Origin of the sequence: Streptomyces thermoalcalitolerans (assembly GCF_039525155.1) — a bacterium.
Lineage (GTDB): Bacteria > Actinomycetota > Actinomycetes > Streptomycetales > Streptomycetaceae > Streptomyces > Streptomyces thermovulgaris.
Genome location: NZ_BAAAHG010000007.1, coordinates 1 through 114,361, shown reverse-complemented (window position 1 = coordinate 114,361; position 114,361 = coordinate 1). Strand labels below are relative to the sequence as shown.

Sequence of the window (114,361 nt, the reverse complement as noted above, 5' to 3'; positions counted from 1 at the left end):
GTCGAGAAGGGCGACGGCGAGTACGAGGTGGTCCCCGGCGACACCCTCAGCGCCATCGCCGAGCGGTACGGCGTCAGGGGCGGCTGGCCGAAGCTGTTCGAGCTGAACAAGGACATCATCGACGACCCCGACCTCATCTACCCGGGCCAGCTGCTGCACCTGAGGTGACCGGCCCGCACCTGAGGTGACCGGCCCCGTCCCCGCGGACTCCCGCCCCGGTGAGCGTCGTCCCCCGTGCACACCGGGGCGGGGCTCGTTTCCGTCCCCCTGTGTGTCCCCCTGTTTGTTCCGAAGGGAAACAAAGGGTACCGTCAGCCTGCCCCCGCCTGTCCAAGGGACGGTCGGTCGGCCGGTCGGCGGCCCCGGACGGATAGGCTCTAGGCGCAAAGACCCACACGCCCCGCACTTCAAGCGTCATATCCACGAAGGAGATGCTCGTGCCGTCCATCGACGTCGTCGTAGCCCGGGAAATCCTGGACTCCCGAGGCAACCCCACGGTCGAGGTCGAGGTCGGCCTCGACGACGGCAGCACGGGTCGTGCCGCCGTTCCGTCCGGCGCCTCCACCGGCGCCTTCGAGGCCATCGAGCTGCGCGACGGCGACCCCAACCGCTACCAGGGCAAGGGTGTCGAGAAGGCCGTTCTCGCCGTGATCGAGCAGATCGGCCCGGAGCTCGTCGGCTACGACGCCACCGAGCAGCGCCTGATCGACCAGGCCATGTTCGACCTGGACGCCACCGACAACAAGGGCTCGCTGGGCGCCAACGCCATCCTCGGAGTCTCCCTTGCCGTCGCGCACGCCGCCGCCGAGGCGTCCGACCTGCCGCTCTTCCGCTACCTGGGCGGCCCCAACGCGCACCTGCTGCCGGTGCCGATGATGAACATCCTGAACGGCGGCTCGCACGCCGACTCCAACGTGGACATCCAGGAGTTCATGATCGCCCCGATCGGCGCGGAGTCCTTCTCCGAGGCCCTGCGCTGGGGCGCCGAGGTCTACCACACCCTGAAGAAGGTCCTGAAGAGCAAGGGCCTGTCCACCGGCCTCGGCGACGAGGGCGGCTTCGCCCCGAACCTCGGCTCCAACCGCGAGGCCCTCGACCTCATCCTCGAGGCGATCAAGGAGGCCGGCTACACCCCCGGTGAGCAGATCGCCCTCGCCCTCGACGTCGCCGCCTCCGAGTTCCACAAGGACGGCTCCTACGTCTTCGAGGGCAAGGAGCGCTCGGTGGCCGACATGATCTCCTACTACGAGGAGCTGGTCGCCGCCTACCCGCTGGTCTCCATCGAGGACCCGCTGTTCGAGGACGACTGGGAGGGCTGGAAGACCATCACCGCCAAGCTCGGCGACAAGGTCCAGCTCGTCGGCGACGACCTGTTCGTCACCAACCCCGAGCGTCTGGCCCGCGGCATCGAGGAGGGCGCCGCCAACGCCCTGCTGGTCAAGGTCAACCAGATCGGCTCGCTGACCGAGACCCTGGACGCCGTCGAGCTGGCCCAGCGCAACGGCTACAAGTGCATGATGTCCCACCGCTCCGGCGAGACCGAGGACGTCACCATCGCCGACCTGGCCGTCGCCACCAACTGCGGCCAGATCAAGACCGGTGCCCCGGCCCGCTCCGAGCGCGTGGCCAAGTACAACCAGCTGCTGCGCATCGAGGAGATCCTGGACGACGCGGCGGTGTACGCGGGCCGCAGCGCGTTCCCCCGCTTCCGCCCCTCGAACTGACGGGCCCAGCAGGGACCGGGCCGCACCAGGGCACGGTCTGAGCCAGTCGTGAGCCAGTCGTCCGTACGTCCCCGTACCCGGTCCCGTACCGTGTGCGGGGACGTACGCACATGTGGGCGGCATCAAGGAGCATGAACGGGAGGCGGGGACGATGGCCGTCAAGGACCGGGACCGGTTCTCCACCGCGACCAGGCTCAGACTGCTCGGCGAGCAGACCGCGGCCCGCGTCTACCGTTCACAGACCCGGCGCCAGGCCCGCCGCTCCCGGCTCACCGGCCGTGCGGCGCTGCTCGCGCTGGTGGTGTGCTCGCTGGTGGTCGCCCTGGCGTACCCGATGCGGCAGTACCTCTCCCAGCGCGCCGACATCGCTGAGCTCGAGCGGCAGAAGCGGCAGGCCCAGCAGCGGGTGGAGGAACTGCGCGACCTCAAGGCACGCTGGCAGGACGACGCCTACGCCGAGCAGCAGATCCGCAAGCGGCTGCACTATGTCAGGCCCGGGGAGATCGGCTATGTCGTGACCGACCCGAGCCGGGCCAGGCAGTCCCGCCCCGAGCGGAGCACGGCCCGCCGCCCCTGGTACGCCCATGTCTGGGACGGCGTCGACAAGTCCGACGCCTCCGGCCAGTGAACCCACAGAGAGACGTAGACAAGGCATGCACACCCCACCGCCGCCCACCCCGCGCACCGAACCCACCGAGGCGGACGTAGAGGCCTGCACGCGGCAGCTCGGGCGGCCGCCGCGCGGACTGCGCGCGATCGCGCACCGCTGCCCCTGCGGGCAGCCGGACGTCGTGGAGACGGCCCCGCGGCTGCCCGACGGCACGCCCTTCCCGACGCTGTACTACCTGACGTGCCCGCGCGCCGCCTCGGCCATCGGCACGCTCGAGGCCGGCGGGGTGATGAAGGAGATGACCGCGCGGCTGGCCACCGACCCCGAGCTGGCGGCGGCGTACCGGGCGGCGCACGAGGACTACATCCGGCGCCGGGACGAGATCGAGGAGCTGACCGGCTTTCCGAGCGCGGGCGGTATGCCGGACCGGGTCAAGTGCCTGCACGTCCTGGTCGCCCACGCGCTGGCCGCCGGCCCCGGGGTGAACCCGCTCGGCGACGAGGCCCTCGCGATGCTGCCCGAGTGGTGGCGCAAGGGCCCGTGCGTGACGGTGCCCGAGAAACGCGAAGAACCCGCAGAGCACGCAGAACCCATGGAGCGCGCAGAGCACGCGGAGCGCGCTGAGGCCGAGGACCGCGAGGAACAGAAGGAGAACGGGCAGTGACGCGGGTCGCCGCCATCGACTGCGGTACGAATTCCATCCGGCTGCTCGTCGCGGACGTGAACCCGGACACCGGCGAACTCGTCGACCTGGACCGCCGGATGACCATCGTGCGGCTCGGCCAGGGCGTGGACCGCACCGGCCGGCTCGCTCCCGAGGCGCTCGAGCGGACCTTCGCGGCCTGCCGCGAGTACGCCGGGATCATCAAGGAGCACGGCGCCGAGCGGCTGCGTTTCGTGGCCACCTCCGCCTCGCGGGACGCCGAGAACCGTCAGGAGTTCATCGACGGGGTGATGGACCTCCTCGGTGTCGAGCCGGAGGTGATCTCCGGCGACCAGGAGGCGGAGTTCTCCTTCACGGGCGCCACCAAGGAGCTGGCGAGGCGCACGGATCTCGCCCGGCCCTTTCTGGTGGTGGACATCGGCGGTGGCTCGACGGAGTTCGTCGTGGGCGACGACCATGTGCGCGCGGCCCGCTCGGTGGACGTGGGCTGCGTCCGGATGACCGAGCGCCACCTGGTACGGGACGGCATGGTCGCCGACCCGCCCGCCGAGGAGCAGATCGCCGCCATGCGGGCCGACATCGAGGCCGCGCTCGACCAGGCCGAGGAGACGGTCCCGCTGCGCGAGGCGCGCACGCTGGTGGGCCTGGCCGGCTCGGTGACGACGGTGTCGGCGATCGCCCAGAACCTGCCCGCGTACGACTCGGCGGCCATCCACCACTCCCGTGTCTCCCTCGACCGCGTCCGCCAGATCACAGGAGAGCTGCTCCGCTCCACGCACGCCGAGCGCGCGGCCATCCCGTCCCTGCACCCGGGCCGTGTCGACGTCATCGGCGCGGGCTCCCTGGTCCTGTTGGCGATCATGGAGCGCATCGGTGCGCGGGAGGTCGTCGTCAGCGAGCACGACATCCTCGACGGGATAGCTCACAGCTGCGCCGCCGAGGCACGCTGAGGGATACCACCGGGCGGTGCCGCTGCGCCGCCCGGTGAGGCGGAAGGCGTGCGTCACACCGTCACGCCGTCCTGCTCGGTGAACAGGTCCGCCAGCAGCTCCGCCATCGTGACGGTGGGGCCGCCCTCGGTCAGCACCGCCTCCGCTTCCCGCGCCAACAGCACGTCGGCCGCTTCCTCCAGTGCCTCGAAGTCCGAGATCGGGACCACGGCCGCCACCGGGATGCCGTTGCGCGTGATGACGGTCGGAACGCCTTCCTCGGCCCGGTTGATGTGGTCCGCGAGGTGCGCGCGGGCCTCCCGTACGGTCACGGTGTGCTCAGCCACGCGGTCAGCGTACGCGCCCATGTGTGCACGCAGCCCGGATTCAGGGACCGCGTTCGCGTGTGCCGGCGGCGTCGCGTGACCATCGGCGCGGGCACGTTGGCTACTGGTCGGTAGTATCTGTGTGAGCAGGTCGGATACCGTGGAGAGCGGTGTCCGGGGGGTCTTTGTGGCGCCCCTCGGCGCGGCTCCCCGCGCACCCCTCGGCGTGCCCCTCCGAAAAACTTCGTGAAGTTATTCACAAGGGAGTCGGTCCGGTTCGCGGGCAAAAGCGCCTCCGCGGGCCCGCAAGGAGGCCCGGCAGGAGGAAAACGGCGCTCGAGAGGGTGCCGGCAGAAGATGTGCAAGGGGCCTTCGGCCCTTTCCCTTAGGACCTTCGGTCCGGACAGAGGAGCAGCTCACGCGGCCTTGACAACGGTCCGAACCGGACGGTGACCGCCGTCCGGCGGCGGATCCTGCGCAAAACGGGGCGCGCATTATAACTCGGGCCCTGCCCAAGCTTGTGAAGGGGCGCACGAGGCCCCCACCTGGGGTAGGGGGATACTCGATGCCATGAGCACCACGGAGCGTCCCAGGATCCTCATCGTGGGCGGTGGGTACGTAGGCCTGTACGCGGCTCGGCGCATCCTGAAGAAGATGCGCTACGGCGAGGCGACCGTCACGGTCGTCGACCCCCGGTCGTACATGACCTATCAGCCCTTCCTGCCCGAAGCCGCCGCCGGCAACATCTCCCCCCGTCACGTCGTCGTCCCGCTGCGGCGTGTGCTGCCCAAGGCGGAGGTCCTCACCGGCCGGGTCACCGCCATCGACCAGGACCGCAAGGTCGCCACGGTCGCCCCGCTGGTCGGCGACTCCTACGAACTGCCCTTCGACTACCTGGTCATCGCGATGGGCGCGGTCTCCCGCACCTTCCCGATCCCCGGTCTCGCCGAGCAGGGCATCGGCATGAAGAGCATCGAGGAGGCCATCGGCCTGCGCAACCACGTCCTCGAGCAGCTCGACAAGGCCGACTCCACTCAGGACGAGGAGGTCCGCCGCAAGGCGCTCACCTTCGTCTTCATCGGTGGTGGCTTCGCCGGAGCCGAGACCATCGCCGAGGTCGAGGACATGGCCCGGGACGCGGCCAAGTACTACCGGAACGTGTCCCGCGAGGACATGCGCTTCATCCTCGTCGACGCCGCCGACAGGATCCTCCCCGAGGTCGGCCCGAAGCTCGGCCAGTACGGCAAGGAGCACCTGGAGAGCCGCGGCGTGGAGGTCTACCTCTCCACCTCCATGGAGTCCTGCGTCGACGGCCACGTGGTGCTCAAGAACGGCCTCGAGGTCGACTCCAACACGATCGTCTGGACCGCCGGCGTCAAGCCGAACCCGGCGCTGGCCGACTTCGGCCTGCCGCTCGGTCCGCGCGGCCACATCGACACCCAGCCGACCCTCCAGGTCACCGGCACCGACTACATCTGGGCCGCCGGCGACAACGCCCAGGTGCCCGACCTCGTCGGCCGCGAGGCGGGCAACGAGAACGCCTGGTGCCCGCCGAACGCCCAGCACGCGCTGCGCCAGGCCAAGGTCCTCGGCGACAACGTGATCGCCGGTATGCGCGGCTTCCCGCAGAAGCCCTACAAGCACGCCAACAAGGGCGCGGTCGCGGGCCTCGGCCTCCACAAGGGCGTGGCGATGATCGTCGTGGGCAAGGCGAAGATCCGGCTCAAGGGCCGCCTCGCCTGGTACATGCACCGCATCTACCACGGCATGGCCATGCCGACCTGGAACCGCAAGATCCGCGTCTTCGCCGACTGGACCCTCGCCATGTTCCTCAAGCGCGAGGTGGTCTCCCTCGGTGCGATGGAGAACCCGCGCGAGGGGTTCTACGAGGTCGCCAAGCCGGCTCCGGTCGCCGCTGCGGCGGCCGGGAAGAAGGCCGAGGAGAAGGTCGGGGAAAAGGCCAAGGCGTCCTGACCTCCAGCGGTCACCGAACCGGCCGAAGGGCCCTCCGCCGTCCGTGGTGCGGAGGGCCCTTCGGGGTGTTTGCCCCCGCGTGACTCCGTTGCGGGGGCTGCGCCGGGGGTGTCCCGGTGTTTACGTGGTGGGTGACATCCGGCGTTCGTCGTCACGGAGGTGTTCACCATGCCCGACGCCGCGTCGCGGCTCACGAGATCTCTCGAACAGCTGGCGGGGGCTCCCCTCCCGGTGCGCGTCCGCGCCTGGGACGGTTCGGAGGCCGGGCCGCCCGGAGCACCGGTGCTCGTCGTACGCAACCGCCGCGCCCTGCGACGGCTGCTGTTCAAACCCGGTGAACTGGGCCTGGCCCGCGCCTGGGTGGCCGGGGACCTGACGGTCGAGGGGGACCTCTTCACCGCTCTCGACCTGCTCGCCGGCCTCATCTGGGAGCGCGGGGAGGACGCCCCCGGGCTCACCCGGACGCTGCGCGACCCGGAGGCACGGGCCGCCGTGCGCGAACTGGTGAGGCTGGCCGGGCTCCCGCTGCCGCCCGCCCCGCCCCGCGAGGAGGTCCGCCGGCGCCGCGGCCCCGTGCACACCAGGCGCAGCGACAGACGCGCCATCAGCCACCACTACGACGTCGGCAACGACTTCTACGAACTCGTCCTCGGCCCGTCCATGGTGTACTCCTGCGCCTACTGGCCGTCCTCCGCACCCGGCGCCACCCTCGAGCAGGCCCAGCACGACAAGCTCGAACTCGTCTGCCGCAAGCTGGACCTGAAACCCGGCCGGCGCCTTCTCGACGTCGGCTGCGGCTGGGGCTCCCTGGCCCTCCACGCGGCCCGTGAGCACGGCGTGAGCGTCGTCGGCGTCACCCTGTCCCGGGAACAGGCCGGGTACGCCCGTAAGCGCGTCGCCGACGAAGGGCTCACCGACCGGGTGGAGATCCGGGTCCAGGACTACCGGGACGTGGACGACGGGCCGTACGACGCCATCTCCTCCATCGGCATGGCCGAACACGTCGGCGCCGCCCCCTACCTGGAGTACGCGCGGGTCCTGCACTCCCTGCTCAGGCCCGGCGGGCGGCTCCTCAACCACCAGATCGGCCGCCGTCCGCAGCGCGACGAGTCGGCGTACCGGGTGGACGAGTTCATCGACGCCTACGTCTTCCCCGACGGCGAACTCGCTCCCGTCGGCACCACCGTCACCCAGCTGGAACGCGCCGGGTTCGAGGTGCGCGACCTGGAGTCGCTCCGCGAGCACTACGCGCTCACCCTGCGCCGCTGGGTCGCCAATCTGGAGGCGCACTGGGACCGCGCGGTACAGCTCGCCGGCCCCGGCCGTGCCCGTGTCTGGAAGCTGTACATGGCGGCCTCGGCCATCGCCTTCGAGCGCAATCGCATCGGTGTCAACCAGGTGCTGGCGGTGAAGACCCCCGAGTCCGGCGACTCGGGGATGCCGCTGCGGGCCCGTACATGGGGCGCGTAGACCCATTCGGCGCGGACCGCTCGGCACGGGCGGCCGGGCACGGACTGCTCGGCGCGGGCCGGTTGGGCGGGCACATGGGTGAAGGGCCCCGTTTCACGTGGAACGGGGCCCTTCGTCGTGCGGGTGCGGCTGCTCCCGCCGTGATCACTCCGCCTTGATCGCTTGGAGCATGTTCATCCGGGCCGCGCGCCGGGCCGGCCACAGGGCGGCCAGCACACCGACCGCCGCCGCCAGCAGCAGGAAGACGGCCAGCCTCCCCCAGGGCAGGATCAATTCGTACGTCTCGAGCTTGGCGGCGAGCAGCTCTCCGGCGGCCCAGCCGAAGAACACACCGAGCCCGACGCCGAGGACCCCGCCGAACAGGGAGATCACCAGGGACTCCAGACGGACCATCCGCTTGACGCCCCCGCGGTCCAGACCGATCGCACGGAGCATTCCGATCTCCTGGGCACGCTCGAAGACCGACATCGCCAGGGTGTTGATGACCCCGAGGACCGCCACGATCACCGCCATGGCGAGCAGGCCGTAGAGCATGTTCAGCATCAGGGAGAACATCTGGCCGATCTCCTGGGAGAGGGCCTGCTTGTCCTGGATCTTGATGCCCGGGTTGGAGCCGAGGGCCTTGACCAGCCTGTCCTTGGCCGCGTCGGACGGGCCGTCGGCGGTCTTGACCAGGATCAGCATGTCGGTGGGGTCGGACTGGTGCGGGGAGAGGGTGGCGTTGTCCAGCATGATCCCGCGGATCATCTCGTTGCTCTCGTAGAGCCCGGCGACCGTCAGCTTCTGCTTCCTGCCGTCCTCATAGGCGACGGTGAAGCGCGAACCGGCCTTCCACCCGTGCTCCTTGGCGGTCGTCTCGTCGACGATGACCTGGGTGCCGCCGATCGTGAAGGAGCCGTCCTTGACCTTCAGGTCCGTCAGCTTGCCGAAGACGGAGCCGTCGACGCCGGTCAGGTACTCGGTCTCGCCCTCGATGAGGGAGGGCGAGTTGCGCATCGGGCTGGTGGCGGTGACGTCCTCGACGGCGCGCAGCTTCTTCTCGACCTGAGGGGAGAGGAAGTTGCCGTTCGCCATGGCCACCACGTAGTCGGCGCGGAGCGCGGCCGAGGCCATCTTGTCGATCCCGCGCTGCAGGCTGAGCGCCAGCACCGTCATACCGGTGATCAGGGTCAGGCCGATCATCAACGCGGCCGCGGTGGCCGCCGTACGGCGCGGGTTGCGCACCGCGTTCTGCCGGGCCAGCTTGCCGGCGACCCCGAAGGCGCGCAGGGCCGGGGCCGCGGCGGCGATCAGCGGGCGGGACAGCAGCGGCGTCAGGACGAACACACCGGTGATGAGGAGCACGGCGCCGCATCCCATGACGATCTGGGCGGTGTTCATGTCCATCGTCCTGGCCGCCAGGACCGCGGTGGCACCGGCCGCCGAGAACAGGGCGCCGATGGTGTTGCGCAGCACCAGCGACTTGGTGGTGGCCTTCGCGTGCACGCTGCTCATCGCCGCCACCGGCGGGATCTTGGCAGCCCGCCGGCCGGGCAGCCATGCGGCCAGCATGGTCACCAGGACACCGACCGCCAGGGCACTGAGGACGGTGCCGGGGGCGATGACCACCGGCCCCTCCGGGATGACGGCACCCAGCGCCTTCACCAGGGACTTCAGCGCCTCGCCGATACCGATACCGGCGATCAGACCGGTCACGGCGGCCACCGCGCCCACCACGAACGCCTCGATCAGCACGGACCGGGTGACCTGCCGGCGGGAGGCGCCGACGGCGCGCAGCAGCGCCAGTTCCCTGGTGCGCTGGGCGACCAGCATGGTGAAGGTGTTGGCGATGATGAACGTGCCGACGAACAGCGAGATCCCGGCGAAGATCAGCAGACCCTGCTTCATGCCGCTCATCGAGTTCTCGATCGCCCGTGCCTCCTGGTCGGCCAGCCGCTTGCCGGTGACCGTCTCGACCCGGTCGCGGGGCAGCGCCCGGTCCAGCTGCGCCTTCAGCTCCGCCTGGCTGACGCCGGCCTTCGCCTTCACGGCGATCTCGTCGTACGTGCCCGGCTTGCCGAACAGCTTCTGCGCGGTCGCCGTGTCGAACAGGGCGAGGCTGCCGCCGGCGGCGACATGACCGTCGTCGGTGGTGAAGATGCCGGTGACGGTGGGGGTGAGGACGGGGCCGTCGACGGAGATGCGGATGGTGTCGCCGACCTTGTAGCCGGCGCGGCGGGCGGTCTCGGAGTCGATGAGAACCTGGTCCTCGCCCCGGGGGGCGGTGCCGGACTTCAGCGGGTACCGGGGGTCCTTGCTTCCCCAGTAGTTGCCGCCCCGGGACGGGAAGTTCTCGCTGATCAGCTTGCCGTTCTTGTCGGCGATCGCGGTGAAGCCCTGGACGACGCCGATGGCGGAGGCGGCTCCCGGTACGCGGGCGCTGTCGTCCAGCAGGGTCCGGGTCAGTTCGGTCTCCTTGCCGAGCCGGTCGCCCTCGCTCTCCTGGTACACGGGCCGTACGGCCACGTCGACATGGCGGTAGCCCTTGGCGGAGCCGTTCTGGTACGCCTGCGAGAGGCTGTCGGTGAAGACGAGGGTCCCGGACACGAAGGCGACGCCGAGCATCACGGCGAGCACGGTCATCAGAAGCCGGGCCTTGTGCGCGAGGACGTTGCGCAAGGCGGTGCGGAACATGGTTCTGTCTCAGTCCAGAGGTGCGGGTACGAAGGTGGGGGGGATCAGCCGGCGCGGCCGGTGCCGTCGGACGCGAGGGGCCGGGAACTCCCTCCGGGAAGGCGCCGCATCCGGTCGAGGACGGCGTCCGCCGTGGGGGCGTACACCTCGTCCACGATCCGGCCGTCCGCGAGGAAGACGACACGGTCCGCGTACGACGCCGCCACCGGGTCGTGGGTCACCATCACCACGGTCTGGCCGAGGTCGCGCACGGAGTTGCGCAGGAAGCCGAGCACCTCGGCGCCGGCGCGCGAGTCGAGGTTTCCGGTGGGCTCGTCACCGAAGATGATCTCCGGCCGGGAGGCCAGGGCGCGGGCGACGGCGACGCGCTGCTGCTGACCGCCGGAGAGCTGGGAGGGCCGGTGGTTCAGCCGGCCGGCGAGCCCCACCATGTCGATCACGGACCTCAGCCACTCCTGGTCCGGCTTGCGGCCGGCGATGTCCATCGGGAGGGTGATGTTCTCCAGGGCCGTGAGCGTCGGCAGCAGGTTGAACGCCTGGAAGATGAAGCCGATCTTGTCCCGGCGCAACCTGGTGAGCTGCTTGTCCTTCAGCGAGCCGAGCTCGGTGTCACCGATGCGCACCGAGCCGGAGGAGAAGGTGTCCAGGCCCGCCACACAGTGCATCAGCGTGGACTTGCCGGAACCGGACGGCCCCATGATCGCCGTGAACTCGGCCTTCCGGAAGTCGACCGAGACCCGGTCGAGGGCGACCACCCGGGTCTCGCCCTGTCCGTAGATCTTCGACAGATCCCTGGCGCACGCGGCCACGGCGGTGGTACGGCCGGTGATGGAGGAAGTGGTCACAGGTGTGCTCCTGAAGGGACGACGAGGTTCTCGGGGATGTGAACCATCGTCGTGGCCGATCGGGCCGCTGGAGTCACCCGCAGTTCCGGTTCCGGAGGACGACCAGGGGCGGACCGCGCCCGGGCGAGTCATACCGGAGGTTGACGGCCGCCCCGGACTGGAGGATGACGGTCACCCCGGGGCGCACGTCCGGGCGGGGGCGCCAAGAACGGGGGGAGCGCCCCGGTTTGGACGACGAGATTCCGTCATTCCGTGTATGTGGCCGACCACGATGGGCAAGGCTATTGGCGAGTACCGATGGCTGCTTCTAGGTTCTGACGCACCATCAGTTACCAATGAAATAAGACAACATGAGTCGACCCGCCCTCTGCCGGGGGAAAGCATCCCGATAGGCTCGGAGCCCCAGCGTGGACCCCATGGCCTGCCCGGATGGTGGAACGTAGACACGGCGAGCTTAAACCTCGCTGCCCCTTCGCGGGCGTGCCGGTTCGAGTCCGGCTCCGGGCACTACGACCCATGCGGCGCCTGACCTGGCAAGACGGCCGAATGGCGCCGTACCGCTTTCGTGTTGCGGGAACACCGTGGGAACACGGTCCCTCTAGCGTGCCGGTATGGCAAGTGTGGTGGCCCGCAGGAACAAGGCGGGCGAGGTGACGGGGTATCAGGTCAGGTGGCGGCTGGGCGGCCGGAGGAACGGGCCCTGGCAGACCGAGCGGTTCGCCGGCGACGAGGAGGGCCGGCGGGCGGCGGAGATCTTCCGCGACGCTGTCAACGAGGCGGGTCAACAGTGGCCCGAAGGCTGGGTGAAGGGCCGGGGGTACATCGATCCGGCGGCCGAGGACGCGAGCCGGTTTGTCTTCTCCGCCTACGCGCGGCAGGTGATCGAACGCAGGACAGGCGTGAGCGAGCGCTACAGGGAGGACTGCCTGCGGGAGTTGGAGACCTACATCCTGCCCACGTTCGGCAACTGCGACATCCGGAGCACGGAGCACTTCAGCAGGGCGACGATCTCGACGTGGGTCAACCAGATGGCGCAGACGCTCGTTTGGCGCGGGTCCAAACGCAAGCCCATGTCGCCGAAGACGCTGAAGAACCTGCGCGGTTTGCTGTCCTCGATCCTGGAGGAGGCGACGCGTGAGGAGCCGCCGTTGCGGGACCGCAACCCCTGCAAGGGCATCAGGTTGCCGCGAGTCGACGACGACGGCGTGGAGGACGACGGCGAGGACATCGAGTTCCTGGAGCCGGATGAGGTCGCCGGGATCGTGAAGTGCCTGAAACGGAGACAGGATCAGATCTTCGTGCGGGTGGCGTACGGAACCGGGTTGAGATGGGGGGAGATCACGGCGCTTGCCCCGAGGCACCTGCGGAACCCGCGGCCGGGGGTGCACGAGGTGCGAGTTGCGCGGGCGTGGAAGCGTGGCAAGCGCGGCGAGGGGTTTTACCTGGGGCCGCCCAAGAGCCGGGCGGGGCGGCGTACGGTCGACATCAGCGCCGGACTCTGGGACGAGCTGATCGAGCTGGGCGTGGCCGGCATGGCGCCGGGGGCGCTGGTCTTCCACAACGGTCATGGGCAACGGCTCGTCTACTCGACGTTCTACGACCGCTGGAAGGCGGCCGTCGCCGAGGCGAAAGAGAGGAGGCTGATCCCTGAGTGGAAATTCCCCACGTTCCACGATCTCCGGCACTCCCACGCGGCGGCCCTGATTTCGGAGGGGCACAGCCTCACCTACGTGCAGAGGAGGCTCGGACACGAGTCGATCCAGACCACCAGCGACACCTACGGGCACTTGCTGGAGACGGCGCGTATATCGGCGCTGGAGACGATCGACCGCGCCTTGGGTATCGAACCGGCCGGCCAGGCCGCAGACGCGGACGACGAGGAGCACGAGGCCCGCAGGCCGCTCAGGGAGCCGGGCCGGGTGCTGTACGTCGCTCACCTCGGCGCTGTGCGCCTGGCCTTCTGGGACGACGAGCACGCCAGGGAGCTGGCGGAGCAGTGGGCGCAGGAGCGCGGCGGCGTCGTGCGCGTGGAGAGGGCGACCGCGGACTGGTGGATTCGGTCCACCGGTGGCCGGGTGGGGTCCGACAACGGGCTCAAGGCGGTCCGGCATGAATTGCCGGCGCGGGCGTTTATCTGGCAGGCGGGGCCGGCGGTGTACGCGGTGGACGGTACCGAGATCGTCACGGACCCGAACGCGGGCGAACTGCGCGGCTCGTGGGTGTACGACTTCGAGGAACCGCTGTACACCGATGAGCCGGCGCTCCAGGCGACGGAGTGGCGGGACGGGCCGGCGGCGGAGACGGAGGCGCGGGCGTGGGGCCCGGACCGCGACGCCGTACGGGAGGCTTTCGAGAAGGCCCGTGCGGACGCGCTGCGGATCTGCGGGCTGCATCCGGCCCGGTCGGGTGGTGGGGACCGGCGGGCGGTGCGCTGAAGGCGCTGTCTTTGGCCGGCTGTGCCGTGAGGGTGCGAACGGCCCCGCTTGGGGAGCGGGGCCGTTCGCGGTTTTCGGGGGGTCCCCAGGGAGCCACCCTCGGGAGCACCCCGGTTGCTGAGAGACCGTTCCAGTGCCGTCAGCACGCACTAGCTAACACCAGGAGGCGAGGGGGAAACCCCTCGTCTGAGGTGTAGGGCGTGCTGTGTGCTCAGAAAGCCGTCAGCTGATGGATGACCGGAGGGCGGCGGCGTCGGCCGCTGCCGCGCCTCGTCCGTCGGCTCGCCGCGGCTCACCGCAAGGTTCAGTGGCCGGGCGGGTCTTAGCGGCGGCCGAGCAGGCACAGGTCCAGGACTGGGTCGACCTCGACGCACAGGCCCTTGCGGACCCGGTCGTTGGCGAGGGGCGGCGGGGTCTGCTGGTGGGGGGAAGGCGGGGGGGTGGGCGCGGCCTGGGCCGGGGTGGGGGATGTCGTCGGGCCGGGAGGTGTCGGGGTGGGGCCGGCTGGGACGGTGGGGGGCGTGCCTTCGGTGCTGGGGGTGGCCGGGGTGGTGGGGGGCGTGTCGGTGTCGTCGGGTGTCGGGGTGGGGGGAGGGCGGCCGGTGTTGGTGCCGCCTTCCTCGCGCAGTCGCGCAGCAGCGACGTCGTCGGGGAGGGTGAGGGGGACGCCCGGGGCGCGGCCGTCCTTGGGGGCGGTTGCCGGTGGCGGGGGTGTTCTTCAAGACATCGATCGCGAAGGCTTGGAATCGCTCTGGACGCATGATCGTTCCTTTGTGGGTGAGCAAGGCCGCGCCAGTCTAGGAGCGTCGCTAAGGCGACGGAGGGCGGACTGGCCAGGAGCGCGGTGAGGATGTCCCGTACCGGAGCAGTGGCGAGCCCGTCACCCACGACGGAGCTGGCCCCTTCGGCCCTGGTCTGTGCCGAGGGCCAGAGGGGCCCGGTGCCGGCTCGCTGTGCACCTGGTGCGCTGAGGCGGTGCGGGCGCAGCAGGGGCCGCTGAGCAGGTGACGGCCGGTCGGCCTGTGATCGTCCCCGGATGAGGGCGGTACGGGTCGTTAAGCCAGGTAGAGCGGAGCAGCGACGCGGCCAGCCAGTGCGCGCGTTGCTCGGAACCGTGCAAGAGGTGGCCTGTTCTGCCGGTTTCATGGCGCGGAGTTCGGTACGGTCCACGCGAGGAACCGACCGAGAGGAATGTGATGGCCGATCACCTGACGGTGCTCACCACCACGGACAGTGAGGACAAGGCGCGCGCGCTCGCCGTCGGCGCGATAGAGGCACGGGTCGCCGCCTGCGCGCAGATCAGTTCTCCTGTCACCAGCGTTTACTGGTGGGACGGCGCCGTGCAGACCGATCAGGAGTGGACGATCCTGTTCAAGACGACGGCAGCGCGGTATGAGGCGCTGGAGGCGTACATCAAGGGCGCGCACACGTACGACACTCCGGAGATCATCGCCACTCCGATCACGCACGGCAGCAAGGAGTATCTGGCGTGGGTGTCGAAGGAGACGACGGAGGCGTAGCCGCAGTCAGACGGTGAGGGCGGCCTGCACCTCGGCCCGGAGGTCGCGGGCCGCTGCCGTGTCGGGGAGCTGGTTGACGATCGCGGCCATACGGACGCGGCCCATCGTCATCCCCTCATACCCGTAGTGGCGCATGGTGCGCAGCGCCCGGCGTGCCGTCGCGATGCCGCGGTCGACGTCGCCTGCGCTCAGGTAGGCGCTGGCGGCGTCCGTCCGCACCGCGATCGACACCTTGGAGTCGTCGTCCACGGCGAGACGGCTGAGGGAGTCGTCTGCGGCCTGCACGCCCTCCCGGTGCCGCAAGTGGGTCAGCGTCGACACCTTCAGCGAGTCGAGCCGGGACCGGCGCATGAACCGCACCCACGGCTGCTCACGTGACGGGATCGCGTAGTCGTAGACCGCCTCTGCCCGGTCCAGTGCTCGCAACGCGCCGTGCTCGTCGCCGAGCGTGGCCAGCTCCTCCGCCGTGCGGGCTGTGGTCCAGGCGGACGCGGTGGCGTAGCCGGGGCCCTTGACGTGCTTCTGCGCCTGGATCAGGAAGTCGGCGGCGGTCCTGGGGTCGGTCACGCCGTATGAGGCGTAGGTGAGCACGAGCGAGTCGAGCGGGGGGTGCCCTGCCTCGCGGGCTGCGGCTCGGGCGGCCTCGTAGTAGTCGGTGGCCTCCGTGAAGCGTTTGATGTCCCAGGCCAGCCATCCGGCGAGCGCGGCGGTTTCACCGGCCGCCACGATCAGGTCGTTGCGGTGCTTGCCGGCGCGGGGGATGGCGCCGGTGAGGGTGTCGAGGTGGGCGGAGACCCGGCCCAGGAGCGCGAGGGTCGGTGTGTTTTCCTCGTCGGTGTAGAGGGCGGCAGTGGCGGCTGTGAGCCGTTCGACCTCGGTCCGGTCGAGGGGGCTGGTGGACAGAGCGGCGGTCAGGCGGTGGAGGGGGCCGCTGGTGGCTGTATGAGCGGCCGTAGCGGCGATTCCGCCCAGGAGGGAGCGGCGCAGCATCTCGTCGTTCTCCAAAGGCTGTGCGGGTTCGGGCTGTAAGGGCAGTGTGCAGGAGACACGGGCAACTGCCACAGGGTCCAAGTTGAGGACGTCGGCGATGACGCTGAGGTAGTCGTCCGGTGTCCGCCGCCCTGTCTCCCACCGGTACACGTAGTGCTGCGTGACGCTCGCAGTGCTGGCCGCGTCATTGATCAGACGTGCGAGCTGCGGTCTCGTCCAGCCACGTGCCGTACGGGCGTCGTAGATCGCCCGACCGATCGTGCCCGGTGGCTGAATCCCCATCACCTCAACTCCCGCCGTGTCAATAGGCCTGTGTATGCCAGCGTGGCATACGTAGCGGCTCATGTGCAGGCAGTGAGCACTCAGTGGAATGAGGGCGTGGCGCCGGCCGGGATGCATCCGGACAGCGGCGCTGCGGTGGCTGTTCTCGTCTACCTGCGAGAACGCCCCCATAACTCCCGTCATCCAACGGCTGAGGCGAGGTATGAGCACATCTGGTACACCCCCCCACCTTGGTGATCTGGTGGACACGCCGACGATTCACCATGACCGGCTCACCGGCCGGCAACCACCCCGGAGAGACAGGGGGACCAGGAAGTGAGCGGGGCGACGAACGAACAGCACGCAGTCGAGGGCGCCGCCCTGGTGCCGGGCTGGGAGCGGCGGCTCGCGGTTGAGCACTGGCTTCTGTCCGCTGCCCGGGACCGGGAGGTGGCCCGCCGCGAGTGGCTGATGCAAGGGGCGGCACTCCTGGCGTGCGGCGGGGTCTTCGCCGCCGTGCGGATGCCGGGAGAGCTGGTGCGTGCCGCAGCGCAGACGGCCGACGAGGCGGAGGTGAACGCCTTCCTCCGCTACGCGCTGGACGGCGGCCCGGTGACCCGGAGCAGGCATTCGGACAACTACTACGCCCTCGTCCCCGCATCCACTACGTGGCGGCACCCCCCTTGCTCCTTCCCGGGTCTGGAATGCCTGGGCCGGGACTGCTTCCTGGGCGTGCCGGCGGTGGACCGTACGGAGCCGGAGGGCCGCGCGTACTGGGCGGTCCCCATGGGCTCCCCTGGTGAGCTGTGCGAGCCACGGCTGGTGTGGGCGATGGTCCAGCTCGCCGAGGAGCGCCGCCGGGCCGCCGAGGCGGAGGAGGGCGCAGCGGCCCTCGAGGACGCGCGGTGAGGCCGGACAGTACGGCGGGGCAGGTCCTCTACTGTCTGCTCCTCGCCGCTCTCCTGGCCGGGATCGTGCTCGGCGTCATCACCTCCTGAGCGGGCCTGGTGCACCGTCCCGGTGCCGCTCACGGTGCGCCCGGCCGTCCAACCCTTGCCGCAATGGACTCCCGCCTCGAGGCGGTCGGCCCCCGTGCCCATCGGGGTGTTCGTGCCGGATCTGGGGCGGGTCGTTGGAGGCCGGACAGCGCGGTAGGCCGAGCCCTGCGCGTGACCGTTCTCCGTGTTCTGTTCACTGTTTCACTGGAGGAATTCATGAATTCCACTTCTCTGCCGCAGACCAGCACTTCGGCGGCGCCGCAGGAGACCGACGCGCTCGCCGAGGACGTGGTGGTCGCTGTCGACGTCGAGGACGAGGAGTAACCCCCCTCGCGTGCGTGTGACCGGGCGCCCCTCTCCTCGGACCGTGCAGGCCCCGAGGGGAGGGGCGCCGTCTTCACTTCAGCGACCTAGGGGGCTTTCGTGATTCATGTGTTCGTCGGGCCGACGCTGCCTCGGTCCGAGCCGCTGCTGGCCGCGCCGGACGTCCGTGCGTGGCCGCCGGTGCAGCACGGCGACCTGTTCGACTCTTCCATTCGTGCCGGGGACACGGTGGTGATCCTCGATGGGGTGTATCACCAGGCGCCGGCGCTGCGGCACAAAGAGATCCTGGCCGCGATGGGCCGGGGCGTGGCGGTGATCGGGGCGGCGAGTATCGGTGCGCTGCGGGCGGCTGAGTTGGCGCCGTTCGGGATGCTGGGGGTCGGCGGCATCTTCGCGGCCTACATGCGTGGGGAGATCGACGGCGACGACGAGGTGGCGGTCGGGCAGTCCCCTGACGGGGAGTGGGATGCGCTGTCCTGGCCGCTGGTCACCCTTCGGCACGTCCTGGGGCTGGCTCAGACGGCCGGGCTGCTCGACGGTGAGCGGGCCGCCGGTCTGCTGGCCGATCTCCAGGCGGTGTACTACCCGCAGCGCACGACGAGCGCGGTGCGTGCCGTCTGCCGCCGCCGAGGCGAGGAGGGGTTTGCCGGGTGGCTGGCCGAGCAGCGTGAGCGTGATCCGTACTTCGGTGACCTCAAGCGGGCCGATGCTCTCGCTGCCGTGCGTACCGCCCTGCGCGGCTGGGCACCCCGGGCGGAGGCCCGGCCCGCGCCCGGCACCTGGGAATCGCCGTACTTCCGTCAGTGGTCCAACGTGTTCGCGTCCCAGCGGGTTGACGGGGTGCAGCTGTTCACCGAGGACCGCCTGCTGTATCAGCAGGTGTTCAACCCGCAGTTCCCGCGGACGTGGATGGCCTACCTGGCGCACCGGTCCCTGCACCCGCCCGGCGGCGGTCGCGGTCTGCCGCTGGAGGAGCGGCTGGCCCAGGTCACCGGCGGGGGCCTGGCTGCCCATCAGGTGTTCCATCCGCCGGTGGACCTGCGGGACGAGACGACCGTGAGCCTGCTGCTGGCCGATGAGACCCGCAAGGACCGGCAGGCGGTCGCCCGCTATGCCGACGCTCTTGCCCTGACCCGCCGCAGCCGGCCCGGCTTCTCGGTCGCAGCGGTACGCGGCGACCTTGCCCGTCGGATGCTGCTGCGGGCGTGGGGGTGTTCTGAGCGGCGTCTTGATGAGGAGGCGTCCGCTCGTGGGCTGGTCTGCGCGGCGCGTGCCGTGCAGGCGGCGAAGCGGCTGGTGCCCGGATACCTGAAGGAGGGGCGCGGTGAAGGATGAGGGTCTGGTGGAGCTGCCGGGCACGGTACGCGCCCGGCCTCCCGAGGAGACATGGGAACTGCTGGCCCGGCGGCTGGAGGGATTCGGTATCACCCGGGTGGCCCGGCTGACCGGCCTGGACTGCATCGGGCTGCCGGTGTGGACGGCGATCCGGCCCGCTGCCCGGACCCTGAGCACGTCCCAGGGCAAGGGCGCCACGGACCTTCTTGCGCGGGTGTCGGCCGTCATGGAGGCGATCGAGCTGTGGCATGTGGAGCAGCCTCTGCCGGTGGTGGCGTACGGGCCGGCCGAGGAGGTCGCCCCCGGCTGCCCGGTCGCTGCGCTGCCGCTGATCGCCCCTCACAAGGAGCGCACCCTGGCCCGGGTGGTGTGGGAGTGGACACCGGGCACCGGCCTGGTGAGCGGGGAGAAACGGCTGCTGCCGGTGGACCTGGTCCGCCGGCGGGCGCAGCGGCCCGAGTGGACCCCGGATCTGCTGCGCGCGACCAGTACCGGCCTGGCCTGCGGCAACACGAGGGACGAGGCGCTGCTGCACGGCCTGCTTGAGGTCGTGGAGCGGGATGTGCTGTACCGGGACGGGCAGGTCGGCGGGCGCCGGCGGACGCTGATCGATCCCAGGTCGGTCGACGACTCCTATGGGCGGGAGGCCGTCGACCGGCTGATGAGTGCGGGGATGGCGGTGGAGCTGGCGCTTGTGGACGGCCCGTACGGGCTGCCGGTGTGCCTGGCCTACCTGTGGTCGGAAGACCTCCCGATGGTTTTCGCGGGCGGCGGCTGCCACATCAGCCCTGCCATTGCGCTGACCCGGGCGGTGACCGAGGCCGCCCAGTCCCGGCTGACGGCCATCGCCGGAACCCGGGACGACCTCGCCGGCGACCCCGCTCCCCTCGACACCTGCCGTTTCCGGCCGGCGCGGACCGAGGGGCTCGCCTCGTGGCCGGAGGTGACGGCCCGCTTCCAACCGGTCCCGGGCGGCTTCGCCGACCAGGCCGGGCAGGTGGCGCGGCTGGTCGAGGACGTCACCGGTCATGAGCCGGTGGCCCTGGACCTGTCCGGCGAGGGGGAGCCCTTCCACGCCGTGCAGGTCGTCTGTCCCGGTACCCGCTCGCGGATCAGGAGGGCGATGCCCCGATGACACACCCCGCCACCGTCCTTGGGGCCGCGCCGCCCGCGCCCGCGGTTGCGGCCCAGTACGACGCGTTCCATGCCGCGCGGGCGCGCACCGGCCTGGTCGCCCGCCTGTACGCCGAGGCGCTGGGGGAGGACTACCCGGCAGAGGTCGCCGCCTCCAGCTCCTGTGACTGGCCCCTGCTCGGGCTGATGACGGCACGGCTGCGGATGCAGCCCGGTCAGCTCCTCGTGGACGCGGGGTGCGGCACCGGCGGTATCGGGCTGTGGCTGGCCCGCGCCCTCGCCGTCCGTCTGGTGGGTTTCGACATCTCCCGCGTCGCTGTCGGCGAGGCGTTCGCCCGCAGCGGGCAGTTCCTGCCCCCCGGGCGGGCCGCCTTCTGTGTCGCCAGGCTGGAGGCCACCGGGCTGCCGGACGGCTGCGCTCACGGCGTGGTCTGTGTGGACGCCCTCAGCCGCGCTGCGGACCGGGACCAGGCCGTGCGTGAACTCGGGCGGCTCCTGGCGCCCGGCGCCCGGCTGCTGGTGACCCGAGCTGTGCGGCGCGGCACGGAACCCGTCTGGGAGGCGCAGGCCCGCGCGGCCGGGCTGATCGTGGAGCACGTCGACGAGCGGCCCGGCGAACCCGGGATGTGGGAACGGCTTTACCGGTTGTGGATCGACCACGCCGAGGAGCTGCGTCGCGAGCTCGGCGAGGACCAGGCGGCGAACATGCTGGGCGAGGCACACCGGGTGCTGCCCACGCTCCCCGGCCGCCGCGCGGTCCTGCTGACCCTGCGCCGCCCTGTAGCCTCCCCGGCTGCGCCCGGTGCGGCCGATACGATGGCCCGGCCCGGCCGGCACCCCGACGACAGCGAGAGGACCCCGCAGTGAGCCAGACCCGTGCCCGTGTGGCGGTGCTCTCGGCCGGCTCCTGGGGCACCGCGGCAGCCAAGATCCTCGCCGACGCCGGCAGCGATGTGATCGTGCACGCCCGCCGCAGCGAGGTCGCCGACGGGATCAACACCCGGCACCGGAACCCGGCCTACTTCCCGGACGTCGAGCTGCCCGCTTCGCTGACCGCGACGACCGATCCGGCCGCCGCGCTGGAGGGCGCCGACTACGTTGTGCTGTCCATCCCCGCGCAGACCCTGCGGGCCAACCTCGCGGCCTGGGCGCCGCACATCGGGCCGGACGCCGTGATCGTGTCGCTGATGAAGGGCATCGAGACGGACACCGGGCTGCGGGCGAGTCAGGTCATCGCGCAGGTGACCGGTGTGAGTGCGGAGCGGATCGCGGTGCTGTCCGGGCCGAACCTCGCCCGCGAGATCATGGCCGGCCAGCCCGCCGCCGCGACGATCGCTTGCCCTGACGAGGAGGCCGCGCGCCGCTTTCAGCAGGCCTGCCACACCTCGTACTTCCGCCCCTACACCAGCACCGACGTGGTCGGCTGCGAGCTGGGCGGTGCGGTGAAGAACGTCATCGCTCTGGCGGTCGGTATCGCTGCCGGTATGGGCCTGGGCGACAACGCCACAGCGGTGCTCATCACCCGCGGCCTGGCGGAGACCACCCGCCTCGCGGTTCGTATGGGCGCCCATCCCGCAACGCTGGCCGGGTTGTCCGGCATGGGCGACCTGGTGGCCACCTGCTCGTCCCCGTTGTCCCGGAACCGCACCTTCGGCACTTACCTCGGCCAGGGCATGACCGTTGCGGAGGCGACGGCCGCCACCCGGCAGACCACCGAGGGCGTGAAGTCCGCCACGGCGATCCTCGACCTGGCCCATGTCCACGGTGTGGAGATGCCCATCACCGAGGTGATGGCCGCCTTGCTCCAGGAGAAGATCAGTCTCGACGAGGCCGCAGCCGCGCTGATGCAGCGGCCTCCCAAGCCCGAGCGCTGACCCCGGGCGGCCCGGTTCGTGGGCTGCCCCGCCCGTGCTTTCTTTCCCCCTCCCTGTTTCCCGGAGGCTTCCTCATGCCTGATTCCGTGCTGCCTGCCGTCCAGGCCGCCGTCACGGTGGCTCTGGTCGCGTGGATGATCACCGGCTTCACTCCTCTGCCCGGCCGCTGGCTGCGGTGGAAGATGTTCTGCCGGGCCACGTTCACGATCATCACGCTCACCGGCACGACCAAGGACGGCCGGACCGAGCCGGTGAACGTCTACGACTACCTCTCGCCCGGCAGCTTCATCCTCGGCCCGCCCCAGCTCCAGACGATCCTCAACCACCTCGTGGCGAGCGGCCGGTATACCCGGGTCGACGGCCATGGCCGGGTGCTGTCCGCGCGTGGCGAGCAGCCCGTTGAGGTGAGGGGGAGCCGTGTGGTTCTTTGACGCTCTCACCTCCGGCTTCCAGCACCCCACCGACCCCGCGCGTCTCCACCTGTTCCGGATCGTCTTCGGGGCGGTGCTCACCGCGCGGTTCGCGCTCTCCTTCGGCCAGGGCGGCTGGGACCGCCTCACCCCCGGCTCGCTCAGCGTCCACGTGACCGAGCAGCGATTCGGCCCTGCCCGCACCCGGCTGCTGGTCGCGGTCTACCGGCCCGCGCTTGTCGTCCGTACCGTCGCGGCCGTCGCCCTGACCATCGGCCTCGTGCCCCGGCTGGCGCTGCTGCTGGTCCTGGCCGGCATCTCGATGGAGCTGATGTACCTCAAGAGCCCCAACGCCGTCCGGTACACCCTCCTCACGGGGGGCTGCCTGCTGCTCGCCGGCGACCTCGGCACCGGTCTGCGCATCACGCACGGCTCCAGCACGGCGAACACCTGGGCGCAGGTCCTGCTGGTGCTGGTCACCACCGATATCTACTGGAACTCCGCCTGGCAGAAACTCCGCTCCCCGCAGTTCCGCAGCGGGCTGTACCTCGCGCAGTGGGTCCACGTCTACAGCCAGGTACGGGAGCGGCTTCCCTACCGCCGTCAGTACGCCATCCCCGGCATCGTCCGCCGCCACATGGGCAACCTGACCGACCGCGACGTCCGCCTGTGGCGGCTCGTGGCGGTCGTCGTCATCGCCCTGGAACTCGCGCTGCCGCCGGCGCTGCTCCTGGAGCAGACGATGCCGTACGCGGTCGCCGTCGGTATCGGGATGCACGCCGCGTTCACGCTCTTGAAGCCTCGTCAGCTCATCACGTTCTCCGGTCTGACCGTCGGTACGTACACGGCCTTCGCCGCGTGAGGCACGGGGACGGGTTTCGGCCATGTGCCCCGCCCCTGGGCGGGGTGCGTGTTCCCGGCCGTGTGCAGTGGTGTTCCCGTGGGAACACCGAATGTGGGCTGAGGCGGGTTGAGACGGGCCGAGACGGGCCGAGTCGGGCCGAGTCGGGCCGACTCGGAGAGGAAGCCGCAGGTCAGCGCTCTGACCTGCGGCTTTGTCGTGAGCCGATACAGGTTCGAGTCCGGCTCCGGGCACTGCTCATTACGCACGGTCAATGCTTGTTGACCGTGCGTATGCGCTCGTTGTGGCGGTCGCGTGTCTTGGAAGCGTCGGCGTGGGGGAGCCGGGGAAGGCGGCTTCCTCATGCCCCGCAGGGCAGGGCGGGGCGCGGTGCGCACGGCGCACGGAAGCGCTGGACGCCGGGGCGGCGCCGTCATCCGTATGGCAGCCCTGGCATGTGAACGGACCCTGTTTTTCCTACTTGCTTTCCTTCGGCCTGGCCGCATCCAACACCGTGCCGCAGGAACGGCGGGCCGGACGGCCCGGCTTGTGCATGTCCTGACCTCCGCAGAGCGCGCTGAGACCTGTGAGCACCTGGTGCGGTGAGGTGGCGTGGGCGAAGTGGGGGCCGGGCGTGCGGCAGAGACCGCCGAGCAGGTGATTGCCGGCTGGCCCGGAGGTGCTTTCCGGGCAAGGGTGATAGGGGCCGTCGGGTCGGGTAGAAGCGCGTGCCGCTCTGTGGCGGGGCCATGTGATGGAGCGTTGCGTGTCAACGCCCCGTGAACTCAAGGGGTCACGGGGCGTTGACGCGCAGTACCGTTTTGAGTGTCCAAGCCAAAACGGAGGCTCCAGTATGGCCTATGAGACCAGGACCTTGGGAGAGACCATCCGCGCCCGCCGACGTGCGGCCGGCCTGAGCCAAGAACAACTGGCCGAAGAAGCGAGGGTTTCGGTCGGCACCATCAGGAAGCTTGAGCAGGAAGCCGGTCACGCTCGGGTAGAGACACTGCATCAGATTGCCCGAGTGCTCGGCGTATCCACCTCCGCCCTTTTCGCGCCGGGGTCACCGTTACCGGTGGAGGAGGACGGCAGGAACCGTCAGCTCCTGGCACAGCTCCGCCGAGTGCTCATGCCACCGGTAGGAATTGCGACAACAGAGGAACCGGCTGACCTGGGTCAAGCCGAGCCGCTGCCGGAGATCCGCCGACGGATCGAGGATGGGCTGAAGCTCTACCAGGCCGACCGCTATGACAGCGTCGCGCGCATGCTTCCCGGGCTGCTGCGGAGCGCGGAGGCGGCGACGGTGGCCGCTGCCGAGGAAGGGAGAGACCAGCGAGAGGCTGCCCTCGTACGCGTGCACGCTTTGCAGCTGGCCGGCAAATACCTCACGCAAGTACGCCAGTACGACATGGCGTATCAGGCCCTCGTCGAGGGGATCCGCCTCGCGCGGGAGCTGGAGGAGACACTGACCGCCGTCACCGGGGTGACGGGCCTGTGCTGGCTTCTCATCCGCCAGGACCGTTTCGACGAGGCGGAGAATCTGGCGGCCACCACGGCAGAACGGATCGAGCCCCGGCTGTCCTCTGCCTCTCCTGGGCAGTTGGCGGCGTGGGGAGAGCTGTGCTTGCGTGCCGCGGCTGCGGCCGTACGGAACAACCGGCCGGACGTGGCCACGGAGGCGCGGCGGATGGCAGCCACGGCCGCCTCCGCGATCGGCCAGGAGCACGAGGACTTCTACAGCCACTGGTCCAGGTTCGGGCCGGTGACGGTGCAGCTGAAGGCGGTGGAGGATCTGGCCCTGGCCGGGGACGCCCGCGGTGTCCTGCGTCGCGTGGATGACGGCCTCCTCTCGCGGAGCGCCATGCGGAAAGTCGGTCGGCCTTCGGCCATGACCGTGAACCGTCACCGGCTGGACGTGGCGTGGGCTCACGTCGCCCTGGGGTCGACGCAGGATGCCATGGATGAGCTGGAGCGTATCCGGCGTACGGCCGGCACCTGGATGCAGCATCAGCCTCGGGCCCGGGATGTGATGCGGGACATCCTGGCGACGCGCAAGCGCTCTTTGACGAAGGAGATGCGGGAGATGGCCGCTCACCTCGGCATCGCCTGACAGCCCGACAGAACTACTACGTAGCGTGGTAGTTAGCCGGCTCACGTTGTGGGCAACTAGCACGCTGCGTGGTAGTTGGTGACGGCATGTAAGCAGCTGCCATGCTGCGTGGTAGTTCGCTGACGCGGCGTCGCAAACTACCACGCTACGTGTGTGGTGCACGCCACAGCATGACCCTACGTTCCTGGTCATCCACGACAGACCTATGCCAGGACGGAGTCATGCGTAGAACACCAGCCGACCGGCAACGGCGCCAGGAGCTGGCGGACGCGTCCGTGACCGCGACCACCCCCGTGACGGGCGGCCCCCTCCTTGAGCATTTCCCGATCGCCCCGGCCATGCCGCTCCCTGGCCCGCAACCGCCCCGGAAGCGGTTGCAGGCGGCAGACAGGGGGACTGAGGAGTGAGCAGGGCGACGAACGACCAGCGCGCAGTGGAGGGCGTCGTGGTGCCGGGGTGGGAGCGGCAGCTCGCGGTCGCGCACTGGCTTCTGTCCGCTGCCCGGGATCAGGATGTGGCCCGCCGGGAGTGGCTGTTGCAGGGTGCGGCGTTGCTGGCGTGCGGTGGGATCTTCGCTGCCGTGCGGTTGCCGGGGGATCTGGTGCGCATCGCGGCGCAGATGTCCGCCGAGGTGGAGGTGAACGGCTTTCTTCGTCGTGCGCTGGATGGCGGGCCGGTGATCCACGGCAGGTATGCGGATCACTATTACGCCTTGGTGCCCGGTTCCACTGCGTGGCGGCGTCCGCCCCGGGCCTTCCCTGGTCTGGAGTGTCTGGGGCGGGACTGCTTTCTGGGTGTGCCGGCGGTGGACCGTACGGAGCCGGAGGGGCGTGCGTACTGGGCGGTTCCCATGGGCTCTCCCGGAGGGCTGTGCGACCCGCGGCTGGTGTGGGTGCTGGTTCAGCTTGCCCAGGAACGCCACCAGGCGGCCGAGGCCGCAGGACTAACCGTCCTCGAGCAGACGGCGGGATCAAGCAGGGCTGCCCGGTGATCCGGTTCCCCTCTGTGGCGCCCAGCCCGACCGGGCGGGGTGTGATCCCCTTTGTCACCCGGCGGAAAGGAGAGGAGGCGGCACCGGCCAACCTCGTCATCCTGCGGCAGCGGAATGGCACAGGACGTCGGCTGTTCTACTGCGACGAGGAGCCCGAGGACCGGCCGGTCCGTGGTGTGCTGTGGGCGCGGTGCTCCTTCAGCACGGACGACGACGGCATGTCAACGGGTGAACCCGTATGGAAATTCATGCACCCGTACCGGCAGATGGCGACGATGCTCGCCGGCCGCTGCCAGGTCTGCGCACGGCCGGCGCGGACGCCGCTGGGGTACCTCTACCTGGCCGGGCCGGCGGACGAGGACCCGACGGCGCCGTCGATCCTGACGACGCAGCCGCCGGTGTGCGCACGGCACGTCCGTACGGTGGCGCGGCTCTGCCCGCACATGGAGGGCGGGCCGATGGTGTTCCTCACACGCGGGGCCCCGCTGTACGGGGTGGTGGGCAGCGTCTACGGGGTTGGCCCGTTCGGTGACGTCGATGTGGTCGACCTCCCGGCCGAGCCGGTGGCGTTCGATGATCCGCGGATTCCGCTGATCCTGGCCTCGCAGCTCGTGCGGCGATTGCAGTCGTTTCGTGTGCTCGAGGTGGACGAGGTGCTCGCCGAGCTGGCGGCTGCCGCGTAACCCCCCCCAGGGCGTATCGCCGGCCACCCCTGTGCGCGGGGTGGCCGGTTCGCGTTTGGTCATGACAGCGGCCCGGGCCGTCACACCGACCGGCCCGGGCCGCACGTCGAAGACGGGTCCTACCGGGTCAGGCGCAGGTCCCAGCCCTCCGCACCGGGGGTGAGGACGGGGGTGTAGGTGTCGGGCGCCGGACGGCCTGCTGTCTCCCAGGCGGTGAGCCAGTCACGCAGGACGGTGAGGGACGGGGAGTCGGGGCGGTCGGCGAGGATCGTGCCGTCCTGTTGCAGGACTGCGGCCGAGGCTTCGGTGGAGTGGCCGATGGCCAGCAGGCCGGTGGTGAGGCCGGCCACGGTGAGCTGCGGGCCGGCGTGGGCGGCGGCGAAGGTCCGCCACGACGGCCAGTCGACCTCGCCCCCGTCGTACGGCTCGGTGTGGGCGTCCTTGAGGAGGCGGGCGAGCGTGGTGCGGGCGCCGGTGTGGAGGTGGTCGTCGTGCTCGCGCCAGGCGATGGAGATCCACGACGGGGCCGGGGTGCGGTTCTCCCAGTCCACCCACCGGCCCGGCAGGTCGAGGTTCTCTTTCGGGGAGCCTGTCGCCTCGGTGTAGCCGCCGGTGAACACGCCTTCCACCCTCGGCCGGCCGCCGGTGACGCGGACCTTGACGACCGCGGTGGTCATGGGCACGGGTGCGATCGGCAGCGGCGTGACGATCAGGCCGCCGTCGGTGACCTGGTCCACCCACGTCTTGGGCAGCACGGGCGGGGTGCACCAGGCCACGATCCGGTCGTACGGGGCCTTGTCCGCGAAGCCCGCGGTGCCGTCGGCGGTGTGGCAGCGGATGTGGTCCAGGCCGCGCTCGTGGTGGATGAGGTTCGCCCAGCGCACGAGGTAGGGGTCGATGTCGAGGCTGGTCACCGCACCGGTGGGGCCGACGAGTTCGGCGAGGAGAGCGCCGGAGTAGCCGGACCCGGTGCCGACCTCGAGGACGTTCATGCCGGGGTGGACGTCGAGGGTGGTGAGCTCGCGGTGGATCACGGCCGGGTTGGAGCGGTGAGGGGTGGCACCACGGCCGTCGTGGTGGGTGTAGTGGTGTTCGGGAACGGTGTCGGCGGCGTCGACTACGGCGGTCACGGATCACTCCTTCGAGTGGTGGCTTTGCAAGCAGAGCAACTGTTCCGGGCGGGTGGAGGACACAGGCCCGGCGGAAAGGCCGGCGGGGAGGTCAGATCGTCAGGGCGGTGTGGTGGTGCCATCCGGCGATCGTGTACTCGCCGACAGGACCGTGGCCGGGCAGTCCGGCCCAGGCGTGGTATTCGACCGGCGGCGGGGCGAACCGGACTCCGAGGCACCAGTTCAGGCGGCGGCCGAGCAGGGCGGCAGCGAGGACGGCCCCGAGGGAGGTCTCCATGCAGGCGGCCCTTCCGGGCCACCAGCGGGCGGTGTGCCGGACGGCGTCGACGAGGGTTTCGGCCCTGTCCGCATCCAGCGTGCGCCGGCCCACACGCCGGGCGAGACGGACCGCGCGGACCGTGTGCCGGAACGGCAGCCGCAGCAGCAGCACGGCGAGCGTGAACCCGGCTGCGGCGGCCAGGTGCTCGCGGCGGGTACCGGTGCGGACGGTGGAGTACGCCTCCATGCTGGTCACCGCCACCACCCCCATCCTCGGCGGCGCTTCCGGGCCGGTGTCTGGCCGTTGTGGGCAAGGCCCTGAGCGGTCAGCGCTTCGGCGACCGCGCGGACGTCGGCTGCGGCCTGCTCCGGGCTGATGCCGTACCGCTTGGCGTACCGGCTGGCGGCCTCCTCTCGGCTGGTGGAGGCGAGCAGGAGCAGCACCGCGGCCGATGCGGTCGGTGTCAGGCAGGTCCAGCGGCCGGTCCGTTCGCTGAGGATCGCACCGCCGTCGTCGGTGAGTACGGGGTGGGTGCCTTCACACAGCTGCCACACGGCCGCTCACCTCCTCCCACCACACGGCGGGGGCAGCGGCGTGCTGCCTCAGCCACACCTCGGCGGCGACCACCAGGTGCAGGGCGCCCTGGGCGGTCGGCTGCCCGGCCGCGGCCCTGGCCAGTGCGTCGGCGACCGGCTGCTCGGTGACCAGCCCGAGCGTCGCCAGCCGTGACGACGGCCCCAGCAGGTCCTTCAGGACGGGCGCGTTGTCGCGCAGGCCCGCGTACGACAGGGCGTTGAACCCGCCCTTGGTCGTGCGGGCCAGCACGAATTCGGGCACGACACCGCTGCCGGTGAACGCCGCGTCCAGCAGCGGCTTGTAGGTGCTGGGGGCGCCGCGCTGGTCGGCGGGCACAGTGAGGCAGGCCCTGATCACCTCGTTGTCCAGGAACGGCGCGGCCAAGTCGATGCCGTGCCAGGCGAGCGTGAGCGTCCGCCATCCGGTGGTGTCCGTGCCCACCCGCGTGAGGTCCTGCCGGACGGACCAGTCCGCGAGCCGGGCCGGAGCGTCGCTGACGGCTTCTGCGGCCTCCTCCACGGCGGTGGCGAGCATCCCCCGGACGTCAGGGGTCATCCAGTCCGCCGACGCCAGCAGCGGCGTCCAGGCGAGCGGGCGCTGGGCCTGCGGAATCCAGTCCCGCGCGGGCCCGCGCAGCTCGGCGGCCGTCTGCGCCCACGCCGCGCGCAGGTCGACCTGGGAGGCCGGGCGGACACGGCCGAGGAGCTGGAGAGGGGAGGTGTGCCGCAGGCGTGCATGAGAGAGGGCATGCTGCCAGGCGTGCCGGTGCCGTCCTTCGCGCAGCAGGTCCGCGAGGCAGGAGGAGGGGGCGGACAGGACGGCGTCGCCTGCCGACCCGGTGAAGTGCACGCCCCGGCCCGGGGTGTTCTCGGCGACTGTGTCCAGCACGGCCCGCTTGATCGAAGCAGTGACCACGTACGCATTCGGGGCGTCGGTCAGCGGCAGGTCCGACAGATCGTCAAGCCCCGCGTAGTACACCGTGCCGACCGTGCCGGGGACCGTGTGGTGGGTGAGCCCGGGCACGGTGGCCGCCGTGCGGGTCGCGTACGCCAAATCATCGTCCCGCAGGCGTTCGTCGGCGAACGTCACCGCAGCCACCGGGCCCCGCTGAGCGGCCAGGCACGCGAGCGTGGTGGAGTCCAGCCCCGCCAGGTCCGCGCTGACCGGGCGGTCGTCGGTTCGTGCGGCCACCGCCTCGGTGAGCGCGGCCCGTACCACCGGCGCTTGCTCGTGCAGGTCCGCTTCCGGGTAGGAGACCGGCTCGTACCGTTCCACCACCGCGCCGTTGGGGCTGAGCAGCAGCAGATGCCCGCCGGGTACTCGCCGCACCCCGCGCCACAGGCTCCGGTCGGCGAGCACGTCGGGCTGCCCGAAGGCGAGACGCGCGGCAAGCGCGGTCGCATCGACCGGGGCGCCGTCCAGCGCGGCGAGCGCGGATGCGCTGGTCGACCACCACATGCCCGTCGTGTCGGTCCGGTAGTACACCGGATGCTGCCCGGCCAGGTCTCCGATCACCGCGACGGTCTCGCCGCTGCGGGCGATGACGAGGTACGAGCCGGGCCAGCGGGTCAGCGCCCGCCAGTCCCGCGCCCGAACGGCCGGCAGCGCGTCCTCGAGCCGAGCCTTGTCGGCGCCGCACTCGCCGATCACCGCCATCGCCGCCCGGCCGTCGCCTGTCTGGCTGATGCGCTCAGCAGGCCACCCGCACGTCCATGTGTCGTCCAGACCCGGCACGGGTCTGCCGCCGGCGGGCCGCCGGTCGCTTCCCGCGGCCCCGTACCGACCCGCGCACCATCTCATCGGTGCCCACTCCCTTCCTTCAGGTGTGCCGGAAAAAGGGAAGGCGCCGAGCCCGCCCGCCCGTGCTCAGCACGAGAACGAAGCAGGCCCGGCGCCTTCATGCCGGGGTCAGGGCGTGGCACGCGATTCCACCGGACCCTGACCCCCGGTCACTCGCGGGTCAGGCGTACTTGTACTGCGTGTCGTCGGCGGTGTCGAAGTTCTCGGTGCCCAGCGTCACCTCGACGGCGGGGCCGGCGTCGAGGACGACGGGGGCCTGGTAGACCGGCTCGGTGTTCTCGGTGTTCTTGAGCATCGCGGACATCCTTCCGCTCGTTGCCCCGGCATCCGTATCGCCGGGGCTGGTGACCATCAGTAAAGGCACGTACGCGGACCGTGGGAAGCTGCCAGAATGTCTGCCGGTTTGTAGGCCAGTTGTGAACCAGCACGACTGATCGGGGCGGCCATGACCATCGGGGAACGCATCCGCGCCGCACGCGAGGCGCAGCGCCCCAAATGGAGCCAGCAGAAGCTCGCGGACGAGCTGTCGGCGGTGCGCTGGGGAAGGACCGGGTATCTCAACCGGCAGCAGGTCTACCGGTGGGAGCGCGGGCTGAGGGTGCCTACGGCGTGGTTGCCGTTCATCCAACAGGTTCTCAATATCGATCTGTCTGGTGACGATCCTGGCGACAATGAGGTCCAGTTCGCCGATACCGTGACCTCGGTCATGCATCTGGGAGGCAGCGACGTGGACCGACGAACCTTCCTCACGGCATCCGCCGGCGTCGGCCTGGCCGCGCTCGACCTGCCCGATGCCGAGGCGGTCACCCGCCGCGTGAACCGCCCCGGCCCCGTTGCCGTCGGCATGGGCGAAGTCACCGCGATCCGCACGATGACCAAGACCTTGGGCGATGCGGCGTCCGAACTCGGCGGCGGACATGCCCGTCACCTCGCCGTCCGCTACCTGACCGTGGATGTCAAGCGCTGGCTGGACGGCCGTTACAGCGAGCACGTCGGCCGGGAGCTGTTCGCGGCAACGAGCGAGCTGGTGCACCTGATCGGCTGGATGGCCCGCGACGAGGGCAACCAGGGCCTGAGCCAGCAGTACCACTTGCACAGCTACCAGCTCGCCGCCGAGGCCGGTGAGAACGAACTCGCCGCCACCGCCCTGCGTGGCCTGGCGGACCAGGCCATCGACCTCGGCCACATCCCCACCGCCGTGCGGCTCGCCGAGGCGTGCGAGCAGCGCGGCAGGAAGCTGACCAACCTCAAGGCGCTCGCGTACTACCGCAACACCTATGCCCGTGCGGCAGCAGCGGACGGCGACCACGCCACTGCCATGAAGCTCCTTACGGCCGCCCAGGCTGCCATCGAGAACGCGCCGGTCCCGCCGGGGGAGTCCTGGGCGAGCCACTACAGCCACGGCCGTTGGGCTCACGAGTCCGGCATGATCCACGCCAAGCTCGGTGACCTCGCCGCCGCCGAGGAGCACCTCCACCTGGCCCTCGACATCCACGGCCTCGACCGGAAACGCACCCGAGCGATCGTGCTCGCCGACCTCGGGCACGTGCAGTTCAAGCGCGGCGACACCGAGGTGGCTCTGGCCACCTGGGGCGAGTTCCTCGACTGCGCCGAAGGCGTCCAGTCCGTCCGCATCAACGATGCCGTGACCAACATCGCCGCCCGCCTGCGTTCGATCTCCGACAACCCGGCCGCCGGCGAACTCAGCGAGCGCCTCGCCGCCCGCACGTAGGGCACGGTCGCGCGTCCTGCTCGAGCCGGGGCGGTGTCTCGCGAGGGGCGGGAGACGGTGAGCACGCCGAGCGAGGCGTGTCAGGAGGTTACGGGCTCTTCACCCAGTTGCCTGACTTCCTAGGTTTCTGTGCGAAACCTGGCTGTCGCTCTTTTGAGTGACTGTGGGGCGCAGGGCGCATTCTCGTGGCCGCCGGGGACACTTCAGGGTTAAATGATTCCTGCGTTTCGGCCAATGAGGCTTATTTGACGAAAAGGCTGCCATGTCCACGAGGCATGGCGGTGGTTCTCTTGTTCATACTCCGCACACTGAGCAGAGGACCACGCATGGACCCGGCGACGGTACGTGCCGCCGGGTCCTTTGCTTTATACGGCTGCATTGGCCTGCGGCATGGGAGCCGCGCGCACTTCTTCACCAGTTCTTGAGGCGCAAGGAGCACTGGCGGGGTGTGCCTGCGCGTTGTTCCCACGCCCGCGCGCTGCCTTCGAGCCCCCTCGGCCTTGACGGTTGGCCGGCGGGGAACACGGCCGGACGGAGACCGTTTCCAAGGCTGCTTAAGGGATGTTCGCGGCCGTCCGGGCAGGCTCCGGAACGGTGCGCCAGACCGTGCGCCAGTTGGCGCACGGCTCTCGGCTGGTTCGGTCTGGTTGGGGTCTGGCTGGGTCTGGTTCGGGCTGATTCGGCAGGTCAGAAAGCCGCACCCCCTCTGACCTGCGCGTCTGCTCCGGTTCGAGTCCGGCTCCGGGCACCACTCATTACTCTCGGTCAACGCTTTTTGGCCGTGCGTATACGCTCGTTGTGGTGGTCGCGTGTCTTGGAAGCGTCGGCGTGGGGGAGCCGGAGCAGGCGGCTTCCTCATGCCCCGCAGGGCAGGGCGGGGCGCGGTGCGCACGGCGCACGGAAGCGGTGGACGCCGGGGGCGGCGCCGTCATCCGCGCGGCAGCTCTGGCCTGTGAACGGACCTTGTTCTCCTTCAACTTGGCCGTGTCCAACGCCGTGCCGACGGGAGACGGTGGGCCGGGCGGTCCGGTGTCCCCGCTGTCGGACGCCCGCAGGACGTACCGGTACCTGCGTGCACCTGGTGCGGTGAGGTGGCGTGGGCTGGGATCAGCGCAGCTCGCGGATCATGCAGTTGTACAGCGGGGCGTCCTGCCAGGGGCGGGACGTCCCGACTTTGCGGTACCCCCATGCCTGATAGGCGGCGCGGGCTGCTGCGGCTTCCGGCTCGGGCCGTACGGTGAGGGTGACGCGTTCGACGTCCAGGCCGTCGAGCAGTCGCGTGTGCAGGGCTGCGGCGATGCCGCGGCGGCGCCAGGGTTTGCGCACGGCGAGTTCGATGACGGCGAAGGTGCGGCGGCCGTCCTCCCGTACGAAGGCGTCCGGCAGGGTGACGTCCTGGAGGCTGTGCCACCAGCGGGTCTCCGGGGCGAGGTGGTGGCCGTAGGCGAAGCCCACCACCTCCTCCGCGTCCCAGGCCAGGATGAGCCGCATTCCGGGGCGGCGGACGTGGACCTGGTAGTGGTCGATGAACTCGGCGACGTCGCGCGGCCCTTCGCAGTAGGGCGGCTCTGCGTAGACCTCCTCGTACGCCGGCAGGAATGCGTCGAGCTGCCCGGCAGCGGCCTGGCCGTCGTGCCGGGTGTAGTGGATCTCGTGCATCAGGCGGCTCCCCGGGCGTGGGCGTATGCGCGTAGCTGCTGGGCGGTGTCCCGGGCGTCAGCGGTGTCCACCCGGTCGAGGAGGCCGGCGACCTCCGAGAGACGCTGCATGACGCGCCCGGACTCGATCTCGTCGAGGTGTCCGAGGCAGTCCCTGGCGTGGCCGGCGCCCTCGTCCGCGTCACCGCCTTGGATCAGGCTGCGGGCGAGCGTGAGCCGGTACAAGGCGCGGTTGCGGCCGTAGGTGCGGTCCTGATGCTCCAGTGCGGCCCGCAGGAAGGGCACGGCACGGTCGTGGTGGCCGTTCTCGACGTGGAGCAGCCCTTGGGCGAAGTCGAGTTCGGCGGTGCCGTGGAACGCTGCCCACTCGGGGGCGGGCCGGCCGCGGTCGGAGCGGTCCAGCAGGCGCATGGCCTCCGCCAGACGCCTGCGGGCACCGGTGTGATCACCCATGAGGGACAAGGCCCGTGCCTCTCGGGAGGCGAGCAGGGATTGCAGGGCGGGGGAGCCGAAACGGGCCGCTTGATCCCGGGCTGCCCGGGCCAGGTCGTAGCCGTCCCGGGGACGGCCCTCGTGGCTGGCCTGCAGGCTCAGGGAGGCCAGGACGAGGATTGCGAGGGACGCGTCCCGCAGCATGGTGGCCGTCGTCAGGGCCTCGCCCCAGTAACGGCGGGCCTGGTCCTGCTCTTCGGTGTCGTAGTAGAGCCAGGCGCAATGCTCGGCGGTCTCGCCGGCGAGGAGCTGAAGCTGACGGCCCAGGGCGTCCGGGTACGTCGACGTGTTGATGATGCGGCGGATCCGGTGAAGATGGCGGACGGCCAGGGGACGGACGTCGCCGCCGCCGTACGAGTCGTCCAGGCGGTACAGGAACCGCAGACCTTCCCGTAACTCCAGCAGGTGGGTGGTGCCGATGGCGCCCTGCCTCCCGGTCGGGGAGAGGTGGGCCACGGGCTCGGGGAGGCCGGTGGCTGCAACGACGCCGATCGAGTCGGCGAGGAATGCCCGTCGGTCCACGCTGATGCCTTCCTGTGCGAGGAGTGGTGCTCTCTCCACGGTGACACCGGGCGGTGGGTTGGGGAAGCCCAACTCGACGGGGTTCACGCCCAGCATGGCGTGGATGACGCGCCAGGCACGTGCGCGTGGTCTGGGTGGCGGAACATCTCGCCACCAGCGGCGGACTTGACGAGCAGTCACGGTTGTCGGTTCGGCGAGTAAGGCCGCGGTCTCCTCGAAGGCGCGGATGAATTTGGCGGGTGTGTCCCAGCCATGGGCGGTGCATACCTGCTCGAACAGCGATGGCGTCTCGGCCACGGCGTACCTCCGGTGCTCCCTGCCTGCCGACCGTAGCGACGGAAGCGGACTTGGAATGCCCTCTTGCGTGAAATGTCCGCCCAAAAGTCCGGGTTGACGTCCCTACCGGCGCGGCAGGAGGGAGTTGGCTCGTATGTGAACGGAGAGCCACGGAGGGAGCTCCCATCGTGAACAGGCCGCAGAGGGCACCGGCACCGCCCCGCGTGACGGCTGAGCACTGGCTGTCGTCTGAAGCCCCGACCACGCCGCTGCGCACCGACCCACGCCCGTTGCATGCGGCGGAAAGGGGGACCGCGGAGTGAACGGCGCGACGAACGACCAGCGCGCAGTGGAGGGCGTCGTGGTGCCGGGGTGGGAGCGGCAGCTTGCGGTCGCCCACTGGCTTCTGTCCGCTGCCCGGGATCGGGACGTGGCTCGTCGCGAGTGGCTGATGCAGGCGGCGGCGTTGCTGGCGTGCGGCGGGATCTTCGCCGCCGTGCGGATGCCGGGGGATCTGGTGCGCGTCGCGGCGCAGACGTCCGCCGAGGCAGAGGTGAACGGCTTTCTTCGCCGTGCGCTGGATGGCGGGCCGGTGATCCACGGCAGGTATTCGGACCAGTACTACGCCTTGGTTCCCGGTTCCACTGCGTGGCGGCGTCCGCCCCGGGCCTTTCCCGGCCTGGAGTGTCTGGGCCGGGACTGCTTTCTGGGCGTGCCGGCGGTGGACCGTACGGAGCCCAAGGGGCGTGCGTACTGGGCGGTTCCCATGGGCTCTCCCGGAGAGCTGTGTGATCCGCGGCTGGTGTGGGCGCTGGTCCAACTCGCCCAGGAACGCCACCAGGCGGCCGAGACCGCAGAGGCCGCGGATGAACGGACATGAGCCGGACGATCACCCTCACAGAGGGGGCCCGCTACGTGGACTGGCTGGGCGGGCCTCCCGGGGCGATCCCCGCGTGGCTGCGGGCCGAGTCCGAAGCCCCGGCCGTCTGATCAGACGACCGGCGGTCGGCCCAGCCGGGTCATCCGCCACACCGTGGCCCACCGCATCGGCCGGCGGGGCGGGCACGGTGTGCGCAGGCCTTCGGCGAACCCGTCGAACCAGGCCCGCAGCCCCGCCGCCGACCTGGTGCGGGCCACGGTCAGCGCGGTCCAGACACCCAGATAGACGGGAACGAGGGGGCGGGAAGGTGCCGTTTGGCGAGCCAGACCCGGTTGCGGGCGACCATGCGAGGGAAGACCGTGTGCCGGGTCGGCGATGTCCACGGGTGCTGGAGCACCAGCTCCGGCGCGTAGAGCACCTTCCAGCCCGCGTCCAGCGCCCGCCAGGCCAGGTCGGTCTCCTCGTGCGCGTAGAAGAACGGCTCGGGCCAGCCGCCGATCTGGTCCAGCATCCGCATGGACAGGGCGTGTCCGCCGCCCAGGAACGTCGTCACCAGCCCGCCCCGCGTCGGATCCGATGCGCGCAGGCGCGGGACGTGGCGGCGCTGGGTGCGGCCTCGCTCGTCGGCGATGCGGAAACCGACGATGCCCAGCTGCTCGTCCGCCGCGTACAGCTGTGTCAGCCGAGTGAAGACGTCCGGGCTGATCAGCAGGCCGTCGTCGTCCAGGTTCACCACCACATCGACGTCCCCGAACTGCCGCAGCCGGGCCAGGGCGGCGTTACGGCCGCCGGTCACGCCCAGGTTCTCCGGCAGCTCCACACCGGTGACCCACTCGGGCAGAGGCGGCAGCGGTGCGCCGTTGCCGACGACCACCACCCGCGCGGCAGGCGTGTCCTGTCCGGCGACCGACTCCAGCAGGTCGGCCAGCTCGGCGGACCGCGTGCCCATGGTCAAGACGGCGACGCCTACGCGCGGGTGACGCACGGATGAACTCCCGTCCTCGACTCCGGTGCCGGTGATGCTAGCCGTCCGGTGCCGGCCACCGGCCGCATACCGGAAGGCCACCATGCCCACCATCCGCCTCGGCGACTACCTCACCGCCCCCACCAGCGGAATGCTGGACGGCACCCCGTACGGGCGGCTGGAGAAAGCCGAGCTGGCCGATTTCCTCGCGCTCTGGGAGGACTGGCACCGCACTCTCGGTCAACGCTTGTGGATCGTGTGTATACGCCCGTTGTGGTGGTTGCGTGGCTTGGTCGCGTCGGCGTGGGGGAGTCGGGGCGGCAGGGACGGCACCGCCCTTCGCACGGCAGCCCTGGCGTGTGAACCGACCTTGCTTTCCTCCCACTTGCTTTCTTTCGGCTTGGCCGCGTCCAACGCCGTACCGGCGGGAACGGCGGGCCGACTGGTCCGGCTTGTACACACCTGGTGTGGTGAGGCGGCGAAGGTGAAGTGGGGGCAGACAGGCGGCTGTCGGCCGGGCCGCGGTCGCTTTTCCGGGGACAGTACGGGGTGTTGGGTCAGGTGGAGGGAGCCTGGCTCCGCGGCAGGGCCGCGAACTGGAGTGCTACACGTCAACTCCCGTGAACTCACGGGTCGCGGGGTGTCAACTCGGAGTACCGTTCGGGGGGTCGAGGTCGGAAGGGAGGACACCGTATGCCTCTCGCCAGTGACGAGCACATCGGCGCTCGTGTCCGGATCGCCCGTAACGCGGCTGGGTTGACTCAGGTCGAACTGGGGGATTTCCTCGGTCGCACGGCCGACTGGGTCGCAGGGGTCGAGAACGGGCGTTTGGCACTTGACCGGTTCTCCGTCATCACCGCGATCGCCGAGCGGTGTGACGTCGACGTGGTGTGGCTGCTCGGGCAGCCCTACCGGCTTCAGCACAACGGCGGCAGCCTCGCACACGCCCACATCCCCGCCCTGCGGACGGCTCTGCGCCGGTCCGGGCTGATTCTGTCCGGGCATCCGGGCATGAGCCCGTCGGGGGCGCCGGCCGGCCTGGAGGCGCTGCGACGCCGGACCCAGGAGGCGAACAGCGCACGGCAGGCGGCGAATCTGCCACGTGTGGCCATGGTGCTGCCGCCGCTCGTCGAGGATCTGAACACCGCGCTGCTGCTCCTCGACGGCTCCGGCCGCGAGGACGCGCTCCGGCTCCTGGCGGACGTCGCCCGTACGGCACGCATGTGCCTCAACCAGCTCGGCTACCCGGATCTCGCATGGGTGTCGGCGGAGGTCGCGGCCGGTGCGGCGACGCAGCTCGGTGACCCCGTGATGAAAGCCGCGGTGGCGTGGGACCGGTGCGGAGCACTGCTGCACCAGGCCACGCTCAAGGAGGCGGTCGCCGTCGCGGATGCCGCGCTGCGGGACCTGGAGCCGTACGCGAGCGGACGGAGCGCGGACGAGCGGGCCGTGTCCCTGCGGGGTGCGCTGCATCTGCGGGCGGCGATCGGCCACGCGCGGGGCGGGCGCGCCGATGACGCGTGGGCGCGTATCGACGCGGCACTGGAGGACGCCGACCGGCTCGGTCCCGACTGGTACGACCTGGAAGCCCAGACGGTGTTCGGACGGGGCACGGTCGCCGTCCACGCGGTGGAGGCCGGGGTCGAGGTCGACCAGCCCGATGCCGGGCTGAAGAGAGTGCCCCACGCGGACGTCACCAAGGTTCCGAGCAAGGAGCGGCGCACGCACTTCGCGATCGACGAAGCGCGGGCACTGCACCGCATGGGGCGCAGTGCTTCGGCCGTCGTCAAACTGCGTGAGGCCGCCGGACAGGCTCCCTACTACGTGTACGCCGACCCGATGGCCCGCGCTCTGGTCTCCGACCTCGCCCGGGTCGGGGTGCCCTCGCAGGCGGCGACTCTGTCCGGGCTCATCCGGAACATGGAACTCGTCAGTTAGGCACGAGGTGCACAACGGGCGCGTAATCCCTGCCGATGAGCGCCCCTGAGGAATTCTTAGGGTTGGGAACGCCTTTGCGGGCAATCCTGAGGTGGTCACTGTTCGTGTCTGACTGATCACCTGGGGGTATCGGCGATGGTGCCGATCAACATCCGCGCCCCGGTCGCCGTCGTGCGCGCGTGGGCCGCGCTGGAGTGGTCCGTCGTTCCGGGCCACCGGTATCGGCCCAGGCAAGGCTGTACGGGCGGCAACTCCGCTTGTGCCGTGTTGGGCGTGCATCCGCTGCCGCAGTCCCGCACGCCTGCGGCGGACGCTGTTCTCGTCCCGCGTCCGGTCGGCTCGGCTGCCATGGCCGGGCATGGCAGCAGGCAGGTCCCGCAGCCGTGCCACGTCGCCGCGCCGGATGCCCGCGCTCTGTTCGTCCTGCCGATGACCGACCGGTGTGCGCTTGTTGACGAGGCGGCAGAGGCGCGCACCGGCCCGGACGGCTGGGGCGCCCTCCCGCCGGGTCAGGGAACGCGCGGGGATACGCCGCCCCGGGACGAAGAGGCGGACGAGACGCGGAACTTGACCCCTGGTGAAAAGAACCGCCACGCCCTTGACGGCTGCCTCGCGGCTCTTGCGGGGGTGAGCGACCAGTGACCCGCCCGACGCCGCCGAACGAAGAGCACGAGACGGAGGACGCCGTCCAGGTGGCGGGACGGGAGCGGCAACTCGCGGTCGCGCACTGGCTCTTGTCCGCTGCGCGGGACCGGGATGCGGCCCGCCGGGAGTGGCTGTTGCAGGGTGCGGCGCTTCTGGCGTGCGGTGGGATCTTCGCTGCCGTGCGGTTGCCGGGGGATCTGGTGCGTGCGGCGGCGCAGACGTCTGACGAGGCGGAGGTGAACGGCTTTCTCCGCCATGCGCTGGACGGCGGTCCGGTGATTCACAGCAGGTATGCGGACCACTATTACGCCTTGGTGCCCGGCTCCACCGCGTGGCGGCGTCCGCCCCGGGCCTTTCCGGGCCTGGAGTGCCTGGGCCGGGACTGCTTTCTGGGCGTGCCGGCGGTGGACCGTACGGAGCCGAAGGGGCGTGCGTACTGGGCGGTTCCCATGGACTCCCCCGGAGAGCTGTGCGACCCGCGGCTGGTGTGGGCGATGGTCCAGCTCGCCCAGGAACGCCACCAGGCCGTCGAGGCCGCAGGGGCCGCGGATGAACGGACATGAGCCGTTGGGGGGCGGGCTCTGGCGTCGTTCCCAGGGGACACCCGGCGCGCGTCCACGGGGTGGCCGCGTCGCTCCGGTCCGCCGGTCCTGTGCGGTCGCTCGCGGGCGCGGACACCGTTGACGGTGCGGGCGCCGTTGACACCGGGTGGGGCCGGGCGGAATCTCGGGGATGCTCACCTGAAAAGCCGTCCGCTGTGCGACCGCGCTCGATCCGTCTCCAGGCACGGACGCCCCACCCGAAGGGAACGACCGATGCGCACCACTGTCGGCATCATCGGAGCCGGACCGGCCGGCCTGCTGCTCGCCCGGCTGCTCCACAACGCCGGCATCGACTCGGTCGTCCTGGAGAGCCGCGACCGCGCCTATGTCGAGCAGCGCCAGCGGGCCGGAGTCCTGGAGCAGGGCACCGTCGACGTGCTGCGTGCGGCCGGGGCCGGGGAGCGGATGGACCGCGAGGGGCTCCGGCACGACGGGATCGAGCTGCGCTTTAACCGGCGCCGGCACCACATCGACTTCCCCGCGCTCACCGGCGGGCGGTCCGTGACGGTCTACGCCCAGACCGAGGTGTGCAAGGACCTCATCGCCCTGCAGCTCAAGGAGGGCGGCCCGCTGCTGTTCGAGGCCGAGGCGCTGGCCGTGGAGGGGGCCGGGACCGACCGTCCCTCCGTCCGGTTCCGTCACGAGGGGCGCGAGGACGTCCTCGTGTGCGACTACGTCGTCGGGTGCGACGGCTTTCGGGGCGTGTCCCGCAAGGCGATCCCCGCCTCGCTCTCCCGGGTGTTCGAGCGGACGTACCCCTTCGGCTGGCTCGGCATCCTCGCGGACGTGCCCCCCTCGCACCACGAGCTGGTCTACGCCCGGCACGACCGCGGGTTCGCCCTGCTGTCCATGCGCTCCCCGTCCGTCTCGCGCCTCTACCTCCAGGTGCCCGCGGACACCGACGCCGAGGAGTGGAGCGACGAGCGGATCTGGGACGAGCTCGAGCGGCGGCTCGAGACGGACGACGCCTGGACCCTGCGGCGCGGACCGGTCACCCAGAAGTCGGTGACCCCCATGCGCTCCTACGTCCATGAGCCCATGCGCCACGGCCGGCTGTTCCTTGCCGGGGACGCCGCCCACATCGTGCCGCCGACCGGGGCCAAGGGGCTGAACCTCGCCATCGGGGACGCCGTCACCTTCGCACGGGCCCTGGTGCACCGGCGGGAGACCGGGTCCGACGCGCTCCTCGACGCCTACTCGGCGACCTGCCTGCGGCGCGTCTGGCAGGCCGAGCGGTTCAGCCACGACCTGACGGCGATGCTGCACCGGGACCCCGGCGCCACCCCGTTCGACCGGCGTCTGCAGCTGGCCCGTCTGGACCGCATCAGCTCCTGCCGGGCCGCCGCGGCCGACTTCGCCGAGGGGTACACCGGGTTCCCGCTCGACTGACGGACCGGCGGACCGGCAAACCGGCGAACCGCCGGACGAACCACCGGTGATCGGGCGAACGGGCGAAAGGGCCCAGCGGCTCGTCCGGTGTCTCCGGCCGGTTCCGGACGTGTCGCGGCTTGGTCATGAATGACATCGTCCGTGGCCGGGAATCACCTGGTCGCGTAGCGTGTTCGGCAGCAGGAGAAGGAAAAAGATCCTTCTGAGGTACTAGGGCCCGTCCTTTGCCTTTCCATTACTCTTGGACCAAGGCCGCGCCGTGTGGCCATGGAGGAGTGAGATGAGGAGCAGAAACCCGGTCTTCTCGCGACGGGGGTTCAGCCGCGACAACGGCTACGCGGGCTTCAACACCGCGCCGCAGGCCGGGGGCCCCGCAGTCGGCACGCAGGGCAACCCATACGCGCAGGGCAACCCGTACGCCCAGCCGGTCGGCAACCCCTACGCGCAGAACCCTTACGCTCAGCAGGACCTGCAGTACGGCGCGCCGCCACAGGCCCCGGTCGCCACCGGCCGGATGACGATGGACGACGTCGTCCTGCGCACGGCGTCCACGCTCGGCACCCTGGTCGTGACGGCCGCGCTCGCCTGGGCGCTGCTGCCGGTCGACGCCGCCAACATCGGACGTTCCTACGCCATCGGGATCGGTGCCGCGCTGGTCGGCATGGTGCTGGCCCTGGTGCAGTCCTTCAAGCGCAAGGCCTCGCCCGCGCTGATCCTGACCTACGCCGCTGTCGAGGGCGTGTTCCTCGGCGTCGTCTCCAGCATTGTCGACACCCACATCGCCAGCGGCGCGGCCATGCAGGCCGTGCTCGGCACGATGGCGGTCTTCGCCGGCGTCCTGGTGGCGTACAAGGCGGGCTGGATCCGCGTCAACCGCCGGTTCTACGGCTTTGTGATGGCGGCGACGCTCGGCTTCGTGCTGCTGATGATGGTGAACCTGCTGTTCGCCGTGTTCGGCGGCGGTGACGGCCTCGGCTTCCGCAGCGGTCCGCTCGGCATCTTCTTCGGTGTCGTCGGCATCATCCTCGGCGCCTGCTTCCTCGCCCTGGACTTCAAGCAGGTCGAGGACGGCATCGCCTACGGTGCGCCGCGCGAGGAGGCCTGGCTCGCGGCCTTCGGCCTCACGCTGACGCTGGTGTGGATCTACCTGGAGTTCCTGCGACTCATCGCGATCCTCAACCAGAACGACTGACCACGGCCGGTTCCCCGGCGATGCGCCGAGAGCACACGGACGCCATGAACGAAAGGGCCCCGGGATCCCTCCCGGGGCCCTTCGTCGTGCACAAGGCAATGCAGGGCGATACGCGCTCAGGCCCTGGGGACGTGCCCAGGCCCTGAGGGAGGGCGTCCGGATCCTGCCGTGGGTCGCGGGGCACCCCGCCCACCGGAGCCGGCCGGTCCGGACGGCACCCCTTAGCGCAGCCTGCGCGCAGCCCTCCTCAGGTCGTACTCGTGGATGATCGCCTTGGCGTGGCCGTAGGCGAGGTTGTGTTCCTGGCGGAGCCAGCGGACCTTCTCCTCGAAGCCGAGGGCGGGGCCTTCTTCGACGGTGCGCAGCCAGTCGGAGATCTCACGACCGGTGCAACGGGGGATGCGGGCGAGCAGATTGCGATGGGTCTCCTCGGAGAAGACTTGGGACATCGGCGCCTCCGGACACATTCGATGTAGCCGGTCCTTCACGTCACCGTGCCCGAGGGTGTGCGCATTGGCAACAGGCGTGCAGCGACGCGTAATCTCGCGGTGTGGTGGACACGACTTCTCTGATCCGGGCAGTGGATCACTTCGCCGACCGCCTCCGGGCGGCGCCGCAGAGCCGGTTGCAGCGGGCGGGCGCCGCCGAGGCGCTGGCTCTGGCCAGGGAGTTCGCCCGGCGGGCCCAGCTCGCCGAGTTCCCCGGGGCCGAGCCGCGGGAGATGCCGGACGCGGGGATGTTCGCGGCCGCGGATCAGGTCACCGTCGCCGGACGCGATCTGGCGCTCGTACTGAAGACCGAGGAGGAAGTGGTGGAGGCCGTACGTCTGGTGCAGGAGGCGCAGCGACGGGCAGGCGTCTGACCCCTGTCACGGATTCCGGCCACAGGGACCGGTCACAGGGAGGCAGGGGTTCCGCTCACAGAGAGGTGATGACGCGGTCCGCCAGGATGTACACGTTCTCCTCGCCGCAGGCGAAGGTGAGCGTGTAGGCGCCGGAGACGCTGGAACCGCCCAGCAGGACCGGGGACTCGCCCGCGCGCAGGGCGGCGGCCAGACGCTCGGCGGTCTCCCGGTGGCCCGGGGTCATGCACAGGGTCGTACCGTCGGCGAAGACGTAGACGTCGAGGGTGCCCAGCGGGCCCGGACGGACCTCGGTCAGCTCCACACCGGACTCGGCCAGCTCCTCCAGCGTGGCCACCGTCTGCTCGTGGTCGCCCACGGCCGGGGACGGGTGGGGCGTGAAGTCGGGGTGCGAGGGGTGCCGGCGGCGGGCCGCGGCCAGCTCCGGGGACTCGCCGGAGCCGGTCTGCTCGTCGTCCTCCGGGCCGGTCTCGGTCACCGGCTCCAGGCGCTCCGCTCCCGCGCGGTCGGTCTGCCGGGGCAGGAACAGCTCGCCGTCGGGCAGCCCGAGCAGGGAGGGCGAGTCGGCGGCCTCCCTGGCCTCCTGGGCGGCCCAGAACGCCCGTGCCTCGGCCAGTTCCCGCTCCCGCTCCTCGGCGAGCGCCTGGACCACGGCAGCACGTATCTGCTCCGCGTCCACAGGGCCGCGGGCGGCGGGCAGCAGGGCGCGCAGGGTGGCGTCGTGGTTCTCCGCCAGCTGCTTCTGCAGGGCCGCGACCTCGCGTCGCAGGGCGAAAAGGGTGCGCAGGACGGCGACACCCACGGCGCCGGTGGCGGCCGTGGTGAGCAGCAGGGCGATCGGTATGGCGCTCACTGACGTACTCCCGGGTTCACAGTCGATCCCCGACTTCCTACATCAGCTTGAAGGGCGGACTATCCAGCTGTCAGTGCGTAACTTCACAAAACGGACAGGAGCGCAGCTCGCGTATTCCTTGGGGAATGCGCTGACCTGCGGTGATCCCTGTGCCGCGGGAGAAAGGTCACATCCCGAGGGAGATTGGATCACAAAACGGCCCGGAATCCAGGCGTTTCCCGGATTTCGGGCCGTTCGGTCACAGCGGGTGACGAAGCGGGCTCCCGTGGATCTTCGGGCGGCCGCGGGTCCCGCCGTTCGGGACTCGGTTCAGGGAAGCAAGGGGATCACAACGGGATCAAAGAGGCGAGGTGATCAAGGGGATCAGCTGAGACGCTCGATGATCATGGCCATGCCCTGGCCGCCGCCGACGCACATCGTCTCCAGGCCGAACTGCTTGTCGTGGAACTGCAGGGAGTTGATCAGCGTGGCGGTGATGCGGGCGCCGGTCATGCCGAAGGGGTGGCCGACGGCGATCGCGCCGCCGTTGACGTTCAGCTTCTCCAGCGGGATGTTCAGCTCGCGGTAGGAGGGGATCACCTGGGCGGCGAACGCCTCGTTGATCTCGAACAGGTCGATGTCGTCGACGGTCATGCCGGCCCGCTCGAGCGCCCGCCGGGAGGCCTCCACCGGGCCGAGGCCCATGATCTCCGGCGAGAGGGCGGAGACACCGGTGGAGACGATCCGGGCGAGCGGGGTCAGGCCCAGCTCACGGGCCTTGGTGTCGGACATGATGACGAGCGCGGCGGCCCCGTCGTTGAGCGGACAGCAGTTGCCGGCGGTGACCAGCCCGTCGGGGCGGAAGACCGGCTTGAGGGCGGCCACGCCCTCCATGGTCACGCCCGGGCGCGGCCCGTCGTCCTTGCTGACGACGGTGCCGTCGGGCAGGGTCACCGGGGTGATCTCCCGCTCCCAGAAGCCCTTCTTGATGGCCTCCTCGGCGAGGTTCTGCGAGCGGACGCCGAACTCGTCCATCTCCTGGCGCGTGATGCCCTTCCAGCGGGCGAGGTTCTCCGCGGTCTGGCCCATCGCGATGTAGGGGTCGGGCAGCAGGCCGTCCTCACGCGGGTCGTGCCAGGTGGCGCCCTCCTGCTGCGCGACGGCGGCGGTACGGGCCTCCGCCTCGGCGAACAGCGGGTTGTGGGTGTCCGGAAGGCTGTCGGAGTTGCCCTTGACGTACCGGGAGACCGTCTCCACGCCGGCCGAGATGAACACGTCGCCCTCGCCGGCCTTGATGGCGTGCATCGCCATGCGGGTGGTCTGGAGGGAGGAGGCGCAGTAGCGGGTGATCGTGCAGCCGGGCAGATGGTCCATGCCCATCTGCACGGCGACGATCCGGCCGAGGTTGTTGCCCTGCTCGCCGCCGGGCAGGCCGCAGCCGAGCATCAGGTCGTCGATGTCCTTCGGATCCAGCTCGGGGATCTTCGCAAGGGCGGCCTGGACGATCGTGGCGGTGAGATCGTCGGGGCGCATGTCCTTGAGGGAGCCCTTGCGGGCGCGGCCGATGGGGGAACGGGCGGTCGAGACGATGACGGCTTCGGGCATCACGGCTCCAGTGACGTATGTGACGTATGGGGAAAGGTGAGCGGCTGCTTGGAAGTTACCCGTCCGTACGGTCAAGGTCACGGAAACCGCGGTGTGACGCTGACCGCAATTGTCTAAGCGCTTGCTTTCCCTGTTTCCGTCGTCCTTTCCTCTCCCCGTCCCCGGTTTCCCCAAACCGGTGTCACTCCACGAACAGACCCCGCTCCGCCGCCTTGCCGTCGAACTCCTCCAGCCACGCCTGGGCGTCGGGCAGGTTGTCGCACATGGCCTCCAGGAGCACCCGGCCCAGCAGCATCGGCGCGCACGCGGTGTCGAAGACGAGCCCGGTGCCGACCGCCGCGGGCAGCAGCAGGTCGGAGTGCTTGGCGACCGGCGCGAAGGCGGAGTCCGCGACCGTGACGACGGTCAGCCCCGCCTCCTTGGCGTGGGCGAGGGCGTCCACGACCTCACGCGGATGGCGCGGCAGCGCGAAGCACAGCAGCACCGAGGCGCCCGCCCGTACGGCGCCGTCGATGCGGTCCTGGAGCATCGTGCCGCCCTCGTTGAGCAGCCGTACATCGGGATGGACCTTGCCGGCGAAGTACGCGAAGCCGTGGGCCTGGGCGGCCGCGGCCCGCAGGCCCAGGACGGGCAGCGGACGGGAGGCGGCCAGGAGACGGCCCGCCTTGCGTACCGGCTCCGGATCGGCCAGCGCCTCCGCCAGGTGCCGCAGATTCTCGATCTCGGCCTCGATCGCCTGCTGGTACTCGTTGGACAAGGCCGGACGGGCCACGGGCCCGGCGGGGGCGACCTCGCGCAGATGGCGGCGCAGCGCCGGGTAGCCGTCGAAGCCGAGCGCGACCGCGAAGCGGGTCACCGACGGCTGGCTGACCCCGGCCAGCTCGGCCAGTTCGACACTGGAGAGGAACGGCACATCGGCGGCCCGCCGCACCATGCTGTGCGCGATGCGCCGCTGGGTCGGCGTGAGCCGGTGTCCCTCGAAGAGCGCCTGCAGCCGCGCGGCAGGGCTGTCGGTCCCGCTCATGACGTGCTTCCCCTCCAGAAGTCGTCGCCCCTCGGGAGGGTACCTTCCCGGCCAGTTTCTATTCAGATGTCAAGAACTCTGCATGAGGTCATGCAGGCGCGGCAAGGACCGGCGGGCGTCACCGCGCGGTCCCGAGGCGGCGCCGACGGTGGCCTGCCCCGCCGCACAAGAGGGGGTTATCCCCAGTGCGGCGGGCGCCTTGGCTGCCTAGCCTGAGCCGCATGACCGGAATGGACGCGCGGGGCACCGAACTGAAGACCGAACTGAAGAAGGAACTCGACGCCTCTCTGCAGGCCCGCCGGGAGCTGGGCGAGGAGTACGAGTCCGCGCTGGTCGACTCGTTCCTGGAGAAGGTCGACCGGCGCATCGACGAGGCCGTCGAACGCCGGGTGCGCCGGCAGCTCGCCGAGCAGCAGACGGCGACGGTCCGGCAGTCCCGCTCGCCGGGGACCGCCAACTCCTGGGGCGAGCGCTTCGGCTTCGGCATCACCTCCCTGGTGCTGGCCCTCCCGCTGTCCGGGATCGGAGGCTCCGTCGGCGGCCTGCCCGGTCTCATCGTCGTCTGGCTCGGCATCGTCGGTATCAACGTCGCCCAGGCCGTCCGCGACTGAAAAAGCGGCTGAAAAGGCGACTGAAAAGGCGACTGAAAAGGAGTGGGACGGGGACGGCACCGGGCTGCGGGGAGCGGCGCCGGACCGGGTGTGAAAGAGGTGCGTGAAGGGGAGGCGCACAAAAAGAGGCGCGCGTACGCCGGGACAGAGGCGCGCGGGGACCGCCACTCCCCGTACGACCGGGGGGTGGGACGACGGCGGTCCCCGCGAGGGACGCGGTCCGGCTCGGGATCGGGACCGGACAGACGCGTCCACGACGTCCATGGGGATCCGGGAGCCGCTCCGGAAGTCCCCTGGCGCCGCTGTCGTCCCCCACTCTTCCGGGCCCGTGTTAAACGGATGCTGCGGGCATGTGAAACGCTCGTACCGTTCCCGTGAGCGGCTACGGCTTCTCGCCCTTGGCCAGGAAGGCGAGCAGGTCCTGACGGCTGACCACACCGGTCGGCTTGCCCTCCACCAGGACGATCGCCGCGTCCGCCGTGCCGAGCACCTCCATCAGGTCGCTGACCGGCTCACCGGAGCCGACCTGCGGCAGCGGAGCCGACATGTGCTTCTCCAGCGGGTCCTCCAGCGCGGCCCGCTTGGTGAACAGCGCGTCCAGCAGATCCCGTTCCACCACGGACCCCACGACCTCCGCCGCCATGACGTCCGGGTGGCCGGCGCCCGGCTTCACGATCGGCATCTGCGAGACGCCGTACTCGCGCAGCACCTCGATGGCCTCGCCGACCGTCTCGTCCGGGTGCATGTGGACCAGGGAGGGGATGCCCCCCTCCTTGTGGTTCAGCACGTCGCCGACGCGCGCGCTCGGGCCCTCGTCCTCCAGGAAGCCGTAGTCGGCCATCCACTCGTCGTTGAAGATCTTGCTGAGGTATCCGCGCCCGCTGTCCGGCAGCAGCACCACCACGACGTCGTCCGGGCCGAGCCGTTCGGCGGCCCGGAGGGCGGCGACGACCGCCATGCCGCAGGAGCCGCCGACCAGGAGGCCCTCCTCCTTGGCCAGACGGCGGGTCATCTGGAAGGAGTCCTTGTCGGAGACGGCGATGATCTCGTCGGCCACGGTCCGGTCGTAGGCGGTCGGCCAGAAGTCCTCCCCGACGCCCTCGACGAGGTACGGCCGGCCGGAGCCGCCGGAGTACACCGAGCCCTCGGGGTCGGCGCCGATCACCTTGACCCTGCCGTCGCTGGCCTCCTTCAGGTAGCGGCCGGTGCCGGAGATGGTGCCGCCGGTGCCGATGCCGGCCACGAAGTGGGTGATCTTCCCCTCGGTCTGCTCCCAGATCTCGGGGCCGGTGGAGTGATAGTGCGAAAGGGGGTTGTTGGGGTTGGAGTACTGGTCGGGTTTCCAGGCGCCCGGTGTCTCCCGCACCAGCCGGTCGGAGACGTTGTAGTACGAGTCCGGGTGCTCGGGCGCGACGGCCGTCGGGCACACGACCACTTCCGCACCGTAGGCGCGCAGGACGTTGATCTTGTCGGTGGAGACCTTGTCCGGGCACACGAAGATGCACTTGTAGCCCTTCTGCTGGGCCACGATGGCAAGGCCCACGCCCGTGTTTCCACTGGTCGGTTCGACGATCGTGCCGCCCGGCCGGAGTTCCCCGCTCCGCTCGGCCGCCTCGATCATGCGCAGGGCGATGCGGTCCTTCACGGATCCGCCCGGGTTGAAGTACTCGACCTTGGCCAGGACGGTCGCCCTGATCCCCTTGGTGACGCTGTTGAGGCGTACCAGCGGGGTGTTGCCGACGAGGCTGATCATCGAGTCGTGGAATTGCACCGTTGTCTCCGGTTGCTGCAAAAGGTCTGGTCGTCGTGGTTCCGCCAGCGTAGGCCAGGAGCGCGAGGTCAAGGGCGGGTGTTCACTCCCCGTCGGGATTGAGCGACTGTCCGTACGGGGCAAGGAGTGGATGTACGGCTACGGAGGAGGTGGCGGCGGCATGACGAGCATGTCGAGGGCGAGAGTGGCCCGGCGGATCGCGGCCGGTGCCGCGTACGGGGGCGGCGGGCTCGGCCTGGTCGGCGCGGCCGCCGTCGGTCTGCTGCTGGCCGAGGTGCAGATGGCCAAGCGTCATGTGGGCAACGGCACGGACCAGCGCGTGCCGTCCGCGGACGGGCTGTACGGCCTGGCGTACGACACTCCCGGCGAGCCGCCGCTGAGCCTGGTGATGCTCGGTGACTCCACGGCCGCGGGCCTGGGCGTCCGCCGGGCCGGGCAGACGCCGGGCGCGCTGCTGGCGTCGGGGCTCGCGGCCGTGGCGGAGCGTCCGGTGCGGCTGCGGAACGTCGCCGTGTCCGGTGCCCAGTCCGACGACCTGGAACGGCAGGTGGCGCTGGTGCTCGCCGACCCGGCTAAGGTCCCGGACATCTGCGTGATCATGATCGGTGCGAACGACGTGACCCGCCGGATGCCGCCGACCCGCTCGGTGCGGTATCTGTCGGCGGCGGTACGGCGGCTGCGCACGGCGGGTGCGGAGGTCGTCGTGGGCACCTGTCCCGACCTGGGCACGATCGAGCCGGTGCCGCAGCCGCTGCGGTGGCTGGCCCGGCGGGCCTCACGGCAGCTGGCGGCGGCGCAGACGATCGGGGTGGTGGAGCAGGGGGGCCGGACCGTGTCCCTGGGCGATCTGCTCGGACCCGAGTTCGAGGCGAACCCGCGCGAGCTGTTCGGGCCGGACAACTACCACCCCTCCGCGGAGGGGTACGCAACGGCGGCGATGGCGGTGCTGCCGACGGTGTGCGCGGCGCTGGGGCTGTGGCCGGCGGAGGAGGAGCGCCCGGACGTGTCACGGCGCGAGGGTTTCCTGCCGGTGGCCCGTGCGGCGGCGGAGGCGGCGTCGGAGGCGGGCACGGAGGTCACGGCCGCCATGCCCACCGGGCCGCGGGGGCCGTGGGCCCTGCTCAAGCGGCGCCGGCGGCGGAGGGTGCCGGAGCCGCAGCCCGCGCCTTCCGGCCTGTCCGGGGAGACAGGCCGGGGGACAAGCTGGGAGAAGGGCTGAGGCGGGGGAAGCCGGGAGGAGTCCGGGGAGGAGATCCGGGGCCTTCCCGGCGGGGGCGGGAGGCCGGGTCCCTTCCGGTCCGTTCTTGGATTCGTCCCATGAACGCTCTTTTCATGAACACTCGTTAGCCTGCCGCACTGACGAGTGTGCCGGGACGACGACAAGGACGACGACAAGGAGGCAGTACGTGGCACGCGGAAGTCGTGCGGATCGTGGAGGTCAGGTCCTGGCCCGGGTGGCCGTCGTGGTACGGGCCGGGGCGGCACCGCTGTGGTGGCTCGGGATCCTCGCGGCAGGAGCCGGGATGCTGGTGCCGGGGCTGACCGGGCGCCGGATCGGTGCTCTCGCGGGGGCCGCGCTGTTCCTGGCGGCAGCGGTCGTCGTGGCCTGCGTACGGCGTCGGCGCTATCGGGACCTCGCTCAGGGCGCCTCCCGCGCCGGACGGTACGACCTGCTCCAGGACCGGGCGGTCAGCCTCCGGGTCTGGCGCCGGAGGCATCTGTGGTGGCTGCTGCCGGCGTTCCTGGCCGCGCTGGGCAGTTCCTTCGCCCTGCCCGCGGCCGGCGGCATGCTCCTGGCCGGGACCGGTGTGGGGCTGTGGCTGAAGGCCGCCTGGCTCGGCCGGCTGGAGCGCTCCGAGGACGCCCTGCTGTGGGTGCGCGTCGACTGGCTCGACAAGCGCGGCGGGAACCCCGCGGGCAAGGCGGTCCGCGCCTACCGCACCACGGGCATCGCGGCGGGCGACGCGGCCCCGGGCGGAGCGCGCCGCCGTGCGGCGCTCGCCCGGTCGGCGGCGTGAGGAACGCAGGAGGAAGAACCGGGACCTCAAACCGGTGGCCGCGACGGCCGGACGGGCAGGACAAGCAGGACAGGTGAGGGTGCCGCGCGATCCGCCGGGGCACGGGCCCTGTGCCCCGGCGGAGGCGGCCGTGCTCAGACCTCCAGGCTCTCCTCGATCTTCTTCAGCTGGTGGCGGGCCATCGCCAGGTTGGCCCGCTTGCTGTCGAGGACGAGGTACAGGAACAGGCCGCTGCCGCCGCGTCCGCTGAGCAGACGGATCAGGTGGTACTGGTCGGTCAGGGTGATCAGGATGTCCTCGATCTGCCCCTTGAGGCCGAGGTGCTCCATGGTGCGCATCTTGGCCCGGACGACATCGGTGTTGCCGGCGGCGGCGACGGTCAGGTCCAGGCTCTTGCCGCCGCCCAGCGTGCCCAGCGCCATGCCGCTGGTGTAGTCGACGAGCGCGACACCGGTCGCACCCTCGATGGAGGCGAGCGCTTCCTTCAGACAGGTCTCGGTGTTGGCCATGGCGGATCTCCTTGTTCTCTCGGTTCTCTCAGCTTTCGGTGGTGGTGCGCGCGTCGGTGGACGTGGTGCGTGGTGCGCGCGGGGTTCTGGTCCGTACGGCGCCGGTCCTGGCGGGCGGTTTCGCGAGCTTCACGGATGACCTGCCGGGGGCCCTGGCCGTCGCCTCGGCGTCGACCAGTTCCCCGATGCGGGCACCCGCTCTGCGGCCTTCCAGGTGCAGACGGCCGACATTGACGCGGTCCTGGGCGAGCAGGGTCAGCACCGCCGTGCTGCCCGCCGCATAGGTCGCGACATAGCCGTGGACGCCCCGCACGAGCAGTTCGCGCAGGTCGCCCTGGCCGGTGACATCCGCCATGCGTACGGCGACGCCGAGCGCGGCCGCGGTGAGTGCCGCCACGCTCTCCGGCTCCACGCCCGGGGTGTCGTGGGCCAGTACGAGGCCGTCGACACTCGCGGCGAGAGAGCCGGTGAGCTGGGGTATGCGGGCTCTCAACCGGCGCAGTTCGTCCAGGATGTCCGGCTCGGCTGCCATCCGGTGTCTCCTCTCAAAGGGCCTCCAGCGCATCCCTGAGCCTCTTCAGCAGCGTGATGTGGGGGTCGGTGGTGTACGCCGGCCGCTCGGCGAACGCGGGGGTCTCCCCGTCGCCGGCCGGCCCGGGCGCATCCCGTGGCGCGACGAGTCCGGCGGCCGCCAGCCGCCGTATGTCCACCAGGGTGTGGAACGCCTGCCGGCCCAGCTCCCGGGCCAGATCGGTGGCCGTGCGGGTGCCGTCGATCCGCTCCAGCAGCCTGTGCTGACGGAGCGTGAGCCTCGGTGCGGCGGTGGTGTGCGTCCGCACCAGTGGGGCTCTGTCCGGCCTGGCGTCGGGCCAGATGCGCCGCAGCAGTTCGCGCCGGCGCAGAACCTCGCGCTCCAGATCGGCCACCGCGACCGGCAGGACGGGACCGAGCCGGTGAGCGATGCCGTAGCGGAAACGGCCCGGGGTGCTGCTCGGAGCGAGCGCGAAGTAGGCGGCGTCGTACAGCGCGCCCAGATGGCACAGCTCCAGGGCGCCCTCGGCCAGATGGCCGCCGCTGAGCAGCAGGCGGGCCGCGCCGTACCGGTCGTCGGCCCGGGCCACGGCGTCCCGCCACACCTCGGCCTCCAGCGTGCCGTGGGCGGTCAGCAGCAGCTCCAGACCGGGGGTCAGGGGACTTTCGGCGTGCACCACGCGGCCCTCGGCGAGGTAGAGCGTGCCGTGCTCCCGGACCAGGACGCCGGTGGCCCGTTCGGCGGCGAGCCGGGTCAGCATCGGGGGGACACTGTCCCAGGCCGGCTCGGCGGACGGCCTGGCGCGCACCGGCAGCCGGGGCGGCGGGGTGTCGACCACGGTCATCCCAGCACCAGCCGCTCGGCCATCTCGCCCAGGCGTATGCGGGCCAGGGCGAGGTTGCCCTCGGTGCGGCTCAGCCACAGATGCAGGAACACACTGCTGTCGAAGGACGTGTCCACGAACCGCAGCAGGTGGTAGCTGTCACGGTTGCTGACGATCAGGTCCTCGACCAAAGGCCGCTCGCCGCCGGCCCCCTCGGCGGAGGCGAACGCCCCGTGCTCGGCGGCCAGCCGGGCCAGTTCGGCGGCCTCCGCCGCCGTGGTCTCGGGGTCGCCGCCCGGGGACTCCCCGACGGTGCCCAGGGCAAGTCCGCTCATCCAGTCGACCAGCGCGGCGCCGCGTGCACCGGGCAGCCGCATGGCTTCCAGGAGGCACTCGTCGATTCCGGGCACCCTTGTTCCCCTCCCGCCTGGGGTTTCGGCTGAGTGAGGGAGACGCTACGCAGGGTGTGAAGCGACAGCGGGGGTTACGGAATTTTCCGGTGGAACATGTGCCCGAGGGACTAATGTGGGTCAACTGACCCGAGTTTCTCGTGTGTCGGGTTTCCCGTGCGTCGCGCCGGTGCGCTCGGCCGTGCCGGCGTGCCCGGCCTGCCTCAAGCGCGCTCGGGCGCGCGCAGAGCGGTGAGCGCCGACGCGTGCTCTCCTCCCGCCTCCGCCACGATGTCCCGGACCGTCTGCGGCTCGCGCACGGTCGCGAAGGCGATTCCTCCCGAGCCGTCCGGGGCGAAGCCGTGGATCCCGGGCCGGGGAAGGGAGTTGTAGGCGTAGTGGTGCGCGAGGAAGTAGGCGCCGGTGTCCAGTGCCGCCACATGGTCGCCCGGCTCGAGCGGTGCGAGGGGGCGGCCCTCGGCGAGCAGATCGCCGGCGAAGCAGGCGGGCCCGGCGACGTCCTGCACCACCTCGGGCCCCGCCTTGGGCCGTCCCTGCGCGTCGTACGCGGCAAGGCGCAGCGGCCACGCCTCGGGTGCGTACACCGTGCGCGTCGCGACCTGCACCCCCGCGTGGGTCACGGCGACCGGCCGCCCGCCGGCGCTCTTGGTGTACTCCACCCGGGCCACCACCGTGCCCTGCTTGGCCAGCAGTGACCGCCCGAACTCCGTCACCAGCCCGTACCGCCCGTCGAACAGCCCCGGCACCGTCTCGCGCAGCAGCCGCGCGTACTGTGCGTACGTCGGCGTGGTCTCCTCCGAGCCGAAGTTCACCGGCAGTCCGCCGCCGAGGTCGAGGGTGTCGACCTGCCGCCGTCCCGCGCGCGCATTGATCTCCTCGGCGAGCGCGTACGTCCGCGCCACGCCCTGCGCCATCAGGGGCAGCGGGATGCCCTGGGAGCCGGTGTGCGTGTGCAGCCTCGTCAGCCAGGGGCGGTCCAGGTACGCCCGTACGATCCACTCGCGCACGCCCTCGTCGCGCAGGCCCATGCCGAACTTCGAGGTGGCCGTGGCCGTCGACAGCGCCTCGATCGAACCCCCGCCGACCTGTGGATTCACCCGGATTCCCAGCGGTGAGCGAGGGACGGCGGACCCCACGAGGGCGTCGATGCGGGCCAGTTCCTGAGGGTTGTCCGCGTTGACGGCGACGCCCAGCTCCAGCGCCTCGCGCAGCTCGGCCGGGGTCTTGGCGGGGGAGTCCAGGACGATGCGGGAGGCGGGCACCCCGGCCGCCCGCGCCAGGGCCAGCTCGCCGGGGCTCGCCACCTCGGCGCCCAGGCCCTCCTCGTGCAGCAGCCGCAGCACGGGCACGAGCGGGGTCGCCTTGACGGCGAAGGCGTGCAGCACCGGGGTGCCCGGCGCCGTCACCGCCGCGAACGCCGCCCGCAGCGACGCCGCCGATGCCCGGATGCCGGTGACGTCGAGCAGGCCCACGAGGGGGGAGTCGGGGCCGAGCAGCCCCTGGTCCACCGCGGCCCGCACCGCCGCGTCCCGCCGGGCGGCCCGCGCACGGTCCTCGTTCCTGCCGTCCGGGCCGTCCCTGCCGTCCAGGCCGCCCGCGCTGTCCGGGCCGTTCACGTCGTCCATGCCGTCCATGCCGTCCATGCCGTCGTCCCCTCCCTGCCGCCCCGCCGTCGTCCGGCACCCTTCGTCCGGATCCATCCAGCGAAGCATCCGGGAGCACCCGTGTGGCGCGCGACGCCGTATTGACTAGCCCTATTCAGCGGGCGAGGATGTGAATAGAGAAAGCAACACATCCGCGGGAGCAATCCGCTGGGAGGCAGACCATGTCAGGACCCCGCCCGCCCGTCTCCCCCCACCGCCCTCGCACCGGGGCCTACGGACCGCCCCCCGGCGGTGTGCGAGCGCCGCGGGGCACGGAACTGAGCGCCCTGGGATGGCAGCAGGAAGCCGCTCTGCGGATGCTCCAGAACAACCTGGACCCCGAGGTCGCCGAACACCCCGAGGACCTCGTCGTCTACGGCGGCACCGGCAAGGCCGCCCGCGACTGGCACTCCTTCGACGCCATGGTCCGCACCCTGAGGACCCTCAAGGCCGACGAGACCATGCTCGTCCAGTCCGGCCGCCCCGTCGGCGTCCTGCGGACCCACGAGTGGGCCCCGCGCGTCCTCCTGGCCAACTCCAACCTCGTCGGCGACTGGGCCACCTGGGAGGAGTTCCGCCGCCTGGAGGCCCTCGGCCTGACCATGTACGGCCAGATGACCGCCGGCTCCTGGATCTACATCGGCACCCAGGGCATCCTCCAGGGCACCTACGAGACCTTCGCCGCCGTCGCCGCGAAGAGGTTCGGCGGCTCGCTCGCCGGCACCATCACCCTGACCGCCGGCCTCGGCGGCATGGGCGGCGCCCAGCCGCTCGCGGTGACCATGAACGACGGTGTGGCCCTCTGCATCGACTGCGACCCGCGTGCCATCGAGCGCCGCATCGAGCACCGGTACCTGGACATGCGGGCCGACTCCCTCGACCACGCCCTCCGGCTGGCCGTCGAGGCGCGCGACGCCCGGCGCCCGCTGTCCATCGGCGTCCTCGGCAACGCCGCCGACCTCGTGCCGCGGCTGCTCGCCATGGGCGCGCCCATCGACGTCGTCACCGACCAGACCTCCGCCCACGACCCGCTGTCGTACCTGCCGCTCGGCATCGACTTCGCGGACATGGCCGAGGCCGCCGCCAAGGACCCGGCCGGGTTCACCGCCCGGGCCCGTGAGTCCATGGCCCGGCACGTCGAGGCGATGGTCGGCTTCCTGGACGCCGGCGCCGAGGTCTTCGACTACGGCAACTCCATCCGCGGCGAGGCGAAACTGGCCGGATACGAGCGGGCGTTCGCCTTCCCCGGCTTCGTCCCCGCCTACATCCGGCCGCTGTTCTGCGAGGGCAAGGGCCCCTTCCGCTGGGCCGCGCTGTCGGGGGAGGCGTCCGACATCGCCAAGACCGACCGGGCGATCCTGGAGCTGTTCCCCGAGAACGAGTCCCTGGGCCGCTGGATCAGGATGGCGGGCGAACGCGTCCGCTTCCAGGGCCTGCCCGCGCGCATCTGCTGGCTCGGCTACGGCGAGCGCGACAAGGCGGGCGAGCGGTTCAACGACATGGTCGCCGGCGGTGAGCTGCGGGCACCGATCGTCATCGGCCGCGATCACCTCGACTGCGGCTCCGTCGCCTCTCCCTACCGGGAGACCGAGGCCATGCTCGACGGATCCGACGCGATCGCCGACTGGCCGCTGCTGAACGCGATGGTCAACGTGGCCTCGGGAGCCTCCTGGGTGTCGATCCACCACGGCGGCGGAGTCGGCGTGGGCCGGTCGATCCACGCCGGGCAGGTGACGGTGGCCGACGGCACGGCGCTGGCCGGCGAGAAGATCCGCCGGGTGCTCACCAACGACCCCGGCATGGGCGTGATCCGGCACGTCGACGCCGGATACGAGCGCGCGGAGGAGGTGGCCCGGGAACGGGGGGTCCGGGTGCCCATGCGCGAGGGGGACGACGCGTGACCCGGCGCCCCGGCGACGGCCCCCGGCCGTCGGCCGACGGCGGTTCCCTCCGCGGCGCTTCCTTCCACGAGATGTGGCGGGACCTGGCCGCCATCGGGCGGCACCCGGCAACCGGCGGCTACCGCCGGTTCGCGTGGACGGCCGCCGACGCGGAGTGCCGGGCCTGGTTCGCGGAGCAGGCCCGGGCCCGCGGGCTGGTGTACGAGGTCGACCGGAACGGCAATCAGTGGGCCTGGCTCGGGGACCCCGCCCGGGGGAACGCCGTGGTCACCGGCTCGCATCTCGACTCCGTGCCCGACGGCGGGGCCTTCGACGGGCCCCTGGGAGTCGTGTCCGCCTTCGCCGCCCTCGACGAACTGCGCGGCAGGAACGCGCGGTTCACCCGGCCGCTCGCCGTCGTCAACTTCGGGGACGAGGAGGGCGCCCGGTTCGGGCTCGCCTGTGTCGGGTCGCGGCTGACCGCCGGACGGCTCACCGTCGAGCAGGCGCACCGGCTCACCGACGGCGAGGGGATCACACTGCCCCGGGCCATGGAGGCCGCCGGGTACGACCCCGACGCCATCGGACCGGACCCGGAACGCCTCGCCCGCATCGGGGCCTTCGTCGAACTGCACATCGAGCAGGGGCGCGCCCTCGACCTCACCGGGGACGCCGTCGGCGTGGCCAGTGCGATCTGGCCGCACGGACGGTGGCGGTTCGACTTCCGGGGCGAGGCCAACCACGCCGGCACCACCCGGACGTCCGACCGGCGCGACCCGATGCTGCCGTACGCCGAGACCGTGCTCGCCGCCCGGCGCGAGGCCGAGCGCACCGGTGCCGTCGCCACCTTCGGCAAGATCGCCGTGGAGCCGAACGGCGTCAACGCCATCCCCTCCCTGGTGCGCGGCTGGCTCGACTCCCGCGCCGCCGATCAGCAGACCCTCGACACCGTGGTCGGCGGCATCGAGAAGGCGGCCCGCGCATCCGCCGCGGCGCACGGCGTCGACGTGGACCTGGTGCGCGAGTCCTTCACCCCCGTGATCGAGTTCGACCACGCCCTGCGGGACGAACTGGCCCGCATCCTGGGCAAGGACACCGGCCTGACGGTGCCCGTGCTCGACACGGGCGCGGGACACGACGCCGGGATCCTGTCCGGGAGCATTCCGACCGCCATGCTGTTCGTGCGCAACCCCACCGGTGTCTCGCACGCCCCGGCCGAGTCCGCCGCCGAGGACGACTGCGTGGCAGGGGTGCGCGCACTGGCCGACGTACTGGAAGGGCTGGCCTGCGCGTGACGACGACCCACCCGCGGACGTACTGGCTGGAGCACGCGTGGCTCGGTGCGTCCCCCCGGGCTCACGGCAGCACTCGGGCAGAGGGGACCTCCCCCCGGCCTCCCGGCGATGCCCGGGCAGAGGGGACCCCCGTCGTGTCGGGCGTGGTGCTCGAGGTGCGCGACGGCCGTATCGCGGCCGTCCGCACCGGTGTGCCCGCCCCGCCGCCGGGAGCCGAGCCCCTCAGAGGACTGACGGTCCCCGGCCTCGCCAACGCGCACAGCCACGCCTTCCACCGGGCCCTGCGCGGCACCGTCCAGGTCGGTTCCGGGACCTTCTGGACCTGGCGCGAGGTCATGTACGCCACCGCCGACCGGCTCACCCCGGAGAACTACCACGCACTGGCCCGCGCGGTGTACGCCGAGATGGCCCTGGCCGGCATCACGGCCGTCGGAGAGTTCCACTACGTCCACCACGCGCCGGGCGGCTCCCGGTACACCGACCCGAACGCGATGGGCGAGGCCCTGATCGAGGCCGCCGCCGAGGCCGGCATCCGCATCACCCTCCTCGACGCCTGCTATCTGTCCTCCGGCTTCGGGCAGCCGCCGAACCCTTCCCAACTCCGCTTCTTTGACGGCACGGCCGAGGCCTGGGCCGAGCGCTGCTCGGCGCTCAAGGAACGGGAGCACGCACGGATCGGGGCCGCCGTGCACTCCGTACGGGCCGTGCCCGCACAGCAGTTGGCGACGGTCGCGCGGTGGGCCGAGGAGCGGCGGGCCCCGCTCCATGTGCATCTGTCGGAGCAGACCGCGGAGAACGACGCCTGCCGGGCGGCCCACGGGTGCACCCCGGCCCGGCTGCTGGCCGACCACGGCGTCCTCGGCCCGCGCACGACCGGTGTGCACAATACCCACCTCACCGACGAGGACATCGCCCTCATCGGCCGCTCCGGCACCGGCACCTGCATGTGCCCGACCACCGAACGGGACCTGGCCGACGGCATCGGCCCCGCCCCGGCCCTGCAGCGCGCGGGCTCCCCGCTGTGCCTCGGCTCCGACAGCCACGCCGTCGTCGACCTGTTCGAAGAGGCCCGCGCGATGGAGCTGAACGAGCGGCTGCGCACCCGCACCCGCGGCCACTGGACGGCCGCGGCCCTGCTGCGGGCCGCCACCGCCGACGGGCACGCGGCCCTCGGCTGGAGCGAGGCGGGCCGCCTCGGCGCCGGTGCCCTCGCCGACTTCACAACGATCGCGCTGGACTCGGTCAGAACAGCGGGCACACGGCCCGAACTCGGCGCCGAGACGGCCGTATTCGCGGCGACGGCAGCGGATGTGCGCCATACGGTCGTGGGCGGCCGCCCTGTCGTACGGGACGGTGTCCACACCCGTGTGCCCGATGTGCCGTCAGCGCTGGCGGACGCCGTCGAAGCCCTGCGCGGCTGACCCCCACCGCCCCTGCCGAGGACGCCATGAGCAGCACCGTCATCACCAACATCGCCACGCTGGTCACCAACGACCCCTCCCTCGGACGAGGGCTCCCCCGCTCCGGCGCGTCCGGGAGCGGGGGAGACTCCCCCCTCGGACTGGTCCAGGACGCGGCCGTCGTCATCGACGGCGACCGCATCGCATGGATCGGTGAGTCCAGGAAAGCACCCGCCACTGACAACCGGGTCGACGCCGGCGGCCGGACGGTGATCCCGGGCTTCGTCGACTCCCACTCCCACCTGGTCTTCGCGGGCGACCGCACCGAGGAGTTCAACGCCCGCATGTCCGGCCGGCCCTACAGCGCGGGCGGCATCCGCACCACGGTCGCCGCCACCCGCGCCGCCACCGACGCGGAACTGGAGGCCAACCTCACCCGGTACCTCGCCGAGGCCCTGCGCCAGGGCACGACCACGCTCGAGACGAAGTCCGGGTACGGGCTGACCGTCGCCGACGAGGCCCGCGCCCTGCGCATCGCCGCCCGCCACACCGACGAGGTCACCTACCTCGGCGCGCACATCGTTCCCCCCGACTACGCCGAGGACCCGGCGGCGTACGTCGAGCTGGTCACCGGAGAGATGCTCCGGGCCTGCGCACCCCACGCCCGCTGGATCGACGTCTTCTGCGAGAAGGGCGCCTTCGACGGCGACCAGGCCCGCGCGATCCTCACCGCGGGCAAGGCCAGGGGCCTGCACCCGCGCGTCCACGCCAACCAGCTCACCCACGGCCCCGGCGTCCAGCTCGCCGTCGAGCTCGACGCGGCCAGCGCCGACCACTGCACCCATCTGACCGACGCGGACGTCGACGCCCTGGCCGGCGGCGACACGGTCGCCACCCTGCTGCCCGGCGCCGAGTTCTCCACCCGCGCCCCGTGGCCTAACGCCCGGCGCCTGCTGGACGCCGGAGTCACGGTCGCGCTGTCCACCGACTGCAACCCGGGCTCGTCCTTCACGTCCTCGATGCCGTTCTGCATCGCGCTCGCCGTGCGGGACATGGGCATGACGCCCGACGAGGCGGTCTGGGCGGCGACGGCCGGCGGAGCGCGGGCCCTGCGCCGCGACGACGTGGGCCGGCTGACTCCCGGTGCCCGTGCCGACCTCGTCGTCCTCGACGCGCCCAGCCATGTCCACCTGGCCTACCGCCCGGGCGTCCCCCTGGTCGCCCAGGTCTGGCGCAAGGGCGTGCGCGAGGTCTGATCAGGCGTCACCTGCCCGCCACCGCTGTGCCGTTCCTCCGGTCACCGGGGTGAAGGAGAGGTCGCCGTCGGCGTTCGAGGTGAGGCCGGTCGTGACGGCGACGGCCGGGCGGATCACCCCGTCCGGGTCGACGACGAACGTCAGGTTCCGGCCGTTCCTGCCCTCCACCGAGGAGCACGTCCAGATGCCGACGCCCTTCTCCACGGAGCCGCGGCTGTCGAGGCAGAAGTCGGGGTCGGCCGCCGACTGCACCACCCCGCGGCGGGCGTCGACGCGCCAGCGCTGGGTGGCCGCGGACCCGCACGGGGCGGTGACGACGTCCGTGCCGTTGTCGAAGTCACCGGCCACGTCCAGGCAGCGTCCCGTGGCGACATTGACCACCTGGGCGTAGGCCGCTCCCGGCGGATCCATGGGCGTGGGCCTCGGCTTCGGGTGCGCCGTCCTGGAGGGGCGTGGGGCCGGCTCGGGCGAGGCAGAGGAAGCAGAGGGGGAGGGGCGGGAGGTCGCGGAGGGGGAGGGCGAGGGCGGGGGTGCCGGAACGGTCGCCGTCACCGTGACCTCCACCGTGGGGGCGGAGGCGGTCGCCGCGCCCGCCGCGCGCCGGTCCTGGGGATTGCCGTCCGGGACGGCCAGGAACAGCAGCAGCGGCGCGAGGACCGCACCGAGCGCGGCCGAGGCCAGCACGAAGCGGCGCGAGGGCGACCGGACGGCGGTCCGCGCGCGGGGGCCCGGGCGCGGTTCGGCCGGCCGCCGGGTGACGTAGGCGGTGCCGCCCCAGGGGAGCAGCCCCTCGGCCAGCGTGGTGCGCGGGTGGTCCCGCAGGGCGGACTGCTCCTCGAAGGCGGCGGTGCAGTGGTCGCAGCGCGCCATGTGGGTGTGCAGGCCGGAGCTGGTACGGGGGCGGTCGGGCCGGACCGCCTCCTCGATGAGCCGGCGGAAGTCGCCGCAGCGGGGGTCGTCGGAGGCGGCGAGGCGGAACTGCAGGGAGGCCTGGGCCATCGCCTTGAGCGCCCGCGGGACGCCGTACGCCACGTCCTGCCGGTCGACGCCGAGGAAGGCGGCGGTCCGGTCCTCGGGCTCCTGCTCCACGACGCCGTACCAGAGCAGGCCCTGGGTGCGGGTCGGCAGCGACTGGAAGGCGGCGAGCAGGGGCGGTACGGGGCCCTCGGGGCCGGCCGTGTTCAGGACCAGCAGGAGCCCTGCGTCCAGGCCGCCGGACCGCTCGTCGCGCGCCCAGGCACCGGTCAGCCGGGCGATCAGCAGCAGCAGGTGCAGCCGGACCGGGACACCGGGGTCCACCCCGCGTGCCGTCTCGCGGGCGGCGAGGGTGAACGCCTGCGCGGCGATCTGCCGTGCGGCCGGCTCGCTCGTGGTGCACTGCCGGGCGTAGGCGAGGACGGAGGAGAAGTGACGGGCGCGCAGTTCCCGCAGCGCCGGATAGGCGGCCGGTGCCTCGGTGCTCAGCAACCCGGTGAGCCGCGCGTCGGACGCTTCCCTGTACGGTCCGCCGTCCGCGTTCCCGGTCTCGTCACTGTTGTCGGCACCGTCGGCCCGAGCCATGCACCCGCCTCCTCGCGCCTCGGCGTCCGCCTCGGCGCCGTCGCCGGACTCCTGGCATACCAGCCAGTCTGGAAGATGACCATGGTGATGCAAGGGAGTCCGGGAGGGAAGGTGTTACCCAAGGTAACCAGCAGGGTGTCCAAGGGTTTTCACCGGATGCCCAAAGAGCGCGGAGACGGCTGCCGGGAAGGGAGGGACAGCCGGGACGCGGTCCGTCCGGTGCCGCTTCCGGTACCGGGCGAAGGCGCCCGGTCACCCCCGTCACTCCTCCACGGTCAGTCCTTTGCGCAGCCGCCCGAGCGTGCGCGAGAGCAGCCGTGAGACATGCATCTGCGAGATGCCGAGCTCCTCGCCGATCTCCGACTGGGTCATATTGGCCACGAACCGCAGGGACAGGATCTTCCGGTCCCGGGAGGGCAGCTCGGCGATCAGCGGCTTCAACGACTCGACGTACTCGACGCCTTCGAGCTCGTTGTCCTCGTAACCGATGCGGTCCGCCAGGGCGCCCTCGGAGTCGTCCTCCTCCGGCTGGGCGTCCAGCGAGGAGGCGGTGTACGCGTTCGAGGCGGTCATGCCCTCGACCACCTCGTCCCTGGTCAGACCGAGGTACTCGGCGAGTTCGCCCACCGTGGGGGCGCGGTCGAGCCGCTGGGCCAGCTCGTCACCGGCCTTGGCGAGGTCCAGGCGCAGCTCCTGCAGCCGGCGCGGGACGCGCACGGACCACGAGGTGTCGCGGAAGAAGCGCTTGATCTCGCCGATGATGGTCGGCATCGCGAACGTGGGGAACTCGACGCCCCGGGAGAGTTCGAAGCGGTCGATCGCCTTGATCAGGCCGATGGTGCCGACCTGGATGATGTCCTCCATCGGCTCGCTGCGGGAGCGGAAGCGGGAGGCGGCGAACTTGACCAGTGCGAGGTTGAGTTCGACGAGCGTGTTGCGGACGTACGAGTACTCGTGGGTGCCTTCCTCGAGGGACTCCAGCCGCTCGAAGAGGGCCTTGGACAGGGCCCGGGCGTCGTCCGGGGCCACTTCGTCGTACGGGGGGATGTCCGGAAGCCCGGCCAGTGAGGCCCGATCGGCCCGCTCGGCGCGTTCGTCGTGAAGCTCGGTGGGATCCGGGCGCTCCGTGGGGGGTGCCGACGTCGCCTTCTGGGGGTGCGATGCGTCGAGCCGGGGTGACATGATGTCCTCCATCGTTCTCGGCATATGGCTGCCGAAGCCGGTGCGTGCACTGCGGTGTGCGGCGCCTCCAAAGCCGTCCGTGTCGGGTACAGGTCCTTACTAGCCCTACCTGCTCTCCCAACTCTGCCGCAAGTGTGTTGCGTGGGAGTGTGTTCGTTTGTGTGTGTTTGCCGGGTGTCGCGGCGGTGCGGGAAGGCGTAGTGTTCGAGGGCGTCAGTCAGCGGACCAAGACCCCGGGAGAGATGACGGCATGGACCACGGGACGGTCGGCAGCGCACAGTCGGGCCGGCTTCTGGTGGAGGTGCGGCAGGAGGGCTCCAGCGCCGTCGTGACCCCGGCGGGCGAGCTGGACCACCACACGGCCGACCTGCTGCGCGAACCGCTCGAGGAGTGCCTCGCCGAGGGGCGCTCGCGACTGGTGGTGGACTGTTCCCGTCTGGAGTTCTGCGACTCCACGGGGCTGAACGTGCTGCTGGGTGCGCGGCTGAAGGCGGAGGCGGCCGGAGGCGGGGTGCACCTCGCCGGCATGCAGCCGGTGGTGGCTCGTGTGTTTGAGATCACAGGGGCCGACGCGGTCTTCAGCGTGCACGACACGCTCGAGGACGCCCTGGCCGACGAGACCGGCTGAGCCGGCCGCTGGAACGCCGACGTGTCCTTCCTCCACTCCTTCTTCCGCTCCTTCTCCCGCTCCCGTGGCCGACGCGTACCGGGCGTCGCTCCCCGCGGGCCGAAAACAGGGGTGTTCCACCGGATCGGTCGGGCAGGAGACATCCTGAGCGGATCGGCTGCCCGCATGAGGCCCGGTGAGCGGGATTCCGGCATGTGCATGGACACACCGGCCGTGTGCATGCGAAGTGACGGATGACCTTTGAATCGTGAACTGGTGGATCGGTGAGGTGAAGCGCTGATGAGCACCACCCGGCCCTACTCGCCGGGCGACCGCGGCCCGGAGCCCAGCGGCGCTTCCGGGATGCCCGAGGGGGATGTACCGGCAGGAGGGGCGTCCACAGGGGGGACGACGGCCGTGCCGGCGGCCCCGCCGGGGGGACGCCAGGTCCGCAGGCTGGATTTCGACGGCCAGAGCGGTGTCGTGCCCCTCGCCCGGGACTTCACCCGCCAGGCGCTGTACGCGTGGGGCTGGCTGCCCGCCGCGACCGCCGACCAGCGGGCCGCCGCCGAGGACGTGCTCCTCGTCGTCTCCGAGCTGGTCACCAACGCCTGTCTGCACGCCGAGGGCCCCGAGCAACTGGAACTCACCTGCGACAACAAGGTGATCCGCATCGAGGTCTCCGACCGCGGCGCCGGCCAGCCCGCCCCGCGCACCCCGCACCGCGCCGGCCGCCCCGGCGGCCACGGCATGTTCATCGTCCAGCGGCTGTGCCTGGACTGGGGGGTCGTACGCACCCCGGGCGTCGCGGGCAAGAGAGTGTGGGCCGAGCTCGGAGCGCCGGCCTGAGGGCACCGGGACCGCCCCCGTCACGCCTGCTGCGGAGCGTACGGCTCCGGCCCGGAACCCCACGGACACCGCCGCACATCGCGGAGCCACGGGGACACCGCGGAGCCGCCCCGCGGAGCCGCCGGGACGACGCCGGCACACCGCGGGGCCACCGGGACACCGCAGAAACGCCGCGGGGCCACCGCGTCCACGGACGCGGTGGCCCCAGGACATGCCGGCCGGGGCGGGCCGGATCTCAGGGCACGTCGCCCATCAGGGACTTGACCTTCCGGCGGTACATGAAGACCGCGCATCCGGCGAGGGCGGCCAGAGCGGCCTCCACGGCGACCGCACCCGTGCCGCTGAGGTCCACCCCGCCCACGGCGGGGTTGGACAGCAGGCCGGTGACGGAGTCGCCCGCGGTGACCGCGAGGAACCACACGCCCATCATCTGGCTGGCGTACTTCGCCGGGGCCATCTTGGTCGTCACCGACAGGCCGACCGGGGAGAGGCACAGCTCACCGACGGTCTGGATCAGGTAGATGCCCACCAGCCACATCGGGCTGACCAGGGTGCCGTCCGCGGCCATGCCCAGCGGCAGCAGGAAGAAGAAGAACGAGACGCCGATGAAGAACAGCGCGGCCGCGAACTTCGTGACGGTGCTCGGCTCCTTGCCCTTGCGGTTCAGCCACAGCCAGAGCCAGGCGAAGACCGGGGCCAGGGCCATGATGAACACCGGGTTCAGCGACTGGTACCAGGAGGACGGGAAGCCGAAGCCCAGCAGCGAGCCGGAGGTCTTGGTCTCGCCGAACGCCTGGACCGTGGAACCGCCCTGGTCGTAGATCATCCAGAAGACGGCGGCGGCGACGAAGAACCAGATGTAGCCGGTCATCCTGGACTGCTCGACGTCCGACAGCTCCTTGTCCCGCTTGATGCGCACCAGGACGCCGACCGGGATGACCAGACCGATCACGGTGAGCGGGATCATCGCCCAGTTCAGGGTGAAGTGGCCGGTGAAGCCGACGACGCCGTAGAAGACGGCGGCGACGGCGAGCCAGATCAGTCCCCTGCGCAGCCAGGAGGCGCGCTCCGCGGAGGTCAGCGGCTTGGGGACGGCATCGCTCCGCGGGGACAGGTGGCGGGTGCCGAGGAGGAAGGCCGCCAGCCCGATCGCCATGCCCACGGCGGCGAGACCGAAGCCCAGGTGCCAGCCGACCTGCTGACCGACGGTGCCGATGACCAGCGGGGCGAAGAAGGCACCCATGTTGATGCCCATGTAGAAGATCGTGAAGCCGCCGTCGCGCCGCGGGTCGTCCGGGCCGCCGTAGAGGTGGCCGACCATGGTGGAGATGTTGGCCTTCAGCAGGCCGGAGCCGAGCGCGACCAGCGCCAGGCCGGCGAAGAAGGGCGCCTGTCCGCCGGGCAGCGCCAGCACCGCGTGGCCCGCCATGATCGTCACGGCGGCGATCGCCACCGTCCTGCGGGGACCCCAGACGCGGTCCCCCAGCCACCCGCCGGGCATGGTGAGCAGGTACACCATCGACAGGTAGACGGAGTAGATCGCGGTGGTGGTGGCCAGGTCCATGCCGAGCCCGCCACCCATGCTCCCCTTCTTGGCGTCCGGGCCGCCGGAGAGCAGATAGACGACGAGAAGGGCGCGCATGCCGTAGAAGCTGAAGCGCTCCCACATTTCGGTCATGAAGAGAGTGGCCAGGCCGCGCGGGTGGCCGAAGAAGGTCTTCTCGGAACCGGGGGTGCCCGGTCGGGCCGAGTCCTTCGTCAGGCTGGACGCCATGGTCGTTCCTCGCTGGTCGGGACGCGCTCCGGTCGGCGGATACGCGCCCGTGTGGTGTGTGGGGGGGGGATGGCCGGCACCGGCGGGACCGAGGTCCACCCCACGCCCAGGGGAGAGCCCGCTCCGGATCGCGGAGCGGGGGACGACGGCCGCCGGATCATGCCTCTGTCCGCGCCGGCGCGTGTGGGCCGGTACGGGCGGAGGCCCGGCCTCGGGTCATTCCTCGCCGGGCCGGCCCGCACACAAAAAGGACCTCCGGCGTCGAGGTGAGCGCCAAAGGTCCCGGTGTGCGGCAGGCGTTCACTTCACGATAAGGCAGAGTAGGGCCGGACATGGAAGGACTTGCGATATGAATCACAGGAGACAGGCGTCCTTACCTAAGGTTTTCAAGGCCTGCACGGAGTCTTTCCATGGATCGCAAGACTCTGGGTGAGGGCCCTGTCACCGGGCGGGCAGGCGGGAGGCCCGCGTGACGATCATGTCGAAGCACCACCCCGGTGGACGGCGCGGGCGGACTACCATCAGTTCATGACCCGTGTATTGCTCGCCGAGGACGACGCGTCGATCTCGGAGCCGCTGGCCCGCGCACTGCGCCGGGAAGGGTACGAGGTCGAGGTGCGTGAGGACGGCCCCGCCGCGCTCGAGGCCGGAACGCAGGGCGGTGTCGACCTGGTCGTGCTGGACCTCGGGCTGCCCGGCATGGACGGCCTGGAGGTCGCCCGCCGACTGCGCTCCGACGGGCACACGGTGCCCATCCTGATCCTGACCGCGCGCGCCGACGAGGTGGACACCGTCGTCGGTCTCGACGCCGGCGCCGACGACTACGTCACCAAGCCCTTCCGGCTCGCCGAACTGCTCGCCCGGGTCCGGGCCCTGCTCCGGCGCGGCGCCGCCGAGCCGCAGCAGCCGCCCGCCACCCACGGGGTGCGCATCGACGTCGAGTCCCACCGCGCCTGGATGGGCGACGAGGAGCTCCAGCTCACCGCCAAGGAGTTCGACCTGCTCCGGGTGCTGGTGCGGGACGCGGGGCGGGTCGTCACCCGTGAGCAGCTGATGCGCGAGGTCTGGGACACCACCTGGTGGTCGTCGACCAAGACCCTCGACATGCACATCTCCTGGCTGCGCAAGAAGCTCGGCGACGACGCGGCGAACCCCCGCTACATCGCGACCGTGCGAGGCGTCGGCTTCCGCTTCGAGAAGAACTGATCCGGGAAGACCCGAGCCGCGCCGCCCGGCCTTTCGTCAGGTAAGAGGACATGCGCCGTCGACTGATCCAGTCCACGCTCGCCGTGGTACTCGTCGTGATCTCCGTCTTCGGCGTCTCCCTGGTGATCGTCGAGACCCGTACGATCAGCCACAGCGCCCAGGAGCGGGTCGAGTCCGAGGCGGTCAGGCTGGCCAGCATCGTCGACAGGCGGTTGCTCGGCGCGGAGACCGTCAACGCGGAGGCCCTGCGCGATCAGGTGGCCGACGGCCAGTACGCCGTGATCGGCATTCCCGGGCAGCAGCCCATCGAGGTCGGCAGCAAACCGCCCGGCGATGTGATCCACGCGACGGCCAAGGGCGGGCAGGGCGAGACCGTCCGGGTGGAGGAGTCCCGCTCCTCGGTGGTCCGCGAGGTCGGCCGCACGATGCTGATCATCGGCCTGGTCGCGCTGCTCGCCGTGGTGGCCGCGGTGCTGCTCGCGATCCGCCAGGCCAACCGGCTCACCTCCCCGCTGACCGACCTCGCCGAGACCGCCGAACGCCTCGGCTCCGGCGATCCGCGCCCCCGTCACAAGCGCTACGGCGTCCCCGAGCTGGACCGGGTCGCGGATGTGCTCGACAGCTCCGCCGAACGCATCGCCCGGATGCTGACCGCCGAGCGGCGCCTGGCCGCCGACGCCTCCCATCAGCTGCGTACGCCGCTGACCGCGCTGTCCATGCGCCTGGAGGAGATCACCCTCACCGACGACCTGGACACGGTGAAGGAGGAGGCGAACGTCGCCCTCGCCCAGGTGGAGCGGCTGACGGACGTGGTGGACCGTCTGCTGACCAACTCCCGCGACCCGCGCAACGGCTCCGCCGTCTCCTTCGATCTCGACGAGGTCATCCAGCAGCAGATCGCCGAATGGCGCCCCGCCTACCGCAGCGCCGGCCGCGCCATCGTCACCTCCGGCAAGCGGCATCTGCAGGCCGTGGGCACGCCCGGCGCGGTCGCCCAGGTGCTGGCCGCGCTGATCGAGAACTCCCTCATGCACGGCGACGGCACGGTCGCGCTGCGCACCCGGGTGACCGGCAACCAGGCGGTCGTGGAGGTCACCGACGAGGGCCCCGGTGTCCCCGCCGACCTGGGGGCCCGCATCTTCGAGCGCGCGATCAGCGGCCGCAACTCCACGGGCATCGGCCTCGCCGTCGCCCGCGACCTCGCCGAGGCCGACGGCGGGCGCCTGGAGCTCCTCCAGGCCCAGCCCCCGGTCTTCGGCCTGTTCCTCTCCCGCACCCCGCCACCGAAGGACCGGGAGGAGCGGCAGCCGACGGTGCGGTAGGGCCCGCCCGTCGGACGGACCGGTCCGTCGGACGGACCGGGAAGGGATGAGAAACGGCGAGAAGGGGCGGGAAGGGGCGGGAAGGGGCGGGAAGGGGCGGGAAGGAACGGGAAGGGACAGGGTCAGCGGAAGACCTTCGGGCGCGGCTCCTCCCCCTTGGCCCGTGGAAGCCGCTTCGCGTCCACCACGGTGTCCCCCCGGACCGGCAGGGCGCGGAACACCCAGGTGCGGTAGGACCAGAAGCGGAACAGGGTCGCGATGGCGATGCCGAGGAACTTGAAGAAGTTGTTCTGCAGCGGGCTGTTCCAGCCGAAGCCGTACGTCGCCAGGTACAGCACACCGTTCTCGATCACCAGGCCGGCCCCGCTGAACAGCAGGAACAGGGTCAGCTCCCTGGTCTGGCCGGTCTTGTCGCGGTCCCGGTAGGTGAAGTAGCGGAAGCCCATGTAGTTGAAGAGGATCGCGACGATCGTGGCGATGACGCTCGCGCGCACCACCTGCAGATCGGTCACCTGCCGCACCAGGTTGAACACGAGCAGATTGACCAGGAGCCCCGCTCCGCCCACCGCGCCGAACTTGACGACCTCGCGCCACAGCCGGTCCACCCGCCTGCGCAGTGCGCCGCGGCGCGCCGGGGGCGCGGAACGAAGCCTTGAGGAACCATGGCCCATGGTCGTGCAGGCCCCCGTCTCGGTCGTGTCGTGGCCGGTCTCGTCGGTTCCGTCATGCTAACCAGCGCCTCGGCGCCGCGCCTGTGGACGGGGCTCCCGCCGGGGAACAGGTCGGAAAGAGCCCTGGAAAGGGCGGGGAAAGGGCGGGGAAAGGGCGGGGAAAGGGCGGGGAAATGGCAGGGAAAGGGCGGGAAGTGGCGGGAAAGGGCGGAGGGAAGGACGGGGGAGGGACAAGGAGAAGGACAGGGAAAGGCGGGAGAGAGCCGCCGGGGCAACCGGTGGGGGTGCCGGTGCGCACCCGTGGATTCCGACGCCCCGGGCGGGCGTGGAATCCGGCCGAGGTGGCGCGACCGATACCCTGGAGGGCGTGACGTTCCCCGTAGTCGGCATGGTCGGCGGTGGTCAGCTCGCTCGTATGACCCACGAGGCGGGCATCCCGCTGGGCATCAGGTTCAGGCTTCTCAGTGACACCCCCCAGGACTCCGCGGCACAGGTCGTGAACGACGTCGTCGTCGGCGACTACCGCGACCTGGAGACGCTGCGCGCGTTCGCGCGGGGCTGCGATGTGATCACCTTCGATCACGAGCACGTCCCCATCGAGCATCTGCGGGCCCTGGAGAAGGACGGCATCCCCGTGCGTCCCGGCCCCGACGCCCTGGTGCACGCCCAGGACAAGGGCGTGATGCGCGCACGGCTCGACGCGCTCGGCGTGCCCTGCCCGCGGCACCGGATCGTGACCGACCCGCAGGACGTGGCCGCGTTCGCCGCGGAACTCGCGCAGGACGCGCAGGACGGGCCCGAGGGCCGGGACGGCGGACGGCGGGCGGACGGCTTCCCCGTCGTGCTGAAGACCGTCCGCGGCGGTTACGACGGCAAGGGCGTGTGGGTGGTCCACTCCGTGGAGGAGGCCGCCGAGCCCTTCCGTGCCGGTGTGCCCGTCCTCGCCGAGGAGAAGGTCGACTTCGTCCGGGAGCTGGCCGCCAATGTCGTACGCTCCCCGCACGGCCAGGCCGTGGCCTACCCGGTCGTGGAGTCGCGGCAGGTGAACGGCGTGTGCGACACGGTCGTCGCACCCGCCCCCGGCCTCGACGAGGATCTCGCCCTGCGGGCCGAGGAGATGGCACTGCGGATCGCCAAGGAACTCGGTGTCGTCGGCCACCTCGCCGTGGAGCTGTTCCAGACCCGCGACGGCCGTGTCCTGGTCAACGAGCTGGCGATGCGCCCGCACAACTCCGGCCACTGGTCGATGGACGGCGCGATCACCTCCCAGTTCGCCAACCACCTCCGCGCGGTCCTCGACCTGCCGCTGGGCGACCCCCGCCCGCGCGCCAAGTGGACGGTCATGGCGAACGTCCTCGGCGGCGACTACCCCGACATGTACTCCGCGTACCTGCACTGCATGGCACGCGACCCGCAACTGAAGATCCACATGTACGGCAAGGACGTGAAGCCCGGCCGTAAGGTCGGTCACGTCAACACCTACGGCGACGACCTGGACGACGTGCTGGAGCGCGCCCGTCACGCAGCCGACTACCTGAGAGGCACCATCACCGAATGAGCCGGAACAGCCCTGTCGTGGGCATCGTCATGGGGTCGGACTCCGACTGGCCCGTCATGGAAGCCGCCGCCGAGGCACTCGACGAGTTCGAGATCTCCTACGAGGTCGACGTCGTCTCCGCGCACCGCATGCCGCGCGAGATGATCGCCTACGGCGAGCAGGCGGCCGGGCGCGGGCTGAAGGTGATCATCGCGGGCGCGGGCGGTGCCGCCCATCTGCCCGGCATGCTCGCCTCCGTCACCCCGCTGCCGGTGATCGGCGTGCCCGTTCCGCTGAAGCACCTGGACGGCATGGACTCGCTGCTGTCGATCGTGCAGATGCCGGCCGGGGTGCCCGTGGCGACCGTGTCCGTCGGCGGTGCCCGCAACGCCGGTCTGCTCGCCGCCCGGATCCTCGCCGCGCACGACGAGGAACTGCTCGCCCGGATGCGGGAGTTCCAGCAGGAGCTCAACGAACAGGCCACCGAGAAGGGCAAGCGGCTGCGCGCCAGGATCGAGGGCGCGGCCGGCGGCTTCGGCTTCGGCACGGGGACGTGACCCCGATGCCGGCGCTGGAGGAGGCCCGGGCGCTGCTGCGCGAGTTCCCGGTCGTCGACGGCCACAACGATCTGCCCTGGGCGCTGCGCGAACAGGTCCGCTACGACCTCGACGCCCGTGACATCGCCACCCACCAGGGCGCCCATCTGCACACCGACATCCCGCGTCTGCGCGAGGGCGGTGTCGGCGCCCAGTTCTGGTCGGTGTACGTCCGTGCGGACCTGCCGGACCCGGTGCCGGCGACGCTGGAACAGATCGACTGCGTACGGCGGCTGCTCGACCGCCACCCGGCCGACCTGGCTCCCGCGCGGACGGCCGCCGACATGGAGGCGGCGCGCAGGCAGGGCCGTATCGCCTCGCTCATGGGGGCCGAGGGCGGCCACTCCATCGCCTGCTCCCTCGGCACGCTCCGGGGGCTGTACGCGCTCGGCGTGCGCTACATGACCCTCACCCACAACGACAACGTGCCGTGGGCGGACTCGGCGACGGACGAACCGGGCGTGGGCGGCCTGTCGGCCTTCGGCCGCGAGGTGGTCCGTGAGATGAACCGCCTGGGGATGCTGGTCGACCTCTCCCATGTGGCCGCCACGACCATGCGGGACGCGCTGGACACCACCAGCGCCCCGGTGATCTTCTCCCACTCCTCCGCGCGGGCCGTGTGCGACCACCCCCGCAACATCCCGGACGACGTGCTGGAGCGGCTGCCCGCCAACGGCGGGGTGGCGATGGTGACGTTCGTCCCGAAGTTCGTCCTCCAGGCCGCCGTGGACTGGACGGCCGCGGCCGACGAGAACATGCGCGCCCACGGCTTCCACCCCCTCGACACCACCGCCGAGGCGATGCGGGTCCACCGTGCTTTCGAGGAGGCGCATCCGCGCCCCCGCGCCACGGTGGCCACGGTCGCCGACCATCTCGACCACATGCGTGAGGTCGCCGGTGTCGACCACCTGGGCATCGGCGGCGACTACGACGGCACGGCCTTCACCCCCGACGGCCTGGACGACGTCTCCTGCTACCCGAACCTGATCGCGGAACTCATGGACCGCGGCTGGTCGAAGACCGACCTGGCCAAGCTGACCTGGCAGAACGCGGTACGTGTCCTGGGCGACGCGGAGGACGTCGCCCGCGAGCTGCAGGCCACGCGCGGGCCGTCCGACGCGACGATCGAGGAACTGGACGGCTGACGACAGGGCCCGCGGCCGTCCGTGCGGTGTGCCGCCGCGAGATGCTCGGCAGACCGCACGGACGGAACAGAGAGAACGAAGAGAACAGAGAGAACAGACAGAACAGGCGGAACGGTCAGCGGGCGCACAGGCAGAACGGGTGTCCGGCCGGGTCGGCGTAGACCCGGAAGCTCCGCGTACGGTCCGCCGTGTCCAGCGGACGTGCGCCGAGCGCCAGGACGGCCTTCTCCGCCGTGTCCAGGTCCTCGACGTCCAGATCCAGGTGGAACTGCTGCGAGCCGTCCGCGGCGGGCCACTTCGGCGGCACATGGCCCGGTGCCCGCTGGAACGCCAGCACTCGCCCGCCCTCCCCCTTCAGCTCCACCCAGTCGCCCTCGCCCTCCACGGTCCCGCCGAGCACCTCGGCGTAGAAGCCGGCGAGTGCGCGCGGGTCGGGACAGTCCAGGACGACGACACCCAGCTTGGCGAGAGCCATGACTTCCTCCTTGTCCGAGCCCCTTGTGCGAGAGCTGCCCGCTGAAGGGGGCACCCGTTGACGGAGTTACCCGTTGACTGGGTTCAACAGGTAACCGTTACCGCATCCTCTCGCACAACGGGTAACAGCACAAGCGTGCGTGCGAGGTACCGTCGCTGACATGAGTGAGAGATCGGCCGCGCCAGGGGGGCTGGCTCTGGTCGAGGCCCTGGTGAACACCCTGGATCTGGCCACCGGCGTCGACGCGCTCGACACGGCGGACGGCCGGGCGCGCCTCGGGATCCAGGAGGCGGAACTGCCGCAGGCGCGCGAACTGCGCGAGTCGCTGCGGGCGACGCTGCTCGTCCACGCCGGCCATCCGCCGCACCGCGCGGTGACACCGCTCGGCGAGCTGTTCGCACGGGCCCCGCTGCTGGTGGCCGTGGACGACCGGGACGGCTCCGCGACGCTCGTCCCCGCCGACGCCGGCTCCCTGCTCTCCCGGGTCGCGGCCGCCGTCGCCGAAGCGGTCGCCGCGGGCACCTGGAGCCGGCTGAAGGCCTGCGAGGCGGACACCTGCCACTGGGCGTACTACGACCGCAGCCCGGCCGGCCGGCGCCGCTGGTGCTCCATGCAGGTGTGCGGTGCGCGCGCGAAGATGCGGCGCTACCGGGCGAGGGAGGGGTGAGCCGCGGGCGATTTCACCGGGGGTCTCTCCGCAAGCCCCGCTCCGGTGGGGCAGAATGCGTGCAGACGCCGGTTCGGCCGACTGAGCCTCGGCCGAACCGGCGTCCCTTCATGTCCTGCCGTGTGTCCTGCTGTACGTGTCCTGCTACGCGGTCGGACGCCCCATCGCCCGGTACGTCCACCCGGCCCGGCGCCACCGCTCCGGGTCCAGCGCGTTGCGCCCGTCCAGGATCACCCGGGCCGCCACGACCTCGCCCAGCTCCGCCGGGTCCAGCTCGCGGAACTCCTGCCACTCGGTCAGGTGCAGCACCACGTCCGCGCCCCGTACGGCCTCCAGCGCCGAGCCGGCGTATCCGAGCGTCGGGAACACCCGCCGGGCGTTGTCCATGCCCTTCGGGTCGTACACCGTCACCTGGCCGCCCTGCAGATGGATCTGCCCGGCGACATTGAGCGCGGGGGAGTCCCGTACGTCGTCCGAGTCCGGCTTGAAGGTGGCGCCCAGCACCGCGATCCGCCGGCCCAGGAACGGCCCGCCGCCCAGCGCCTGCCGGGCCAGCTCCACCATCTGCCCGCGCTGGCGCATGTTGATCGAGTCGATCTCGCGCAGGAACGTCAGCGCCTGGTCGGCGCCCAGCTCACCCGCGCGCGCCATGAAGGCCCGGATGTCCTTGGGCAGGCAGCCGCCGCCGAAGCCGATCCCGGCGCGCAGGAACTTCCTGCCGATGCGGTCGTCGTACCCGATCGCCTCGGCCAGCTTCGCGACGTCGCCGCCCGCGGCCTCGCACACCTCGGCCATGGCGTTGATGAAGGAGATCTTTGTGGCGAGGAAGGAGTTCGCGGCGGTCTTCACCAGCTCCGCGGTCGGGAAGTCGGTGACCACGAAGGGGGAGCCCTCGGCGATCGGCGTGGCGTACACCTCGCGCAGCAGCTTCTCCGCCCGCTCGCTGCGCACACCGACCACGATCCGGTCCGGGTGCAGGGTGTCCTGGACGGCGAAGCCCTCGCGCAGGAACTCCGGGTTCCAGGCCAGCTCCACCTCCTCGCCCGCGGGCGCGAGCTCGGCGATCGTACGGGCCAGGCGGTCCGCGGAGCCGACGGGCACCGTCGACTTGCCGACGACCAGGGCGGGTCCGGTCAGATGCGGGGCGAGAGAGGTGACCGCGGAGTCGACGTACTGCATGTCGCAGGCGTACTCGCCGTGCTTCTGCGGGGTGTTGACGCAGATGAAGTGGACGTCGCCGAACGCGGCCGCCTCCGCGAAGTCCGTCGTGAACCGCAGCCGGCCGGTCGAGCCCTCGAGCCCGGCCACATGCCGGTGCAGCAGCTCCTCCAGCCCGGGCTCGTACATCGGGACCTCGCCCCGCCGCAACATCTCGATCTTCTCGGGAACGATGTCGAGCCCCAGCACCTCGAAACCGAGTTCGGCCATGGCCGCGGCGTGGGTCGCGCCGAGATAACCGGTGCCGATCACGGTGATCTTGAGGCTCATGGGTGCTCCATGGGAGGGACGACGGTGCTGCGGAGCCCGAGCATATAAGGGGACATGCGCGGGCCCGTCGCCGGGCAATGTCCTCCCTGTGACCCCTCCGCGTTTCCTCCGTGCCTGCTTATCACCCCCCATCGCCCCCTCATCGCCCCCATCGCCCCTCAGCCGTTCCCGGCCCGTTTCCGCATCTGTCCCCGTCTGTCGCCAAACTCACGTAACACCGACGTGAGCGAAGCCATAAAATTCGACCTACTTAACGGTAGTTAGCGTCAGCGTGCGTCTTCCTTTGGAGTGAGAGACCTTGGCCGGATCGGCTGACTTCGACCTGTACCGCCCGTCCGAGGAGCACACCATGCTCCGCGACGCCGTCCGCTCGCTGGCCGAGGCGAAGATCGCGCCGTACGCCGCCGCGGTCGACGAAGAGGCACGCTTCCCGCAGGAGGCCCTGGACGCGCTGGTCGCCAACGACCTGCACGCCGTGCACGTACCCGAGGAGTACGGCGGCGCGGGCGCGGACGCCCTTGCGACGGTCATCGTGATCGAGGAGATCGCGCGGGTCTGCGCCTCGTCCTCCCTGATCCCCGCGGTGAACAAGCTGGGCTCGCTCCCGCTGATCCTCTCCGGCTCCGAGGAGCTGAAGAAGAAGTACCTCGCTCCGCTCGCCAAGGGCCAGGCGATGTTCTCGTACTGCCTCTCCGAGCCCGAGGCCGGTTCGGACGCGGCCGGCATGAAGACGAGGGCGGTCCGCGACGGCGACTACTACGTCCTCAACGGGGTCAAGCGCTGGATCACGAACGCCGGCGTCTCGGAGTTCTACACGGTGATGGCCGTGACCGACCCCGACAAGCGCAGCAAGGGCATCTCCGCCTTCGTCGTCGAGAAGTCGGACCCGGGGGTCTCCTTCGGCGCCCCCGAGAAGAAGCTCGGCATCAAGGGCTCCCCGACCCGCGAGGTGTACCTGGACAACGTCCGCATCCCGGCGGACCGGATGATCGGCGCCGAGGGCACCGGCTTCGCCACCGCGATGCGCACCCTGGACCACACCCGTATCACCATCGCCGCCCAGGCCCTCGGCATCGCCCAGGGCGCCCTCGACTACGCCAAGAACTACGTCAAGGAGCGCAGGCAGTTCGGCAAGCCGATCGCCGACTTCCAGGGCATCCAGTTCATGCTCGCCGACATGGCCATGAGGATCGAGGCCGCCCGTCAGCTGACCTACGCGGCGGCGGCGAAGTCCGAGCGCGACGACAACGACCTCACCTTCCACGGCGCCGCCGCCAAGTGCTTCGCCTCCGACGTCGCCATGGAGGTCACCACGGACGCCGTCCAGCTCCTCGGCGGGTACGGCTACACCCGCGACTACCCGGTGGAGCGCATGATGCGCGACGCCAAGATCACTCAGATCTACGAGGGGACGAACCAGGTCCAGCGCATCGTCATGGCCCGCAACCTGCCGTGACATCCGGCCGTGTGCGGCACTGTGCGCTCACGCTTCTTGAGTCACTGGGTCGGGCCGATTGAGCCGCTGGGCCGGGCCGAGGAGACGACGGCCGATCCGCGTTGAGCGAGTACCCGGTGCGCTCGAGCAAGTGCGCGGTGTGCGCGGGAATGTGAGGCCAGGTCGGCATCCGCTCAACCGGTTCCGCGCCCGGTTCCGCCGAGGCCGCCCCGGCCGGTTGTGCCGTGGGGGAGGCGGACACCGTGTCCGGCCTCTCGGGGACGCCGGACTCCGGCCGGGCCGATCGCCGTCACCGCGCAGGCGGGGACCCCGGACGTGCGCATGGGCACCGGCGGGACGGAGGACGGAGAAGGGGGAGGGCGTCGGCGTCCCCTTCGGTGGTGGCCCTTCGGCGGCGGCCGGAGACCGGGGAGCCAGAAAGCCGGGGAGCCGGGCGACCAGAGGACCGAAACGCCCGAGCAGTAGGCCGAATGGGTGGAATAAGGCTTTTGCCCGTTCGGATGGCGCCGGGTCGGGAGCAGGCGTACGACGGAAGGGAGAGAGGGACCGTCGGGGTCCCCCTGTCCCCCAGGAGGAGCCATGACTCAGCCCGGAACCGCGACCCCCATGAGCAAGGAGATGCAGGACTGCGTCCAGGCCTGCATGTCGTGCCACACCGTCTGCGAGGAGACCATGAGCTCCTGCATGCAGATGGGCGGCCAGACGCAGATGCAGATCATGCGCGCGCTCATGGACTGCTCCGAGATGACCCGCATGTGCGCGGACATGATGATGCGCCGCTCTCCGCTGGCGGCGGAGATGTGCGCGATGTGCGCCAAGGCCTGTGACATGGCCGCCGAGGCGTGTATGTCCATGCCGGACGACAAGATGATGACGCGCTGCGCGGAGGAGTGTCGTCGCTGCGCGGAGATGTGCCGCACGATGGCGGGCGCCAGCATGTGAGCCGAGCCCCCGGCGGTACGCCGGAGCCCCGCGGTCGCCGGAGCACGGCACCGCGGGGCTCCTTTCGGGATGCGTGGGGGCGGGCGGGGTCAGTCGCCGGTGACGGTGACCTTCTGGTCGTTCCTCAGCTCGTTCATCAGCTTCTTGACCTTCGCCTTGTCCCAGATGAGGTTGCCGCCGGAGGAGCCGGCGATCGGCATGTTCATGGAGGTGCCGTCGCCGCCGCTGACGTTCTTCATCGCCCAGAACATGGTGGCCAGGTCCCACAGGCTCATGTCCTTGTCGACGATCAGGGAGTCCAGACCCGCGTTCAGGGTCGGGTACAGCTTGAACGGGTTCATGATCGTCGAGGGGGTGGCCGCCTGGTTGGCCAGCGCGGAGAGGAACTTCTGCTGGTTCTTGGTGCGCTGGAGGTCGGAGGTGGCGAAGGCGTACCGGGTGCGGACGAAGGCCAGGGCCTGCTGGCCGTCCAGCGTCTGCTTGCCCGCCTGGAAGTCGGCGCCCGAGTACTTGTCCTTGAAGCCCTTCTCGATATTGATCTCCACGCCGCCGAGCGCGTCCACGATGTTCGCGAAACCGGCGAAGCCGATCTCCACGTAGTGGTCGATGCGCAGGCCGGTGTTGTACTCGACGGTGCGGACCAGCAGCTCCGGACCGTCGTAGGCGTAGGCCGCGTTCAGCTTGCGCGTTCCCAGGGGGCCCCTGAGCTTGCCGGACTCCGAGCCGCGGAACCGCGGGATCGTGACGGCGGAGTCGCGCGGCAGGGAGATCAGGGTGTCGCCGTTGCTGCCGACGTGCAGGAGCATCATCGAGTCGGTGCGCTTGCCCGCGGCGGAACCGGTGTGCAGCTTCTTCTTCTGCTCGGCCGACATGCCCTCCCGGCTGTCGGAGCCGACGATCAGATAGGTGGTGCCCTCACCGGGCTCCGGCCGGTCGATGACCTTGGACAGGTCGACGGCGCGGTTGAGCTGGGAGTCGGCCCAGAAGTACGTCACAACCGTGGTCACCAGAAGTATGGTGACCAGGGCTATCGCGGTCAGCTTGATCCGGCGGCCCCAGTTCGGCGCGGGGCGGGACTCGTACGCGTGGCCGTCGTCCGGCCCGCCGGGTCCGCCGGCCCGCCTGCCGTAGACCTGGCCGGTGTTGTATCCGCTGTCGTATCCGTGGTCGCCGCCGGGGGCGTCGTAGCCCCGGCCGTCGACGTACGACGGCTGCTGCGGGATGCGGTGCGGCGGTGCCGAGGGGCCTGAGCCGCCCGGACTTCCGTATCCGCCCTGCCCGCCGCGCCGCACCTGACGCATCACTCGTGCGCCCTCCGGTTGCGCACCGGCACTGCCGCGTCCGTACCGGGGGCTGTGGTTGCCGCCGGACCACCCCTCGGGCCAATCAGTCATGGGCCTAGTGTGCAGGGCAGCACAGCGCACCTGACAGGGCCGTCGGAAAATAGGATCGGCGCTGTTGCGAAGCTGACACAAAATTTCCGGATTCCGCCTCGGCATAGGGTGGAGGTCATGACAGACCAGGCCCCTACTGCGGAATCCGGAACGGCGGATGTCCCGGGCAAGCCGACCTCGGCGTCCCGGACCACTCTGAGCCACATCATGACCCACAACGACACCAACCTGCTGGGGACGGTGCACGGTGGGGTGATCATGAAGCTGGTCGACGACGCGGCGGGCGCGGTGGCCGGCCGGCACAGCGGCGGACCCGCGGTCACCGCGTCCATGGACGAGATGGTGTTCCTCGAACCGGTCCGGGTGGGCGATCTCGTCCATGTGAAGGCCCAGGTCAACTGGACCGGCCGGACCTCCATGGAGATCGGCGTGCGGGTCATGGCCGAGCGCTGGAACGAGTCCGCCCCGCCCACCCACGTCGGCTCGGCCTACCTGGTCTTCGCCGCCGTGGACGCCGACGGCAGGCCGCGCCCGGTGCCGCCGGTCCTGCCGGAGACCGAGCAGGACAAGCGCCGTTACCAGGAGGCCCAGATCCGCCGCACCCACCGTCTGGCCCGCCGCCGCGCCATCAAGGAGCTGCGGCGGAAGCGGGCGGCGGAGGGCTACGAGGACTGAGGCCCTCGCCGGCGGCCTCGCCGGTGGCCCGGAGGGCTCATCCGCACGTCACCTCGTCCCCGCGCACCACCGCGGTGGCCGCCTTCGCCGGGTCCTCCACCCGCACCTTGCGCACCTGGCGGTGATCGCTGCCCACGATCACCCTGAGCGTGGCCCCCTGCCCCGGCACCGGACGCAGCTCGCTGCCCGGCAGCGCGGCGGCGAGCGACCTCGCCGAGCGGTCCCACCGGGGGTCGTAGAGCACCACGGTCCGTGTGACACCGCGCTCCTGGGCGTCCCTGGGGGCCCTGGTCGTGCGGAAGCCGGCCGCCGCCAGCTCCGAGTCCACCCGCCGGGCGAGTCCTGTGGTGTCGGTGCCGTTCTCCACCTGGACATGGATCCGCTGCGGGGCGACCTCGACGGTCGCGGCGGAGTCCGCCCGGCGGGACTTGCGCGTGGCCAGCGGCCGGTCCTCGCGCAGCGCCCGGAAGAGCCGGTCGGCCTTGGCCCGGTCCCACTTCACGGTGGAGCCGACGCCCTTGACCGGGTGGGCCACCTGCGCGATCGGAACGGTGGCGAACTCCGAGGAGGAGGGGGAGAAGTTCCGCATCGCCCGTCCGAGGTCCAGCAACTCGTCGGTGCGGAAGCCCTTGTCCGCCCGTACCGAGCCCAGCACGGCCGTGGTGACGTCCCGGAACTTGAGCGGGTTCAGCAGTACCCGGGAGGAGGTCGCCTGCTCGATCAGGGCGGCCAGGAAGTGCTGCTGGCGCTTCATCCGGCCGAGGTCGCTCGCCCCGTCGACATGCCGGGAGCGGACGTACTGCAGGGCCTGGCCGCCGGAGAGCGTGTGCGTGCCGGCGGCCAGGTTCAGACCGGTGTAGCTGTCCTTCACCGGTTCGGCGGTGCAGATCCGTACCCCGCCGATGACGTCCACGGTCCGCATGAAGGAGGTGAAGTCCACCTCCAGATAGTGGTCGATCTTCAGATTGGTCATCTTCTCGACCGTGCGCACGGTCAGGCCGGGCCCGCCCTCCGCGTAGGCCGCGTTGAGCTTGACCGGGTGCGGCCCGTGCCGTTGCCCGGTGTTCTGGTCGGCGTGCTCGGGCAGTTCGGCGTAGGAGTCCCGGGGCAGGCTCACCACACTGACCCGCTCCCGGTCCTGCGACAGGTGCACGATCATCATGGTGTCGGTGCAGTTGCACGGCCGGCCGCCCAGCCGGTACCGCTGCCGCTCCTGCTCGCTGATCCTGTCCCGGCTGTCGGTGCCGACCAGCAGCACGTTCATCCCGTGGCCGGCCGGCGGGCGGTTCTTCATGTCCTTGAAGGGGTCGACCCGGGCGATGTCCGCGTCCACGCTGGAGACCACCGCGTGCCCGATCCCGGCGGAGGCGAGCACCACCACCGACAGCGTGGTCGCCGCCCGCATGGCCCAGCGCGGTCTGCGGCGCGGTACGGGCGCATACGGCACGCGGGCCGGTCTCGCCGGACCCGCCGGACCGGCGACCTGCCGCGGGGCGCGCTGCGGCCGTGGGCGCGGCCGGTACTGCGTGCTGGACATGGGGGACACCTCCGCTGAGGGCGTGGGTGGGCACCGTGTGCACCGTAGGGGCATACGATCGGCTGATCGGCGCAGCAGCACCCGCGGCGCGCACCGGTATCCCCCGTTCGCGGTAACGTGAGCACCGATGAACGCCAAGCCCGACGTGCGGTTCCCCGCCGTTTCTGTGATCATGCCCGTCCTCAACGAGGAGCGGCATCTGCGGGGGGCCGTGGAAGCGATCCTCGCGCAGAAGTACGACGGCGAGATGGAGGTCGTGATCGCCCTCGGTCCGTCCACGGACCGCACGGACGAGATCGCCGCCGAGCTCGCGGCCGAAGACCCGCGCGTGCGTACGGTCCCCAACCCCAGCGGCCGTACCCCCGCCGCGCTCAACGCCGCGATCAAGGCCTCCCGCCATCCGATCGTGGTCCGTGTCGACGGCCACGGGATGCTCTCGCCGGACTACATCGCCACAGCCGTACGGCTCCTGGAGGAGACCGGCGCGCAGAACGTCGGCGGCATCATGCACGCCGAGGGCGAGAACGACTGGGAGAAGGCGGTGGCCGCCGCGATGACCTCGAGGATCGGGGTGGGCAACGCGGCCTTCCACACCGGTGGCCAGGCCGGTCCCGCGGAGACCGTCTATCTGGGGGTGTTCCGGCGCGAGGTGCTGGAGCAGCAGGGCGGTTACAACGAGGAGTTCATCCGCGCCCAGGACTGGGAGCTGAACTTCCGCATCCGCGAGGCGGGCGGGCTGATCTGGTTCTCGCCGGAGCTGCGCGTCTCCTACCGGCCCCGTCCGACCGTGCGGGCGCTGGCCAAGCAGTACAAGGACTACGGCCGTTGGCGGCACGTCGTCGCCCGCTACCACCCCGGCTCCATCAACCTGCGCTACCTCGCCCCGCCGACCGCGGTGTGCGCCATCGCGGCCGGGATCGTGGTGGGCGCGCTCCTGACCCCCTGGGGGTTCGTGGTCCCCGGCGGCTATCTGGCGGCGATCGTCGCCGGTTCGATCCCCGCGGGCAAGGGGCTGCCCCTGAAGGCCCGCCTGCGCATCCCCGTTGCGCTCGCCACCATGCACATGTCCTGGGGCTGGGGCTTTCTGACGAGCCCGAGATCGCTGGCGAAGAAGGTCATCGCCTCGCGCAGGTCCGCGGCTGTCACCACCGACCGGACCGCCACCGCGGACCGGGACGCCACCGCCGACCGGGCCGTCACCACCGACTGAGTCATGACCACCGGCTGAGCCGTCACCGCCAGCCGGTTCGCCCCGCGGGGCCCCTCTCCCGGGAGAGGGGCCCTTGCGTGTGCCCGCCACGGCAGGGGGCGTGTCTACCAGCGGTAGGGCTCGTACACGTCCATGCACTGGCTCTCGTCCGAGCCGTTGAGGGCGTCGGAGTTCTCGGGCAGGTCGCCGGCCTTCGGCGCGGACTCCTTCGGGTAGGTGACGCCAGTGCGCCAGTCGGCGCCGACGACGACGGTGACGCCGGAGACATCGGTCGACCGCTTGACCGAACTCATCGGAATGCCCAGGGCCTTGGCGACGCTCCGTGCGTCGCCCTCGAGGTCGGCGCTCGGGTAGCGCACGACGGTCTCCTCCGCGGACCCCGCCGCCGAGGTGTCGGCCGTCGCCCGGGTGAAGCCCTTCCGCCGCAGCTGCCGGCTGATCTCACCGGCCCGGCCGCTGACCGGGGCCCGGGTGGAGGTGCGGGTGGCGTTCTGCACCAGCACGCCCAGCCGGTCGGCCGCGACCGAGGGAGTCGCGGGGGTCTCGTCCTCGCTGGGCTTCTTCGCCTCCGTCTTCGGGCCGTTCTTGTCGAAGGCCACGTCCTCGCGGAGCATCTTCCACATCTTCGCGGCGTTGGCACCGTCCGGGATCACATGGTTGGGGTTCTGCGGGTCGGTGACATTGGGCATCGTCGCCATGGTGATGCGGTCGGTGGGGACCGTCTTGAGCTGCATGGCCAGGTCGTACAGCTTCTTGACGGTGCCGATCTCCTCGGAGACCTGCAGCGACTGTGTGGCGGCCTCCGCCAGGCCCATCAGACGGCCGGTGTCGGTGAAGACGTTCTGGCCGCGCAGCATGCGGATCATCGAGTTCATGTACATGTGCTGGGCCCTGGCCCGGCCCAGGTCGCTGTGGAAGGCATGCCGGGTGCGCAGCCACTGCAGGGCCTGCTTGCCCTTGACCTTGTGCTTGCCGGCCGTGAGCTTCAGACCGGAGCCGCCGCGCTGGGTCTGCAGATTGCGGTCCCACACGTTGTGCTTCACACAGACCTCGACACCGCCGATGGCGTCCGCCATGCGCACCACGCCCGCGAAGTCGATCATCATCCAGTGGTCGATGTAGACACCGGTGAGGTTCTCCCAGGTGGCGAGCGTGCAGCCGGCGCCGCCGCGGGCCAGTGACTCGTTGATGATGGTGTTGACCGGCGGGTAGACCTTGCCGGTGTCGGGGTCGGTGCACTGGGGGATGTCGACCCGTGTGTCACGCGGGACGCTGACCACGGCGGCGCTCTTGCGGTCGGCCGACAGGTGGATGAGCATCTGCACGTCGCCCAGCGGGGGGTTGCCGCGGTTCTCCCTGCTGCCGCCCAGGGCGACGTTCTCGTCGGAGTTACGGCTGTCGGAGCCGATCAGCAGGATGTTCAGGGGCGTCTGGCCGGCCGGGTTCGGCTTCGTCCGGTGCGCCTTGAAGTCGCCGCTGCTGCGCTGGCCCTTGCGCAGGTTGCTGTTCAGATGCTGGTAGTAGAAGTATCCGGCGCCGGCCGTGGCGAGTATGACCAGCGAGAGCACCGTGGCCGACCAGCGCAGTATGCGCCGTCGGGGGCGTCTGCCGGCGACCTCGTGCTCTATGTCGCCGTCGTCCCCTTTTTCTCCCTTTTCTCTGTTTTCTCCTTTTTTGTCCCCTTTGTTGTGCGGGTCGTGGTCACCCGCCGCGCCGCCGTCCTGCACGGCGAGAGCCGTCGCGCCCTCGACCGCAGGCTCCTCCCCGTGCAGACTGCTCCGCGTCAACTCCCCATCCTTCCCACCCTGGTGTTCCAGTGAACGGGCCTGTCGTGCGTCGTGTTAGACGCATGACAGGCCCCTAAGGTGGCGTAGTGCGCTGAACTTGTGTTCAGCTGGCGCACTCGACCTTGTCCGCCGTGGACTTCTCGACCTTGGGGGCCGTCGTCGGGGCCACGAGCGGTACACCCGGACCCTTGAAGTCCTTGCCCAGGGTCAGTGTCATCGTCGGCAGACCCTGGGAGTTGGTCACGCTCTCGCCCGGCTTCAGCGCCGATCCGGGCAGGCCCATGATTGCAGCGAGTTTACGTGCCTGCGGTGCCTGGTCGGCGTCGTACTCGAGGGTGGTCTTGCCGATCTTCTGGGGTGCGTTGCCCGCGTTCTCCGACTTGGTCACCCCCTGGGTGGTCTGCAGCCAGGAGAGGGTCTCCTGCGCGGAACCGGGGGGAGCTCCGCCGTTGAGGATCCGCACCCGCACCTCGGAGGCGGCGGACTGGGGGCCCTTGAGGCGGGCGGCCTCCTCGGCGCCCTTGGCGGCCTTCTTCTTTTTCTTCACCTCGGTGAAGGGGACGTCGTTCGCGATGGCGTCGAAGACCGGGCGTGCCTCGGTCGGATGCAGGACGACCGTCGAGGCGACCTTTTCGGCGGGGTTGTCGATGACCGGGACCGTCAGGAAGCTGATGTTCTTCGTCGGGACCTTCTTCAGCTCCAGCGCCACGTCCTTGAGCGTGCTGACCTTGCCGATGGCGGTGTCGACGGTCAGCGCCTTGGTGGCGGCCTCGGCCAGGTCGTACAGCTTGGCGGGGTCGGTGAGCGTGTCGCTGGAGGACATCTTGCGCATCAGCGAGCCGAGGAACTGCTGCTGCACCTTGATCCGGTCCAGGTCGCCGTGGTTGCCCCAGGCGTGCCGGGTGCGGACGAAGGCCAGGGCCTGCTCGCCCTCGACCGTGGACTTGCCGGCGGGCAGCTTCAGGTGCGACTTCTCGTCGTCCACGGCGCGCTTGAGGCACACCTCGACGCCGCCGACCGCCGTCGTCAGGGTCTTGACCGCGTTGAAGTCGGCCATCATGAAGTGGTCGGGCGCGATGCCGGTGACTTCCTTGACCGTGCGCATCGTGCAGCCCGCGTCGCGGCCGCTCTGGCCGAGGCTTGTGTTGAAGCGGGCGTTCGGCGTGCCCGGGATGACCCTCGTGGTGCCATCGGGCTGCTCGGTCGGGCAGTCCGGGATGTCCACGATCAGGTCGCGCGGGATGCTCAGCGCGGTGGCGTTCGTGCGGTCCTTGGAGACGTGCAGCAGGATCGTGGTGTCGGCATGGCCCACGCTGTCCTTGTCGCCGTAGCCCTGGTTGCCTTTGCCGGTGCGCTTGTCCGTGCCGATGATCAGTATGTTGAAGGCCTCGTCCTTGCTGAAGCTGGCCTTGCCCGCGTCGCCCACGTCGGTGGTGGTGACGTTGCCCTCGAGGTGCTTGAGGTACAGATAGCCGGCCGTACCGACGCCGACCAGGAGAAACGCCATGGTGCCGCTGGTCCACAGCAGCACCTTCTTGGCCTTCGACTTCTTCTTCTCCGGCCGGCGGCTCCGCCGCCCGGGCAGCGGCTCCTCGGGCGGTGCGCCGCGGCGGCGGCGGGGACCCGGGGCCGTACGGGCGGGGGCCGCTTCACGGACCTGCTGCCGTCCGAGGGCCGGGCCGCGGCCTCCCGCCGCACCGTCGCCGCCCGCGCCGGGCGGAGCGGGTTGGCGGGGACCCGGGATCGGCGACTGCGGAACGGAAGGATTCAGTCGCAGTTCGTATTCGCCGGTGTTCGGATTGAGTACCCATTGGTCTGCGGGGTCGATGTTGTTCGCCCGCCCACGGCCTTGCGCGTCCACGGTTGTCCGAACCCTCCGTCGGGGCCACGCGGCGCCTTGTCCCCTCAAGGCGCTCAAGTCTGCTTCACAGTGCTCGACCCCAGGAAGACCTCGCGGCCAGTAGCACCGGACCGCTCACACTATCCGGCCCATTCGGTGTCAAGCGACGCCCGTGACAAATTCCACTTGCCTACAAGTGGGCAATCCGCCCATTTCCTTGGGCAAAAGTTCGCCGTCGGCTGACCGTCGGCCGTCGTCCTGCCCCGCGGAAGGCCTTCCGGCGTGGTGCGCTGCGACGGAAGGCCGGTGCGGGCGGGGACGGGCATCCCGGGGTTCCGGCTCGTCGCCGTTGCCGTACACACCGTCGAAACATGCCGAACGCAGCCGTACGGATGCGCGGGAGAATCGTCGCCGCCCGCGTGGAATCCGCGTCACAGACGGTGAATTGGCGTTCTTTGTTCCTGAATCCCGCGGTACTTCCGCTGCGTCACCTCGCCGTCGCCGTGACCCGTTCCGCTTCGATGCGCCGGGCGAGGGCGTCCTCGGAGAGGCGGTCGAGATTGCGGCACAGCACGACGGAGGCACCGGCGGCGAGAGGGGCGTACAGGCCCGCGCTGAGCCCCTCCCAGGTGTCGTACGGCAGTGCGGACAGCAGCCGGGAGCCGGGGCCCGTCAGGTCCAGGGCGGGGGCGTCGGTGCGGGCGCGCTCCACGACCTCCGCCGCCGAGTACTCGGCCCCGGCCACGATCAGGGCCGGCTCGTCCGGGTCCACCGGTGCGAAGGGCGTGAACGCGTCGCCCTGGCCCGGAACCTCGACGGCGTAGTCCAGGAAGCCCTCCGGCGGCTGCGGGAACCGCCCGCCCAGCGGTCGCAGTGCCAGCGCCACCCGTTCCCCGGAGCAGGCCCGCGCCGCGTCCAGGGTGTCCGGGCCGCTGACCACGACATCGGCCGCGTCCACGTTCCCGTCGACGTCCGCCACCACGCCCACCGAGGCGCACGCCAGCAGCCACACCGCCGTCTGCCAGTGCGCCGGCAGCAGCAGCGCGACCCGGTCGCCGGGCGCGGCGGCGAGGTCTCCCTGGAGGAGGTTCGCGGTCTTGGCCACCCAATTGGCGAAGGTGGCCGTGGACAGTTCGACGCGTTCACCCGTGGCGTCGTCGTAGAAGGTCACCAGCGGGCGTCCGGGGTCCGCGGCGAGCGCGGAACGCAGCAGGTCGGCAGGGGTGCGTTCAGTGGAGTTCATCCGAGCAAGCGTACGCGGCGCCGTGTCCGCGCACCGTGCGGCGGGACACGCACGGGGGAGCGGCGCACCACCGATTCGGCCCACCTGCGGCCGACGGCCCGTCAATTCCCCAATGGACAGATTTGTATGATTATGTTCAAGATCAGGGGCATGCGTCGATACGGATTCCTGGTGTCCTCGATAGGCATCGCCTGCACGGCCGCCCTCACCCTCGCACAGGGGCCTCCCGCCTCCGTGGCCACGGTGAGACCGGCATCGGCCACCGGCCCGTCGGCCGTCCCCGGCAGCACCCGGTCCCTGCCCCTCCTCCCGCTCGTCCGCACCCGCGCCCGCGGCGCCGCCGTCACCGAACAGGGCCTGCGCCGCACGGACGTCCCCCGCTTCTTCCTGGTCGGCGTCGTCTGGGACGACCCGGACGCCGAGCTGCACGGCAGCGTCCGGATCCGTACCCGCTCCGCCGCCACCGGCACCTGGTCCGACTGGCAGGACCTCGACACCCACCACAACACCGACCACGGCGCCGACCCCGGCACGGCCGAGCGCGTCCCCGGGGCCGTGCGCGGCGCCACCGCACCGCTGTGGGTGGGCGCGTCCGACGGCGTCGAGGTGCACGTGCGCGCGGAGGCCGGGGACTCGGGCAGGGGCGCGGCTGCCGGTCCGGCGGCCGCGCTGCCCTCCGGCCTGCGCCTCGGACTCGTCGACCCGGGCGGCGAGCCGGTGCCGCGGGGCTCCGGGGCCACCGTCTCACGCTCCGGCGAGCCGAGCGGGAAGGCCGCCGCGGCCTTCGGGGTCCCCGCGGCCGGCGCGCCGCTCGCCCCGCCCGACGCCACCCGGATCCCCGCGCTCGCCCGCGAGGACGGCCGGCGCGAGCGGCCCGCCCGGCCCGGTGGCAAGGAGACGGAACGCCGGGGCACCGGGCCGTACATCGGACCGCGCCCGCCCATCGTCACCCGCCGCGGCTGGGGCGCGGACGAGTCACTGCGCAGCGGGGAGTTCGTCTACTCCGATACGGTCAAGGCGGTGTTCGTCCACCACACCTCCTCGGGCAACAACTACAGCTGCGCACAGACCCCGTCGCTCATCCGCAGCATCTACCGCTACCACGTCCAGAGCATGGGCTGGCGCGACATCGGCTACAACTTCCTCGTCGACAGGTGCGGCACCATCTACGAGGGCCGTGCCGGCGGAGTGGCGAGGGCGGTGCTGGGCGCCCACACCGCCGGGTTCAACACCAACAGCGCGGGAATCGCGGTCCTCGGCTCCTACAACATCTCCGAGCCGCCCCCGGCCGTCGTGACGGCCGTGGCGCAACTGGCCGCGTGGAAGCTCGGTCTGCACGGGGTGAATCCGAGTGGAAAGACATATCTGACGTCCGGCGGTGGCAACCTCTACCAAAAAGGAAAGAGCGTACGCCTGGACGTGATCTCCGGCCACCGGGACGGCTTCCCGACCGACTGCCCCGGCCTGCGGCTCTACGGCAAGCTCGGCACGATCCGTTCGGCGGCGGCGCGCTACCAGGGACGCTGAAGGGGGGAGCCGGGACGGGGGGAGAAGTCTCAGGGCTCCACAAGGCTGTGCGAACACGGCTGCATACACTGGCCGGCCGAGGACTGATCGGCCGGTCCCGGCAGGAAGCAGAGACGACAGGTGACGGAAGCGATCCTTCTGGTCGGCGGCAAGGGCACCCGGCTGCGCCCGCTCACGGTGCACACTCCCAAGCCCATGGTGCGGGCGGCGGGAGTGCCGTTTCTCACCCATCAGCTGGCGCGGGCGAAAGCGGCGGGAGTCGAGCACATCGTGCTCGCCACCTCCTATCTGGCCGAGGTCTTCGAACCGTACTTCGGTGACGGCTCCTCACTCGGGCTCCACCTCGAGTACGTCACGGAGGAGGAGCCCCTGGGCACGGGCGGCGCCATCCGCAACGCCGCCTCACGGCTGCGCTCCGGTCCCGACGAGCCGGTCCTGGTCTTCAACGGCGACATCCTCACCGGGCTGGACATCCAGGCGCTGGTGCGCACGCACGAGGAGACGGGAGCGGATGTCTCCCTGCATCTGACGAAGGTGACGGACCCTCGTTCCTACGGACTGGTCCCGACGGACGACACGGGCCGGGTCCTGGCCTTCCTGGAGAAGCCGCAGACCCCCGAGGAGATCGTCACCGACCAGATCAACGCGGGGGCGTACGTCTTCCGCCGCTCGGTCATCGACACCATCCCGCAGGGCCGCCCGGTGTCGGTGGAGCGCGAGACCTTCCCGGAGCTGCTGGCCGCCGGGGCCCATCTGCAGGGCATGGTGGACTCCACCTACTGGCTGGACCTCGGCACCCCCGCCGCCTTCGTGCGCGGCTCCGCCGACCTGGTCCTCGGCCGTGCCCCCTCCCCGGCGGTCCCCGGCCGCTGCGGCGACCGTCTGATCCTGCCCACGGCCGTCGTCGCCCCCGACGCCAAGCTGACCGGCGGCACGGTGGTCGGCGAGGGCGCGTTCGTCGCCGAGGGGGCGCGGGTCTTCGGCAGCACGATCCTGCCCGGCGCCGTCATAGAGCCCGGTGCCGTCATCACCGACTCCCTCATCGGCACCCGTGCCCGCATCGGCACCCGCTCCGTCCTCACCGGCACCGTCATCGGCGACGGCGCGGTGGTGGGCGCCGACAACGAACTGCGGGAGGGCGTGAGGATCTGGTGCGACGCCCATATCCCGGCGGGTGCGGTGAGGTTCTCCTCGGACCAGCCGTCGTAGTCGCGGGCGGCCGGATCTTTTCTCCGGGCGCCCTTCTCCTTCTCTCTTTCTGCCTCTCTTTCTGCGCGTACTCCTTGTGCACAAGGGAGGCCCCGGGGCGGCACGGGTGGGCGGATCCGCCCACCCCGGTCGCGGCCCGTGCCGAACCCGGCCGCGGACTCTGTCACAAGCGTCCGACGTGCCCCTTCGGCATCCGCGGCCCCCGCCGTTCCGGCACCCGGCCGCTCAGCAGGATCAGCCGGACGGCCCGGTGCCGCTGCCCCGCGTACGGCTCCAGCAGGCGCAGCATCTCCGCGTCGTCGGCCCACCGGTTCCCCGCCAGCGCGTGTCCCACGATCCCCGGCAGGTGCAGATCCCCGACCGTCACCTCGTCCGGTGCGCCATGACTGCGCTGCACGGTCTCCGCCGACGTCCACGGCCCGATCCCGGGCACCCGCTCCAGCCGTTCCCGCGCCGCCGCCGGAGGCATCCGCACCGTCTCCTCCAGCCGCGCGGCGACCCGCACCGCCCGCAGCACCGTCGACGCCCGCTTGTCGTCGACCCCGGCCCGGCGCCACTCCCACGAGGGGATCAGCGCCCAGGTCCGCGGTGCCGGCATGACGTGCATCCGCCCGGGGACGGGCCCCGGCGCCGGCTCCCCGTACTTCCGTACGAGCGTCCGCCAGGCCGCGTACGCCTCGGCCGTCGTCACCTTCTGTTCCAGGATCGACGGGATCAGCGACTCCATCACCAGCCCGGTCCGGGTCAGCCGCAGCCCCGGACGCCGGTGCCGTGTCAGCGCCAGCAGCCGGTGCCGCGGCACGAACAGGGACGGGTCGTCGGCGGCCCCGAGCAGCTCGGGCAACTGTTCCAGCAGCCACTCGGCCCCCGGACCCCAGGCCTCCCCGCACACCTGCCCGCCGCGTGCGGACACCCTCAGCGTCCCGGGCCCGAGCGGTGTCCGGACGGCCCGCCACACCGACCCGTCGGGCATCGCCCGGAACGCGGGGTCGCCCGGTCCCCGCCGCAGCGGCCCGAGCACCAGCCTCAGGTCCAGCGGCCCGTCCGGCACCCACGTCCGCACCCGCCCCGGTGCGACGGCCTGCCGCGGGACCTCCGTGAACGCGTCCCCCAAGGCGCCGGTCCGCCCGCCGGGCACGGACACGGACCTCCCTCCCACGCCGTTCGGACCGTGGGAGAGAGGGGACCGCGGGGCGAAACGTCCTGCCACGAAGGAGCTCCCGGAGGGCCGAAGGTACGAAAAGGCGCGAAAGACGCTCTGCGTGCCTGGACGGTCAGGCGGACGGAACGGTCACAGCGCGACCACGAACGTCTCCGCGTCCCGCTGCGGCCGCGGCTTCGGCGGCTCGGCCGGATGCCCGATGGCGACCGCCCCCATCGGATCCCAGTCCTGCGGCAGCCCCAGCACCTCGCGCACCACGTCCCGGCAGAACATCGTCGAGGACACCCATGCCGAGCCGAGCCGCTCCCCGGCCAGCGCGACCAGGAAGTTCTGCACCCCGGCCCCGGCGGAGACCACGAACATCTCCCGCTCGGCACCGTCCCGCCGCTCGTCGCCGTACACATGCGCGCCGTCCATGACGAGGCACGGCACCACCAGACAGGGCGCGTTGCGCAGCACGTCCCCGCGCCGGATCCGCTTGGCGATCGCCTCCTCGCTCCTGCCGTCCCGCCGCAGGTCGGCGATCCAGGCGTCCCGCATCGCGTCCAGCAGACGCGTCCGTGTCCGCGCCGACTCCAGCAGCACGAACCGCCACGGCGTGGTGTGGTGCGGCGCGGGCGCGGTCACCGCCGCGGCCACCGCGCGCCGGACCGCGGCCGGGTCGACCGGCTCGTCGGTGAAGGACCGTACGGTGCGCCGCTGGGTCACCGCCTCCCGTACGGCCTCGGAGGTCCCGAGCCGGAACAGGTCGTCGCGCGCGTTCCGTACCAGGACCCGTGCTCCCTCTCCGTGCTCCTCGGTCACCACGTGCCCCAGCCCGCGCACCACGGCGACGGGCAGCTTGGCGGCCTTGCCCTTGACCAGGTCGCCCGCGGCGGCGAGTTCGTCGGCGGTGGCGACGACGGTGGCGCTCAGCGGATTGCCGTGCGCGTCCGTGCCGCCCCGCAGGTCGTTCAGCGCGCGGACGCCCGCGGCGCCGATGGCGACGTCCGTGAGCCCGGTGCGCCAGGGCCGCCCGAAGGTGTCGGTGACGATCACCCCGACCGTGACACCGAGGAGGGCGCGCAGGCCGTCCCGGATCGCGCGCGCGGAGGCGTCCGGATCCTCGGGCAGCAGCAGCACCGTGCCGGGGGGAGTGTTGGAGGAGTCGACTCCGGCGGCGGCCATGACCAGCCCCTGCCGGTTCTCCACGATCCGCAGCGGCCCGCGCCGGGCCACGACCCGTACGGTCTCCGCGTCGATCGCGGCCTCCCGGTCGGCCGCCTCGACGATCCGGCCCTCCGCCTTGGAGACGATCTTCGAGGTGACGAGGAGCACGTCCCCGTCGGCCAGGGCGGGCTCCGCGGCGGCGATCAGCTTCGCCAGGTCGTCGCCCGGCCGCACCTCGGGGATCCCGGCCACCGCCCAGATCCGCAACGCCGGCGCGGACGCGTCCGTCCGCGCGGGCGCCGTCGCCTCGCTCATGCTTCCCGTACCTCCTCGGCCAGTGCCAGCGCCTCCCGCGCCATCGCGGCGGCGGCCTCGACGTCGGTCATCATCAGCGGCACCGCCCGGCACCGGATGCCGGCCGCCTCGACCCGCTCCACCGAGGCCGCGTCGACGGTGTCGACGAGCCAGCCGTCCAGCAGCTCCGCGCCGTAGTGCTCGGCCACCGCGGCGGCCGTGGCCTCCACACCGATCGCCGCCAGGACCTTGTCGGCCATGCCGCGCACGGGCGCGTCGCCGACGATGGGGGACAGACCGACCACCGGCACCCCGGCGCCGGCGACGGCCTCCCGGATGCCGGGCACCGCGAGGATCGTGCCGATGGAGACGACGGGGTTGGACGGCGGGAAGAGGATCACGTCCGCCTCGGCGATCGCCTCCAGCACCCCGGGAGCCGGCTTCGCCTGGTCCGCGCCGATGGGGACGACCGCCCGGGCCGGCACTGACGCCCGCAGCCGCACCCAGTACTCCTGGAAGTGCACGGCCTTGCGCTCACCGTCCAGTTCGACGACGACATGCGTCTCCACACGGTCGTCGGTCATGGGGATGAGCCGCACCCCCGGCTTCCACCGGTCGCACAGCGCCTCGGTGACCGCGCTCAGCGGATATCCGGCGCCGATCATCTGGGTGCGCACGATGTGCGTGGCGAAGTCCCGGTCGCCGAGAGTGAACCAGTCCGGGCCCACGCCGTACGCCGCGAGCTCCTCTTTGAGATGGAAGGTCTCGTCGGCCCGGCCCCAGCCCTGCTCCTCGTTGATGCCGCCGCCGAGCGTGTACATCACCGTGTCCAGGTCCGGGCAGACCTTCAGCCCGAAGAGGTGGATGTCGTCGCCGGTGTTGCCGATGACCGTGACGTCCGCGTCCGGCACGGCTCGCTTCAGACCGCGCAGGAACCGGGCACCACCGATGCCGCCTGCCAGAACCACAATCCGCATGGAGGCAAGTCTTGCAGGCGGGACGGACAGGGCGTTGCGCGGTCGTCGCCGCGGCACCCGCCGGACAAGGCCTTCCGGTGCGGGCGGATCCCGGGCGGTCTCAGGCGCCGACGGCGTCCACCGGACCGGTGCAGGCCCCGGTGTGACCGGCGGCGGTGCGGATGTTCCCGGTGGAGGACCGGGGGTGCATGGGCATCTCGGTCAGGCCGGGGAAGTACACGTGCAGGCTGACCGCCGGCTCCAGCGTGGTGTTGACGACCTCGTGCGTGTACCCCGGCGCGAACACGCGTTGCGCGCCGGCGCCCAACGCGCGTGTGCCGCGCTCGGTGCGCTCGGTCAGCTCGCCGTCCAGAACCGTGAGCACCCCGGAGGAGGGGCCGTGGTCGTGCAGTCCGCTGCCCTGCCCGGGCACCCAGGACAGCAGCCACACCTCGTACCCCGGGCCGGTGCGCAGCCGGTGGTACCAGCGGGTCGTCGCGTCGTAGCGGACAAGAGGCTCCCAGTGGGCGCGGTCGGCGGCGATGGAGCGGGCCAGACCGACGAACTCGGCCACGGTGGACGGGTGCTCGCGCGGGGGCTGGAGCAGATGCGGGACCTCGAGGATGTCGCCGGCGATCTGAAGGTCGTTGTCGCTGTTCATGAGCGTGGGGGCCTCGGTGAAGGTGAAGAGGAACGGCGCAGAAGAACAGGGAGAAAGAGGAGAGGGAAGGAGAGAGAAGGAGCGGGAAGGGAGGTCGAAGGACCTGAGGGAACGGACGCCGGACGCAGAGGGGCCCGGCGACGGCCGGAGCAGGCGTGCGCGTGGACGCTCAGCGCGGGCTCAACAGCCGGAACAGCAACAGCGACAACGACAGCCGCAGCGAACGTGGGCAGCACCGAGGGACCCGGCGGCGCGGGTCAGGACGAGTGCCAAGTTCGCAAGCATGCCCAACAGGACAGCGGTTCACACCCTCACTGTCAACTTGGCGCCCGGAATGTGGGACACGGTTCACCTCATCCGGTTCATCTCACAGAGGAAAGGTTTGCTCATGGCCCGGCCGGGACACATGGCGCACATGCCGGGCACGCGAACGCCGTTGCGATCCTGTGATCTCATCGTGATCCGGCTCGCTTCGGCGCGTGTGTCGGAACGAGAGCGACGCCACGCGCGTCCTCCTCTGTGCGGGCTCCGTACAGAGGTGCGAAGCCCGTGAGACCCCGGCCATGTGTCTGGGTTTAAGTTGATTTGAACACTTTCTCGGCGGGCTTGGTTCCGGAGAGTGAATAAGGGGCTCAATAGCAGATCTCGGCTTGACTCGCCCGGAGCAGCACACTTGTAATTTCACTCGTGTCGTTCAGCCGGGAAAGGTAACGGCTACATCACGGGGACGCGAAAAGACAGACGAGGGGCGCACATGACCGAGCTGGTGCAGCAACTGCTGGTCGACGACGCGGGCGAGGAACTCGGCTGGCAGGAGCGCGCGCTGTGCGCCCAGACCGACCCCGAGTCCTTCTTCCCCGAGAAGGGCGGCTCCACCCGCGAGGCCAAGAAGGTCTGCCTCGCCTGCGAGGTGCGCTCCGAATGCCTCGAGTACGCCCTCGCCAACGACGAGCGCTTCGGCATCTGGGGCGGCCTGTCCGAGCGCGAGCGGCGTCGGCTGAAGAAGGCGGCCGTCTGACCGCACGTTTCGCGCACATCCCCTGCATACGTCACGAATGGCCCGTCGCCGGTGGGTTGTCCACAGGCGGCGGGCCGTCGTTCTGGCCAGCCGATAGTGTGGACGCTCGTCCAAGGCGCCCCTGCCCCACCGGGCACAGGCGTCCACCGCAGTCCACCGAACCGGGGCCGTATCTCGATGTCCGTGCACAGCCATACGGCAGCCCATGACGACGTCGCTGCCGCAGCGCCGTCCGACCCCGCGCGCGCGACGGCATCCGACCCGAGCCGCGCACCGGAATACCCGCGGCATGTCGTCACCGCTGTCCTCGTCTCCCACGATGGCGCCCGCTGGCTGCCCGACGCCCTCGCCGGCCTGCTCGGCCAGGAGCGCCCCGTGCAGTACGCCGTGGCGGCCGACACCGGCAGCGCGGACGACTCCGCGCAGCTGGTCACCGACGCCCTCGGCGACGACTGCGTCGTGCACCTGGCCCGGCGCACCGGCTTCGGCCAGGCCGTCGAGGAGGCCGTCCACATCGCCCCGGTCCTCACCCCGGACGACCTGCCGTACCTCAAGCGCCCCAGCAGCTGGGACCCCGCCACGCGCACCTGGCGCGACGACGCCTACGACCTGCCCGAACTGCCGTACGGAGAACCGGTCCAGTGGCTGTGGCTGCTGCACGACGACTGCGCTCCCGAACCCGACGCCCTGGCCCAGCTGCTGAGGGTCGTCGACCACGAGTACGAACTCGGCCGTGACGACGTGGCGATCGTCGGCCCCAAACTGCGCGGCTGGTACGACCGCAGGCAGCTGCTCGAAGTGGGCGTCAGCATCGCCAATTCCGGCCGCCGTTGGACCGGCCTGGACCGCCGGGAGCAGGACCAGGGCCAGCACGATCACGTACGGCCCGTGCTGTCGGTGTCCACCGCCGGAATGCTGATCAGGCGTGACATCTTCGAGGAGCTGGGCGGGTTCGACCCCCGGCTGCCCCTGATGCGCGACGACGTCGACCTGTGCTGGCGCGCCAACGCCGCCGGTTACCGCGTCCTGGTCGCCCCCGACGCCGTCGTACGGCACGCCGAGGCCGCCTCCCGCGAGCGCCGCACCGTCGACTGCGTCGGCCGCACCGCCGCGTCCCCGCACAAGGTGGACAAGGCCGGCGCCGTCTACACCCTGCTGGTCAACACCCGTACGGCAGCGCTGCCTTGGGTGCTGCTGAGGCTGGTGCTGGGCACCCTGCTGCGGACCCTCGCCTACATCGTCGGCAAGGTGCCGGGTCAGGCCGTCGACGAGATCCGCGGTCTGATGGGCGTCCTCCTGCGGCCCGAACGGATCGTCGCGGGCCGGCGCAGACGCGGAAAGCCGCTGGTCGACAAGGGCGAGATGCGGCCGCTGTTCCCGCCGCCGGGCGCCACCCTCCGCGTCACCTTCGAACAGATCGCGAGCAACTTCGTCGGCCGCTCCGACCCCGAGGTCTCCTCGGTCGGCCGGCACGGCGGCGCGCTCGAGTCCGGGCCCGGCGGCGAGGACGCCGAGTACCTGGAGGTCGAGCAGTTCGCCCGCCTCAAGCGCATCGCCCGCAAGCCCGGCCCGGTGCTCTTCCTGCTGCTGCTGACCGTCTCCCTGGTCGCCTGCCGCGGCCTGTTCGGCATCGGCGCGCTCGCGGGCGGCGCCCTGCTGCCCGCTCCGGCCGACTCCTCCGAGCTGTGGTCGCGCTACCTCGACTCCTGGCACCCGGTCGGGGTCGGCGGCACCTCGTCCGCGCCGCCCTACCTGGCGATGGTCGCGCTGCTGTCCTCCCTGCTGCTGGGCTCGACCGGCCTCGCGGTCACCCTTCTGCTGGTCGCCTCGGTGCCGCTGGCCGGGATCACGGCGTACTTCGCCTCCCGCCCGCTCGTCCCCTCGCGTCTGCTGCGCGCCTGGGCGGCCGTCGTCTACGCCTTCCTGCCCGCGACCACCGGCGCGCTGGCCGGCGGCCGTATCGGCACCGCGGTCCTGGCCGTGCTGCTGCCGCTCATCGCCCGCGCCGGCGTCGCGGCCGGCGGCCTGGCCGACCCGTCCGGCGCCCGCGGCAGCTGGCGCGCCACCTGGGCGTACGCGCTGCTGCTGACCATCGCCACCGCGTTCACGCCCATCGTGTGGCCCCTCGCGCTCGTCCTCGGCCTCGGCGTGCTGGCCGTGCACCGCGGCGACATCGTCGCGTACGCACTGCGCTTCCTGGCCCAGCTGGGCACCCCGCTGCTGGTCCTCGCCCCCTGGTCGCTGACGCTGCTGCCGTTCGGCTTCTTCCAGGAGGCCGGACTGGAGTACGGCCCCTCGGCCGCCTCCGCCCTCGACCTGCTCGGTGCCGGTCCGGGCGGACCCGGCACGATGCACGGGCTGATGCTCATCGGCATCGTCCTGGCCGCGCTGGCCGCCCTGCTGCGCGCCGAGCGGCGCTTCGCGATCTGGACGGCGTGGACGGCCGCCCTGGTGGCCCTCGTCTTCGCGGTGCTGTCCAACGGCTCCACCTGGGCCGGCCCGGCCACCCTCGTCTACGGCCTCGCGCTCCTGGCCGCCGCCGTGCTCGGTGCCGACGGGGCACGCGCACGCGTGGCCGAACAGAGCTTCGGCTGGCGTCAGCCGGTCGCCGCGCTGATCGCCTTCGCCTCGGCCGCGGGCCCCCTGCTCGTCCTCACCGGCTGGATGATCCGCGGCGCCGACGGCCCCCTTCAGCGGCGCGACCCCGTGCAGGTACCCGCGTTCGTCGCCGAGGAGGGCAACACCAGCGACCAGGTCCGCACCCTGGTCCTCGACAGCGACTCGCCCGGCCGCGTCGGCTACATGCTCGTCCGCGGCTCCGGCGCCCGCATGGGCGATGCCGAACTGGCCGTGGCGAACGGCAGGAACAACGCCCTCGACAAGGTCGTCGCCAACCTCGTCGCGGGCTCCGGTGCCGACCAGACCGACCAGCTCGGCGGCTTCGCCGTGCGCTACGTTCTCGTCCGCAAGGGCGCGCCCCGCGAGGTCAGCCGTGTCCTGGACGCCACGCCCGGCCTGACCCGGCTCAGCCAGCAGGACGGCAGCGCCCTGTGGCGGGTGAACCGGGAGGTGTCGCGCGCCGTCATCGTGTCCGGCTCCGGTGCCGCCCGGCCGGTCGCCGCCGGACCGGTCGAGATCCACACCACGATCCCGCCCGGGACCGAGGGCCGGGTGCTGCGCCTGGCCGACTCGGCCGACGAGGGCTGGACGGCCACCCTGGACGGAAAGCCGCTCACCCGCACGACGGTGGACGGCTGGGCCCAGGGCTTCCGGCTCCCCGCCTCCGGCGGAAAGCTGGACGTCACCTTCGACGCCCCGATCGGCCACACCGCCTGGCTGTGGACGCAGGGCGCGCTCGCCACCGTCCTCGTCGTGCTCGCCCTGCCCGGCCGGCGCCGTGACATCGACGACGACCTGCCCGAGGAGGAGCCCGTCCCCGCCCATGCCGCCGGGGAGGGCCGCCGGGCCCGCCGGCTGCGTGCCCAGGCGGAGGCCGAGGCGGCCGGCCAGGAGGGACGCGAGGAGCAGGAGGAGCAGGAGGGCTTCGCACCGGGACCGGACGGGCCGGACACCCTGCCCCCCTCTTTCCCGCCTTCCCCGGAGGCGCCCTTTTCTCCGGAGGTCTCTCCGGGGGGGACTCCCGCCGCCGTTCCGCACCAGCAGTCCCACCAGCAGTCCTACGACGAGTGGGACGGCACCGCCTACACGGGGGCCGGATCCGAGTACGGCGCCTACGGCGGCGACCCCTACCAGGGCGCCCAGCCCCAGCAGTACCCGGCGGGCGCCTACGGCCAGGCATACCCGGCCGACCCGTACCACGGCGGCCAGTACGACCCGTACGCGTACGGAGGCCAGGCCCCCTCGGCGCCGTACGACCAGGCGTACCACCAGGGGTACGAGGAGCCGTACCCCCCGGCCCAGCACCCCCAGCACGGCAACGGCAGTGAGCGCCCCCACGGGAGCCAGCAGTGAACCGCACGACCCTGTCCCTGATCACCGGTGTGACCGCACTCGCCGCCGTCACCGGATTCGCCGCGCTGAACCCGCCGGACACCCCGGGCACCGGTTCCGTCGAGGCGGCCGCCCAGCTGCCCGTCGAGCGCACGACCCTGATCTGTCCGACGCCGAGCAGCTCCGACGTCGCCGACACCTCGTACACGTCCTTCACCCCCGTGACCCAGGGCGCGGGCAGCACGGGCAAGGCCCAACTCCGGCCCGCCACCGGGAAGTCGGCGGACGGCGACGGGAAGGACGGCTCCGAGGACGAGGGCGCGGAGAACGAGGAGAACAAAGAGAGCGGGGAAAACGGGGAGAACGGGAACGGCGGGAACGAGGACAAGGACAAGGACGGCGGTGACGGCAAGCAGGCCGTCAAACCCGTCCTGGAGCCCAAGGAGCCCGGCAGTCCCGCCACCGGCGACACCTCCGGCGCGGACGCCCCCGCGCTGATCGGCACGGCCGAGGGCAAGTTCGCGCCCGGCTGGACGATGCAGCAGACCACCGAGGTCGCCGTGGGCGCCGGCCGCGGTCTGCTGGGCATCAACTGCACAGCTCCGGACACCCAGTTCTGGTTCCCGGGCGCGAGCACGGCCTCCGGCCGCTCCGACTACGTCCATCTGACCAACCCCGACGACTCCGCTGCCGTCGTCGACATCGAGCTGTACGGCAAGGACGGTGCCGTGACGTCGGACGCCGGTGAGGGCATCACCGTTCCGCCGTACTCCAGCGAGCCGGTCCTGCTGTCCACGCTCACCGACGCCCCGCAGGAGGACCTCACCGTGCATGTGAGCGTGCGCAGCGGCCGGGTCGGCGCGGCCGTGCAGGCCCTCGACGACACCCTGGGCGGCGACTGGCTGACGGCGTCCGCGGACCCGGCGAGCAGCCTGGTGCTGCCGGGCATCCCCAAGGACGCCACGTCCGTACGGCTGGTCGTCTTCACCCCGGGGGACTCCGACGCCGACCTGAAGGTGCAGCTGTCCACGCCGTCCGGGCTGATCACGCCCGCCGGGAACGAGACGGTCCGCGTCAAGGCCCGGGCGACGACCGCCGTCGATCTCGGTGCGATCACACGCGGGGAGGCGGGCTCGCTGGTGCTCACGCCGACCTCGCGGTCGGTGCCCGTGGTCGCGGCGCTGCGGGTCGTCCGGGGCGAGGGCGACAAGCAGGAGACGGCGTTCATCCCGGCGACGAGGCCGCTGGAGCGGCGCGCGACCTCGGCCGACAACAGGGCCAAGGGTTCGACGCTTTCGCTGACCGCCCCCATGGCCGCCGCACGGGTCAAGGTCACCGCGTCGGCGGGCAGCGAGGGCGGCACACCGGCGTCGGAGACCTACACGATCAAGGCAGGCAGCACCCGGGACATCGTCCCGCCGGTGCCGTCCGGCCTGAAGGGACCGTACGCCCTGACGGTGGAGCGCCTGTCCGGCGGCCCGGTCCACGCGGCGCGCACCCTCGAGGCGACGGCCCAGGGCGTCCCCGCGTTCACGATCCAGACGCTGCCGGACGACCGGGGGACCGTCGCGGTGCCGCGGGCGGACCAGGACCTGTCGGTGCTGCAGAAGTGAGGCAGGAGCCCCGGGAAGTGAAGCAGGAGCCCCGGGCAGTGCCCGGGGCTCAGTCCTCCCCGTACCGGGGATCCACCGTCTCCGGGGTCAGCCCCAGCAGCTCGGCCACCTGCTCGACGACGATCTCGTGCACCAGGGCGGCCCGCTCGTCGCGCCCCTTGGTGCGGATCTCCACCGGCCGCCGGTAGACCACCACACGGGCACGCCGTCCGTCCCGCGGGGCGATCGTGCCTCCGAGCGGCACCGCCTCGTCGCTCCAGGGCTGCCCCGGCTGGTCCAGCCGGGGCACCTCCAGCACGAGGAAATCGATGTCGGCCAGCTGCGGCCACCGTCGCTCCAGGCGGTCCACGGAGTCCTGCACCAGGTCCGCGAATGCTTCGGCACGGCTCGCCGCGAGCGGCACCTGCGGCGGTGCGATCGGGCCGCGCATTCCACGGCCGTGGCGATCACGTCGTCGAGGCCCGGGGCCGGTGGCCCGGGGCGGCACACGGTTGTCCATCACTGCTGAAGGGTAGTCCCCGGTGTCCGCGGGCGCCCGGCCTTGACGGCCTGTCGTCCGGTGCCCGCTCCGGCCGGGAGTCGGACTCGATTCCGTATCTCTCCAGGATCGCTCTGGAGTCGTCGGCCTCAAGGCAATGGGCGGCCTTTGTGTCCGGTTGTGACCGAAGTCGGGGGTGTTCGATCGCTCGACAGGGCATCCGTGCAGGTCAGCGAAGCGTGACAGAAGGGGTGTGCGGGACTTTTCGTCCGGCGACACGGTGCAACGACCTGATGGAGAGTCGTCGCGGCCCGCTCAAGAGTGCGGTACCGTCCAACATCGTGAGCTCTGTACGTCGTTGTTCGCGCACCGCTTGCGGCCGGCCTGCCGTAGCGACGCTGACGTACGTCTACGCCGACTCCACCGCCGTCCTCGGCCCGCTCGCCACCTACGCCGAACCTCACTGCTACGACCTGTGCGCCGAGCACTCCGAGCGCCTCACCGCGCCCCGTGGCTGGGAGGTCGTCCGCCTTCTCGACGGCTCGGCTCCCGCCCGGCCCAGCGGCGACGATCTGGAGGCACTCGCCAATGCCGTGCGCGAGGCGGCCAGGCCCCAGAAGCGGGCGGCCGAGGCCGGTGGCGGCGGTCCGCGCACGGTGGACGCGATGGAGGTCGCGCGCCGCGGCCACTTGCGCGTGCTCCGCTCGCCGGACAACTGATCACCGGCGACTGATCACCGGACGAGCGATCGCCGGACGAGCGATCGCCGGACGACCGACCGCCGGGCAGCCGCGAGTCCTCGCGCCCGGCCGTTCGCCGCGCCGCCCGTCGCCGTGCCCGCGCACGCGCCTGTGCCACGCCGGGCGTACGCCTGTGCCACGACGCGTATGCGGCGTATTCGGCCACCGGCTCCACCACGGTCGGCAGGCACCGGTTAGCTTGTGGTGACCGATAGGACTCCGGGAGGGTGGGCCGTGGCTGCTGATCTGTCGCAGATCGTGAAGGCGTACGACGTGCGCGGAGTGGTCCCGGACCAGTGGGACGAGTCACTGGCCGAGCTCTTCGGCGCGGCCTTCGCCCAGGTGACCGGCGCGAGCGCCCTGGTGACCGGGCATGACATGCGGCCCTCCTCGCCCGGCCTGGCCCGGGCCTTCGCACGCGGGGCGGCACAGCGCGGCGCGGACGTCACCGAGATCGGGCTGTGCTCCACGGACCAGCTGTACTACGCCTCGGGCGCCCTGGGGCTGCCGGGCGCGATGTTCACCGCTTCCCACAACCCCGCCCAGTACAACGGCATCAAGATGTGCCGCGCGGGCGCCGCTCCCATCAGCCAGGACTCGGGCCTGGCGGAGATCCGCGAACTGGTCGGGAAGTGGCAGGAGTCGGGCGCCCCGGAGCCCGTGGACCGGCCGGGGACGATCACGCGGCGCGACATCCTGGACGACTACGCGGCCCATCTGCGCTCCCTCGTCGACCTGACCTCCCTCCGCCCCCTGAAGGTCGTCGTCGACGCGGGCAACGGCATGGGCGGCCACACCGTCCCGACCGTCCTCGCCGGCCTGCCCGTCGACCTCGTGCCGATGTACTTCGAACTGGACGGCACCTTCCCCAACCACGAGGCCAACCCGCTGGACCCGGCCAACCTCGTCGACCTGCAGAACCGGGTGCGCGCCGAGGGCGCCGACCTCGGCCTCGCCTTCGACGGCGACGCCGACCGCTGCTTCGTCGTCGACGAGCGCGGCGAGCCGGTCTCCCCGTCGGCGATCACCGCGCTGGTCGCCGCCCGCGAGCTGGCCAGGAACGGCGGCAAGGGCGTGATCATCCACAACCTCATCACCTCCTGGTCGGTCCCGGAAGTGGTGAGGGAGCACGGCGGCACGCCCGTCCGCACACGCGTGGGCCACTCCTTCATCAAGGCCGAGATGGCGCGGACGGGCGCGATCTTCGGCGGCGAGCACTCCGCGCACTACTACTTCAAGGACTTCTGGTACGCCGACACGGGCATGCTGGCCGCTCTGCACGTCCTCGCGGCCCTGGGCGGCCAGGACGGCCCCCTGTCGTCGCTCGTGGCCCAGTACGACCGCTACGTCGGCTCCGGCGAGATCAACTCCACGGTCGAGGACCAGACGGCCCGCCTCGCCGCCGTCAAGGCGGCGTACGCCGACCGCGACGACGTCACCCTGGACGAACTCGACGGCCTCACGGTCACCGCCGCCGACTGGTGGTTCAACGTCCGCCCCTCCAACACCGAACCGCTTCTGCGGCTGAACGCCGAGGCCCGCGACGAGGCCACGATGGCCCGGGTGAGGGACGAGGTCCTGGCCGTCATCCGCGGCTGAGGCACCGCACGGGCCGCTTTCGGCCGCCCCCGGGCGCGGCCCGGCGGTCGCCCGGCCCCGCCGTGCCGTCCCCGCCGGGGGTACCCTGACCAGGCACGACCGTACGACCGCACACACGTCCGCCGCCCCGAAGGGAACGCCCATGCCGCTCGAAGCCGGCCTTCTGGAGATCCTCGCCTGCCCGGCCTGCCACGCCCCCCTCAAGGAGCAGGACACCGAGCTGGTCTGCACCGGTCAGGACTGCGGCCTGGCGTACCCCGTGCGCGACGGCATCCCCGTCCTGCTCGTCGACGAGGCCCGCCGCCCCTGAGCACGCCCCGCCCACGGGAGGTGCACCGCCCCCGGATGGGGTACGCCGTCCCCCAACCGACGACCCGGCGTTCGGAGCCCGATCGGAGGCTGCCGCCCATGCTCGACGAATCGCTGCTCGACGACCCCGAAGGACTCGCCGAGGCCGACCGGCGCGGACTGCTCCGCGGAGCCGCCGAGGCCGGCGCCCGGGTCCGCACCGCCGCCCGGAACGCCGCCGAGGCCGGCGTGGGCGACCTCAAGCCCGACGGCCGCCCCCGTGCCATCCTGATCGCCGGACCGGGCGCCGCCGCCACCCACGCCCCCGACCTGCTCGGCACGCTCGCCGGCGCCGGCAGCCCCGTCATCCGGCTGACCCCCACCGGTGTGGCCCCGGCCGCCGGTGCCCTGCGCTGGGAGCTGCCCGGCTGGGCCGGCTCCGTCGACCTGCTGCTGATCACCACCCCGGACGGCACCGAGCCCAGCCTGTCCCTGCTCACGGAGCAGGCCTACCGGCGCGGCTGCGCGGTCGTCGCCGTGGCCCCGGCCCGCTCCCCGCTCGCCGAGGCCGTCCGGGCCGCCCGCGGTCTGTTCGTACCGATGGCGACGGCCCCGTACGACCACGACGAACCCCTCGCCGGATCCGCCCCCGGCGTGCTGTGGGCACTGCTCACCCCGCTGCTCGCCCTCCTGGACCGCGTGGGCCTGCTGACCGCCCCGCCCGACGTCCTGGAGAAGACCGCCGACCGGCTGGACCAGGTCGCGGAGCGCTGCGGACCCGCCAGCGTGACCTACCGCAACCCGGCCAAGGCGCTCGCCGCCGAACTCACCGACACCCTGCCCCTGATCTGGACCGAGGGCGTCTCCGCCGGCCCCGCCGGCCGCCGTTTCGCCGCCGGGCTCGCCGAACTCTCCGGCATCCCCGCGGTCGTCGCCGAACTGCCCGAGGCACTCGCCGCGCACAGCGCCCTGCTCGCCGGTCCCCTGGCCGCCAGCGCGGACCCGGACGACTTCTTCCGCGACCGTGTCGAGGAGCCCCCCGCCCTGCACGCGCGCGTGGTGCTGCTCCGCGACCGGCCGATCAGCGGCCTCACCGCCGCGCCGGCCGCCCGTGACCTGGCTCTCGGCCACGACACACCGATCAGCGAACTGGAACCGGAACCGGGAGACGAGCTCGAGGCCCTCGCCGAACTGATCGCCATCACGGATTTCACCGCCGTCTACCTGGCGCTCGCCTCCCGCACCTGAACGGTTCCCGATCCCCTCCCGCCGCCCGGACCCGCGAGAACCGCCGAGAACCGCAGAGAGAGACGATGGACCGCCTCGACAACACCATCCGCCCCTACGCCTGGGGCTCCACCACCGCCATACCGCACCTGCTGGGGGTCGAGCCGAGCGGCGAACCACAGGCGGAGATGTGGATGGGCGCCCACCCGGGCGCGCCCTCGCGCACCGGACGCGGCACCCTCGCGGAGGTCATCGAGGCCGACCCGGAACGGGAACTGGGCGCCAAGACGGTCGCCAGGTTCGGCCCGCGCCTGCCCTTCCTGCTCAAGATCCTCGCCGCCGGCGCCCCGCTCTCCCTCCAGGTGCACCCCGACCTCGAACAGGCCAGACAGGGCTACGCCGACGAGGAGCGCCGCGGCATCCCCCTCGACGCCCCGCACCGCAACTACAAGGACACCAACCACAAGCCGGAACTGGTGTGCGCCCTCACCGAGTTCGACGGCCTGTGCGGCTTCCGTGAGCCGAGCCGGGCCGCCGACCTGCTCGACGCCCTCGGCGTGGACTCCCTCAAGCCGTACGTCGACCTGCTGCGCACCCGCCCCGAGGACGCGGCGCTGCGCGAGGTCCTCACCGCCTTCCTCACCGCCGACCGCGAGGAGATGGCCGGCACGGTCGCCGAGGCCGCGGCCGCCTGCGCCCGCCTCGGCGGCGACCACGCCCCCTACGCCGGCATAGCCCGCCACTACCCGGACGACCCGGGCGTCCTCGCCGCGATGCTCCTCAACCACGTCCGCCTGCGGCCCGGCGAGGCACTCTTCCTCGGCGCCGGCATCCCGCACGCCTACCTCAGCGGTCTGAGCGTGGAGATCATGGCGAACTCCGACAACGTCCTGCGCTGCGGCCTGACCCCCAAGCACGTCGACGTCCCCGAACTCCTGCGCATCGTCCGCTTCGAGGCCGGCGACCCCGGCATCCTGCGCCCCGAGGCCGCCCCCGACGGCGAGGAGGTCTACGACACCCCCGTCGACGAGTTCCGCCTGTCCCGCTACGTCCTGCCCGAGGGCACCACCGGCCGCGACCTCACCCTCGGCACCCCGCAGATCCTGCTCTGCACGGCCGGCTCCGTCCGGACGGGCGAGCACGACCTGACCCCGGGACAGTCCGTCTTCGTCCCGGCAGACGAAAGGACCGAAGTGTCCGGCACCGGCACCCTCTTCCGGGCCACGGTCGTCGTCTGACCCCGCTCGCGACGACCCGATGCGCCACCGCCGGGGCATCGCGCCCTGACCGGACTGCGACAATGACCCCCTGCCCCCGCACGGGCGCAGGCCAAAGCCGGCACAAAGCCGGCACAAAGCAGCACAAGGACGACAGCGAAGGGACCACACGGGCACATGAGCGCGTCAGGCGGCACCAAAGCGATTGTGGCGGCACTCGGTGCCAACCTAGCGATCGCGGCATCGAAGTTCGTGGCGTTCGTCTTCAGCGGCTCGTCGTCGATGCTCGCCGAGGGCGTGCACTCCCTCGCCGACTCGGGCAACCAGTTCCTGCTGCTGCTCGGCGGCAAGAAGGCCCAGCGCGAGGCCACTCCGCAGCATCCGTTCGGCTACGGACGCGAGCGCTACATCTACGCCTTCCTGGTCTCCATCGTCCTGTTCACCGTCGGTGGCATGTTCGCCATCTACGAGGGCTACGAGAAGATCCTCCACCCGCACGAACTGGAGCACTGGTACTGGCCGGTGGGCGTCCTCGTCTTCGCGGTCATCGCCGAGGCCTTCTCCTTCCGTACGGCCATCAAGGAATCCAACGAGAGCCGCGGCACGCTGTCCTGGACGGAGTTCGTCCGCCGCGCCAAGGCACCCGAGCTTCCGGTCGTGCTCCTGGAGGACCTCGGCGCGCTGGTCGGTCTCGTCCTCGCTCTCGGCGGCGTCGGCCTCACCCTGCTCACCGGCGACAGTCTCTGGGACGGCATCGGCACCATCTGCATCGGTGTCCTGCTCGTCCTGATCGCCGTCGTCCTGGCCGCCGAGACCAAGTCCCTGCTGCTCGGCGAGGCCGCCGGCACCGATGTGATCCAGCAGATCGAGGCCGCCATGGTCGACGGCGACACCGTCACCCGTGTCATCCACATGCGCACGCTCCACCTCGGCCCCGAGGAGCTGCTCATCGCCGCCAAGATCGCCGTCCGGCACGACGACACGGCCGCCGACGTCGCCGCCGCCATCAACGCCGCCGAGGACCGCATCCGCACCGCCGTGCCCATCGCCCGCGTCATCTACCTGGAGCCCGACATCTACTGCGAGGCCGAGGCGGCCCGGGGCCCGGACCGCGAGGCCACCCCGGGCGGCCCGGCACCCCATCCCACCGGCCACTGAGCCCGGATTCCGTCGCGGGGCCCGCCGGTCCTTCACCGCCCGGCAGAGGCAGCCGTCCCGTCCCGCACGGCCCGTCCGCGGTGCCCGAAGGTGGCGTGAAGCATCCGGAGAGGGACGGAGGCGGACTGGGGACAGCCCGGCTCTCCGGTGTAGCTTGGGAGGGAGCCAGACGTCGCTGCTGATGGCGGTCGGGCGGTCCGGGCGATGGACCGGCCGAGGGAGAGAGGGCCTCCGACGGACTGCGCTGCGCGCATGCGGGCATGCCTGTGCCCCCTTCGGGCACCCCGTGCCCGCCGCCGCGCGGATCAGCCGTACCCACCTCGACCCAACCCGAGGAGCAGCCCGTCATGACGACTGTCGACCGCCGACAGGACTTCAAGGTCGCCGATCTGTCCCTGGCCGAGTTCGGCCGCAAGGAGATCACCCTCGCCGAGCACGAGATGCCCGGCCTGATGGCGATCCGCAAGGAGTACGCCGCCGCGCAGCCCCTGAAGGGCGCGCGCATCACCGGCTCCCTGCACATGACCGTGCAGACCGCCGTCCTGATCGAGACCCTGGTGGCCCTGGGCGCGCAGGTCCGCTGGGCCTCCTGCAACATCTTCTCCACCCAGGACCACGCGGCTGCCGCTGTCGCCGTCGGCCCGAACGGCACCCCCGACAACCCGCAGGGCGTCCCGGTCTTCGCCTGGAAGGGCGAGACGCTTCAGGAGTACTGGTGGTGCACCGAGCAGGCCCTGACCTGGCCGGACAGCCCCACCGGCGGCCCCAACATGATCCTCGACGACGGCGGCGACGCCACCCTGCTGGTGCACAAGGGCGTCGAGTACGAGAAGGCCGGCAAGGTCCCCTCGCCCGACACCGCCGAGTCGGAGGAACACCGGGTCATCCTCCAGCTGCTGACCCGCACCCTGGCCGAGAACCCCCAGAAGTGGACCCAGCTGGCCTCCGAGATCCGCGGTGTCACCGAGGAGACCACCACCGGCGTGCACCGCCTGTACGAGATGCAGCGCGAGGGCACCCTCCTCTTCCCGGCGATCAACGTCAACGACTCCGTCACCAAGTCGAAGTTCGACAACAAGTACGGCTGCCGGCACTCCCTGGTCGACGGCATCAACCGCGCCACCGACGTCCTGATCGGCGGCAAGACCGCCGTCGTCTGCGGCTACGGCGACGTGGGCAAGGGCTGCGCGGAGGCCCTGCGCGGGCAGGGAGCCCGCGTGATCATCACCGAGATCGACCCGATCTGCGCCCTGCAGGCGGCGATGGACGGCTACCAGGTCACCACCCTGGACGAGGTCGTCGAGACGGCCGACATCTTCATCACCGCCACCGGCAACCGGGACATCATCCTCGCCTCCGACATGGCGAAGATGAAGCACCAGGCGATCGTCGGCAACATCGGCCACTTCGACAACGAGATCGACATGGCCGGCCTCGCCCGGGTCCCCGGCATCGTCAAGGAAGAGATCAAGCCGCAGGTCCACGCCTGGACCTTCCCGGACGGCAAGAAGATCATCGTGCTGTCCGAGGGCCGCCTGCTGAACCTGGGCAACGCCACCGGCCACCCGTCGTTCGTGATGTCCAACTCCTTCGCGGACCAGACCCTGGCCCAGATCGAGCTGTTCACCAAGCCCGACAAGTACCCGGTCGGCGTCTACGTGCTGCCCAAGCACCTCGACGAGAAGGTCGCCCGCCTCCACCTGGACGCCCTCGGGGTGAAGCTGACCAGGCTCCGTCCCGAGCAGGCCGCGTACATCGGCGTGGACGTCGACGGCCCGTACAAGCCGGACCACTACCGCTACTGACCGCCACCGGCACGGCACCGGCGCCGGCACCACCGAGCCGCGCGCCGGCCAGGAGCGTCGAGGCAGGCCCCCGCACCCCCGTGGCGGGGGCCTGCCCCTTTCGCCGGACCCGCGGCGGACCCGCGGCCGTCCCCCCCACCGGCCGCATCGCCGAGGCGACCCGACCAGCCCCTCAGAACCCAGGACCCCCATGCCCCGCGGCCGTTATTCGCTCCACGATCCGCACGACCACACCCCCTACGCGGAAGAACACTTCCAGTGCGCCCCCGGCCCCTCCGGCTGGCGTTACCTCTCCCGGCTGACCACCCCTTCGGGCGACCACCGTGGCTCCGTCGACCTCGCCCTCGACCACCTCGGGCGTCCCATCCGCCTCGAACTCCACACGGGAAGCTGGCAGGTGCGCGGCGCCGCCCTCGACGGCGTCACCTGGGTCCGCACCGATCCCACCGGCACCCATGCCACCGAGGGCAATGCGCGCGCCCACGCCTTCACCGGCACGTCCCCCGCGTTCCTCGTCGCCACCGCCCGCCTGCTGCGTCTCACCCCCTCCGCCACGGCTCGCGTACGCCTCGTCCTCTTCACGGAACCGGTCCTCGCCCCACGCACCGTGGATCAGTCCTGGACCCTGGTGGACAGAGAAGCACACGCCACTGACAACGGCCCCCTGGTCGTGGACGAATACCAGGTCACCGCCCTGGACACCGGCGAGCAGCACACCGTGCACATCACCGGGGACGTGGTCCTGGCCGCCCCCGGCATCGAGCTCGAGGACCTTCAGTCGCCACCGTCGGTCTTCGACTCCTGAGCACGGACTCCTGAGCACGGAGAAACGCGACAAAGCGCAACAGCATGGGACGAGGTGGCGGCAGAGCGCCACGGAGGACGGGGCGACGAGGGCCGGGCCGGGCGGCTCAGGCAGGCGGCACGAACCCGGTGCTCGGACGCTCGGCCCGCTCGGTGCCGGATGCGGGAACCTCCGGACGCCTGTTGCTGCCGTACGCCGAGGACTCGGGACGGGCTCCGGCCGGATACGACGACGGCGCTGCGGCGGACGGCTGCGGCGGCGCGGAGGGCGGCTGCGTCGCGGGGGGCGACTGCGGCGCGGAGAAGCCGGGCGCGCCGGACAGAGCACCGCTCCCGTCGGCGGTGCCTTCCGCTGCCGGGCCCCTTCCGAAGGTGCGTTGGGCTTCCCGGGTCCGCCGCTCGTGCAGCACCGCCGACAGATACATGGCCGGCGGAACCCCGACCGGCGCCGGAGTTCCGGTCCGGGAGGCGAGATCAGCGGCGAGCCGCTCCGCCATGTCCTGGCCGACCTGCGGGTCCAGCTGCTGCATCCGCGTCAGGTACTGCCGGATCGCCAGCCACAGGCCATCGGGAACCGCCGACAGGTCCAGCATCGAGAAACGTCCCGCCAGCCAGGGCGGCGGCGGAGGAACGAACGCCGTCGGCGCGGCCGGTATCCGCTCCCGTACGACCAGGGTGCCCGCGAACACATCACCCAGCCGACGCCCGCGCGCCGACACCAGCGAGGCGATGCACGCGATCACGCCGAAGGTCATCAGAATCTCGATCACACCGATCGCACCGCGCACCAGCGCGTGCCGGAACCGGATCGGCCCGCCGTCGTCCCTGACCACGCGCAGCCCGCAGACCATCTTTCCGAGCGACCGCCCGTGGCTGAGCGTCTCCACGGCTATCGGTCCCCCCACCAGCACGAGCAGGAACGTCGCGATCGACAGCGCCATCCGCGCGGCCTCGTCCAGGGAAGCCGTGGCAGCGATCACCGCCGCGGTCACGGTGACATAGACCGCCCCGGTCACGAGGAGATCGAGCAGCACCGCCAGCGCCCTGCTGGGCAGCCTCGCGGGACGCAGCTCCAGCGCCACCGCCTCGCCCGTCACCAGCTCACTCACACCCGTCGTCCTTCCCCTGGACTGCCCCTGGAACGGCCAGTCTGCCAAGCTGAGGGCAACCGCGCCGCAGCGCGGCGAACCGGCACAGCCGACAGTCGCCGAACAACCAGCCGAGGAGCAGGCAGCCCCGATGGACCTGGACGTCTTCGTCTCCGCCCACCGAGCCGAGTGGGACCGCCTCGACGACCTGCTCCACCGCCGCCGCCTCACCGGCGCGGAGGTCGACGAACTCGTCGTCCTCTACCAGCGTGCGGCGACCCATCTCTCCCTGATCCAGTCCAGCGCTCCGGACCCCCAGCTGACCAGCTGGCTCAGCCAGCGCGTGGCACGCGCGCGGAGTGCCGTGACGGGAACCCGCCGTGCCTCGTGGCGAGACGTCACCCGCTTCCTGCTGGAGGGCTTCCCCGCGGCGGTCTACCGGGCCCGCTACTGGTGGGCGCCCACCGCGGTCCTCTCCACTGTCGTCGCGGCACTTCTGGGATGGTGGATCGGCGCGCACCCCGAGGTGCAGGCCGCGATCGCGGCTCCCGAGGAGCTACGGGAGCTCACCCGGCCCGGCGGCCAGTACGAGACCTACTACTCCAGCCACCCCGCGGCCTCCTTCGCCGCCCAGGTGTGGACGAACAACGCCCAGGCCGCCGCCATGTGCCTGGCCCTGGGCGTCTTCCTGGGACTGCCCGTCCTGTGGATCCTCTTCATAAACATGCTCAACCTCGGCGTTGGCATCGGTCTGATGTCCTCGGCCGGCCGGCTCGACGTGTTCCTCGGCCTGATCCTGCCGCACGGCCTGCTCGAACTGACGGCTGTCTTCGTCGCGGCCGGCACGGGACTGCGCCTCGGCTGGACGGTCATCGACCCCGGCCCCCGCCCCCGGCGCACCGCCCTCGCCCAGGAGGGCCGAGCCGCGCTGGGCATGGCGATCGGCCTGGCCCTGGTCCTCTTCGTGTCCGGCGCCATCGAAGGCTTCGTCACCCCGTCCGGCCTGCCCACCTGGGCCCGCATAGGCATGGGCGTCGTCGCCGAGCTGTCCTTCCTCGCGTATGTCTTCGTCCTCGGCGGCCGTGCGGCTCGGGCCGGTGAAACCGGGGACGTGGAGGCAGCCGGGCGAAGCGCCACCGTGCCGACGGCCGCCTGATGTGCGTGAACGTCCGCTGAGCTGCTACTCTCCTCTTCGCCGCACCGGGGCCGTTGACACGGGTCCGGTGCAGAGGTAGATTCGAACAGTTGCCTGGAGATGGACTTGATCCAAACAGGCGACCGTGAGTATCTGTCCGCTTCTGGAGATGACGACAACGTTCATCGTGAAGAAGCTCCTCCCGACACATCGGAACGGCGGCCGGTCCGACCGGCTCAAAAGTTCTGGTAAAGTCGGGGCCGCCGGAAAGGGAAGCGCGAAAGCGTGAACCTGGAAAGCGCCGAGGAAATCAGGTCGAAAAGATCTGATAGAGTCGGAAACACCGAAGGGAAGCGCCCGGAGGAAAGCCCTGTGGGGTGAGTACGAAGGAAGCGTCCGTTCCTTGAGAACTCAACAGCGTGCCAAAAGTCAACGCCAGATATGTTGATGCCCCGACACCGGGCGGGCCGGT

98 protein-coding genes, 1 tRNA gene and 1 pseudogene (1 of these 100 cut by a window edge) are annotated in these 114,361 nt (G+C 71.4%); 61 read left to right on the top strand and 39 right to left on the bottom strand.

Features of this window, described 5'->3' with window-relative positions:
* The 5 genes from ABD224_RS07040 to ABD224_RS07020 form a co-directional block, all read left to right on the top strand.
* Positions 1-168, top strand: the final stretch of a protein-coding gene (locus tag ABD224_RS07040; RefSeq protein ID WP_344047996.1) for a transglycosylase family protein. It extends 582 nt beyond the left edge of the window; only the last 168 of its 750 coding nucleotides appear in the window; its start codon lies off the left edge, out of view; the stop codon is at positions 166-168.
* Positions 169-437: 269 nt separating this feature from the next.
* Positions 438-1,724, top strand: a complete 1,287-nt coding sequence (eno, locus tag ABD224_RS07035) for a phosphopyruvate hydratase (protein WP_086791429.1) — start codon at positions 438-440, stop codon at positions 1,722-1,724.
* A gap of 151 nt (positions 1,725-1,875) precedes the next feature.
* Entirely contained in the window at positions 1,876-2,352 is a 477-nt protein-coding gene (locus tag ABD224_RS07030) for an FtsB family cell division protein (protein ID WP_344048064.1), read from the top strand.
* Positions 2,353-2,377: 25 nt separating this feature from the next.
* Positions 2,378-2,998 carry a DUF501 domain-containing protein gene (locus tag ABD224_RS07025; protein WP_344047992.1) on the top strand — a complete coding sequence of 207 codons (621 nt, stop codon included), beginning with the start codon at positions 2,378-2,380 and terminating at the stop codon, positions 2,996-2,998.
* Positions 2,995-3,948 (top strand): Ppx/GppA phosphatase family protein, encoded by a 954-nt coding sequence (locus ABD224_RS07020; protein ID WP_344047989.1) that lies wholly within the window; start codon positions 2,995-2,997, stop codon positions 3,946-3,948. Before ABD224_RS07025 ends, ABD224_RS07020 begins: the two co-directional genes overlap by 4 nt.
* 53 nt (positions 3,949-4,001) lie before the next feature.
* On the opposite strand, the gene ABD224_RS07015 is transcribed toward ABD224_RS07020, so the two are convergent.
* Entirely contained in the window at positions 4,002-4,274 is a 273-nt protein-coding gene (locus tag ABD224_RS07015) for a type II toxin-antitoxin system Phd/YefM family antitoxin (RefSeq protein WP_344047987.1), read from the bottom strand.
* 549 nt (positions 4,275-4,823) lie between these two features.
* On the opposite strand from ABD224_RS07015, the gene ABD224_RS07010 reads away from it, so the two are divergent.
* Together ABD224_RS07010 and ABD224_RS07005 are read left to right on the top strand one after the other, a co-directional pair.
* Positions 4,824-6,227, top strand: a complete 1,404-nt coding sequence (locus tag ABD224_RS07010; RefSeq protein ID WP_344047985.1) for an NAD(P)/FAD-dependent oxidoreductase — start codon at positions 4,824-4,826, stop codon at positions 6,225-6,227.
* 168 nt (positions 6,228-6,395) lie between these two features.
* Complete coding sequence (locus ABD224_RS07005; protein WP_344047982.1) at positions 6,396-7,697, top strand: class I SAM-dependent methyltransferase; 1,302 nt, start codon at positions 6,396-6,398, stop codon at positions 7,695-7,697.
* 144 nt (positions 7,698-7,841) lie between these two features.
* Here the strand turns inward: ABD224_RS07005 and ABD224_RS07000 are convergent, their stop codons facing one another.
* Together ABD224_RS07000 and ABD224_RS06995 are read right to left on the bottom strand one after the other, a co-directional pair.
* Positions 7,842-10,370 carry an ABC transporter permease gene (locus tag ABD224_RS07000; RefSeq protein ID WP_344047980.1) on the bottom strand — a complete coding sequence of 843 codons (2,529 nt, stop codon included), beginning with the start codon at positions 10,368-10,370 and terminating at the stop codon, positions 7,842-7,844.
* A gap of 44 nt (positions 10,371-10,414) precedes the next feature.
* Positions 10,415-11,215 (bottom strand): ABC transporter ATP-binding protein, encoded by an 801-nt coding sequence (locus ABD224_RS06995; RefSeq protein ID WP_344047978.1) that lies wholly within the window; start codon positions 11,213-11,215, stop codon positions 10,415-10,417.
* Positions 11,216-11,638: 423 nt separating this feature from the next.
* On the opposite strand from ABD224_RS06995, the gene ABD224_RS06990 reads away from it, so the two are divergent.
* The 3 genes from ABD224_RS06990 to cutA all read left to right on the top strand — a co-directional run bounded on the left by ABD224_RS06990 (position 11,639) and on the right by cutA (position 15,170).
* A tRNA-Leu gene (locus ABD224_RS06990) sits at positions 11,639-11,722 on the top strand.
* A 104-nt stretch (positions 11,723-11,826) separates the two neighbouring features.
* Positions 11,827-13,650: a tyrosine-type recombinase/integrase gene (locus ABD224_RS06985; protein WP_344047976.1), complete on the top strand. Its 1,824-nt coding sequence runs from the start codon at positions 11,827-11,829 to the stop codon at positions 13,648-13,650.
* 1,196 nt (positions 13,651-14,846) lie between these two features.
* Positions 14,847-15,170, top strand: coding sequence for a divalent-cation tolerance protein CutA (gene cutA / locus ABD224_RS06980; protein ID WP_344047974.1), 324 nt, complete (start codon positions 14,847-14,849; stop codon positions 15,168-15,170).
* 6 nt (positions 15,171-15,176) lie between these two features.
* Here cutA and ABD224_RS06975 read toward each other — a convergent pair whose 3' ends face one another.
* Positions 15,177-16,442 (bottom strand): helix-turn-helix transcriptional regulator, encoded by a 1,266-nt coding sequence (locus tag ABD224_RS06975; protein ID WP_344047972.1) that lies wholly within the window; start codon positions 16,440-16,442, stop codon positions 15,177-15,179.
* A gap of 315 nt (positions 16,443-16,757) precedes the next feature.
* On the opposite strand from ABD224_RS06975, the gene ABD224_RS06970 reads away from it, so the two are divergent.
* The 10 genes from ABD224_RS06970 to ABD224_RS06925 all read left to right on the top strand — a co-directional run bounded on the left by ABD224_RS06970 (position 16,758) and on the right by ABD224_RS06925 (position 27,121).
* A complete protein-coding gene (locus tag ABD224_RS06970; protein ID WP_344047970.1) occupies positions 16,758-17,330 on the top strand; it encodes a hypothetical protein in 573 nt (190 codons plus the stop codon).
* 512 nt (positions 17,331-17,842) lie between these two features.
* Positions 17,843-19,078, top strand: coding sequence for a TfuA-like protein (locus ABD224_RS06965; RefSeq protein WP_344047968.1), 1,236 nt, complete (start codon positions 17,843-17,845; stop codon positions 19,076-19,078).
* Positions 19,068-20,213, top strand: coding sequence for a YcaO-like family protein (locus tag ABD224_RS06960; RefSeq protein WP_344047966.1), 1,146 nt, complete (start codon positions 19,068-19,070; stop codon positions 20,211-20,213). Before ABD224_RS06965 ends, ABD224_RS06960 begins: the two co-directional genes overlap by 11 nt.
* Positions 20,210-21,079, top strand: a complete 870-nt coding sequence (locus ABD224_RS06955) for a class I SAM-dependent methyltransferase (RefSeq protein WP_344047964.1) — start codon at positions 20,210-20,212, stop codon at positions 21,077-21,079. Before ABD224_RS06960 ends, ABD224_RS06955 begins: the two co-directional genes overlap by 4 nt.
* Complete coding sequence (locus tag ABD224_RS06950) at positions 21,076-22,086, top strand: NAD(P)H-dependent glycerol-3-phosphate dehydrogenase (protein WP_344047961.1); 1,011 nt, start codon at positions 21,076-21,078, stop codon at positions 22,084-22,086. Before ABD224_RS06955 ends, ABD224_RS06950 begins: the two co-directional genes overlap by 4 nt.
* 74 nt (positions 22,087-22,160) lie before the next feature.
* Complete coding sequence (locus ABD224_RS06945; protein ID WP_344047958.1) at positions 22,161-22,517, top strand: hypothetical protein; 357 nt, start codon at positions 22,161-22,163, stop codon at positions 22,515-22,517.
* Complete coding sequence (locus tag ABD224_RS06940) at positions 22,504-23,358, top strand: hypothetical protein (RefSeq protein WP_344047956.1); 855 nt, start codon at positions 22,504-22,506, stop codon at positions 23,356-23,358. Before ABD224_RS06945 ends, ABD224_RS06940 begins: the two co-directional genes overlap by 14 nt.
* 832 nt (positions 23,359-24,190) lie before the next feature.
* Positions 24,191-25,447 (top strand): helix-turn-helix domain-containing protein, encoded by a 1,257-nt coding sequence (locus ABD224_RS06935; protein WP_344047953.1) that lies wholly within the window; start codon positions 24,191-24,193, stop codon positions 25,445-25,447.
* A 403-nt stretch (positions 25,448-25,850) separates the two neighbouring features.
* Positions 25,851-26,438 carry a hypothetical protein gene (locus ABD224_RS06930; RefSeq protein WP_344047951.1) on the top strand — a complete coding sequence of 196 codons (588 nt, stop codon included), beginning with the start codon at positions 25,851-25,853 and terminating at the stop codon, positions 26,436-26,438.
* Positions 26,439-26,479: 41 nt separating this feature from the next.
* Positions 26,480-27,121, top strand: coding sequence for a hypothetical protein (locus ABD224_RS06925; RefSeq protein WP_344047949.1), 642 nt, complete (start codon positions 26,480-26,482; stop codon positions 27,119-27,121).
* Positions 27,122-27,240: 119 nt separating this feature from the next.
* Here ABD224_RS06925 and ABD224_RS06920 read toward each other — a convergent pair whose 3' ends face one another.
* The 5 genes from ABD224_RS06920 to ABD224_RS06900 form a co-directional block, all read right to left on the bottom strand.
* Positions 27,241-28,251, bottom strand: coding sequence for a protein-L-isoaspartate O-methyltransferase family protein (locus tag ABD224_RS06920; RefSeq protein WP_344047947.1), 1,011 nt, complete (start codon positions 28,249-28,251; stop codon positions 27,241-27,243).
* Positions 28,252-28,342: 91 nt separating this feature from the next.
* The gene (locus ABD224_RS06915; protein ID WP_344047944.1) at positions 28,343-28,771 is read right to left on the bottom strand and encodes a lasso peptide biosynthesis B2 protein; all 429 of its coding nucleotides are present in this window, start codon (positions 28,769-28,771) and stop codon (positions 28,343-28,345) included.
* Positions 28,762-29,064: a PqqD family protein gene (locus ABD224_RS06910; protein WP_344047942.1), complete on the bottom strand. Its 303-nt coding sequence runs from the start codon at positions 29,062-29,064 to the stop codon at positions 28,762-28,764. Before ABD224_RS06910 ends, ABD224_RS06915 begins: the two co-directional genes overlap by 10 nt.
* On the bottom strand, positions 29,048-30,886 hold the full coding sequence (locus ABD224_RS06905) for an albusnodin/ikarugamycin family macrolactam cyclase (RefSeq protein ID WP_344047940.1): 1,839 nt from the start codon (positions 30,884-30,886) through the stop codon (positions 29,048-29,050). Before ABD224_RS06905 ends, ABD224_RS06910 begins: the two co-directional genes overlap by 17 nt.
* Positions 30,887-31,046: 160 nt before the next feature.
* Positions 31,047-31,181, bottom strand: a complete 135-nt coding sequence (locus ABD224_RS06900; protein WP_344047938.1) for a hypothetical protein — start codon at positions 31,179-31,181, stop codon at positions 31,047-31,049.
* A 150-nt stretch (positions 31,182-31,331) separates the two neighbouring features.
* Between ABD224_RS06900 and ABD224_RS06895 the strand changes: the two genes are divergently transcribed.
* Positions 31,332-32,618 carry an NsdA family TPR-like regulatory protein gene (locus ABD224_RS06895; protein WP_344047936.1) on the top strand — a complete coding sequence of 429 codons (1,287 nt, stop codon included), beginning with the start codon at positions 31,332-31,334 and terminating at the stop codon, positions 32,616-32,618.
* A 1,107-nt stretch (positions 32,619-33,725) separates the two neighbouring features.
* On the opposite strand, the gene ABD224_RS06890 is transcribed toward ABD224_RS06895, so the two are convergent.
* Both ABD224_RS06890 and ABD224_RS06885 read right to left on the bottom strand, forming a co-directional pair.
* Positions 33,726-34,277: a GNAT family N-acetyltransferase gene (locus tag ABD224_RS06890; RefSeq protein WP_344047934.1), complete on the bottom strand. Its 552-nt coding sequence runs from the start codon at positions 34,275-34,277 to the stop codon at positions 33,726-33,728.
* The gene (locus ABD224_RS06885) at positions 34,277-35,587 is read right to left on the bottom strand and encodes an NsdA family TPR-like regulatory protein (protein WP_486388845.1); all 1,311 of its coding nucleotides are present in this window, start codon (positions 35,585-35,587) and stop codon (positions 34,277-34,279) included. The genes ABD224_RS06890 and ABD224_RS06885 overlap by 1 nt, the downstream gene beginning before the upstream one ends.
* A gap of 298 nt (positions 35,588-35,885) precedes the next feature.
* Between ABD224_RS06885 and ABD224_RS06880 the strand changes: the two genes are divergently transcribed.
* On the top strand, positions 35,886-36,446 hold the full coding sequence (locus ABD224_RS06880; protein WP_344047930.1) for a hypothetical protein: 561 nt from the start codon (positions 35,886-35,888) through the stop codon (positions 36,444-36,446).
* Positions 36,447-36,556: 110 nt separating this feature from the next.
* On the opposite strand, the pseudogene ABD224_RS06875 reads toward ABD224_RS06880, so the two are convergent.
* Positions 36,557-37,431, bottom strand: a pseudogene (locus tag ABD224_RS06875) (glycosyltransferase family 2 protein).
* Positions 37,432-38,103: 672 nt separating this feature from the next.
* On the opposite strand from ABD224_RS06875, the gene ABD224_RS06870 reads away from it, so the two are divergent.
* The 5 genes from ABD224_RS06870 (at position 38,104) to ABD224_RS06850 (ending at position 43,176) form a co-directional block, all read left to right on the top strand.
* Complete coding sequence (locus ABD224_RS06870) at positions 38,104-39,348, top strand: helix-turn-helix domain-containing protein (protein ID WP_344047928.1); 1,245 nt, start codon at positions 38,104-38,106, stop codon at positions 39,346-39,348.
* A 135-nt stretch (positions 39,349-39,483) separates the two neighbouring features.
* Entirely contained in the window at positions 39,484-39,990 is a 507-nt protein-coding gene (locus ABD224_RS06865) for a hypothetical protein (protein WP_344047926.1), read from the top strand.
* On the top strand, positions 39,987-40,556 hold the full coding sequence (locus ABD224_RS06860) for a hypothetical protein (RefSeq protein ID WP_344047923.1): 570 nt from the start codon (positions 39,987-39,989) through the stop codon (positions 40,554-40,556). The genes ABD224_RS06865 and ABD224_RS06860 overlap by 4 nt, the downstream gene beginning before the upstream one ends.
* 252 nt (positions 40,557-40,808) lie before the next feature.
* Positions 40,809-41,984, top strand: coding sequence for a 4-hydroxybenzoate 3-monooxygenase (locus tag ABD224_RS06855; RefSeq protein WP_344047921.1), 1,176 nt, complete (start codon positions 40,809-40,811; stop codon positions 41,982-41,984).
* Positions 41,985-42,264: 280 nt separating this feature from the next.
* Positions 42,265-43,176: a Bax inhibitor-1/YccA family protein gene (locus ABD224_RS06850; RefSeq protein ID WP_344047919.1), complete on the top strand. Its 912-nt coding sequence runs from the start codon at positions 42,265-42,267 to the stop codon at positions 43,174-43,176.
* Between the two features lie 221 nt (positions 43,177-43,397).
* Here ABD224_RS06850 and ABD224_RS06845 read toward each other — a convergent pair whose 3' ends face one another.
* Positions 43,398-43,625: a DUF4287 domain-containing protein gene (locus ABD224_RS06845; RefSeq protein ID WP_344047917.1), complete on the bottom strand. Its 228-nt coding sequence runs from the start codon at positions 43,623-43,625 to the stop codon at positions 43,398-43,400.
* 101 nt (positions 43,626-43,726) lie between these two features.
* On the opposite strand from ABD224_RS06845, the gene ABD224_RS06840 reads away from it, so the two are divergent.
* The gene (locus ABD224_RS06840; protein WP_344047915.1) at positions 43,727-44,038 is read left to right on the top strand and encodes a hypothetical protein; all 312 of its coding nucleotides are present in this window, start codon (positions 43,727-43,729) and stop codon (positions 44,036-44,038) included.
* Between the two features lie 55 nt (positions 44,039-44,093).
* Here ABD224_RS06840 and ABD224_RS06835 read toward each other — a convergent pair whose 3' ends face one another.
* The 3 genes from ABD224_RS06835 to ABD224_RS06825 all read right to left on the bottom strand — a co-directional run bounded on the left by ABD224_RS06835 (position 44,094) and on the right by ABD224_RS06825 (position 47,499).
* Positions 44,094-44,891 (bottom strand): hypothetical protein, encoded by a 798-nt coding sequence (locus ABD224_RS06835; protein ID WP_344047913.1) that lies wholly within the window; start codon positions 44,889-44,891, stop codon positions 44,094-44,096.
* Between the two features lie 363 nt (positions 44,892-45,254).
* Positions 45,255-46,475, bottom strand: a complete 1,221-nt coding sequence (locus ABD224_RS06830; protein WP_344047911.1) for an acetyl-CoA C-acetyltransferase — start codon at positions 46,473-46,475, stop codon at positions 45,255-45,257.
* Positions 46,476-46,656: 181 nt separating this feature from the next.
* Positions 46,657-47,499 carry a MurR/RpiR family transcriptional regulator gene (locus ABD224_RS06825; RefSeq protein ID WP_344047909.1) on the bottom strand — a complete coding sequence of 281 codons (843 nt, stop codon included), beginning with the start codon at positions 47,497-47,499 and terminating at the stop codon, positions 46,657-46,659.
* A 221-nt stretch (positions 47,500-47,720) separates the two neighbouring features.
* Between ABD224_RS06825 and ABD224_RS06820 the strand changes: the two genes are divergently transcribed.
* Positions 47,721-48,110, top strand: coding sequence for a hypothetical protein (locus ABD224_RS06820; RefSeq protein ID WP_344047907.1), 390 nt, complete (start codon positions 47,721-47,723; stop codon positions 48,108-48,110).
* 382 nt (positions 48,111-48,492) lie between these two features.
* Here ABD224_RS06820 and ABD224_RS06815 read toward each other — a convergent pair whose 3' ends face one another.
* The gene (locus tag ABD224_RS06815; RefSeq protein WP_344047905.1) at positions 48,493-49,881 is read right to left on the bottom strand and encodes a cystathionine beta-synthase; all 1,389 of its coding nucleotides are present in this window, start codon (positions 49,879-49,881) and stop codon (positions 48,493-48,495) included.
* A gap of 160 nt (positions 49,882-50,041) precedes the next feature.
* Between ABD224_RS06815 and ABD224_RS06810 the strand changes: the two genes are divergently transcribed.
* Positions 50,042-51,100 (top strand): SGNH/GDSL hydrolase family protein, encoded by a 1,059-nt coding sequence (locus ABD224_RS06810; RefSeq protein ID WP_344047903.1) that lies wholly within the window; start codon positions 50,042-50,044, stop codon positions 51,098-51,100.
* A 187-nt stretch (positions 51,101-51,287) separates the two neighbouring features.
* A complete protein-coding gene (locus tag ABD224_RS06805; RefSeq protein ID WP_425580924.1) occupies positions 51,288-51,899 on the top strand; it encodes a hypothetical protein in 612 nt (203 codons plus the stop codon).
* Between the two features lie 134 nt (positions 51,900-52,033).
* Here the strand turns inward: ABD224_RS06805 and ABD224_RS06800 are convergent, their stop codons facing one another.
* From ABD224_RS06800 to ABD224_RS06780, 5 genes are all read right to left on the bottom strand, one after another.
* On the bottom strand, positions 52,034-52,408 hold the full coding sequence (locus ABD224_RS06800; protein WP_067396780.1) for a roadblock/LC7 domain-containing protein: 375 nt from the start codon (positions 52,406-52,408) through the stop codon (positions 52,034-52,036).
* Positions 52,409-52,436: 28 nt separating this feature from the next.
* Entirely contained in the window at positions 52,437-52,940 is a 504-nt protein-coding gene (locus tag ABD224_RS06795; protein ID WP_344047898.1) for a roadblock/LC7 domain-containing protein, read from the bottom strand.
* Between the two features lie 13 nt (positions 52,941-52,953).
* On the bottom strand, positions 52,954-53,784 hold the full coding sequence (locus ABD224_RS06790) for a MarR family transcriptional regulator (RefSeq protein WP_344047896.1): 831 nt from the start codon (positions 53,782-53,784) through the stop codon (positions 52,954-52,956).
* Positions 53,781-54,173 carry a hypothetical protein gene (locus ABD224_RS06785; RefSeq protein WP_344047894.1) on the bottom strand — a complete coding sequence of 131 codons (393 nt, stop codon included), beginning with the start codon at positions 54,171-54,173 and terminating at the stop codon, positions 53,781-53,783. The genes ABD224_RS06790 and ABD224_RS06785 overlap by 4 nt, the downstream gene beginning before the upstream one ends.
* 203 nt (positions 54,174-54,376) lie before the next feature.
* Complete coding sequence (locus ABD224_RS06780; protein WP_425580929.1) at positions 54,377-55,798, bottom strand: type III PLP-dependent enzyme domain-containing protein; 1,422 nt, start codon at positions 55,796-55,798, stop codon at positions 54,377-54,379.
* Between the two features lie 200 nt (positions 55,799-55,998).
* Between ABD224_RS06780 and hutU the strand changes: the two genes are divergently transcribed.
* From hutU to hutI, 4 genes are all read left to right on the top strand, one after another.
* Positions 55,999-57,717, top strand: a complete 1,719-nt coding sequence (gene hutU, locus ABD224_RS06775) for a urocanate hydratase (protein ID WP_344047890.1) — start codon at positions 55,999-56,001, stop codon at positions 57,715-57,717.
* Positions 57,718-57,788: 71 nt separating this feature from the next.
* Positions 57,789-58,991, top strand: coding sequence for an allantoate amidohydrolase (locus tag ABD224_RS06770; RefSeq protein ID WP_344048060.1), 1,203 nt, complete (start codon positions 57,789-57,791; stop codon positions 58,989-58,991).
* Positions 58,982-60,412: a formimidoylglutamate deiminase gene (locus ABD224_RS06765; protein WP_425580928.1), complete on the top strand. Its 1,431-nt coding sequence runs from the start codon at positions 58,982-58,984 to the stop codon at positions 60,410-60,412. The genes ABD224_RS06770 and ABD224_RS06765 overlap by 10 nt, the downstream gene beginning before the upstream one ends.
* 26 nt (positions 60,413-60,438) lie before the next feature.
* Positions 60,439-61,647 (top strand): imidazolonepropionase, encoded by a 1,209-nt coding sequence (hutI, locus tag ABD224_RS06760; protein ID WP_344047886.1) that lies wholly within the window; start codon positions 60,439-60,441, stop codon positions 61,645-61,647.
* Here hutI and ABD224_RS06755 read toward each other — a convergent pair whose 3' ends face one another.
* The gene (locus tag ABD224_RS06755; RefSeq protein WP_344047884.1) at positions 61,648-63,207 is read right to left on the bottom strand and encodes a ricin-type beta-trefoil lectin domain protein; all 1,560 of its coding nucleotides are present in this window, start codon (positions 63,205-63,207) and stop codon (positions 61,648-61,650) included.
* 261 nt (positions 63,208-63,468) lie between these two features.
* The gene (locus ABD224_RS06750; protein WP_344047882.1) at positions 63,469-64,389 is read right to left on the bottom strand and encodes an RNA polymerase sigma factor SigF; all 921 of its coding nucleotides are present in this window, start codon (positions 64,387-64,389) and stop codon (positions 63,469-63,471) included.
* 250 nt (positions 64,390-64,639) lie between these two features.
* On the opposite strand from ABD224_RS06750, the gene ABD224_RS06745 reads away from it, so the two are divergent.
* A complete protein-coding gene (locus ABD224_RS06745; protein ID WP_344047880.1) occupies positions 64,640-65,017 on the top strand; it encodes an STAS domain-containing protein in 378 nt (125 codons plus the stop codon).
* Positions 65,018-65,296: 279 nt separating this feature from the next.
* On the top strand, positions 65,297-65,845 hold the full coding sequence (locus ABD224_RS06740) for an ATP-binding protein (RefSeq protein WP_344047877.1): 549 nt from the start codon (positions 65,297-65,299) through the stop codon (positions 65,843-65,845).
* A gap of 235 nt (positions 65,846-66,080) precedes the next feature.
* Here ABD224_RS06740 and ABD224_RS06735 read toward each other — a convergent pair whose 3' ends face one another.
* Positions 66,081-67,619, bottom strand: a complete 1,539-nt coding sequence (locus tag ABD224_RS06735; RefSeq protein ID WP_344047874.1) for a peptide MFS transporter — start codon at positions 67,617-67,619, stop codon at positions 66,081-66,083.
* Between the two features lie 528 nt (positions 67,620-68,147).
* Here ABD224_RS06735 and ABD224_RS06730 point away from each other — a divergent pair.
* Complete coding sequence (locus ABD224_RS06730; protein ID WP_344047872.1) at positions 68,148-68,825, top strand: response regulator transcription factor; 678 nt, start codon at positions 68,148-68,150, stop codon at positions 68,823-68,825.
* Positions 68,826-68,875: 50 nt separating this feature from the next.
* Positions 68,876-70,147, top strand: a complete 1,272-nt coding sequence (locus ABD224_RS06725) for an ATP-binding protein (RefSeq protein ID WP_344047870.1) — start codon at positions 68,876-68,878, stop codon at positions 70,145-70,147.
* 122 nt (positions 70,148-70,269) lie between these two features.
* Here ABD224_RS06725 and ABD224_RS06720 read toward each other — a convergent pair whose 3' ends face one another.
* The gene (locus ABD224_RS06720) at positions 70,270-70,818 is read right to left on the bottom strand and encodes a GtrA family protein (protein WP_344047867.1); all 549 of its coding nucleotides are present in this window, start codon (positions 70,816-70,818) and stop codon (positions 70,270-70,272) included.
* A 367-nt stretch (positions 70,819-71,185) separates the two neighbouring features.
* On the opposite strand from ABD224_RS06720, the gene ABD224_RS06715 reads away from it, so the two are divergent.
* Genes ABD224_RS06715 through ABD224_RS06705 form a run of 3 tightly spaced genes read left to right on the top strand, consistent with a single transcriptional unit; the run spans position 71,186 to position 74,096 of the window.
* Positions 71,186-72,376: a 5-(carboxyamino)imidazole ribonucleotide synthase gene (locus ABD224_RS06715; RefSeq protein WP_344047865.1), complete on the top strand. Its 1,191-nt coding sequence runs from the start codon at positions 71,186-71,188 to the stop codon at positions 72,374-72,376.
* Positions 72,373-72,912 carry a 5-(carboxyamino)imidazole ribonucleotide mutase gene (gene purE / locus ABD224_RS06710; RefSeq protein ID WP_344047863.1) on the top strand — a complete coding sequence of 180 codons (540 nt, stop codon included), beginning with the start codon at positions 72,373-72,375 and terminating at the stop codon, positions 72,910-72,912. The genes ABD224_RS06715 and purE overlap by 4 nt, the downstream gene beginning before the upstream one ends.
* 5 nt (positions 72,913-72,917) lie before the next feature.
* On the top strand, positions 72,918-74,096 hold the full coding sequence (locus tag ABD224_RS06705; protein WP_344048058.1) for a dipeptidase: 1,179 nt from the start codon (positions 72,918-72,920) through the stop codon (positions 74,094-74,096).
* A 115-nt stretch (positions 74,097-74,211) separates the two neighbouring features.
* On the opposite strand, the gene ABD224_RS06700 is transcribed toward ABD224_RS06705, so the two are convergent.
* On the bottom strand, positions 74,212-74,571 hold the full coding sequence (locus tag ABD224_RS06700; RefSeq protein WP_344047861.1) for a VOC family protein: 360 nt from the start codon (positions 74,569-74,571) through the stop codon (positions 74,212-74,214).
* Positions 74,572-74,731: 160 nt separating this feature from the next.
* Between ABD224_RS06700 and ABD224_RS06695 the strand changes: the two genes are divergently transcribed.
* Entirely contained in the window at positions 74,732-75,238 is a 507-nt protein-coding gene (locus ABD224_RS06695) for a CGNR zinc finger domain-containing protein (RefSeq protein ID WP_344047858.1), read from the top strand.
* 144 nt (positions 75,239-75,382) lie between these two features.
* Here ABD224_RS06695 and ABD224_RS06690 read toward each other — a convergent pair whose 3' ends face one another.
* Positions 75,383-76,726 (bottom strand): UDP-glucose dehydrogenase family protein, encoded by a 1,344-nt coding sequence (locus tag ABD224_RS06690; RefSeq protein WP_344047856.1) that lies wholly within the window; start codon positions 76,724-76,726, stop codon positions 75,383-75,385.
* A 298-nt stretch (positions 76,727-77,024) separates the two neighbouring features.
* Between ABD224_RS06690 and ABD224_RS06685 the strand changes: the two genes are divergently transcribed.
* Both ABD224_RS06685 and ABD224_RS06680 read left to right on the top strand, forming a co-directional pair.
* Entirely contained in the window at positions 77,025-78,182 is a 1,158-nt protein-coding gene (locus ABD224_RS06685; protein ID WP_344047854.1) for an acyl-CoA dehydrogenase, read from the top strand.
* 579 nt (positions 78,183-78,761) lie between these two features.
* The gene (locus ABD224_RS06680; RefSeq protein WP_344047852.1) at positions 78,762-79,124 is read left to right on the top strand and encodes a four-helix bundle copper-binding protein; all 363 of its coding nucleotides are present in this window, start codon (positions 78,762-78,764) and stop codon (positions 79,122-79,124) included.
* Between the two features lie 89 nt (positions 79,125-79,213).
* Here ABD224_RS06680 and ABD224_RS06675 read toward each other — a convergent pair whose 3' ends face one another.
* A complete protein-coding gene (locus ABD224_RS06675) occupies positions 79,214-80,518 on the bottom strand; it encodes an LCP family protein (protein ID WP_344047850.1) in 1,305 nt (434 codons plus the stop codon).
* 117 nt (positions 80,519-80,635) lie between these two features.
* Here ABD224_RS06675 and ABD224_RS06670 point away from each other — a divergent pair, with 117 nt between their 5' ends.
* A complete protein-coding gene (locus tag ABD224_RS06670) occupies positions 80,636-81,193 on the top strand; it encodes an acyl-CoA thioesterase (RefSeq protein WP_344047848.1) in 558 nt (185 codons plus the stop codon).
* Positions 81,194-81,230: 37 nt separating this feature from the next.
* Here the strand turns inward: ABD224_RS06670 and ABD224_RS06665 are convergent, their stop codons facing one another.
* Positions 81,231-82,730: an LCP family protein gene (locus tag ABD224_RS06665; RefSeq protein ID WP_344047846.1), complete on the bottom strand. Its 1,500-nt coding sequence runs from the start codon at positions 82,728-82,730 to the stop codon at positions 81,231-81,233.
* A 127-nt stretch (positions 82,731-82,857) separates the two neighbouring features.
* Between ABD224_RS06665 and ABD224_RS06660 the strand changes: the two genes are divergently transcribed.
* Entirely contained in the window at positions 82,858-83,940 is a 1,083-nt protein-coding gene (locus tag ABD224_RS06660; RefSeq protein WP_344047844.1) for a glycosyltransferase family 2 protein, read from the top strand.
* A gap of 104 nt (positions 83,941-84,044) precedes the next feature.
* On the opposite strand, the gene ABD224_RS06655 is transcribed toward ABD224_RS06660, so the two are convergent.
* The 3 genes from ABD224_RS06655 to ABD224_RS06645 all read right to left on the bottom strand — a co-directional run bounded on the left by ABD224_RS06655 (position 84,045) and on the right by ABD224_RS06645 (position 88,810).
* A complete protein-coding gene (locus tag ABD224_RS06655) occupies positions 84,045-85,727 on the bottom strand; it encodes an LCP family protein (RefSeq protein ID WP_344047842.1) in 1,683 nt (560 codons plus the stop codon).
* Positions 85,728-85,830: 103 nt separating this feature from the next.
* Positions 85,831-87,588, bottom strand: coding sequence for an LCP family protein (locus ABD224_RS06650; protein ID WP_344047839.1), 1,758 nt, complete (start codon positions 87,586-87,588; stop codon positions 85,831-85,833).
* 466 nt (positions 87,589-88,054) lie between these two features.
* Entirely contained in the window at positions 88,055-88,810 is a 756-nt protein-coding gene (locus tag ABD224_RS06645; protein WP_344047837.1) for a TIGR03089 family protein, read from the bottom strand.
* 132 nt (positions 88,811-88,942) lie between these two features.
* Between ABD224_RS06645 and ABD224_RS06640 the strand changes: the two genes are divergently transcribed.
* Positions 88,943-90,337, top strand: coding sequence for a peptidoglycan recognition protein family protein (locus tag ABD224_RS06640; RefSeq protein WP_425580927.1), 1,395 nt, complete (start codon positions 88,943-88,945; stop codon positions 90,335-90,337).
* Between the two features lie 120 nt (positions 90,338-90,457).
* Positions 90,458-91,546 (top strand): mannose-1-phosphate guanylyltransferase, encoded by a 1,089-nt coding sequence (gene manB, locus ABD224_RS06635; RefSeq protein ID WP_344047832.1) that lies wholly within the window; start codon positions 90,458-90,460, stop codon positions 91,544-91,546.
* A gap of 163 nt (positions 91,547-91,709) precedes the next feature.
* Here the strand turns inward: manB and ABD224_RS06630 are convergent, their stop codons facing one another.
* The 4 genes from ABD224_RS06630 to ABD224_RS06615 all read right to left on the bottom strand — a co-directional run bounded on the left by ABD224_RS06630 (position 91,710) and on the right by ABD224_RS06615 (position 95,768).
* Complete coding sequence (locus ABD224_RS06630) at positions 91,710-92,756, bottom strand: DNA-3-methyladenine glycosylase family protein (protein WP_425580922.1); 1,047 nt, start codon at positions 92,754-92,756, stop codon at positions 91,710-91,712.
* 81 nt (positions 92,757-92,837) lie between these two features.
* Positions 92,838-94,172, bottom strand: coding sequence for a coenzyme F420-0:L-glutamate ligase (locus ABD224_RS06625; protein ID WP_344047830.1), 1,335 nt, complete (start codon positions 94,170-94,172; stop codon positions 92,838-92,840).
* Complete coding sequence (gene cofD, locus ABD224_RS06620) at positions 94,169-95,128, bottom strand: 2-phospho-L-lactate transferase (protein ID WP_344047828.1); 960 nt, start codon at positions 95,126-95,128, stop codon at positions 94,169-94,171. Before cofD ends, ABD224_RS06625 begins: the two co-directional genes overlap by 4 nt.
* A gap of 100 nt (positions 95,129-95,228) precedes the next feature.
* A complete protein-coding gene (locus tag ABD224_RS06615; RefSeq protein WP_344047826.1) occupies positions 95,229-95,768 on the bottom strand; it encodes a cysteine dioxygenase in 540 nt (179 codons plus the stop codon).
* Positions 95,769-96,522: 754 nt separating this feature from the next.
* Between ABD224_RS06615 and ABD224_RS06610 the strand changes: the two genes are divergently transcribed.
* From ABD224_RS06610 to ABD224_RS06600, 3 genes are all read left to right on the top strand, one after another.
* The gene (locus ABD224_RS06610) at positions 96,523-96,786 is read left to right on the top strand and encodes a WhiB family transcriptional regulator (protein ID WP_030792866.1); all 264 of its coding nucleotides are present in this window, start codon (positions 96,523-96,525) and stop codon (positions 96,784-96,786) included.
* A 177-nt stretch (positions 96,787-96,963) separates the two neighbouring features.
* On the top strand, positions 96,964-100,758 hold the full coding sequence (locus ABD224_RS06605; protein WP_344047818.1) for a glycosyltransferase family 2 protein: 3,795 nt from the start codon (positions 96,964-96,966) through the stop codon (positions 100,756-100,758).
* Complete coding sequence (locus ABD224_RS06600; protein ID WP_344047816.1) at positions 100,755-102,350, top strand: DUF5719 family protein; 1,596 nt, start codon at positions 100,755-100,757, stop codon at positions 102,348-102,350. The genes ABD224_RS06605 and ABD224_RS06600 overlap by 4 nt, the downstream gene beginning before the upstream one ends.
* A 49-nt stretch (positions 102,351-102,399) precedes the next feature.
* Here the strand turns inward: ABD224_RS06600 and ABD224_RS06595 are convergent, their stop codons facing one another.
* Positions 102,400-102,849, bottom strand: coding sequence for a metallopeptidase family protein (locus tag ABD224_RS06595; RefSeq protein ID WP_344048054.1), 450 nt, complete (start codon positions 102,847-102,849; stop codon positions 102,400-102,402).
* A 272-nt stretch (positions 102,850-103,121) separates the two neighbouring features.
* Here ABD224_RS06595 and ABD224_RS06590 point away from each other — a divergent pair, with 272 nt between their 5' ends.
* The 8 genes from ABD224_RS06590 (at position 103,122) to ABD224_RS06555 (ending at position 111,667) form a co-directional block, all read left to right on the top strand.
* Positions 103,122-103,547: a DUF3499 domain-containing protein gene (locus ABD224_RS06590; protein WP_344047813.1), complete on the top strand. Its 426-nt coding sequence runs from the start codon at positions 103,122-103,124 to the stop codon at positions 103,545-103,547.
* Between the two features lie 255 nt (positions 103,548-103,802).
* On the top strand, positions 103,803-105,167 hold the full coding sequence (locus ABD224_RS06585; protein WP_344047810.1) for a phosphomannomutase/phosphoglucomutase: 1,365 nt from the start codon (positions 103,803-103,805) through the stop codon (positions 105,165-105,167).
* 142 nt (positions 105,168-105,309) lie between these two features.
* A complete protein-coding gene (locus tag ABD224_RS06580; protein WP_344047808.1) occupies positions 105,310-105,477 on the top strand; it encodes a Trm112 family protein in 168 nt (55 codons plus the stop codon).
* 98 nt (positions 105,478-105,575) lie between these two features.
* Positions 105,576-106,703, top strand: coding sequence for an SIS domain-containing protein (locus ABD224_RS06575; RefSeq protein ID WP_344047805.1), 1,128 nt, complete (start codon positions 105,576-105,578; stop codon positions 106,701-106,703).
* Positions 106,704-106,768: 65 nt separating this feature from the next.
* Positions 106,769-107,920, top strand: coding sequence for a mannose-6-phosphate isomerase, class I (gene manA, locus ABD224_RS06570; protein ID WP_344047803.1), 1,152 nt, complete (start codon positions 106,769-106,771; stop codon positions 107,918-107,920).
* Between the two features lie 156 nt (positions 107,921-108,076).
* Positions 108,077-109,057: a cation diffusion facilitator family transporter gene (locus ABD224_RS06565; protein ID WP_344047801.1), complete on the top strand. Its 981-nt coding sequence runs from the start codon at positions 108,077-108,079 to the stop codon at positions 109,055-109,057.
* A gap of 347 nt (positions 109,058-109,404) precedes the next feature.
* Positions 109,405-110,862, top strand: a complete 1,458-nt coding sequence (gene ahcY / locus ABD224_RS06560; RefSeq protein ID WP_344047799.1) for an adenosylhomocysteinase — start codon at positions 109,405-109,407, stop codon at positions 110,860-110,862.
* 190 nt (positions 110,863-111,052) lie between these two features.
* Positions 111,053-111,667, top strand: coding sequence for a hypothetical protein (locus ABD224_RS06555; protein WP_344047797.1), 615 nt, complete (start codon positions 111,053-111,055; stop codon positions 111,665-111,667).
* Positions 111,668-111,773: 106 nt separating this feature from the next.
* Here the strand turns inward: ABD224_RS06555 and ABD224_RS06550 are convergent, their stop codons facing one another.
* Positions 111,774-112,775 (bottom strand): RDD family protein, encoded by a 1,002-nt coding sequence (locus ABD224_RS06550; RefSeq protein ID WP_344047795.1) that lies wholly within the window; start codon positions 112,773-112,775, stop codon positions 111,774-111,776.
* Between the two features lie 130 nt (positions 112,776-112,905).
* Here ABD224_RS06550 and ABD224_RS06545 point away from each other — a divergent pair, with 130 nt between their 5' ends.
* A complete protein-coding gene (locus ABD224_RS06545) occupies positions 112,906-113,910 on the top strand; it encodes a stage II sporulation protein M (RefSeq protein ID WP_344047793.1) in 1,005 nt (334 codons plus the stop codon).
* The last annotated feature ends 451 nt before the right edge of the window (positions 113,911-114,361 follow it).

What these genes read in the sequence shown, in the direction of transcription:
- ABD224_RS07030 (WP_344048064.1), top strand. Translation starts at nt 1,876, where the DNA reads ATGGCCGTCAAGGACCGGGACCGGTTCTCCACCGCGACCAGGCTCAGA.
- ABD224_RS07025 (WP_344047992.1), top strand. Translation starts at nt 2,378, where the DNA reads ATGCACACCCCACCGCCGCCCACCCCGCGCACCGAACCCACCGAGGCG.
- ABD224_RS07010 (WP_344047985.1), top strand. Translation starts at nt 4,824, where the DNA reads ATGAGCACCACGGAGCGTCCCAGGATCCTCATCGTGGGCGGTGGGTAC.
- ABD224_RS07005 (WP_344047982.1), top strand. Translation starts at nt 6,396, where the DNA reads ATGCCCGACGCCGCGTCGCGGCTCACGAGATCTCTCGAACAGCTGGCG.
- ABD224_RS07000 (WP_344047980.1), bottom strand. Translation starts at nt 10,370, where the DNA reads ATGTTCCGCACCGCCTTGCGCAACGTCCTCGCGCACAAGGCCCGGCTT.
- ABD224_RS06985 (WP_344047976.1), top strand. Translation starts at nt 11,827, where the DNA reads ATGGCAAGTGTGGTGGCCCGCAGGAACAAGGCGGGCGAGGTGACGGGG.
- cutA (WP_344047974.1), top strand. Translation starts at nt 14,847, where the DNA reads ATGGCCGATCACCTGACGGTGCTCACCACCACGGACAGTGAGGACAAG.
- ABD224_RS06975 (WP_344047972.1), bottom strand. Translation starts at nt 16,442, where the DNA reads ATGGGGATTCAGCCACCGGGCACGATCGGTCGGGCGATCTACGACGCC.
- ABD224_RS06955 (WP_344047964.1), top strand. Translation starts at nt 20,210, where the DNA reads ATGACACACCCCGCCACCGTCCTTGGGGCCGCGCCGCCCGCGCCCGCG.
- ABD224_RS06945 (WP_344047958.1), top strand. Translation starts at nt 22,161, where the DNA reads ATGCCTGATTCCGTGCTGCCTGCCGTCCAGGCCGCCGTCACGGTGGCT.
- ABD224_RS06935 (WP_344047953.1), top strand. Translation starts at nt 24,191, where the DNA reads ATGGCCTATGAGACCAGGACCTTGGGAGAGACCATCCGCGCCCGCCGA.
- ABD224_RS06905 (WP_344047940.1), bottom strand. Translation starts at nt 30,886, where the DNA reads ATGAGATGGTGCGCGGGTCGGTACGGGGCCGCGGGAAGCGACCGGCGG.
- ABD224_RS06900 (WP_344047938.1), bottom strand. Translation starts at nt 31,181, where the DNA reads ATGCTCAAGAACACCGAGAACACCGAGCCGGTCTACCAGGCCCCCGTC.
- ABD224_RS06895 (WP_344047936.1), top strand. Translation starts at nt 31,332, where the DNA reads ATGACCATCGGGGAACGCATCCGCGCCGCACGCGAGGCGCAGCGCCCC.
- ABD224_RS06890 (WP_344047934.1), bottom strand. Translation starts at nt 34,277, where the DNA reads ATGCACGAGATCCACTACACCCGGCACGACGGCCAGGCCGCTGCCGGG.
- ABD224_RS06870 (WP_344047928.1), top strand. Translation starts at nt 38,104, where the DNA reads ATGCCTCTCGCCAGTGACGAGCACATCGGCGCTCGTGTCCGGATCGCC.
- ABD224_RS06865 (WP_344047926.1), top strand. Translation starts at nt 39,484, where the DNA reads ATGGTGCCGATCAACATCCGCGCCCCGGTCGCCGTCGTGCGCGCGTGG.
- ABD224_RS06855 (WP_344047921.1), top strand. Translation starts at nt 40,809, where the DNA reads ATGCGCACCACTGTCGGCATCATCGGAGCCGGACCGGCCGGCCTGCTG.
- ABD224_RS06850 (WP_344047919.1), top strand. Translation starts at nt 42,265, where the DNA reads ATGAGGAGCAGAAACCCGGTCTTCTCGCGACGGGGGTTCAGCCGCGAC.
- ABD224_RS06845 (WP_344047917.1), bottom strand. Translation starts at nt 43,625, where the DNA reads ATGTCCCAAGTCTTCTCCGAGGAGACCCATCGCAATCTGCTCGCCCGC.
- ABD224_RS06830 (WP_344047911.1), bottom strand. Translation starts at nt 46,475, where the DNA reads ATGCCCGAAGCCGTCATCGTCTCGACCGCCCGTTCCCCCATCGGCCGC.
- ABD224_RS06825 (WP_344047909.1), bottom strand. Translation starts at nt 47,499, where the DNA reads ATGAGCGGGACCGACAGCCCTGCCGCGCGGCTGCAGGCGCTCTTCGAG.
- ABD224_RS06820 (WP_344047907.1), top strand. Translation starts at nt 47,721, where the DNA reads ATGACCGGAATGGACGCGCGGGGCACCGAACTGAAGACCGAACTGAAG.
- ABD224_RS06810 (WP_344047903.1), top strand. Translation starts at nt 50,042, where the DNA reads ATGACGAGCATGTCGAGGGCGAGAGTGGCCCGGCGGATCGCGGCCGGT.
- ABD224_RS06800 (WP_067396780.1), bottom strand. Translation starts at nt 52,408, where the DNA reads ATGGCCAACACCGAGACCTGTCTGAAGGAAGCGCTCGCCTCCATCGAG.
- ABD224_RS06795 (WP_344047898.1), bottom strand. Translation starts at nt 52,940, where the DNA reads ATGGCAGCCGAGCCGGACATCCTGGACGAACTGCGCCGGTTGAGAGCC.
- ABD224_RS06790 (WP_344047896.1), bottom strand. Translation starts at nt 53,784, where the DNA reads ATGACCGTGGTCGACACCCCGCCGCCCCGGCTGCCGGTGCGCGCCAGG.
- ABD224_RS06780 (WP_425580929.1), bottom strand. Translation starts at nt 55,798, where the DNA reads ATGGACGACGTGAACGGCCCGGACAGCGCGGGCGGCCTGGACGGCAGG.
- hutU (WP_344047890.1), top strand. Translation starts at nt 55,999, where the DNA reads ATGTCAGGACCCCGCCCGCCCGTCTCCCCCCACCGCCCTCGCACCGGG.
- ABD224_RS06770 (WP_344048060.1), top strand. Translation starts at nt 57,789, where the DNA reads ATGTGGCGGGACCTGGCCGCCATCGGGCGGCACCCGGCAACCGGCGGC.
- hutI (WP_344047886.1), top strand. Translation starts at nt 60,439, where the DNA reads ATGAGCAGCACCGTCATCACCAACATCGCCACGCTGGTCACCAACGAC.
- ABD224_RS06755 (WP_344047884.1), bottom strand. Translation starts at nt 63,207, where the DNA reads ATGGCTCGGGCCGACGGTGCCGACAACAGTGACGAGACCGGGAACGCG.
- ABD224_RS06750 (WP_344047882.1), bottom strand. Translation starts at nt 64,389, where the DNA reads ATGTCACCCCGGCTCGACGCATCGCACCCCCAGAAGGCGACGTCGGCA.
- ABD224_RS06745 (WP_344047880.1), top strand. Translation starts at nt 64,640, where the DNA reads ATGGACCACGGGACGGTCGGCAGCGCACAGTCGGGCCGGCTTCTGGTG.
- ABD224_RS06740 (WP_344047877.1), top strand. Translation starts at nt 65,297, where the DNA reads ATGAGCACCACCCGGCCCTACTCGCCGGGCGACCGCGGCCCGGAGCCC.
- ABD224_RS06735 (WP_344047874.1), bottom strand. Translation starts at nt 67,619, where the DNA reads ATGGCGTCCAGCCTGACGAAGGACTCGGCCCGACCGGGCACCCCCGGT.
- ABD224_RS06730 (WP_344047872.1), top strand. Translation starts at nt 68,148, where the DNA reads ATGACCCGTGTATTGCTCGCCGAGGACGACGCGTCGATCTCGGAGCCG.
- ABD224_RS06725 (WP_344047870.1), top strand. Translation starts at nt 68,876, where the DNA reads ATGCGCCGTCGACTGATCCAGTCCACGCTCGCCGTGGTACTCGTCGTG.
- ABD224_RS06720 (WP_344047867.1), bottom strand. Translation starts at nt 70,818, where the DNA reads ATGGGCCATGGTTCCTCAAGGCTTCGTTCCGCGCCCCCGGCGCGCCGC.
- purE (WP_344047863.1), top strand. Translation starts at nt 72,373, where the DNA reads ATGAGCCGGAACAGCCCTGTCGTGGGCATCGTCATGGGGTCGGACTCC.
- ABD224_RS06705 (WP_344048058.1), top strand. Translation starts at nt 72,918, where the DNA reads ATGCCGGCGCTGGAGGAGGCCCGGGCGCTGCTGCGCGAGTTCCCGGTC.
- ABD224_RS06700 (WP_344047861.1), bottom strand. Translation starts at nt 74,571, where the DNA reads ATGGCTCTCGCCAAGCTGGGTGTCGTCGTCCTGGACTGTCCCGACCCG.
- ABD224_RS06695 (WP_344047858.1), top strand. Translation starts at nt 74,732, where the DNA reads ATGAGTGAGAGATCGGCCGCGCCAGGGGGGCTGGCTCTGGTCGAGGCC.
- ABD224_RS06690 (WP_344047856.1), bottom strand. Translation starts at nt 76,726, where the DNA reads ATGAGCCTCAAGATCACCGTGATCGGCACCGGTTATCTCGGCGCGACC.
- ABD224_RS06680 (WP_344047852.1), top strand. Translation starts at nt 78,762, where the DNA reads ATGACTCAGCCCGGAACCGCGACCCCCATGAGCAAGGAGATGCAGGAC.
- ABD224_RS06675 (WP_344047850.1), bottom strand. Translation starts at nt 80,518, where the DNA reads ATGACTGATTGGCCCGAGGGGTGGTCCGGCGGCAACCACAGCCCCCGG.
- ABD224_RS06670 (WP_344047848.1), top strand. Translation starts at nt 80,636, where the DNA reads ATGACAGACCAGGCCCCTACTGCGGAATCCGGAACGGCGGATGTCCCG.
- ABD224_RS06665 (WP_344047846.1), bottom strand. Translation starts at nt 82,730, where the DNA reads ATGTCCAGCACGCAGTACCGGCCGCGCCCACGGCCGCAGCGCGCCCCG.
- ABD224_RS06660 (WP_344047844.1), top strand. Translation starts at nt 82,858, where the DNA reads ATGAACGCCAAGCCCGACGTGCGGTTCCCCGCCGTTTCTGTGATCATG.
- ABD224_RS06645 (WP_344047837.1), bottom strand. Translation starts at nt 88,810, where the DNA reads ATGAACTCCACTGAACGCACCCCTGCCGACCTGCTGCGTTCCGCGCTC.
- ABD224_RS06640 (WP_425580927.1), top strand. Translation starts at nt 88,943, where the DNA reads ATGTTCAAGATCAGGGGCATGCGTCGATACGGATTCCTGGTGTCCTCG.
- ABD224_RS06625 (WP_344047830.1), bottom strand. Translation starts at nt 94,172, where the DNA reads ATGAGCGAGGCGACGGCGCCCGCGCGGACGGACGCGTCCGCGCCGGCG.
- cofD (WP_344047828.1), bottom strand. Translation starts at nt 95,128, where the DNA reads ATGCGGATTGTGGTTCTGGCAGGCGGCATCGGTGGTGCCCGGTTCCTG.
- ABD224_RS06615 (WP_344047826.1), bottom strand. Translation starts at nt 95,768, where the DNA reads ATGAACAGCGACAACGACCTTCAGATCGCCGGCGACATCCTCGAGGTC.
- ABD224_RS06610 (WP_030792866.1), top strand. Translation starts at nt 96,523, where the DNA reads ATGACCGAGCTGGTGCAGCAACTGCTGGTCGACGACGCGGGCGAGGAA.
- ABD224_RS06605 (WP_344047818.1), top strand. Translation starts at nt 96,964, where the DNA reads ATGTCCGTGCACAGCCATACGGCAGCCCATGACGACGTCGCTGCCGCA.
- ABD224_RS06595 (WP_344048054.1), bottom strand. Translation starts at nt 102,849, where the DNA reads ATGGACAACCGTGTGCCGCCCCGGGCCACCGGCCCCGGGCCTCGACGA.
- ABD224_RS06590 (WP_344047813.1), top strand. Translation starts at nt 103,122, where the DNA reads ATGGAGAGTCGTCGCGGCCCGCTCAAGAGTGCGGTACCGTCCAACATC.
- ABD224_RS06580 (WP_344047808.1), top strand. Translation starts at nt 105,310, where the DNA reads ATGCCGCTCGAAGCCGGCCTTCTGGAGATCCTCGCCTGCCCGGCCTGC.
- ABD224_RS06575 (WP_344047805.1), top strand. Translation starts at nt 105,576, where the DNA reads ATGCTCGACGAATCGCTGCTCGACGACCCCGAAGGACTCGCCGAGGCC.
- manA (WP_344047803.1), top strand. Translation starts at nt 106,769, where the DNA reads ATGGACCGCCTCGACAACACCATCCGCCCCTACGCCTGGGGCTCCACC.
- ABD224_RS06565 (WP_344047801.1), top strand. Translation starts at nt 108,077, where the DNA reads ATGAGCGCGTCAGGCGGCACCAAAGCGATTGTGGCGGCACTCGGTGCC.
- ahcY (WP_344047799.1), top strand. Translation starts at nt 109,405, where the DNA reads ATGACGACTGTCGACCGCCGACAGGACTTCAAGGTCGCCGATCTGTCC.
- ABD224_RS06555 (WP_344047797.1), top strand. Translation starts at nt 111,053, where the DNA reads ATGCCCCGCGGCCGTTATTCGCTCCACGATCCGCACGACCACACCCCC.
- ABD224_RS06545 (WP_344047793.1), top strand. Translation starts at nt 112,906, where the DNA reads ATGGACCTGGACGTCTTCGTCTCCGCCCACCGAGCCGAGTGGGACCGC.